107 protein-coding genes and 2 tRNA genes (2 of these 109 cut by a window edge) are annotated in these 114994 nt (G+C 61.5%); 32 read left to right on the top strand and 77 right to left on the bottom strand.

Annotated elements, in window-relative coordinates; all coding sequences use genetic code 11:
• Positions 1–1663: the 5' portion of a proline--tRNA ligase gene (locus AAIL67_RS04520; RefSeq protein WP_343483469.1), read on the bottom strand. 80 nt of this gene lie to the left of the window's left edge; 1663 of the gene's 1743 nt are visible here — the first part of the coding sequence; it begins with the start codon at positions 1661–1663; its stop codon lies beyond the left edge, outside the window.
• 94 nt (positions 1664–1757) lie between these two features.
• Here AAIL67_RS04520 and AAIL67_RS04515 point away from each other — a divergent pair, with 94 nt between their 5' ends.
• Positions 1758–2462 (top strand): RNA pyrophosphohydrolase, encoded by a 705-nt coding sequence (locus tag AAIL67_RS04515; protein WP_224649841.1) that lies wholly within the window; start codon positions 1758–1760, stop codon positions 2460–2462.
• Positions 2463–2514: 52 nt separating this feature from the next.
• Here AAIL67_RS04515 and proB read toward each other — a convergent pair whose 3' ends face one another.
• From proB to rplU, 4 genes are all read right to left on the bottom strand, one after another.
• Positions 2515–3654 (bottom strand): glutamate 5-kinase, encoded by a 1140-nt coding sequence (gene proB / locus AAIL67_RS04510; RefSeq protein WP_034381631.1) that lies wholly within the window; start codon positions 3652–3654, stop codon positions 2515–2517.
• A 110-nt stretch (positions 3655–3764) separates the two neighbouring features.
• Positions 3765–4880 (bottom strand): Obg family GTPase CgtA, encoded by a 1116-nt coding sequence (cgtA, locus tag AAIL67_RS04505; RefSeq protein WP_034409156.1) that lies wholly within the window; start codon positions 4878–4880, stop codon positions 3765–3767.
• A gap of 156 nt (positions 4881–5036) precedes the next feature.
• Positions 5037–5294: a 50S ribosomal protein L27 gene (gene rpmA / locus AAIL67_RS04500; RefSeq protein WP_003058534.1), complete on the bottom strand. Its 258-nt coding sequence runs from the start codon at positions 5292–5294 to the stop codon at positions 5037–5039.
• Between the two features lie 16 nt (positions 5295–5310).
• Positions 5311–5622, bottom strand: coding sequence for a 50S ribosomal protein L21 (gene rplU, locus AAIL67_RS04495; RefSeq protein ID WP_003058536.1), 312 nt, complete (start codon positions 5620–5622; stop codon positions 5311–5313).
• 342 nt (positions 5623–5964) lie between these two features.
• Here rplU and AAIL67_RS04490 point away from each other — a divergent pair, with 342 nt between their 5' ends.
• The 8 genes from AAIL67_RS04490 (at position 5965) to AAIL67_RS04455 (ending at position 12787) form a co-directional block, all read left to right on the top strand.
• Positions 5965–6894 (top strand): polyprenyl synthetase family protein, encoded by a 930-nt coding sequence (locus tag AAIL67_RS04490; protein ID WP_003062198.1) that lies wholly within the window; start codon positions 5965–5967, stop codon positions 6892–6894.
• Positions 6895–6933: 39 nt separating this feature from the next.
• Positions 6934–7010: transfer RNA gene (locus AAIL67_RS04485), tRNA-Pro, on the top strand.
• A 137-nt stretch (positions 7011–7147) separates the two neighbouring features.
• On the top strand, positions 7148–8890 hold the full coding sequence (gene pilB, locus AAIL67_RS04480) for a type IV-A pilus assembly ATPase PilB (protein WP_003062195.1): 1743 nt from the start codon (positions 7148–7150) through the stop codon (positions 8888–8890).
• Positions 8891–8914: 24 nt separating this feature from the next.
• The gene (locus AAIL67_RS04475; protein ID WP_012837103.1) at positions 8915–10132 is read left to right on the top strand and encodes a type II secretion system F family protein; all 1218 of its coding nucleotides are present in this window, start codon (positions 8915–8917) and stop codon (positions 10130–10132) included.
• On the top strand, positions 10132–11001 hold the full coding sequence (locus AAIL67_RS04470; protein ID WP_343483468.1) for an A24 family peptidase: 870 nt from the start codon (positions 10132–10134) through the stop codon (positions 10999–11001). The genes AAIL67_RS04475 and AAIL67_RS04470 overlap by 1 nt, the downstream gene beginning before the upstream one ends.
• 3 nt (positions 11002–11004) lie before the next feature.
• Positions 11005–11631 (top strand): dephospho-CoA kinase, encoded by a 627-nt coding sequence (coaE, locus tag AAIL67_RS04465; RefSeq protein WP_343483467.1) that lies wholly within the window; start codon positions 11005–11007, stop codon positions 11629–11631.
• 87 nt (positions 11632–11718) lie between these two features.
• Positions 11719–12474, top strand: a complete 756-nt coding sequence (gene zapD, locus AAIL67_RS04460) for a cell division protein ZapD (protein WP_003062189.1) — start codon at positions 11719–11721, stop codon at positions 12472–12474.
• Between the two features lie 103 nt (positions 12475–12577).
• A complete protein-coding gene (locus AAIL67_RS04455) occupies positions 12578–12787 on the top strand; it encodes a DNA gyrase inhibitor YacG (RefSeq protein ID WP_034357520.1) in 210 nt (69 codons plus the stop codon).
• A 117-nt stretch (positions 12788–12904) separates the two neighbouring features.
• Here AAIL67_RS04455 and AAIL67_RS04450 read toward each other — a convergent pair whose 3' ends face one another.
• The 4 genes from AAIL67_RS04450 to secA all read right to left on the bottom strand — a co-directional run bounded on the left by AAIL67_RS04450 (position 12905) and on the right by secA (position 18979).
• Positions 12905–13375: an NUDIX domain-containing protein gene (locus AAIL67_RS04450; RefSeq protein WP_052052682.1), complete on the bottom strand. Its 471-nt coding sequence runs from the start codon at positions 13373–13375 to the stop codon at positions 12905–12907.
• Positions 13376–13387: 12 nt separating this feature from the next.
• A complete protein-coding gene (locus tag AAIL67_RS04445; RefSeq protein ID WP_034357518.1) occupies positions 13388–14323 on the bottom strand; it encodes an ATP-binding protein in 936 nt (311 codons plus the stop codon).
• 291 nt (positions 14324–14614) lie between these two features.
• Entirely contained in the window at positions 14615–15844 is a 1230-nt protein-coding gene (gene argJ, locus AAIL67_RS04440) for a bifunctional glutamate N-acetyltransferase/amino-acid acetyltransferase ArgJ (protein ID WP_343483466.1), read from the bottom strand.
• 375 nt (positions 15845–16219) lie between these two features.
• Positions 16220–18979: a preprotein translocase subunit SecA gene (gene secA, locus AAIL67_RS04435; RefSeq protein ID WP_045838439.1), complete on the bottom strand. Its 2760-nt coding sequence runs from the start codon at positions 18977–18979 to the stop codon at positions 16220–16222.
• Positions 18980–19294: 315 nt separating this feature from the next.
• Between secA and AAIL67_RS04430 the strand changes: the two genes are divergently transcribed.
• Positions 19295–19600, top strand: a complete 306-nt coding sequence (locus tag AAIL67_RS04430) for a hypothetical protein (RefSeq protein WP_003062178.1) — start codon at positions 19295–19297, stop codon at positions 19598–19600.
• Between the two features lie 56 nt (positions 19601–19656).
• On the opposite strand, the gene AAIL67_RS04425 is transcribed toward AAIL67_RS04430, so the two are convergent.
• The 6 genes from AAIL67_RS04425 to petA form a co-directional block, all read right to left on the bottom strand.
• Positions 19657–19732, bottom strand: a tRNA-Thr gene (locus tag AAIL67_RS04425).
• 84 nt (positions 19733–19816) lie between these two features.
• Positions 19817–20335 carry a ClpXP protease specificity-enhancing factor gene (locus tag AAIL67_RS04420; RefSeq protein WP_253232516.1) on the bottom strand — a complete coding sequence of 173 codons (519 nt, stop codon included), beginning with the start codon at positions 20333–20335 and terminating at the stop codon, positions 19817–19819.
• A gap of 99 nt (positions 20336–20434) precedes the next feature.
• Positions 20435–21046 carry a glutathione S-transferase N-terminal domain-containing protein gene (locus AAIL67_RS04415; protein ID WP_003058564.1) on the bottom strand — a complete coding sequence of 204 codons (612 nt, stop codon included), beginning with the start codon at positions 21044–21046 and terminating at the stop codon, positions 20435–20437.
• Between the two features lie 100 nt (positions 21047–21146).
• The gene (locus tag AAIL67_RS04410) at positions 21147–21902 is read right to left on the bottom strand and encodes a cytochrome c1 (protein ID WP_003062174.1); all 756 of its coding nucleotides are present in this window, start codon (positions 21900–21902) and stop codon (positions 21147–21149) included.
• A gap of 17 nt (positions 21903–21919) precedes the next feature.
• Positions 21920–23335: a cytochrome bc complex cytochrome b subunit gene (locus AAIL67_RS04405; RefSeq protein WP_003062172.1), complete on the bottom strand. Its 1416-nt coding sequence runs from the start codon at positions 23333–23335 to the stop codon at positions 21920–21922.
• A gap of 14 nt (positions 23336–23349) precedes the next feature.
• Positions 23350–23952 (bottom strand): ubiquinol-cytochrome c reductase iron-sulfur subunit, encoded by a 603-nt coding sequence (gene petA / locus AAIL67_RS04400; protein WP_034357510.1) that lies wholly within the window; start codon positions 23950–23952, stop codon positions 23350–23352.
• A 149-nt stretch (positions 23953–24101) separates the two neighbouring features.
• Between petA and mscL the strand changes: the two genes are divergently transcribed.
• On the top strand, positions 24102–24536 hold the full coding sequence (mscL, locus tag AAIL67_RS04395; RefSeq protein WP_034357508.1) for a large conductance mechanosensitive channel protein MscL: 435 nt from the start codon (positions 24102–24104) through the stop codon (positions 24534–24536).
• A 158-nt stretch (positions 24537–24694) separates the two neighbouring features.
• Here the strand turns inward: mscL and pdxA are convergent, their stop codons facing one another.
• The 3 genes from pdxA to AAIL67_RS04380 all read right to left on the bottom strand — a co-directional run bounded on the left by pdxA (position 24695) and on the right by AAIL67_RS04380 (position 28020).
• Complete coding sequence (gene pdxA, locus AAIL67_RS04390; RefSeq protein ID WP_224651070.1) at positions 24695–25753, bottom strand: 4-hydroxythreonine-4-phosphate dehydrogenase PdxA; 1059 nt, start codon at positions 25751–25753, stop codon at positions 24695–24697.
• A gap of 80 nt (positions 25754–25833) precedes the next feature.
• Positions 25834–26586 carry a Nif3-like dinuclear metal center hexameric protein gene (locus AAIL67_RS04385; RefSeq protein ID WP_343483465.1) on the bottom strand — a complete coding sequence of 251 codons (753 nt, stop codon included), beginning with the start codon at positions 26584–26586 and terminating at the stop codon, positions 25834–25836.
• Positions 26587–26694: 108 nt separating this feature from the next.
• Positions 26695–28020 carry an MFS transporter gene (locus tag AAIL67_RS04380; RefSeq protein ID WP_034357504.1) on the bottom strand — a complete coding sequence of 442 codons (1326 nt, stop codon included), beginning with the start codon at positions 28018–28020 and terminating at the stop codon, positions 26695–26697.
• A gap of 364 nt (positions 28021–28384) precedes the next feature.
• Here AAIL67_RS04380 and AAIL67_RS04375 point away from each other — a divergent pair, with 364 nt between their 5' ends.
• Entirely contained in the window at positions 28385–29545 is a 1161-nt protein-coding gene (locus AAIL67_RS04375; protein ID WP_034357502.1) for a trypsin-like peptidase domain-containing protein, read from the top strand.
• A gap of 194 nt (positions 29546–29739) precedes the next feature.
• Here the strand turns inward: AAIL67_RS04375 and tatC are convergent, their stop codons facing one another.
• The 9 genes from tatC to hisF all read right to left on the bottom strand — a co-directional run bounded on the left by tatC (position 29740) and on the right by hisF (position 35499).
• Positions 29740–30552, bottom strand: a complete 813-nt coding sequence (gene tatC / locus AAIL67_RS04370) for a twin-arginine translocase subunit TatC (RefSeq protein WP_034357499.1) — start codon at positions 30550–30552, stop codon at positions 29740–29742.
• Between the two features lie 156 nt (positions 30553–30708).
• Positions 30709–31230: a Sec-independent protein translocase protein TatB gene (tatB, locus tag AAIL67_RS04365; RefSeq protein WP_003062149.1), complete on the bottom strand. Its 522-nt coding sequence runs from the start codon at positions 31228–31230 to the stop codon at positions 30709–30711.
• 22 nt (positions 31231–31252) lie between these two features.
• Positions 31253–31489, bottom strand: a complete 237-nt coding sequence (gene tatA / locus AAIL67_RS04360) for a Sec-independent protein translocase subunit TatA (protein WP_003058595.1) — start codon at positions 31487–31489, stop codon at positions 31253–31255.
• A 121-nt stretch (positions 31490–31610) separates the two neighbouring features.
• Positions 31611–31976, bottom strand: a complete 366-nt coding sequence (locus tag AAIL67_RS04355) for a histidine triad nucleotide-binding protein (RefSeq protein WP_034357497.1) — start codon at positions 31974–31976, stop codon at positions 31611–31613.
• Between the two features lie 97 nt (positions 31977–32073).
• Positions 32074–33117: a patatin-like phospholipase family protein gene (locus tag AAIL67_RS04350; protein ID WP_034357495.1), complete on the bottom strand. Its 1044-nt coding sequence runs from the start codon at positions 33115–33117 to the stop codon at positions 32074–32076.
• A 270-nt stretch (positions 33118–33387) separates the two neighbouring features.
• Positions 33388–33786, bottom strand: coding sequence for a membrane protein (locus tag AAIL67_RS04345; protein WP_034357493.1), 399 nt, complete (start codon positions 33784–33786; stop codon positions 33388–33390).
• An 11-nt stretch (positions 33787–33797) separates the two neighbouring features.
• Positions 33798–34196 carry a phosphoribosyl-ATP diphosphatase gene (locus AAIL67_RS04340; RefSeq protein WP_034357492.1) on the bottom strand — a complete coding sequence of 133 codons (399 nt, stop codon included), beginning with the start codon at positions 34194–34196 and terminating at the stop codon, positions 33798–33800.
• Between the two features lie 4 nt (positions 34197–34200).
• On the bottom strand, positions 34201–34629 hold the full coding sequence (hisI, locus tag AAIL67_RS04335; protein WP_255538961.1) for a phosphoribosyl-AMP cyclohydrolase: 429 nt from the start codon (positions 34627–34629) through the stop codon (positions 34201–34203).
• Positions 34630–34698: 69 nt separating this feature from the next.
• Positions 34699–35499 carry an imidazole glycerol phosphate synthase subunit HisF gene (gene hisF, locus AAIL67_RS04330; protein ID WP_003058607.1) on the bottom strand — a complete coding sequence of 267 codons (801 nt, stop codon included), beginning with the start codon at positions 35497–35499 and terminating at the stop codon, positions 34699–34701.
• 788 nt (positions 35500–36287) lie between these two features.
• Between hisF and glmM the strand changes: the two genes are divergently transcribed.
• From glmM to AAIL67_RS04295, 7 genes are all read left to right on the top strand, one after another.
• Complete coding sequence (gene glmM / locus AAIL67_RS04325; protein ID WP_034357702.1) at positions 36288–37622, top strand: phosphoglucosamine mutase; 1335 nt, start codon at positions 36288–36290, stop codon at positions 37620–37622.
• 162 nt (positions 37623–37784) lie between these two features.
• Positions 37785–38966 carry a UDP-N-acetylglucosamine 2-epimerase (non-hydrolyzing) gene (wecB, locus tag AAIL67_RS04320; RefSeq protein ID WP_045838444.1) on the top strand — a complete coding sequence of 394 codons (1182 nt, stop codon included), beginning with the start codon at positions 37785–37787 and terminating at the stop codon, positions 38964–38966.
• Entirely contained in the window at positions 38953–41172 is a 2220-nt protein-coding gene (gene nrfB / locus AAIL67_RS04315) for a cyclic di-3',5'-guanylate-activated glycosyltransferase NrfB (protein ID WP_063661821.1), read from the top strand. The genes wecB and nrfB overlap by 14 nt, the downstream gene beginning before the upstream one ends.
• A 10-nt stretch (positions 41173–41182) precedes the next feature.
• Positions 41183–43933, top strand: a complete 2751-nt coding sequence (locus AAIL67_RS04310) for a tetratricopeptide repeat protein (RefSeq protein WP_343483464.1) — start codon at positions 41183–41185, stop codon at positions 43931–43933.
• A gap of 102 nt (positions 43934–44035) precedes the next feature.
• The gene (locus tag AAIL67_RS04305; RefSeq protein WP_343483463.1) at positions 44036–44359 is read left to right on the top strand and encodes a hypothetical protein; all 324 of its coding nucleotides are present in this window, start codon (positions 44036–44038) and stop codon (positions 44357–44359) included.
• A 32-nt stretch (positions 44360–44391) separates the two neighbouring features.
• A complete protein-coding gene (locus AAIL67_RS04300) occupies positions 44392–46026 on the top strand; it encodes a DUF2334 domain-containing protein (protein ID WP_343483462.1) in 1635 nt (544 codons plus the stop codon).
• Positions 46027–46073: 47 nt separating this feature from the next.
• Positions 46074–46943 carry a hypothetical protein gene (locus tag AAIL67_RS04295; RefSeq protein WP_241781305.1) on the top strand — a complete coding sequence of 290 codons (870 nt, stop codon included), beginning with the start codon at positions 46074–46076 and terminating at the stop codon, positions 46941–46943.
• 134 nt (positions 46944–47077) lie between these two features.
• Here AAIL67_RS04295 and AAIL67_RS04290 read toward each other — a convergent pair whose 3' ends face one another.
• The 7 genes from AAIL67_RS04290 to AAIL67_RS04260 all read right to left on the bottom strand — a co-directional run bounded on the left by AAIL67_RS04290 (position 47078) and on the right by AAIL67_RS04260 (position 52162).
• Complete coding sequence (locus AAIL67_RS04290; RefSeq protein WP_343483461.1) at positions 47078–47944, bottom strand: D-hexose-6-phosphate mutarotase; 867 nt, start codon at positions 47942–47944, stop codon at positions 47078–47080.
• On the bottom strand, positions 47937–48680 hold the full coding sequence (gene hisA, locus AAIL67_RS04285; RefSeq protein ID WP_003058631.1) for a 1-(5-phosphoribosyl)-5-[(5-phosphoribosylamino)methylideneamino]imidazole-4-carboxamide isomerase: 744 nt from the start codon (positions 48678–48680) through the stop codon (positions 47937–47939). Before hisA ends, AAIL67_RS04290 begins: the two co-directional genes overlap by 8 nt.
• Positions 48681–48894: 214 nt before the next feature.
• Positions 48895–49563 (bottom strand): imidazole glycerol phosphate synthase subunit HisH, encoded by a 669-nt coding sequence (gene hisH / locus AAIL67_RS04280; protein ID WP_343483460.1) that lies wholly within the window; start codon positions 49561–49563, stop codon positions 48895–48897.
• Positions 49564–49644: 81 nt separating this feature from the next.
• Positions 49645–50268: an imidazoleglycerol-phosphate dehydratase HisB gene (hisB, locus tag AAIL67_RS04275; RefSeq protein ID WP_034357473.1), complete on the bottom strand. Its 624-nt coding sequence runs from the start codon at positions 50266–50268 to the stop codon at positions 49645–49647.
• Positions 50265–51383 carry a histidinol-phosphate transaminase gene (hisC, locus tag AAIL67_RS04270; protein WP_224649815.1) on the bottom strand — a complete coding sequence of 373 codons (1119 nt, stop codon included), beginning with the start codon at positions 51381–51383 and terminating at the stop codon, positions 50265–50267. The genes hisB and hisC overlap by 4 nt, the downstream gene beginning before the upstream one ends.
• Positions 51384–51452: 69 nt before the next feature.
• Positions 51453–51893: a PIN domain-containing protein gene (locus AAIL67_RS04265; RefSeq protein WP_003058641.1), complete on the bottom strand. Its 441-nt coding sequence runs from the start codon at positions 51891–51893 to the stop codon at positions 51453–51455.
• Positions 51890–52162, bottom strand: a complete 273-nt coding sequence (locus tag AAIL67_RS04260) for a hypothetical protein (protein ID WP_343483459.1) — start codon at positions 52160–52162, stop codon at positions 51890–51892. The genes AAIL67_RS04265 and AAIL67_RS04260 overlap by 4 nt, the downstream gene beginning before the upstream one ends.
• 156 nt (positions 52163–52318) lie before the next feature.
• Between AAIL67_RS04260 and AAIL67_RS04255 the strand changes: the two genes are divergently transcribed.
• Positions 52319–53884: a serine hydrolase gene (locus AAIL67_RS04255; RefSeq protein ID WP_343483458.1), complete on the top strand. Its 1566-nt coding sequence runs from the start codon at positions 52319–52321 to the stop codon at positions 53882–53884.
• A gap of 36 nt (positions 53885–53920) precedes the next feature.
• On the opposite strand, the gene AAIL67_RS04250 is transcribed toward AAIL67_RS04255, so the two are convergent.
• The 23 genes from AAIL67_RS04250 to AAIL67_RS04140 all read right to left on the bottom strand — a co-directional run bounded on the left by AAIL67_RS04250 (position 53921) and on the right by AAIL67_RS04140 (position 79707).
• On the bottom strand, positions 53921–54853 hold the full coding sequence (locus tag AAIL67_RS04250) for a hypothetical protein (protein WP_343483457.1): 933 nt from the start codon (positions 54851–54853) through the stop codon (positions 53921–53923).
• Positions 54854–54951: 98 nt separating this feature from the next.
• A complete protein-coding gene (hisD, locus tag AAIL67_RS04245) occupies positions 54952–56268 on the bottom strand; it encodes a histidinol dehydrogenase (RefSeq protein ID WP_343483456.1) in 1317 nt (438 codons plus the stop codon).
• Between the two features lie 21 nt (positions 56269–56289).
• Positions 56290–56952 (bottom strand): ATP phosphoribosyltransferase, encoded by a 663-nt coding sequence (gene hisG, locus AAIL67_RS04240; protein WP_003062096.1) that lies wholly within the window; start codon positions 56950–56952, stop codon positions 56290–56292.
• The gene (murA, locus tag AAIL67_RS04235) at positions 56949–58220 is read right to left on the bottom strand and encodes a UDP-N-acetylglucosamine 1-carboxyvinyltransferase (protein WP_034357460.1); all 1272 of its coding nucleotides are present in this window, start codon (positions 58218–58220) and stop codon (positions 56949–56951) included. The genes hisG and murA overlap by 4 nt, the downstream gene beginning before the upstream one ends.
• Before the next feature lie 92 nt (positions 58221–58312).
• On the bottom strand, positions 58313–58555 hold the full coding sequence (locus AAIL67_RS04230; protein ID WP_003062090.1) for a BolA family protein: 243 nt from the start codon (positions 58553–58555) through the stop codon (positions 58313–58315).
• Between the two features lie 72 nt (positions 58556–58627).
• Positions 58628–59383, bottom strand: a complete 756-nt coding sequence (locus AAIL67_RS04225; protein WP_003058656.1) for an ABC transporter permease — start codon at positions 59381–59383, stop codon at positions 58628–58630.
• The gene (locus tag AAIL67_RS04220) at positions 59380–60315 is read right to left on the bottom strand and encodes an ABC transporter ATP-binding protein (protein WP_034348309.1); all 936 of its coding nucleotides are present in this window, start codon (positions 60313–60315) and stop codon (positions 59380–59382) included. The genes AAIL67_RS04225 and AAIL67_RS04220 overlap by 4 nt, the downstream gene beginning before the upstream one ends.
• A gap of 74 nt (positions 60316–60389) precedes the next feature.
• A complete protein-coding gene (locus AAIL67_RS04215) occupies positions 60390–60716 on the bottom strand; it encodes an STAS domain-containing protein (protein WP_034357458.1) in 327 nt (108 codons plus the stop codon).
• 19 nt (positions 60717–60735) lie between these two features.
• Positions 60736–61368 carry an ABC transporter substrate-binding protein gene (locus tag AAIL67_RS04210; protein WP_034381574.1) on the bottom strand — a complete coding sequence of 211 codons (633 nt, stop codon included), beginning with the start codon at positions 61366–61368 and terminating at the stop codon, positions 60736–60738.
• Positions 61369–61448: 80 nt separating this feature from the next.
• A complete protein-coding gene (locus AAIL67_RS04205; protein WP_059439803.1) occupies positions 61449–62246 on the bottom strand; it encodes a VacJ family lipoprotein in 798 nt (265 codons plus the stop codon).
• Entirely contained in the window at positions 62243–62743 is a 501-nt protein-coding gene (gene mlaD, locus AAIL67_RS04200; protein WP_034357454.1) for an outer membrane lipid asymmetry maintenance protein MlaD, read from the bottom strand. Before mlaD ends, AAIL67_RS04205 begins: the two co-directional genes overlap by 4 nt.
• A gap of 29 nt (positions 62744–62772) precedes the next feature.
• Positions 62773–63549 (bottom strand): lipid asymmetry maintenance ABC transporter permease subunit MlaE, encoded by a 777-nt coding sequence (gene mlaE / locus AAIL67_RS04195; RefSeq protein ID WP_003062071.1) that lies wholly within the window; start codon positions 63547–63549, stop codon positions 62773–62775.
• On the bottom strand, positions 63546–64358 hold the full coding sequence (locus AAIL67_RS04190) for an ABC transporter ATP-binding protein (protein ID WP_034357452.1): 813 nt from the start codon (positions 64356–64358) through the stop codon (positions 63546–63548). The genes mlaE and AAIL67_RS04190 overlap by 4 nt, the downstream gene beginning before the upstream one ends.
• A 221-nt stretch (positions 64359–64579) precedes the next feature.
• Positions 64580–65332: an amino acid ABC transporter ATP-binding protein gene (locus AAIL67_RS04185; protein WP_003074094.1), complete on the bottom strand. Its 753-nt coding sequence runs from the start codon at positions 65330–65332 to the stop codon at positions 64580–64582.
• A gap of 4 nt (positions 65333–65336) precedes the next feature.
• Positions 65337–65990 (bottom strand): amino acid ABC transporter permease, encoded by a 654-nt coding sequence (locus AAIL67_RS04180; RefSeq protein ID WP_003058677.1) that lies wholly within the window; start codon positions 65988–65990, stop codon positions 65337–65339.
• Between the two features lie 143 nt (positions 65991–66133).
• The gene (locus tag AAIL67_RS04175; RefSeq protein WP_003074097.1) at positions 66134–66943 is read right to left on the bottom strand and encodes an amino acid ABC transporter substrate-binding protein; all 810 of its coding nucleotides are present in this window, start codon (positions 66941–66943) and stop codon (positions 66134–66136) included.
• 242 nt (positions 66944–67185) lie between these two features.
• A complete protein-coding gene (gene pelG, locus AAIL67_RS04170) occupies positions 67186–68559 on the bottom strand; it encodes an exopolysaccharide Pel transporter PelG (RefSeq protein ID WP_034357448.1) in 1374 nt (457 codons plus the stop codon).
• Positions 68559–70106 (bottom strand): GT4 family glycosyltransferase PelF, encoded by a 1548-nt coding sequence (pelF, locus tag AAIL67_RS04165; protein ID WP_054074469.1) that lies wholly within the window; start codon positions 70104–70106, stop codon positions 68559–68561. Before pelF ends, pelG begins: the two co-directional genes overlap by 1 nt.
• Positions 70103–71122, bottom strand: a complete 1020-nt coding sequence (locus tag AAIL67_RS04160; protein WP_343483455.1) for a hypothetical protein — start codon at positions 71120–71122, stop codon at positions 70103–70105. Before AAIL67_RS04160 ends, pelF begins: the two co-directional genes overlap by 4 nt.
• Complete coding sequence (locus AAIL67_RS04155) at positions 71115–72482, bottom strand: PelD GGDEF domain-containing protein (protein ID WP_034409114.1); 1368 nt, start codon at positions 72480–72482, stop codon at positions 71115–71117. Before AAIL67_RS04155 ends, AAIL67_RS04160 begins: the two co-directional genes overlap by 8 nt.
• Positions 72483–72504: 22 nt before the next feature.
• Complete coding sequence (locus tag AAIL67_RS04150) at positions 72505–73056, bottom strand: hypothetical protein (RefSeq protein WP_012837057.1); 552 nt, start codon at positions 73054–73056, stop codon at positions 72505–72507.
• 20 nt (positions 73057–73076) lie between these two features.
• Positions 73077–76931, bottom strand: coding sequence for a tetratricopeptide repeat protein (locus AAIL67_RS04145; protein ID WP_343483454.1), 3855 nt, complete (start codon positions 76929–76931; stop codon positions 73077–73079).
• On the bottom strand, positions 76897–79707 hold the full coding sequence (locus tag AAIL67_RS04140; protein WP_343483453.1) for a bifunctional glycoside hydrolase 114/ polysaccharide deacetylase family protein: 2811 nt from the start codon (positions 79705–79707) through the stop codon (positions 76897–76899). The genes AAIL67_RS04145 and AAIL67_RS04140 overlap by 35 nt, the downstream gene beginning before the upstream one ends.
• A gap of 373 nt (positions 79708–80080) precedes the next feature.
• Here AAIL67_RS04140 and AAIL67_RS04135 point away from each other — a divergent pair, with 373 nt between their 5' ends.
• On the top strand, positions 80081–80224 hold the full coding sequence (locus tag AAIL67_RS04135) for a hypothetical protein (RefSeq protein ID WP_343483452.1): 144 nt from the start codon (positions 80081–80083) through the stop codon (positions 80222–80224).
• The gene (locus tag AAIL67_RS04130; RefSeq protein WP_248843028.1) at positions 80179–80667 is read left to right on the top strand and encodes a DUF3293 domain-containing protein; all 489 of its coding nucleotides are present in this window, start codon (positions 80179–80181) and stop codon (positions 80665–80667) included. Before AAIL67_RS04135 ends, AAIL67_RS04130 begins: the two co-directional genes overlap by 46 nt.
• 169 nt (positions 80668–80836) lie before the next feature.
• Here the strand turns inward: AAIL67_RS04130 and AAIL67_RS04125 are convergent, their stop codons facing one another.
• The 4 genes from AAIL67_RS04125 to AAIL67_RS04110 all read right to left on the bottom strand — a co-directional run bounded on the left by AAIL67_RS04125 (position 80837) and on the right by AAIL67_RS04110 (position 88938).
• A complete protein-coding gene (locus tag AAIL67_RS04125) occupies positions 80837–82312 on the bottom strand; it encodes a glutamate synthase subunit beta (protein ID WP_012837053.1) in 1476 nt (491 codons plus the stop codon).
• 73 nt (positions 82313–82385) lie between these two features.
• Positions 82386–87122 carry a glutamate synthase-related protein gene (locus tag AAIL67_RS04120; protein ID WP_343483451.1) on the bottom strand — a complete coding sequence of 1579 codons (4737 nt, stop codon included), beginning with the start codon at positions 87120–87122 and terminating at the stop codon, positions 82386–82388.
• 182 nt (positions 87123–87304) lie between these two features.
• Positions 87305–88012, bottom strand: a complete 708-nt coding sequence (locus tag AAIL67_RS04115; protein WP_003062049.1) for a transposase — start codon at positions 88010–88012, stop codon at positions 87305–87307.
• A gap of 89 nt (positions 88013–88101) precedes the next feature.
• Positions 88102–88938 (bottom strand): IclR family transcriptional regulator, encoded by an 837-nt coding sequence (locus AAIL67_RS04110; RefSeq protein WP_343483450.1) that lies wholly within the window; start codon positions 88936–88938, stop codon positions 88102–88104.
• A 103-nt stretch (positions 88939–89041) separates the two neighbouring features.
• Between AAIL67_RS04110 and AAIL67_RS04105 the strand changes: the two genes are divergently transcribed.
• From AAIL67_RS04105 to AAIL67_RS04085, 5 genes are all read left to right on the top strand, one after another.
• The gene (locus AAIL67_RS04105) at positions 89042–89743 is read left to right on the top strand and encodes a 3-oxoacid CoA-transferase subunit A (RefSeq protein WP_012837049.1); all 702 of its coding nucleotides are present in this window, start codon (positions 89042–89044) and stop codon (positions 89741–89743) included.
• Positions 89744–89774: 31 nt separating this feature from the next.
• Entirely contained in the window at positions 89775–90416 is a 642-nt protein-coding gene (locus AAIL67_RS04100; RefSeq protein ID WP_003058693.1) for a 3-oxoacid CoA-transferase subunit B, read from the top strand.
• A 56-nt stretch (positions 90417–90472) separates the two neighbouring features.
• Positions 90473–91684, top strand: a complete 1212-nt coding sequence (gene pcaF, locus AAIL67_RS04095) for a 3-oxoadipyl-CoA thiolase (protein WP_063661854.1) — start codon at positions 90473–90475, stop codon at positions 91682–91684.
• A 165-nt stretch (positions 91685–91849) separates the two neighbouring features.
• The gene (locus tag AAIL67_RS04090; RefSeq protein WP_343483449.1) at positions 91850–92845 is read left to right on the top strand and encodes a tripartite tricarboxylate transporter substrate binding protein; all 996 of its coding nucleotides are present in this window, start codon (positions 91850–91852) and stop codon (positions 92843–92845) included.
• 120 nt (positions 92846–92965) lie between these two features.
• Positions 92966–93703, top strand: a complete 738-nt coding sequence (locus tag AAIL67_RS04085; protein WP_034357427.1) for an SDR family oxidoreductase — start codon at positions 92966–92968, stop codon at positions 93701–93703.
• Between the two features lie 254 nt (positions 93704–93957).
• On the opposite strand, the gene AAIL67_RS04080 is transcribed toward AAIL67_RS04085, so the two are convergent.
• Positions 93958–94803, bottom strand: a complete 846-nt coding sequence (locus AAIL67_RS04080; RefSeq protein WP_003058703.1) for an SIS domain-containing protein — start codon at positions 94801–94803, stop codon at positions 93958–93960.
• A gap of 245 nt (positions 94804–95048) precedes the next feature.
• Here AAIL67_RS04080 and tal point away from each other — a divergent pair, with 245 nt between their 5' ends.
• Together tal and pgi are read left to right on the top strand one after the other, a co-directional pair.
• A complete protein-coding gene (tal, locus tag AAIL67_RS04075; RefSeq protein WP_063662087.1) occupies positions 95049–96014 on the top strand; it encodes a transaldolase in 966 nt (321 codons plus the stop codon).
• 12 nt (positions 96015–96026) lie between these two features.
• On the top strand, positions 96027–97631 hold the full coding sequence (pgi, locus tag AAIL67_RS04070; protein WP_063661859.1) for a glucose-6-phosphate isomerase: 1605 nt from the start codon (positions 96027–96029) through the stop codon (positions 97629–97631).
• Positions 97632–97676: 45 nt separating this feature from the next.
• Here the strand turns inward: pgi and AAIL67_RS04065 are convergent, their stop codons facing one another.
• The 10 genes from AAIL67_RS04065 to AAIL67_RS04020 form a co-directional block, all read right to left on the bottom strand.
• Positions 97677–98582, bottom strand: coding sequence for an SAM-dependent methyltransferase (locus AAIL67_RS04065; protein ID WP_343483448.1), 906 nt, complete (start codon positions 98580–98582; stop codon positions 97677–97679).
• Positions 98582–99199 (bottom strand): DUF1415 domain-containing protein, encoded by a 618-nt coding sequence (locus tag AAIL67_RS04060; protein WP_003062011.1) that lies wholly within the window; start codon positions 99197–99199, stop codon positions 98582–98584. The genes AAIL67_RS04065 and AAIL67_RS04060 overlap by 1 nt, the downstream gene beginning before the upstream one ends.
• 155 nt (positions 99200–99354) lie before the next feature.
• Positions 99355–100533, bottom strand: coding sequence for a deoxyguanosinetriphosphate triphosphohydrolase (locus tag AAIL67_RS04055; protein ID WP_063661863.1), 1179 nt, complete (start codon positions 100531–100533; stop codon positions 99355–99357).
• An 84-nt stretch (positions 100534–100617) separates the two neighbouring features.
• Positions 100618–101715, bottom strand: coding sequence for a 3-dehydroquinate synthase (aroB, locus tag AAIL67_RS04050; protein ID WP_343483447.1), 1098 nt, complete (start codon positions 101713–101715; stop codon positions 100618–100620).
• A gap of 64 nt (positions 101716–101779) precedes the next feature.
• Positions 101780–102316 (bottom strand): shikimate kinase, encoded by a 537-nt coding sequence (locus AAIL67_RS04045; protein ID WP_034381543.1) that lies wholly within the window; start codon positions 102314–102316, stop codon positions 101780–101782.
• Between the two features lie 114 nt (positions 102317–102430).
• On the bottom strand, positions 102431–104545 hold the full coding sequence (locus tag AAIL67_RS04040) for a type IV pilus secretin PilQ (protein ID WP_343483446.1): 2115 nt from the start codon (positions 104543–104545) through the stop codon (positions 102431–102433).
• A complete protein-coding gene (locus tag AAIL67_RS04035; protein ID WP_034357416.1) occupies positions 104542–105093 on the bottom strand; it encodes a pilus assembly protein PilP in 552 nt (183 codons plus the stop codon). Before AAIL67_RS04035 ends, AAIL67_RS04040 begins: the two co-directional genes overlap by 4 nt.
• On the bottom strand, positions 105090–105764 hold the full coding sequence (locus tag AAIL67_RS04030) for a type 4a pilus biogenesis protein PilO (protein ID WP_034381535.1): 675 nt from the start codon (positions 105762–105764) through the stop codon (positions 105090–105092). The genes AAIL67_RS04035 and AAIL67_RS04030 overlap by 4 nt, the downstream gene beginning before the upstream one ends.
• Complete coding sequence (locus tag AAIL67_RS04025) at positions 105764–106375, bottom strand: PilN domain-containing protein (protein ID WP_012837038.1); 612 nt, start codon at positions 106373–106375, stop codon at positions 105764–105766. The genes AAIL67_RS04030 and AAIL67_RS04025 overlap by 1 nt, the downstream gene beginning before the upstream one ends.
• Entirely contained in the window at positions 106372–107451 is a 1080-nt protein-coding gene (locus AAIL67_RS04020; protein WP_003061991.1) for a pilus assembly protein PilM, read from the bottom strand. The genes AAIL67_RS04025 and AAIL67_RS04020 overlap by 4 nt, the downstream gene beginning before the upstream one ends.
• A gap of 352 nt (positions 107452–107803) precedes the next feature.
• On the opposite strand from AAIL67_RS04020, the gene AAIL67_RS04015 reads away from it, so the two are divergent.
• Positions 107804–110134, top strand: a complete 2331-nt coding sequence (locus tag AAIL67_RS04015) for a penicillin-binding protein 1A (protein ID WP_343483445.1) — start codon at positions 107804–107806, stop codon at positions 110132–110134.
• A gap of 66 nt (positions 110135–110200) precedes the next feature.
• On the opposite strand, the gene cyaY is transcribed toward AAIL67_RS04015, so the two are convergent.
• Positions 110201–110542 carry an iron donor protein CyaY gene (gene cyaY, locus AAIL67_RS04010; RefSeq protein WP_003061987.1) on the bottom strand — a complete coding sequence of 114 codons (342 nt, stop codon included), beginning with the start codon at positions 110540–110542 and terminating at the stop codon, positions 110201–110203.
• 12 nt (positions 110543–110554) lie between these two features.
• Here cyaY and AAIL67_RS04005 point away from each other — a divergent pair, with 12 nt between their 5' ends.
• Together AAIL67_RS04005 and AAIL67_RS04000 are read left to right on the top strand one after the other, a co-directional pair.
• Positions 110555–110803: a lipoprotein gene (locus tag AAIL67_RS04005; RefSeq protein ID WP_082877269.1), complete on the top strand. Its 249-nt coding sequence runs from the start codon at positions 110555–110557 to the stop codon at positions 110801–110803.
• A 74-nt stretch (positions 110804–110877) separates the two neighbouring features.
• The gene (locus AAIL67_RS04000; protein WP_059439788.1) at positions 110878–111705 is read left to right on the top strand and encodes an MBL fold metallo-hydrolase; all 828 of its coding nucleotides are present in this window, start codon (positions 110878–110880) and stop codon (positions 111703–111705) included.
• On the opposite strand, the gene AAIL67_RS03995 is transcribed toward AAIL67_RS04000, so the two are convergent.
• The 4 genes from AAIL67_RS03995 to AAIL67_RS03980 all read right to left on the bottom strand — a co-directional run.
• Positions 111669–112301 carry a protein-methionine-sulfoxide reductase heme-binding subunit MsrQ gene (locus tag AAIL67_RS03995; protein ID WP_063661871.1) on the bottom strand — a complete coding sequence of 211 codons (633 nt, stop codon included), beginning with the start codon at positions 112299–112301 and terminating at the stop codon, positions 111669–111671. The two genes, AAIL67_RS04000 and AAIL67_RS03995, sit on opposite strands and share 37 nt — an antisense overlap.
• Complete coding sequence (gene msrP, locus AAIL67_RS03990; protein WP_034390599.1) at positions 112301–113293, bottom strand: protein-methionine-sulfoxide reductase catalytic subunit MsrP; 993 nt, start codon at positions 113291–113293, stop codon at positions 112301–112303. The genes AAIL67_RS03995 and msrP overlap by 1 nt, the downstream gene beginning before the upstream one ends.
• 194 nt (positions 113294–113487) lie before the next feature.
• Positions 113488–114822: a c-type cytochrome biogenesis protein CcsB gene (gene ccsB / locus AAIL67_RS03985; RefSeq protein ID WP_003058739.1), complete on the bottom strand. Its 1335-nt coding sequence runs from the start codon at positions 114820–114822 to the stop codon at positions 113488–113490.
• On the bottom strand, positions 114819–114994 hold the 3' portion of the coding sequence (locus tag AAIL67_RS03980; protein ID WP_343483444.1) for a cytochrome c biogenesis protein ResB. The gene runs 2005 nt beyond the window's last position; 176 of the gene's 2181 nt are visible here — the last part of the coding sequence; its start codon lies off the right edge, out of view; the stop codon is at positions 114819–114821. Before AAIL67_RS03980 ends, ccsB begins: the two co-directional genes overlap by 4 nt.

Genomic DNA, 114994 nt, shown 5'->3' with positions numbered 1-114994 from the left:
GGTACTCGACCACGCCTTCCTTCAGGCCACGGTCGCCCAGCACCACGCGGTGGGGCACGCCGATCAGCTCCCAGTCGGCCAGCATGGCACCAGGGCGCTCGTCGCGGTCGTCGAGGATCACGTCCACGCCCAGGGCCAGCAGCTCGCCGTAGAGCTTCTCGGCCTCGGTCTTCACGGCCTCGCTGCGACCCATGCCGATGGGGCAGATCACCACGGTGAACGGTGCAATCGCATCGGGCCAGATCATGCCGCGCTCGTCGTGGTTCTGCTCCACGGCAGCGGCGGGCAGGCGGGTCACGCCAATGCCGTAGCAGCCCATCTCGAAGTGCTGGGGCTTGCCGTTGTCGCCCAGGAAAGTGGCCTCCATGGCCTTGGAGTACTTGGTGCCCAGATAGAACACATGGCCGATCTCGATGCCGCGCTCGATCGCCAGCTCGCCCGCGCCGTCGGGCGAGCGGTCGCCAGCCACCACATTGCGCAGATCAGCCACCACGGCGGGCTCTGGCAGATCGCGGCCGAAGTTCACGCCGGTGATGTGGAAGTCTTCCTCGTTGGCACCGCAGACCCAGTCGGCCATCACGGCCACATCGCGGTCCACCACGATGTTCACGGGCTTCTTGAGGCCGATGGGGCCCAGATAGCCGGGCTTGGCACCGAAGTGCTCCTCGATCTCGCCTACGGTCGCGAAACGGAAGCCCGCCAGGCCCTCGACCTTGCCGACCTTGATCTCGTTCATCTCGTGATCGCCGCGCAGCAGCAGCAGCCACACTTGCGACTTGACGATCAGACCCTTGTCATCGAACTCGTCCGTGGCCAGCACCAGCGACTTCACGGTCTGCGCCAGAGGCAGACCCAGCTGCTCGGCCACGGCTTCGCAGGTGCTGTTGCCGGGCGTGGCGACCTTTTGCATGGCCTGGGTGGCGGCAGGACGGGCCTGGGTGGGCGCCAGGCTCTCGGCCTTCTCGATATTGGCCGCGTAGTCGCTGTTCGGGCAGTAGACGATGGCGTCCTCGCCCGTGGAAGCGATGACCTGGAACTCTTCGCTCAGATCGCCGCCGATGGCGCCCGAATCGGCACGCACGGCGCGGTACTGCAGGCCGAAGCGGTCGAAGATGCGCTTATAGGCTTCGCGCATGGTCTGATAGCTGATCTGGGCCGCATCGCGATCCTTGTCGAAGGAATAGGCGTCCTTCATGATGAACTCGCGACCGCGCATCAGGCCGAAGCGGGGACGGCGCTCGTCGCGGAACTTGGTCTGGATCTGGTAGAGGTTCTTGGGCAGCTGCTTGTAGCTCTTGAACTCCTGGCGCGCGATATCGGTGACCACCTCTTCGGACGTGGGCTGGATCACGAAATCACGGCCATGGCGATCCTGGATGCGCAGCAGCTCGGGGCCCATCTTCTCGAAACGGCCGGTTTCCTGCCACAGCTCGGCAGGCTGGACCACGGGCATGGTGGTTTCGATGGCGCCGGCGCGGTTCATTTCCTCGCGCACGATGGCCTCGACCTTGCGGATCACGCGCAGGCCCATGGGCATGTAGTTGTAAATGCCAGCACCCAGCTTTTTGATCATGCCAGCCCGCATCATGAGCTTGTGGCTGACCACTTCGGCGTCGGCCGGAGCTTCTTTCAGGGTGGAGATGAGAAATTGGGAGGCTTTCATGGAACTGGCAATTCAGTGGAAATAGGCATGGCCCGCTTGTCGATCACAAGGGGCCATGCATAATGAACACAATTCAAAAATTTGGGGTTTGATTATGCTTGACCGGGACGGATTTCGCCCGAACGTCGGCATCATCCTGCTCAACCAAAGAAACCAGGTGTTCTGGGGAAAACGCATTCGCACCCACAGCTGGCAGTTTCCGCAAGGTGGCATTGATCGGGGTGAGACACCCGAGCAAGCCATGTTCCGCGAGCTGCACGAGGAAGTGGGGCTGAAGCCCAATCACGTTCGCGTGGTTGCCCGCACCAGGGACTGGTTGCGCTACGAGGTGCCAGACAGGTACATCCGCCGCGACGCGCGCGGGCATTACAAAGGCCAGAAGCAGATATGGTTTTTGCTTCAACTGGTCGGGCATGACTGGGATTTGAACCTGCGTGCCACCGACCACCCTGAGTTCGATGCCTGGCGCTGGAATGACTACTGGGTTCCTCTGGATGTGGTGGTCGAATTCAAACGCGGCGTCTATGAAATGGCGCTGACCGAGCTGGCGCGCTTTCTGCCGCGCGGCGAGCAGCAGCGCAACCGCTATCTGCGCAGCGGCATGCGGCCACGCGATCAGGAGGCCGGCCAGAGCACCGGCGGCACTCCCCATCCTGGGCAGCACCATCAGGTCATGTACCCTGCCCGCACAGGGAGCTTTCGCATCAACCCCGGCATAGAGCTGCCGCCCGGTGCCAGTTTTGACCCGGACCCGCAGACCGGCATAGACAATCCGCCCGATCACAAGCCTCTGCAATGAACAAAGCCGTAATGCCTCACAGCATTACGGCTTTTTTGTCGGCGGCCTGGGCTCAGTGTCCTGCCACCACCATATTGTCGCGGTGCATCATTTCGGGACCTGCCGAGTAGCCCAGCAGCGACTCAATCTCCGAGGAGCTCTTGCGGCACAGCAGCCGCGCCTCGGCGCTGGCATAGCTGGCCAGACCACGGGCGATCTCGGCACCGTTCTCATCACGCACGGCAATCACTTCGCCGCGCGAGAAATCGCCCTCCACTGTGATCATGCCTATGGGCAGCAGGCTCTTGCCTTCATCGCGCAGCTTGGAGACGGCACCCGCATCCACGGTCACCGAACCGCGCAGCTGCAGATGGTCGGCAATCCACTGCTTGCGTGCCTGCATCTTGTGCGTGTTGGCAACCAGCAGCGTGCCTATGGACTCGCCACGCGTCAGACGCAGCAGCACGTCTTTCTCACGTCCCCAGGCGATCACGGTGGAAGCACCGGAGCCCGCCGCACGCTTGGCCGCCAGGATCTTGGTGATCATGCCGCCCGTACCGATGGACAGGCCCGCACCACCGGCCATGGCTTCGAGCTCGGGGTTGCCGGCTTCGGCCACGTCGATGAACCTGGCATCGGGGTTCTTGCGCGGATCGGCGCTGTAGAGACCGCGCTGATCGGTCAGGATGACCAGTGCATCGGCCTCGACCAGATTGGCCACCAGCGCGCCCAGGGTGTCGTTGTCGCCGAAACGGATCTCGTCGATCACCACCGTGTCGTTCTCGTTGATGACGGGCACCACGCCCAGTTGCAGCAGCGTCAGCAGCGTGGTCCGGGCGTTCAGATAGCGCTCGCGATCGGCCAGATCCGCATGGGTCAGCAGCACCTGGGCGCTGGGCACGCCTTCGCCGCGCAGCTTGGTCTCGTACATCTGGGCCAGGCCCATCTGGCCGACGGCGGCTGCGGCCTGCAGCTCATGCACCTCGGTCGGACGCGTGGCCCAGCCCAGGCGCTTCATGCCTTCGGCAATGGCGCCACTGGAGACCATGATGACTTCGCGCTTGACGCCGTCTTCACCATTCACCAATGCCGCCAACTGGCGGCTCCACTCTTCAATGGCGGCCTCATCCAGACCACGACCTTCATTCGTAACCAGGCTGGAGCCGACTTTGACGACGATGCGACGGGCATCACGCAGCACATTGGAAGACATGAGAATTTACAGTGTTTTAAGCCTATAGCGCTTATGGGTAAAGCGCAATAAGCTATTAAATTCAAAGCAAAACAGCGCACCAAGTGCGCTGCTGGGTTATACCCTCTAGCTTATTCCGGATCGTAAGAGGCGAAACGCGGATCGGTCATATCCAGACCAGAATCCTCACCTCCCGCAAAACGGGGGTCCACTTCCTTGGGCGCCTGCTCCGCGAGTTGCTGGTTGTGTACATGCTCGTAGATCTTGCGGATCAGCGGTTCGCAGCCTTCGCGGGTCAGCGCCGAGATCTCATAGACCGGGCCCTTCCACTTGAAGCGCTTGACGAAGTCCTTGACCTTGGCGGCACGCTCTTCCTCGGGAACCATGTCCAGCTTGTTGAGCACCAGCCAGCGCGGCTTGTCGTAGAGCTCGGCATCGTACTTCTTGAGCTCGGCCACGATGGCCTTGGCCTGCTCGACCGGGTCCACGCCCTCGTCGAACGGTGCAATGTCCACGATATGCAGCAACAGACGCGTGCGCTGCAGATGGCGCAGGAACTGGTGGCCCAGGCCCGCACCTTCGGAAGCTCCTTCGATCAGACCGGGGATGTCGGCCACCACAAAGCTCTGCTCGGCGGCCACGCGCACCACGCCCAGATTGGGATGCAAGGTGGTGAAGGGATAGTCGGCGATCTTGGGACGGGCGTTGGAGACGGCCGTGATGAAGGTGGACTTGCCCGCATTGGGCATGCCCAGCAGGCCCACATCGGCCAGCACCTTGAGCTCCAGCTTGAGGTTGCGGCGCTCGCCGGGATAGCCGGGAGTCTTCTGGCGCGGCGCACGATTGATGGCGCTCTTGAAACGCAGATTGCCGAAACCGCCGTCACCGCCCTTGGCAATGGTGATGACCTGACCGGGCTCCAGCAGCTCGAACAGCACTTCGCCGGTATCCGCATCGCTGATGATGGTGCCCACGGGCATGTTCAGCGTGATGTCGTCGCCGGCGGCGCCAAACATGTCGGAACCCATGCCGTGCTGGCCGCGCTTGGCCTCGTGGCGACGCGAATAGCGGTAATCCACCAGCGTGTTCAGGTTCACATCGGCCACGGCATACACATGACCGCCACGGCCGCCGTCGCCACCGTCGGGGCCGCCAAATTCTTTGTATTTCTCGTGCCGGAAAGACACGCAACCATTGCCGCCGTCACCGGCCGCAATGTCGATAAAAGCTTCGTCAACGAACTTCATGAGGCATCCAGTCTACAAAATCAGTGTGCACCAGAAGCTCCGGGCCACACTTGAGTGGTCTATTACCATGCCCCATCTGCCAGAAATCTGCTGCCTGGAGCCTTTTCAAACAACAAAGCCCCGACAAGTCGGGGCTTTGTTTGAGTCAAAGACGACTTATGCAGCCGTGATGTTGACTGTTTGCTTGGACAGAGCGCCCTTCACACCGAACGACACGTGGCCGTCAACCAGTGCAAACAGGGTGTGATCCTTGCCCACGCCAACGTTCTCACCGGGGTGGAACTTGGTGCCGCGCTGACGCACGATGATGGAACCAGCTGTCACCAGCTCGCCACCAAAGGCCTTCACGCCCAGCATTTTTGGCTTGGAATCACGTCCGTTACGCGTAGAGCCGCCGCCTTTTTTCTGTGCCATGACTTAGCTCCTAAAATTAAGCAGCGATTGCCACGATTTGCAGTTCGGTGAACTGCTGACGATGGCCTTGGCGCTTTTGATAGTGCTTACGACGGCGCATCTTGAAGATGTGCACCTTGTCGTGCTTGCCGTGAGCAACCACAGTTGCCTTTACAGATGCACCGGACACCAGGGGGGCACCAACCTTGATTTCAGCGCCGTTGCCGACGGCCAAAACTTGGTCGATCACGATTTCCTGGCCTACGTCCGCAGCAATCTGTTCTACCTTGATCTTTTCGCCAGCTGCAACGCGATACTGCTTGCCGCCGGTTTTTATGACTGCGTACATTGAAAACCTCTAAAGTCTGAGAGTTCCATGAAATGATTTCCACGGAGCCGGCAATTCTAGCACGCATGCATTTTTTCTGCTGTCATACCCCTAGGAACCGATTCAGGATCTCCGGAGGCCGCGCGGAATGGGATGCCACGCAGGTGCGTGGCAAGGCTTGCTCCTTGCAAGCGACCGCAATGCCACAGACTGCCCGCAAAGCCTCTGTTCACTTGAACGGGCTCTGAGGACACCACGCAAAACCCTGTTGCATCTTCCTATAATCGTGAGTCCACTTGGCGGTTCATCACCTTGACTACAGAAATTTCCACATCCAATCCGCTTGCCTTGATCGCAGATGACATGCGCGAAGTGGATATCGTCATTGCTCAGCGACTGACAACCAGCGTCCCCCTGATCGCACAGATCTCCCAATACATCATTGCAGCGGGCGGCAAGCGCCTGCGCCCGGCGCTGCTGCTGCTGATCGCCGGCGCCCTGGGGCATCAGGGCAAGAACAAATACATTCTGGCCGCCGTGGTGGAGCTGATTCACACCGCGACCTTGCTGCACGACGATGTGGTGGACGAATCCACGCTGCGTCGTGGCAGAGCCACGGCCAACGAGACCTTTGGCAACCCTGCCAGTGTTCTGGTCGGAGACTTTCTGCATACCCGCTCCTTCCAGATGATGGTGGAAGTGGGCAGCATGCGCGTGCTGCAAATCCTGTCCGACGCCACCAACGTGATCGCAGAAGGCGAAGTCCAGCAGCTCATCAATACCCATGATGCTTCGCTGAATGAAGCCGGCTATCTGCACGTCATCCGCTCCAAGACCGCCCAGCTCTTCGAGGCCAGCGCCCAGCTGGCAGCCGTGCTGGCGGGCGCCACGCCTGAAGTGGAGCAGGCCTGTGCCGCCTATGGCCAGGCACTTGGAACGGCGTTCCAGATCATTGACGATGTGCTGGACTACACCGGCAACACGCAGGAAATGGGCAAGAACCTTGGCGATGACCTGCGCGAAGGCAAATGCACCCTGCCACTGATCGCCGCCATGCAGCGCGGCAGCGCCGAGCAGGCCGCCATCGTGCGCAACGCCATCGAACAAGGCTCTACGGATCAACTGGATGCCGTGGTGGAAATCGTGCGCAGCACCGGCGCCCTGGACGTCGCCCGAGCCGCCGCGCACGCGGAAGCCCAGCGCGCCATTGATGCACTGGCCTCGCTGCCAAGCAATGCATACACCGCAAGTTTGCTACAATTGGCCTCTCAGCTTTTGGAGCGCCGCACCTGAATCGCCAGGTGCACCACGGTGCTCGACAAACAAAGCCTGCGGGGTGTAGCTTAGCCTGGTAGAGCGCTACGTTCGGGACGTAGAGGCCGGAGGTTCGAATCCTCTCACCCCGACCAATCTCATTTTTGTCGCAGTTTCTTGCGCCATGTTCAATGACGGTGGATTGACGCATGCATGCGCGCCTGGCGACCTGCCGTTTGCCACAACAAGAATGGTAGGATAGATCCTCTACTCCCCTCCCAGACTTGGATACATGGCTGCTGCCGACACTCTGCAAAAGAACACTCCTGCGCCCATTGCCATCCCAGGTTTAGGCAGGGCCCTGATTTCTGCAGGAAAGGTTTCTCAGCAAGCCGCCGAGAACGCAGCCAAGAAAGCCGCCACAGGCAAGACCCCGTTCATCACCGAGCTCAGCCAGTCTGGTGAAATCAGCGCGCTGGAAATTGCCGAAACCATTTCCATGATGTTCAGCACTCCGCTGCTGGACCTCAACGCCATCGACGTCCAGCAACTTCCGCGCGAGCTGCTGGACCCGAAAATCAGCAACGCCTATCGCGTGCTGGCACTCAGCAAGCGCGGCAATCGGCTCACCATCGCCACGGCAGACCCTACTCAGCAGGAAGCTGCCGAACAGATCAAATTCACGACTCAGTTGCTGGTGGACTGGGTGGTTGTCGAGGCCGACAAGCTGCAAAAGCTCGTCGAGCAGACCGGCAAGAGCGTCAGCGAATCTCTGGACACCTATTCCAGTTCTGGAGACTTTGACTTTGACGACGTCAAGATCGAGGATGCCCCCGAGGAAAAAGACAATGCCGTCGGCGCCGAGGTCGAGGATGCGCCGGTCGTCAAGTTTCTGCACAAGATGCTGCTGGACGCCTTCAATATGCGCGCGTCCGACTTGCACTTCGAGCCCTACGAACACAATTACCGCGTGCGCTTTCGTATCGACGGCGAGCTGCGCGAGATTGCCTCTCCACCGATTGCGATCAAGGACAAGCTGGCTTCGCGCATCAAGGTGATCTCGCGCCTGGACATCTCGGAGAAACGCGTTCCGCAAGACGGCCGCATGAAGCTCAAGGTCGGCCCTGATCGCGTCATCGACTTTCGTGTCAGCACCTTGCCCACGCTGTTTGGCGAAAAGATCGTGATCCGTATTCTGGATCCTAGCTCGGCCAAGATGGGCATCGATGCCCTCGGCTACGAGCCCGAGGAGAAAGAGCGCCTGCTCAAGGCCATCAACCGCCCCTACGGCATGATTCTGGTTACCGGCCCCACGGGCTCGGGCAAGACCGTGTCGCTCTACACCTGCCTGAACCTGCTCAACCAGCCGGGCGTGAACATTGCCACCGCCGAAGACCCTTCCGAAATCAACATGCCCGGCGTCAACCAGGTGAATGTGAACGAGAAGGCCGGCCTGACCTTTGCCGCTGCGCTCAAGTCCTTTCTGCGCCAGGACCCGGACATCATCATGGTCGGTGAAATCCGTGACCTGGAAACCGCCGACATCTCGATCAAGGCCGCCCAGACCGGGCACCTGGTGCTGTCCACGCTGCACACCAATGACGCTCCGACCACGCTGACGCGCATGCGCAATATGGGCATCGCCCCTTTCAATATTGCCTCCAGCGTGATCCTGATCACCGCCCAGCGTCTGGCGCGACGCCTGTGCGCGCAGTGCAAGGAACCCGCCGACATACCGCACGACGCCCTGATCGATGCCGGCTACGACGAAGCCGAACTCGACGGCAGCTGGGTCAGCTACAAGCCTGTCGGCTGCCCTGCCTGCAACAACGGCTACAAGGGACGTGTCGGTATTTATCAGGTGATGCCCATCAGCGAAGAAATTCAGCGCATCATCCTGCGTGACGGCAGCGCCCTGGAGATTGCCGCACAGGCCAAGGCCGAGGGGGTACGCTCTCTGCGCGGCTCGGGCCTGCATAAAGTCAAGCTGGGTCTGACCTCACTCGAAGAAGTGCTGGCGGTCACCAACGAATAAAACCAGTATCAGTGAGGGAACGCCATGGCAAGCGCAGCGTCCAAGGGAATCAAGGAATTTCTCTTCGAGTGGGAAGGCAAGGACCGCAACGGCAAGATCGTTCGCGGCGAAACTCGTGCCGGCGGAGAAAACCAGATCCAGGCCATGCTGCGCCGCCAGGGCGTGACTCCGTCCAAGATCAAGAAGCGCAGGACCCGCGGCGGCAAGAAGATCAAGCCCAAGGACATTGCGCTGTTCACTCGCCAGCTGGCCACCATGATGAAGGCCGGCGTGCCGCTGCTGCAGTCTTTCGACATCGTGGGCCGGGGCAACACCAACCCCAACGTCACCAAGCTGCTCAACGACATCCGCTCCGATGTGGAAACCGGCACTTCGCTGAGCGCCGCCTTTCGCAAGTTTCCGCTCTATTTCAACAGCCTCTACTGCAATCTGGTGGAGGCCGGCGAGGCCGCAGGTATTCTGGAGTCGCTGCTGGACCGTCTTGCCACCTATATGGAAAAGACGGAAGCCATCAAGTCCAAGATCAAGTCGGCGCTGATGTACCCCACGTCGGTCATGATCGTGGCCTTCGTCGTGGTGACCGTGATCATGATCTTCGTGATCCCGGCCTTCAAGGAGGTCTTCACCTCCTTTGGCGCCGACCTGCCCGCGCCCACGCTGCTGGTGATGGGCATCAGCGATTACTTTGTCCAGTACTGGTGGCTGATCTTCGGCGTGCTGGGCGGCGGCATCTATTTCTTCATGCAGGCCTGGAAGCGCAACGAGCGCGTGCAGCAATTCATGGACCGCACCATACTCAAGCTGCCCATCTTCGGCGTGCTGATCGAGAAGTCCTGCGTGGCCCGCTGGACGCGTACGCTGTCCACCATGTTTGCCGCCGGCGTGCCGCTGGTCGAGGCGCTGGACTCCGTGGGAGGCGCCTCGGGCAACTACCTCTACAGAAATGCCACCGACAGGATTCAGTCGGAAGTCTCCACGGGCACCAGCCTCACGGTTGCCATGGCCAATGCCAACATCTTCCCTTCCATGGTGCTGCAGATGTGTGCCATCGGCGAGGAATCGGGCGCCATCGACCATATGCTGGGCAAGGCAGCCGATTTCTATGAAAGCGAAGTCGACGAAATGGTGGCGGGCCTCTCCAGCCTGATGGAGCCCATCATCATCGTCTTCCTGGGCACCTTGATCGGCGGCATCGTGGTGTCCATGTATCTGCCTATCTTCAAGCTGGGTCAAGTGGTCTGATGATTTCCGAACTGGTGTTGAATGCCGCTGTCGGCGGCGTGCTGGGCTTGCTGATCGGCAGCTTTCTGAATGTGGTGATCCACCGCCTGCCCCTGATGATGGAGCAGGAATGGCATGCCGAAGGTGCGCAATGGGCCGAGGAACAAAAGGACAAGGGCGCCAGAATCGAGCTGCCGCCGGCCAAGCCTGCCATCACGCTGAGCCAGCCTCGTTCGCGCTGCCCGCATTGCGGCCATCAGGTCGCCTGGTACGAGAACATTCCCGTGCTGAGCTACCTGTTTCTGCGCGGACGCTGCGCCGAGTGCAAAAAGCCCATCAGCCTGCGCTACCCTGTGGTTGAGCTGGTCTGCGCCGCGCTGTTTGCCTTCTGCCTGGGCCGCGACGGCCTGACCGCCACCGGCTTTGCCTGGTGCGGCTTCAGCGCGGCGCTGCTGGCGCTTGCACTGATAGACTGGGACACCACATTCCTGCCGGACTCCATCACTCTGCCCCTGCTCTGGGCCGGCCTGATCGCCTCCGCACTGCAGTGGACCAGCGTGCCTCTGCAACAATCGCTGTGGGGCGCCGTCGCAGGCTATATGTCGCTATGGCTGATCTTCTGGGCCTTCAAGCTGGCAACGGGCAAGGAAGGCATGGGCTACGGCGACTTCAAGCTGTTTGCCGCACTCGGTGCCTGGTTTGGATGGCAGGCACTGGTGCCCATCATTCTCATGGCATCGGTCGTGGGCGCCGTCATCGGCATTGCACTCAAGATCAACAGCAAGCTGCGAGAAGGCGGCTATGTGCCCTTCGGCCCTTTTCTTGCCGGCGGCGGTTTCGTCAGCCTGATCTGGGGCCCGCAGGCGGTGCTCAGCTTTGCAGGCCTGTAATCCATGAAAGTCGCACCTGAGCGCTCACCATTCAGACTGGGGCTGACGGGCGGCATCGGCAGCGGCAAAAGCACGGTTGCTGCCAGGCTGCAGGCATGCGGCGCGACGCTGATTGATGCCGACCATATCTCGCGCAGCCTGACGGCAAGCGGCGGCATGGCCCTGCCCCTCATCGCTCAGGCTTTTGGTGCCGATCTGATCGACGCACAGGGCGCCCTCAACCGCGCCCGCATGCGCGAGCTGGTCTTCGCCGATCCGTCCGCGCGCCAGCGCCTGGAAGCCATTCTCCACCCCCTGATCGCCGAGCAGACCCGGCAGCAGCATGAAGCAGCCGTGGCTGCGGGCAGCAAACTCATCATGCACGACATTCCGCTGCTGGTCGAGTCCGGCCACTGGCGAACACGCCTGGATGGCGTGCTGGTCGTGGACTGCCGCGAAAGCACGCAGACAGAGCGCGTCATGGCACGCAGCGCTCTCACACGCGAGGCCGTGCAGGCCATCATCGACGCCCAGGCCACGCGTGCCCAGCGTCTGGCCACGGCCGACTGGGTCATCTATAACGATGACGGGGTCACAATCGAAACTCTCCACGCATATACCGATCAAATCGCTGCATGGTTCGGGCTATGATGCAGACCATGGCTTGGCCTGTGCGTGTGATCGCCGCATGTGCACGTTGACCGCTGATTCCTGTGCACCCCGAGGAGCCCAGCAAACGTGATCCTGTACGAATATCCTTTTAACGAGCGTCTGAGAACTTATCTGCGCCTTGAGCAGCTGTATCGCCGTCTGCGCGAGCTGCTGACCCGCGCGCATTCGGTCGATCATCATTTCGCCCTGATCACCATCTTCGAGATCATGGACGTGGCCTCGCGCAGCGATCTGCGGGCCGACGTCATCAAGGACCTGGAGCGCCAGAAGCACCTGCTGGACGTGTTGCGCGACAACCCCGATATTTCCCAGCACATGCTGCACCAGGTGGCGCGCCAGGTGGAGAGCTGCTTTGCCACCATCAATGCACAGACCGGCAAGACCGGCCAGGCGCTGACCGAGAACGAATGGCTGATGTCCATACGCAGCCGTGTGGGCATACCCGGCGGCACCTGCAGCTTTGACCTGCCGGCCTATCACGCCTGGCAGAATCTCGATCCGCGCTACCGCCAGCGCGACCTCGAAGACTGGGCCGGCGAGCTGACCCCGCTGGGTCAGGCGCTTGAGCTGATCCTGCAACTGCTGCGCGAAACCGGCATTCCCCAGCGCGTGGTGGCCGAGCAAGGCGTGTTCCAGCAGGCCATGCCGGCCGGCCGCAGCTTCCAGCTGCTGCGCCTGCGCATAGAGCCGCATCTGAATCTGGTGCCGGAAATCAGCGGCAACCGCCTGCTGGTGTCGGTGCGCCTGCTCAAGCTGGCCCATGGCAGCAAGCCCCAGCCCAGCAATGACGACGCCACTTTCGAGCTCACGCTCTGCGCATAAGTAAGTCCTCGGCAGTCTTCTCGTCCCGATTGAGCCGCACATTGCGGCTCAATGGCTTTCAGGGTCGGCCACCCGTGTTTTCCAGCTGTGATACATCTACGCCATGAGCACTGACAAGCAATCCCCCACCATGGTGAAATGCCCGACCTGCGGCGGCCCCAGCGTTTTTTTGCCCAGCAACAAATTCCGCCCCTTCTGCAGCGAGCGTTGCCGCAATATCGACCTGGGCGCCTGGGGCAATGAAGAATTCCGCGTTCCGGCTCAGACGCCTCCCGAAGATGCGCCGTTTGGTGATCCACGCACGGAAAACTAAGCGAGGCAGTAAAAACAAGAGCGCCTTGCGCCTGGCATGTCTTGATTTCAGCTTGATTGACCAAGAAAATCGAGATTCAACCAGCGCAAGGCGCTCTTTATTTCAGAGCATACCGTTTCAGGCCAGAGGCTGCTGCGCCTCGTAATGGCTTTGATCAAAGACCAGGCCGCGCTCCTCGCTCAGCCATTGCAGCACGGGATAGGCACCGGGCAGGACGGGGTGCACATCGAGCGGCAACTGCTGCCAGGCCATTTGCTGGCCCTCGCGCATCTCGAACTCGCCCGTCCATTCCGTCACCTTGCACCAATGCAGACGCACCAGCGCATGCGGGTAGTCATGCTCGGTCACCTTCCAGGCATGGGCCTGGCCAATGGTCACGCCCAGCTCTTCGATCAGCTCGCGGCGCAAAGCCTGCTCCACGCTCTCGCCGGCCTCCAGCTTGCCGCCAGGAAACTCCCAGTAGCCCGCATAAGGCTTGCCTGCAGGGCGGCTTGAAATCAGCAGCGCCCCATCGGATTCGCGCAACAGCACGCCCACGGCCACTTCCGTGTGCTTGCGCTGCGCCTGTGTTTCAGCAGTCACTTCCACAACACTCTTTCTTCATTCCAGGTCTGCTTCTTCAGCCAGACCGTCCACATCTTCAATGCGCTTCTTGACCGTCACAGGGCGCTCGTTGCGGCCCGCGTAATCGCGCGCGAACTGGTGGGCCACACGGCCGCTGCGCGAGCCGCGCTCCAGCGCCCAGACCAGGGCTTCGGGCCTGGCCGCCTCGATGGTGGCCTGGTCCATGCCCAGCGCAGACAGCCACTGCGCCACCACGCGCAGATACTCGTCCTGGCTGAAGGGGTAGAAGCTCACCCAGAGACCGAAGCGCTCGGACAGCGATATTTTTTCCTCCACCACCTCGCCGGGGTGGATCTCGCCGTTCTCGCTTTTTTGCTGTGCCAGGTTGTCCGTCATGTACTCGGGCAACAGATGGCGCCGATTGCTGGTGGCATAGACCAGCACATTGGGCGTGGCTGCGGAAACCGAGCCATCCAGCATGGATTTCATGGCCTTGTAGCCTGGCTCGCCCTCTTCAAAGCTCAGATCGTCGCAATAGATGATGAACTTCTCGCTGCGGCCGGCGACCACGTCGACGATGTCGGGCAGATCGGTCAGATCGGCCTTGTCCACCTCGATCAGACGCAGGCCCTGGGGCGCAAAGCTGTGCAGACAGGCGCGGATCAGCGAGGACTTGCCCGTGCCGCGCGCGCCCGTCAGCAACACGTTGTTCGCCGTGCGACCACTGACGAACTGCTCGGTATTGCGCGCAATCTTTTCCTTTTGCACGTCGATGTTCTGCAGATCGGACAGCTGCATGGCACCCACATGGCGCACCGGCTCCAGCACGCCGCAGCCGTTCGCGCGCTTGCGGTAGCGCCAGGCAATCGCCGCATTCCAGTCGGCGGGCGCCTGCAGGGGCTGGGGCAGCACGGACTCGATGCGCTGCATCAATTGCTCGGCACGCTCGACCAAGCGCTCCAAAGGGTTCATCACATCTTGCACGATCGAATCTCCATCTGTTTTTATAGCTGTTAGCGCTTGATACTGCTTGATTTCAATGAGAAAAATAACTGAAATCAACTAAATACAAGCGATAGCAGCTGCTTAATTTATAGCCCCATCACTTTAAAACTGGCGCACCCAAAACCAGAGACAGCGAGCAAGCGCCGCCGCGCAGCGAGGCTGTCGTCCCCCTCCCATAGCGCGCAGCGCGTAGAGAGAGGGGGAAGGCGCGTTGCCCAGGCGGGACCGCCCAGGCAACGCGCCTCAGGGGGTGATCATTTACGACCGGTAATCCGCATTGATCGTCACATATTCGTGACTCAGATCGCAGGTCCACACCGTCTGCGCGGCATCGCCACGACCCAGCAGCACGCGCACCAGGATCTCCTGCTGCTTCATCACGCGCTGACCGTCTTCTTCCTTGTAGGAAGGATTGCGACCGCCATCGACCACCACATGCACATCGTCCAGGTACAGATCGATTTTGGTCTGATCCAGATCGGCAATGCCGGCATAGCCTACAGCGGCCAGGATGCGGCCCAGGTTGGGGTCGGAAGCAAAAAAGGCCGTCTTGACCAGGGGAGAGTGGGCAATGGAGTAAGCGACCAGGCGGCACTCCTCCTCATTCTTGCCACCCTCGACTTTGACGCTGATGAACTTGGTGGCACCCTCGCCATCGCGAACAATGGCCTGCGCGAGTTTTTGCGCCACTTCCAGCAATGCTGCCTTGAGCTGCTCGCCTTCGGTGCTGGAGAGCTCCTTGATCTGGGCGTTGCCAGCCTTGTGGGTGGCGATCAGCACGAACGAGTCATTGGTGGAAGTGTCGCCATCAATGGTCACGCGGTTGAAGGAGCCATCGGCCAGTTCCTTGACCAGGGGCTGCAGCAGCTCAGGGGCAATCGCCGCATCGGTAGCCAGAAAGCCCAGCATGGTCGCCATATTGGGGCGGATCATGCCCGCGCCCTTGCTGATGCCGGTGATGGAAACCGTCTTGCCGCCAATGCTGACGCTGCGGCTGAAGGCCTTGGGCAAGGTGTCGGTGGTCATGATGCCTTCGGCAGCCGTGGCCCAGTTATCAGCCTTGGCGGCAGCAATGGCCTTGGGCATGCCCGCCACGATGCGGTCAACGGGCAGCTCTTCCATGATCACGCCGGTGGAGAAAGGCAGGATCTGGCCCGCGCCCAGGTCCAGCTCCTTGGCCAGAGCCGCGCAGGTGGCGCGGGCATTGGCCAGACCGGCGGCGCCGGTGCCGGCATTGGCATTGCCGGTGTTGATGACCATGGCGCGGATGCCGGTGCCGGCCGCCAGATGCTCGCGGCAGATCTGCACGGGAGCGGCGCAGAAACGGTTCTGGGTGAACACGCCGGCCACCGAGGCGCCTTCGTCGAGCAGGAACACCGTCAGGTCCTTGCGATTGGCCTTGCGCACGCCGGCTTCGGTAACACCAATGCGAACGCCATTGATCGCCAGCAGATCAGCGGCGACGGGAGCGGAAAGATTCACGGACATTTCTGTATGTTCCTAGAAAAGTGGAAAACACCCCCTGAGCCGCTGCGCGGCTTCCCCCTCTCTCGCCAGGCGGGAGGGGGACGACATCCTCGCTGCGGGGCGGCCCTTGCTCGATGTCTCTCGCTTGGAGCACGCCACTGATTCACAGTCCGCGGGGCAAGTTCGGGCTGCAAGCAAAACGTTCCCCATTATCGGAACAAACAGAGGCCTGAACGGACTTGCCGGATTTTGTTGCGCAAAAAGCTGCGCCCCAATGCAAACACGGGCCGCAGCCCGTGTTGTTCGATAACGCATGCTCCAAGCCAGAGACGGCCAGCAAGGGGCGCCACCGCAATGAGTCCCCTTCAGGGGAAAGGCGCCAAGCGCCTCAGGGGGTCAGGACAGCTTGCCGTGGCAAAGCTTGAACTTCTTGCCGCTACCGCAGGGGCAAGGGTCGTTGCGGCCCACGTGCACGCCCTCGGGCATGGCCAGAGGCTCGGCCAGCATCACGTCGTCCTCGATGCTCATGCCTTCGGTTTCCGAGGGCGAGGCATAGCTCATGTGCTCCAGGCTCTGCGCGCCGCGCTCGTTCATGGCGACGGCGGCTTCGTCCATCTCTTCGCGCGAGCGGACCTGGACCGTCATCAGCACGCGGGTGACTTCGGTCTTGACCTGATCGATCAGTTGGCGGAACAGCTCGAAAGCCTCGCGCTTGTATTCCTGCTTGGGCTGCTTCTGGGCATAGCCGCGCAGGTGAATGCCCTGGCGCAGATAGTCCAGCGCGGCCAGGTGATCGCGCCAGTTGGTGTCGAAGCTCTGCAGCAGCACGGCGCGCTGGAATTGCGTGAAGTTCTCCTGGCCGATCAAGGCCACCTTGGCATCGAACAGATCGTGGGCTGCCTTGACGACCTTCTCCAGAATGTCTTCGTCGGTGATGGATTCGGAACCCGCCACGTCCTGCTGCAAGGAAAGATCGATCTGCCATTCGCTGGCCAGCGCCTTCTCCAGGCCGGGCACATCCCACTGCTCTTCCATGGACTCGGCCGGCACGTACTGACGCACCAGGTCGGTGATCACGTCCTCGCGCATGGCGGCCAGCATGCCATTCAGGTCTGTGGAATCCAGAATGTCGTTGCGCTGCTGGTAGATCACCTTGCGCTGGTCGTTGGCAACGTCGTCATATTCGAGCAGTTGCTTGCGCATGTCGAAGTTGCGTGCTTCGACCTTGCGCTGCGCCGACTCGATGGAGCGGGTCACGATGCCGGCCTCGATGGCTTCGCCTTCGGGCATCTTCAGGCGGTCCATGATGGCCTTGACACGGTCGCCCGCGAAGATACGCATCAGCTGGTCGTCCAGGCTCAGATAGAAGCGCGAGGAACCGGGATCGCCCTGGCGGCCCGAACGGCCACGCAGCTGGTTGTCGATACGGCGCGACTCGTGACGCTCGGTGGCGATGATGCGCAGACCGCCCAGTGCCACGATCTTGTCGTGGGCCACTTGCCAGTCGGCACGCAGCTGCTCGATCTGCTGGTTGCGCTCGGTCTCGCTGAGTGCCTCGTTGCTCTCGATGGCCTTGAGCTGCTTGTCGATATTGCCGCCCAGCACGATGTCGGTACCACGGCCGGCCATATTGGTGGCGATGGTGATCATGCCTTCGCTGCCCGCCTGGGCAATGATGTCGGCCTCGCGTTCATGCTGCTTGGCGTTGAGCACCTGATGGGGCAGCTTTTCGCGGGTCAGCAGCTGGTCGATGATTTCGGAGTTCTCGATCGAGGTCGTGCCGACCAGCACAGGCTGGCCGCGCTCGTAGCACTCGCGGATGTCCTTGATCGCCGCGTCGTACTTTTCCTTGGTGGTCTTGTAGACGCGATCGAGCTGGTCCTGGCGCTTGCTGGGCTTGTTGGGCGGCACCACCACGGTTTCCAGGCCATAGATTTCCTGGAATTCGTAGGCTTCGGTGTCGGCCGTACCGGTCATGCCCGACAGCTTCTTGTAGAGACGGAAGTAGTTCTGGAAGGTGATCGAGGCCATGGTCTGGTTCTCGGCCTGGATGGCCACACCTTCCTTGGCTTCCACGGCCTGGTGCAGGCCATCGCTCCAGCGACGGCCGGCCATCAGACGGCCGGTGAACTCGTCCACGATCACGATTTCGTCGTTCTGCACCACATAGTGCTGATCGCGGAAGTACAGCTGGTTGGCACGCAGCGCGGCGTACAGATGATGCACCAGAGAGATGTTGGAGGGGTCGTACAGGGACGAGCCTTCGGCGATCAGGCCGGCATGGGCCAGCAGGCGCTCGGCCGCTTCATAGCCCTGATCGGTCAGGTAGACCTGATGGGATTTTTCATCGACCGTGAAATCGCCGGGCTTGGTCACGCCTTCACCCGTGCGGGGATCGGCTTCGCCCTCCTGACGCACCAGATTCGGCACGATCTGATTCATGGCCACGTACATGGCCGTGTGATCTTCGGCCGGACCGGAGATGATCAGCGGAGTACGCGCCTCGTCGATCAGGATCGAGTCCACCTCGTCGACGATGGCGTAGTTCAGCACGCGCTGCACGCGGTCGCCGGGCTCGTACACCATGTTGTCACGCAGGTAGTCGAAGCCGTATTCGTTGTTCGTACCGTAGGTGATGTCGGAGTTGTATGCCTGCTGCTTTTGTTCGCGCGACAGATTGGGCAGGTTGATGCCCACCGACAGGCCGAGGAAGTTGTAGAGGCGAGCCATGGTCGTGGCATCGCGATTGGCCAGGTAATCATTGACGGTCACGACATGCACGCCCTCGCCCGACAGGGCATTGAGGTACACGGGCAGCGTCGCGGTCAGCGTCTTGCCTTCTCCGGTGCGCATTTCGGCAATCTTGCCGTAATGCAGCGCCATGGCGCCCAGCATCTGCACGTCGAAGTGACGCATCTTCATGACGCGCTTGGAGCCTTCACGCACTACGGCAAAGGCTTCGGGCAACAACTCGTCCAGCGCCTCGCCCTTGGCAACGCGGTCCTTGAACTCCTGCGTCTTGGCGCGCAATGCCTCATCGCTGAGCTTTTCGTACTCAGGCTCCATCGCATTGATGCGAGCGACTGTTTTACGGTATTGCTTGAGCAACCGGTCATTGCGGCTGCCGAACAGTTTGGTGAGGAAATTGGTGGCCATGCGTGCGAAGGCACATTGCTTTTTTGCCTGTTGCGCAAAGCAATGTGTCCAGAATCCCTTGATTGTTGGTCTTCAGATGGGGCCGTCCCTGCGGCAGTCAAGAGCCACACCCGAAATGGGTGAAAAAACCTCCTGACGCACCCCAAACAGGGACAGGACCAAAAAATGATTCTAACCGCGCAAGCCTGCCTTGGCTTTTCGCTACTCCAGAGCACGTATGGGATTGCACTGCACGCGCAAATAGCCAGCACTGCGGCATTCATTCTCGGCTGAGCTAAGCTCGGGCTTGCCCTTGCCCAACTGTTTGCCGCTCGCATGACCATTGTTCGCCGCCATCACGCCGTAACTGCCATCAATGCCATGGAGTCATCTCCCACATTGGCGCGCCTGGCAGCCCTGACTCAGGACTCCAGCAACCGGCTCAAAGCCGTTTTACCCCTGGTTCCGCCCATGCTGCGCGCCAGCTTGCAGGCCGGCCCCATTGATGAAGACGGCTGGTGCCTGATCGTGAAAAACAACGCTGCTGCGGCCAAAGTGCGCCAATTGCTGCCGGCCATGGCGGCTCATCTGCGCACCAAAGGCTGGGCCGTCAACAGCATCCGCATCAAGGTTCAGGCCTGACAAGACCTTTTTAGAGGCAGAAAAACAAAAAAGGCCTCCGAAGAGACCTATTTGTTTGGTGCCGGTTGTCGGATTCGAACTGACGACCTACCGCTTACAAGGCGGGTGCTCTACCAACTGAGCTAAACCGGCGAAGACTGAATTCTAACGTAGAAATTCAGCCCCAAAAGAAGAATCCTGAAATTTCCCGATCTGCCGGCAAAAACACTGGCCGGACTACTTCACACGCTTGAGCGCCGGACGACCACCTGCGGGTGGCGGCGTACGAGGAGCATCATCTTCGCCGGAAGCTTCTGCTTCCGCCTTGACGGGAACCAGTTGCACCACACGCTCGGCCGAGGACTCCTCATCCGACTCCATGTCGGGCTCGGCATCCTCCATCGATGGCGCATCGCCATCCTCGGGGACTTCGTCCTCCTCGGGCGGGAAGGCCATGCCCTGGCCGGTCTCGCGGGCATAGATGGCCATGACGTTCGCCACAGGCACCATGATTTCCCGTGGCTGGCCGCCAAAGCGTGCCTTGAATTCAACATACTCATTGCCGATCAGCAGGCCGCTGGTCGCGTCATAGCTGATGTTGAGCACGATTTGACCATCACGCACAAACTCCATGGGCACCTGGGTGCTGCGGTCCACACGCACGGCAATATGGGGCGTCAAACCATTGTCGGTACACCATTCAAACAATGCCCGCAGCAGATACGGACGGGTTGAAGTCGTTTCAGGGGCTGTCATCTCATTTCCTGACGAATCAAATCCAGAAGATTGCAAAGACAAAAAAGCGGGCAGATGAAGGAAAGCCCTTCAACATGCCCGCTCTGCGCTCATGTGCAATTACTTGCGCATGACCTTTTCAGAAGGAGTCAGTGCTTCAATGTAAGCGGGGCGCGAGAAAATGCGCTCGGCATACTTGAGCAGAGGGGCAGCATTCTTGGACAGCTCGATGCCGTAGTAGTCCAGGCGCCACAGCAGGGGAGCAATCGCCACATCCAGCATGGAGAAGTTCTCGCCCATGATGTACTTGTTCTTCAGGAAGATGGGCGCCATCTGGGTCAGGCGGTCACGGATATGGGCACGAGCCTTCTCCAGAGCCTTTTCATTGCCCTTGACGTTGCGCTCTTCCAGAGCGCTCACGTGCACGAACAGTTCCTTTTCGAAGTTCAGCAGGAACAGGCGCACACGGGCACGGTCCACAGGGTCGCCAGGCATCAGCTGGGGATGGGGAAAGCGCTCGTCGATGTACTCGTTGATGATGTTGGACTCGTACAGGATCAGGTCGCGCTCGACCAGGATTGGCACTTGACCATAGGGGTTCATCACGGCGATTTCTTCGGGCTTGCTGAACAAGTCCACATCGCGGATCTCGAAATCCATGCCTTTTTCAAACAGCACAAAGCGGCAGCGGTGTGAGAAGGGGCAAGTCGTTCCCGAATAAAGCACCATCATGGTGGAGACTCCTAAAAATCAAAAAGAGTGGGTTGCCCACGGCACCCCACTCTGCACTAACACGGTTTGGCTGCAGACAACTTCTGCACGGCGGCAAAGCTTATTTCACGTCTTTCCAGAACGCGGCATTCAGGCGCCAAGCGATAAAGATGAAGAAGGCCAGGAAAATCAACACGCCCACCCCGATACGGGTTCGGGTGTTCTGAGCCGGCTCCCCCATCCATTGCAGGTAATTCACCAGATCGCCAACTGCCTGATCGTACTGCACTGCGCTCATCTTGCCAGGAGACACCTGCTCCCAACCCTTGAAGACCTGGGTCTTAGTTCCATGGTCGTCATGCTCTTCGAAGATGGCGCGACGCTCACCCTGCAGCTCCCACAGCGCATGCGGCATGCCTACGCTGGGAAAGGCAAGATTATTCCAGCCCGTGGCCTTGGTGTCATCCCTGTAAAAAGTACGCAAGAAGGTATACAGGTAATCAGCTCCCGAGCCGCCCGAGCCGGCACGCGAGCGCGCGATCACGGTCAGGTCGGGAGGGTTGGCACCGAACCACTCCTTGGCTTCCTTGGGATTGATGGCTGCCTTCATGGTCTCACCCACCTTGTCGGTGGTGAACAACAGATTGTCCTTGATGTCCTGATCGGTCAGACCGATGTCCTTCAAGCGATTGAAACGCATGAAGGCAGCGGAGTGGCAGCTCAGGCAGTAGTTGACAAAGATCTTGGCACCATTTTGCAGGGATGCCGTGTCGCTGGTGTTGACTGGCGCCTTGTCCCAGTGGATGCCGCCTTCAGAAGCTTGCGCAGCGCCGGCAATACCCAGGGCTGCAACCAGGGTCAGAATCAGTTTCTTCATTCTTGTTCTCTCCTGCTTCAGTGAGGCTTGAAGGTGACACGCTCGGGCACGGGCTTGGTTTCACCCAAGCGGCTCCACCAGGGCATGAGCAGGAAGAAGCCGAAGTAGAACAGCGTGCCGACCTGCGACACCTTCTCGCCCACCGGCGACGGAGGCTGCACCCCCAGATAGGCCAGGACGACGAAGTTCACCACAAACACTGCATACACATATTTGTGCCAGCTGGGACGATAGCGGATCGACTTGACCGGGCTGCAATCGAGCCAGGGCAGGGCAAACAGGATGATGACCGCACCACCCATGACGACCACGCCCCAGAACTTGGCGTCGATGGACAGCATCATGGCGATGGCACCCAGGGCCACGATGGCGACGGCGCCCTTGGCAAAACCGGGCAGGCGCGACTTGAGAATGCCGTAGCCGGCACCCAGCACCACGCAGGCGATCAGCACATACATCATCTCGCTGGTGATGGCACGCAGCATCGAATAGAAGGGCGTGAAGTACCAGACAGGGGCAATGTGATTGGGCGTCTTGAGCGGGTCGGCCGGGATGAAGTTGTTGTACTCCAGGAAGTAGCCGCCGAACTCGGGCGCAAAGAACACCACGGCCGAGAACAGGAACAGGAACACCGTCACGCCAAAGATGTCATGCACCGTGTAGTAAGGGTGGAAGGGCACGCCATCCAGCGGGCGGCCCTTTTCATCCTTGGGCGCGTTCGGGCCCTTGATCTCGATACCGTCTGGATTGTTGGAGCCCACGTCGTGCAGCGCCAGCAAATGCGCAACGACCAGACCCAGCAGCACCAGAGGCACGGCGATCACGTGGAAGCTGAAGAAGCGGTTCAGAGTCGCATCGCCCACCACATAGTCGCCACGGATCAGCAGAGCCAGATCGGGACCGACAAAGGGGATGGCGGAGAACAGGTTCACGATCACCTGGGCGCCCCAGTACGACATCTGACCCCAGGGCAGCAGATAGCCCATAAAGGCTTCGGCCATCAGCACCAGGAAGATGGCGCAACCGAAGATCCAGACCAGTTCGCGCGGTTTGCGGTAAGAACCGTACAGAAGACCGCGAAACATATGCAGATAGACCACCACAAAGAACGCCGAGGCGCCTGTGGAGTGCATGTAGCGGATCAGCCAGCCCCAGGGCACATCACGCATGATGTATTCCACGGAAGCAAACGCCTTTTCGGCATCGGGCTTGTAGTGCATCACCAGGAAGATGCCGGTGACGATCTGGATCACCAGCACCAGCAGCGCCAGCGAGCCGAAGATGTACCAGAAGTTGAAGTTCTTGGGAGCGTAGTACTCCGACATATGGACGCGGTACGCATCGAATGCCGTCGGAAACCGGTTCTCCAGCCAGTTCATGGCCTTCGCTCCGGTTGTGGAGTTCGGGTCGATTTGCTTGAATTCGTGAGCCATTGTTCTTGTCTCCCTCAGGCTGCCTTGGTGTCTTCACCAATCAGCAGCTTGGTGTCGGACAGATACATATGTGGCGGCACTTGCAGGTTGTCCGGCGCTGGCTTGTTCTTGAACACCCGGCCGGCCATGTCAAAGGTGGAGCCATGGCAGGGGCAGAGGAAACCGCCCTTCCAGTCTGCAGGCAGCGAAGGCTGGGGCCCGGCGACGAACTTGTCGGTGGGAGAGCAGCCCAGGTGGGTGCAGATGCCCACGACCACCAGGATTTCAGGCTTGATGGAGCGCGCTTCATTTTGCGCATAGGGCGGCGTGAACTCTTCGGGATGACGCGCCGAGGTCGGGTCTGCCAGTTCGCCATCGAGGCCTGGCAGGTCCTTGAGCTGCTCGGGTGTGCGCTTGATGATCCACACCGGCTTGCCACGCCACTCGACGGTGAGCTTCTCACCATCCTTGAGATTGGAGATATCCACCTCTACCGCAGCACCTGCTGCTTTGGCTTTTTCAGAAGGCTGGAAGGAGCTCACAAAAGGGACGGCCGTTGCCACACCGCCCACGGCACCAGCACATGCTGACGTGATGATCCACGTGCGCTTGCTGGAGTCGACTGGAGAGTCACTCATGGATTTCCTCGAAGTACATCGCTTGATTTGGGGTCAACTGCAAATTCTAGCGGTGGGGTTATGGTTATTCCAGCCCCAGTCCGACGTTGACAACCGCCAAAGTCACGCAATACTGCGCTATCTCAAACTCTTAGTGACTGGAACTGCTTATGGGCATGATGCAAGAATTCCGCGAGTTCGCAATCAAGGGAAACGTCATGGATCTTGCCGTGGGCGTGATCATCGGCGGCGCGTTCGGGAAAATCGTTGACTCCGTGGTCAACGACCTCATCATGCCTCTGGTGGGCCTGCTCTTCGGCAAGCTGGATTTTTCCAACCTGTTCGTCGTTCTGGGCACCATGCCCGAAGGAGTTCCACGCACTCTGGATGCGCTGAAAAAAGCCGGCATTCCCGTATTTGCCTATGGCAGCTTCATCACGGTTGCGGTGAACTTCGTGATTCTGGCCTTCATCATTTTCATGATGGTCAAACAGATAAACCGCCTCAAGCGCGAGGCTCCGCCTGCACCGGAGCAAGCACCCGCTACGCCCGAAGACATTCAGCTGCTGCGCGAGATCCGCGACAGCCTCAATCGCAAGGCCTGAGAGCGTTCAGCCCAGTGATGAAAAGCCTGCTGACCTCCAGCAGGCTTTTTTCATGGCATCGAGCATTCAGCGCGACCCAGCACACTGTATGAATCCATCCGGCAAGTGCTTGGATGCCTGAAGCATTGACGACTGATGAACCAGCAGTTGAAGCCCCATCAACTCGCCAGGCTGCGGGCCATATGCACGGCTTCAAGCAGGCTGGCCTCATCGGCCACTCCCTGACCGGCGATATCAAAGGCCGTGCCATGGTCGGGACTGGTGCGTACCAGCGGCAAACCCAGGGTCACGTTGACGCCTTTTTCCACACCCAAATATTTGACTGGGATCAACCCTTGGTCGTGGTACATCGCCAACACCACATCGAATTCACCCGGGTGGGCTGGCGTATTTCGCGCCCGCATGAAGACTGTGTCCGGCGCAAACGGTCCCTGCACATCCATGCCTTCTGCCTGTGCTGCCGCGATCGCCGGGGCAATGATTTCGATTTCTTCACGTCCGAAGATGCCGCCCTCGCCCGCATGCGGATTGAGCCCTGCCACGGCAATGCGAGGCGTACGTCCCAGGCTCTTGCCCAGCGCCTGATGCGTGATGCGCAAGGTCTGCAGAATCTGCGGCCCGGTCACGGCCTCGATGGCCTCGCGCAGCGACACATGGATGCTGACCAGCACGGTACGCAACTCGTCATTGGCCAGCATCATGCGCACCGGCATCTGCTCCAGCGAAACGCCCGCATGGGCGGCCGCCTCGGCCTGCAGAAGTTCCGTGTGCCCGGGGAAAGTCACGCCCGCCAGATGCAGTGCCTCTTTATGCAAGGGCGCCGTAACCATGGCGGCAATCTCGCCACGCAAAGCCGCTTGCGCGGCCCAGACCACACATTGCGCCGCGGCCTGCCCGGCAGCCGCGCAAATCTGGCCATAGGGCTGAGGCCCCGCCAACCCCGGCAAGTTCAGCAGCGCGACGGCACCTTCCGGAACAGACCAGGCTTCGCCCGGCTCATCAATCACCACCACGGGCTGGGCAATGGCCTGATCGCCGTCGACGGCCCTGGCGGCCAGCGCCGTGGCCCGGCGCAGAGTCTGCAACTCGCCCACTACAAAGCAGCCGCGCATGGCCTGCGGCGCAGCCCGAAAAGCCTTGGCGATGATTTCAGGCCCTATGCCTGCGCAGTCGCCCTGGGTGATGGCGATGGTTTGGATTGAAGCAATGACGGACATAGGCATCAGAGTTGCCGCAAGCCTCCTGTTCCAAAGTGCTTGCAGCCATCAAAAGTGAAAGACGAAGGTCCAGGAACGGATCAGGCCGGGTTGTCGATATCGATGAAGCGGTGCTCCAGCCCGCACTCCTGGGCTACACGGGCAGCCACGGCCGGAGCACCATAGCGCTCGGTCGCATGATGGCCGGCAGCAATAAAGCTCACGCCCATCTCTTGCGCCAGATGCATCTGGGGCTCGGAGATCTCGCCGGTGATATAGGCATCGGCGCCGGCGGCAATCGCGGACTCGAAAAAGCCCTGCGCCCCTCCGGTGCACCAGGCCAGCCTGCGAATCGGCTTGTGCTCCTGCACACCGGCCAGCGTCACCTTTCGCCCCAGCACGCTTTGCACATGCCCTGCCAGAGCGGCGGCATCGGCAAAGTCCACATCGGCCAGCCAGCCCAGGTTCTGCTCGCCAAAGGCCGCCTGGCCCCGCACGCCGAGCCTGGCACCCAGTTGCGCGTTATTGCCCAGTTCGGCATGGGCATCCAGAGGCAGGTGATAGGCAAACAGATTGATGTCATGCGCCAGCAGCAGACGGATGCGCTCCTTGAGCCAGCCCGTGATGCGACCATCCATGCCGCGCCAGAACAGACCGTGGTGCACGAAGATGGCATCGGCCCCGGCCTCGATCGCCGCCTCGATCAGGGCGCGACTGGCCGTCACGCCGCTGACGATGCGGCGAATCTCGCTCTTGCCTTCGACCTGCAGGCCGTTGGGTCCGTAGTCCTTGAAGCGTTCGGGCTGCAGCAGCCCGTTGAAAACGGATAACAGGGTGTTTCGCTCAATGCTCATGACTCGATTGTGCCCAAGCCCGCACGCAAACCCGGCCAGCAAGGCTTTGACAGACGTAAAAAGGGCAGCCCAGAGCTGCCCTTTTCCTTTTTATCAGAACAAGTGACTTCAAGCCTTCTTGGCTTGCCAACCCTTGCAGGCCAGAGGCCAGAAGCCCATGGCCATGCCCAGCACGCCCATGGCCGCCACATAGTGGGCGGGAGCCATCACATCCACCTGCTGCCACACGGACACCAGCATGGGAGTCAGACCGCCGAACACGGCATAGGCCATGTTGTAGGAGAAGGACAGACCGGTGAAGCGCACCTCGGGCGGGAAGGCCCGCACACCCACCACGGGCAGCAGCGAGATGGAGCCCACGAAGAAGCCCACGGTCGCATAGTTGCAGATCAGCGATGCCTCGTTGCCAGGCAGGTTCAGGTAGAACAGATAGGCCGTGGCCGTCATGCCGCCCCAGCCGATGAGCATGGTCAGCTTGGTGCCGATCTTGTCGGACAGCCAGCCCCAGAACACGCAGCCTATGGTCAGCGTCACGGTCGCCACGGCATTGGCCTTCAGGGCCATGGCAGGCTCGATGTGGAACACCTTTTGCAGATAGGCCGGCGTGAACAGAATCACCACCACGATCGCCGTGGACAGCACCCAGGTCATCAGCGCCACGACGACGCAGGCTTCCCGGTGGTCGCGCAAGATGGTCTTGATCGGCAGTTCGCGGTCAGCGGCCTTGCGGGCCTGCAGTTCCTGGAAGATGGGGGTCTCGTGCAGGAACTTGCGCAGATACACCGACACCAGACCGAAGACACCGCCCAGGATGAAGGGGATGCGCCAGGCCCAGTCGTGGATCTCGCCCTGGCTGTAGGTGCTGTTGAGCCAGACCCCGATGATGGAGCCCAGGAAAATGCCGCCGGTAATGCCGGAGGTCAGTGCGCCGATCGCAAAGCCGTAACGCTTCTGGGGAGCATGCTCGGCCACGAACACCCAGGCACCGGGCATTTCACCGCCGATGGCAGCCCCTTGCATCACGCGCATCAGCAGCAGCAGGATGGGAGCGGCCAAGCCTATGGTTTCATAGGTCGGCAGCAGGCCGATGACCAGCGTGGGCACGGCCATCAGGAACACCGACAGCGTGAACATCTTCTTGCGGCCCAGGATGTCGCCGAAGTGGGCAATCAAAATGCCGCCGATGGGGCGCGCCAGATAGCCGGCCGCGAAAATGCCCAGCGTCTGCAGCTGGCGCATCCACTCCGGCAGCGAGGCTGGAAAGAACAGGCTGCCAATCACATTGGCAAAAAAGACGAACACCACGAAGTCGTAAAACTCCAGCGTTCCGCCCAGGGCCGATAAGCCCAGGGTCTTGTAGTCCTCCCGGTTCAGGAGACGATTCGTCGCTGCAGCCGGCGCGTCAGCCGATGCAGCGTGGTCAAGCGTAGTCATGGTGTTTCCTAGATCGAACAACAGGACAGCGCGGATAAGGCCGCTGATCACGGGTCAACGTGCAGTGGCAGACCGATTGCGGCGGGCTTCAGATGCAAAGCCACACCAGACCGAATATGAGCACCTTGTGGGCAGTCACTTCAGTAACGGCGGCGTAAGCGCAGTCGAAAAAACATTCTAGGGTTTTCACTCATATATCCTGGACACATAAAACTTTAGGAGCTTGCCGTCCTATAGCCATGAGCCCTGCATTCTGCAAAGCTTTGCGTTATGCATTTGCTTGCAAGCAAATGTTCGCTTCGACGCCTGGCGCAGCCATGCTTCACAATGTGGGCTTGTTCCCCTCACTACCTATACGCATTACATGAAACGCACCTGGTTGCTGTTTTCGCAGGTCGTCACCGTACTGGTGGCTATCTATTTTGTAGTAGCTACTCTACAGCCCACTTGGCTTCAGCGCGGAAATATCCGTAGCAGTGCCGGTGTTTCGCTGCTGCAGGCGCCATCCACTCCAGCGGGTGAAGTCGCTCCCGGCAGCTTTGCGCCTGCCGCGCGCAAGGCCTCGCCCGCCGTGGTCAGCATCAACACCAGCAAAGCGGTTCGCCACCCGCGCGCCAACGACCCCTGGTTCCAGTTCTTCTTTGGCGATCAGGGTCCGCAGGAGCAATCTGGTTTGGGTAGCGGCGTCATCATCAGTCAAGATGGCTACATCCTCACCAACAACCATGTGGTGGAAGGCGCCGACGATATCGAGGTCACGCTGACCGATAGCCGTCAGGCCAAGGCCAAGATCATAGGAACAGACCCCGAGACCGATCTGGCCATTCTCAAGATCGAACTCGACAAGCTGCCCGTCATCGTGCTGGGCAATTCCGATCAGGTCGCTGTGGGCGACCGCGTGCTGGCCATCGGCAACCCCTTCGGCGTGGGCCAGACAGTGACCAGCGGCATCATCAGCGCTCTGGGCCGCAGCCAGCTGGGCATCAACACCTTCGAGAACTTCATCCAGACCGATGCTGCCATCAACCCCGGCAACTCCGGCGGTGCGCTGGTGGATGCCAACGGCAATCTGCTGGGCATCAACACGGCCATCTACTCGCGCTCAGGCGGCAGCATGGGCATCGGTTTCGCGATTCCCGTCTCCACAGCCAAGATGGTGCTGGACGGCATCGTCAAGGACGGCAAGGTCACGCGCGGCTGGATCGGCGTGGAGCCCAACGAGCTCTCGCCCGAGCTGGCCGAAACCTTTGGCGTCAAGGCCGATGCCGGCGTCATCATCACCGGCGTGCTGCAGGCCGGCCCCGCCGCCCAGGCCGGCATGCGTCCCGGCGACGTAATCGTCAAGGTGGGCGAGACCGCGACCCGCAATGTCTCCGAACTGCTGACGGCCGTGGCCTCGCTCAAGCCCGGCGAAGCCGCCAAGTTCGATGTGCGCCGCGGCGACAGCGAAGTGGTGCTGGACATCACTCCGGGAGCCCGCCCAGCAGCCAGCACCCTGCAGCAACAGGGTCGCCCACGCCGCTGATTGCAGCGCCAACAAACCGAAAAGCCAGCGCTAGCCGCTGGCTTTTTTCATGCTCCGGCCGGGCCAGCCACAACCTCTTCAACACGATTCATCAAGAGATATGACCCAAGCACTGATGGAAAAAATTGCAGACAGTCATCAAAACAAAAGCCCTTGAATTGCTTCAAGGGCTTTGCAGGAGGTCGGGGCGAAGATCAGTGGCCGTCCGAGGATTTCTCCACTTCCGAGCCCGTGCCTTCCTCGGCATCGGGCGCACGCGATACCCTGCTGAACCAGCCGGCGCCCAGAATGCCGATCTCGTAGAGCAGGCACATGGGCAAGGCCAGGGCCAGCTGAGAGATCACATCGGGCGGCGTGATGACGGCAGCAATCACAAAGGCCAGCACCACGAAATAGCCGCGGAAGGCCTTGAGCTTTTCGATCTCCACCAGACCGAAGCGCACCAGCAGCATCACCACGATGGGCACCTGGAAAGCCGCCGCAAAAGCGATGTAAAGCGACAGAATCGCTTCCACATACGAGGCGATGTCGGGCGTGGCCGCCACGCTGGCAGGCGTGAAGTGCTGGATGAACTTGAACATATTGCCCAGCACAAAGAACTGTACGAAGGCAATGCCGGCATAGGCCAGCAGGCTGCCGAACAGGATCAGCGGCAGGGCGAACTTCTTCTCGTGGCTGTACAGGCCCGGTGCCACAAAGGCCCAGATCTGGTACATGATCCAGGGCAGCGCCAGCAGCACGGCCACCATCATCAGCACCTTGAGCGGCACAAAGAAGGGCGAGAAAACGCCCACCGCAATCAGCTTGGCGCCGGGCGGCATATGCTCCTTGATGGGCAGGGCGATGAAGTCGATCAGGCCATCGGGGCCCGGCCAGAACATCAGCAGCCCGACGCCGATCAAAACGCCATACAGGCTGTAGAGCAGGCGATCACGCAGCTCCATCAGGTGCTGGACAAACGGCTGCTCCGTGCCGGCGAGTTCGTCTTCTTTAGAGGGTTCGGACATGGTGCAAAACCGCGTCGGAGCCCGATCGGCTCCACACGCTTGAGAAACAACAACGCCCGCGGATCACGGGCAAAGAGCGACATGCGGGCAGCAGGGCCTGGCCCCTGGGGCCGGCCTTGGCCGGCATTGCGGCCGGCAGGCTGCTGAGCTGCATGTTCAATGGAACTTCTTGGGGCGAAAGCGCGCCACGCGTGCCGCACCCGACTGGACCTTGCTGCGTACCCCGGCGCGGGCCTTGTACCACTGGGGCACGGCACCGCGCTTGACGCGCCAGTTCTTGCGCGGATGGCGGTAGCTGGGCACCACGCTGCTGTGCGTATCCAGACCGGTGTAGCCGCCTTCTGCGTCATAGGAGCCGAAGGACGAAGCCGAAGTCATGTTCGAGTCGTCGCGCAGGTCCTTGGTCGCATCGCTCCAGTCCTTTTCAAGATCGGAGGCCTGATTGCGCATACTGGACTCCACGTCCCGCGCGGCGGTCTCGACCGTGTCCTTCATCTTGCGCAGCTCATCGAGCTCCATGGAGCGGTTGACCTCGGCCTTGACGTCGGACACATAGCGCTGTGCCCTGCCAAGCAAGGTGCCCACCATGCGGGCCACGCGCGGCAGTTTCTCGGGACCGATGACCACCAGGGCCACGGCACCGATCAGCGCCATTTTGGACAGGCCAATATCAAACATCTAAATGTCAGTCCTGCCGCGATCAGCTCTTTTGCTTGGCTTCCACGTCGATGGTGGCCTTTTCGGCAGCCTGCTGGTTGGCCACTTGGCCGGTCGCAGCATTGGCATCGGCGTCAGTCGCGCCGTCCTTCATGCCGTCCTTGAAGCCCTTGACGGCGCCGCCCAGGTCGGAGCCGATGTTCTTGAGCTTCTTGGTGCCGAACACCAGAACCACGATGAGCAGCACGATCGCCCAGTGCCAGATAGAAAACGAGCCCATGAGAATCTCCTAGAAATTGCAAACCATTTTAGACGGGGCTTGTGACAGATACGAATCAATCACCCAAAAAGCCTGCAGCGCACAGCTCTATCGCCGCGTGCAGGCCCGGTGCGCCGCCTGATCAGCCCTTGAGCCAGGGGCGCGGGCCGCCCATGACATGCAGGTGCAGATGGTGCACTTCCTGCCCGCCTTCGCTGCCGGTGTTGACCACGATGCGGAAACCGCCATCGGGATAAGGATTGCAGCCCTGCTCCATCGCCAGCTTGGGAGCCAGCGCCATCATGCGACCCAGCAGGGGCGCATCCTCGGCGCCGACCTGGGCCATGGAGGGGATGTGCTTCTTGGGAATCACCAGAAAGTGCACGGGCGCCCCCGGGTGAATGTCATGGAAGGCGAACAGCTCCTCGTCTTCATAGACCTTTCGCGAAGGAATCTCGCCCTTGGCGATGCGGCAGAAAATGCAATGGGGGTCGTGGTGGTCGTGCATGGTCTCTGGTATCTCTACGGTTCAGTATTCCGGACGCCCTGCGCTATCCATGGCCTAGGAGGCCAGGAAGCAGGCAATGGCGTCGTCCCCTGCGGGGCTATCCCCTATTCTCGTTGAATCGCAGCGTCTGCTTGACGCCAAGGTGCTCGCGGTTGAGCTGCAGCCATTGCTGGCCGCGCTCGCGTCCCAGCTCGAACAGCTTGCGCACCATGCCCATGTCTGCGCGCACCTTGCTTGAGGCGCCAAAGGGCTTGAGCACCGAGCCGCCATCGATGCGGTGCATCAGCACATGCTTGTAGCGCTCGGGGTCCAGGCGCTTTTGCTCCAGCAGCTTGACCACGAACTCGATGGCCCTCAACTCGGCCAGCAAGCTGGCGTTGAAGGTGATTTCGTTCATGCGATCCATGATCTCGCGGGCCGTGTCGGGCGAGACATCGGACTCCTTGGGATTGATCTGCACCAGCAGGATGTCCCTGCTCCGGGTCTCGTAGATCAGCGGATACAGGGCCGGATTGCCCGAGAACCCGCCGTCCCAGTAGCACTCCCCGTCAATCTCCACTGCCTTGAACAGTTGCGGCAGGCAGGCCGAGGCCATGATGGCGTCCGCCGTCACCTGCTCGCCCTTGAAGATCTTGCCTCCGCCTGTGCGCACATTGGTGGCGCAGATGAAGAGCTTGGGCACCACGCTGGGGTGCTCGGGATGCGCCAGCATCTCGAAGTCCACCACCCGGGTGAGCAGCTGTCGCAGCGGGTTGATATTGAGCGGATTGGTCTGATAGGGCGACAGAAACTGGTTGAGCACGCCCATGAACTGCTTGCTGCCCGGCAACGGTGCGGCCCAGAACATCTTGCCCACACTGCCCATGGTGCCCACGCCCTCCCACAGCTCGCGCAGAGACTGGCGCGCCAGCTGCCGTCCCAGGTAACGGGCATCGTCCACTTTCTTTTCCTGCGCGGCCGCCTGCGCGAAACCATGGGCCAGCGCCACGGCGTTCATGGCACCGGCGCTGGTGCCGCTGATGCCTTCGAAGATCAGTCCGTCATCGTCCAGCAATGCATCCAGCACGCCCCAGGTCAGCGCACCATGCGATCCCCCGCCTTGCAGGGCCAGGTTGAGGGTATGGGAAGTCTCTGCAGCCATGGCACGATCCTGTGAGGGTTGATGAACCAAGTAAGGGACTTGGGACTTACGCAAGCAAAGAATGCACAGCGGGCATATCCATGAACAAAACACCATGCCCGATTCGAATCCGCTTAAGTCCCGGAGCTTATCCAGCACCGCGAGCATTGCACAGGCCCGGGCCCCGTGTCAGCCTGCCACCCCGAATCTGTTGCAGCGCAGCACAACCGCTTGCAAAAACAAAAAAGCCCCGGCCGTAAAGCGGGGGCTTGGGTGTCTGGCAAGTGCGGTTCAGGGCTGGATCGCGCGATTCTTGTTCATGGCGATCATGCCGCTGACGATGCGGTAGAGGAACCAGATGGAGATCAGCACCCAGGCAGGGTTGAAGATCAAGAGGCCCAGCAGGAAGAACGGGAAAGTCACCGCATAGAGCACGATGGCCCAGAGCACGCTGCGCAGCCGCCAGGAAAAATGACTCTCCTGCCAGGTGCCGCGCGCATCATCACGCTTGACCAGATCGATGACAACTGCAATCAGCAACAGCAGCACACTGACCTGCGCGCCCGGGAGCACGGCGGCCACGGCCACGACCAGGTGCAGCAGATAGCTGACCCAGCCCCAGGCCTTCAGGCCCTCGACCTCGGTAGAGCTGCTGCTGCCTACATCGATGATGTCGCGATCGTCATTCATGTGCTTCCTCCTTATTGCTTGGCCGCCCCTTCCTGAGCAGCGCGTTCCTGGGCCTTGCGCAGGGCTTTTTCCTCCAGACCGCTGGTGCCCTCGCGGCGCTCCAGCTCGGCCACCACCTCTGCGGGTGTCAGTCCGTAGTGCGACAGCGCAATCATGGAGTGAAACCACAGATCCGCCACTTCATAGAGGATCTTGCCCTTGTCCGCACCATGATCGACATCCTTGGCGGCCATGACGACCTCGGTGGCCTCTTCGCCGATCTTCTTCAGAAAGGCGTCAGGCCCCTTGTGCAGCAGGCGCGCGACATAGCTTTTTTCAGGGTCGCCGCCATTGGCGACCTTGCGGCTTTCGATCACGGCGGCCAGACGGGCCAGTGCGCCCTCGATCGACGCGGTGTTTTGTTCAGACATGACTTTATTTATAGATGGAAGCAGGATCTTTCAAGACCGGATCGACAGCAAGCCACTGTCCGTCCTTGAAAACGCTGTAGAAGCAGGAGTGGCGGCCGGTATGGCAGGCAATACCGGGATCATGCCCCTCTTGCGTGATCTTGAGCAAAACCACGTCGTTATCGCAGTCGATGCGCATCTCATGCACGGTCTGCACATGGCCGGACTCCTCGCCCTTGAACCACAGCTTGTTGCGCGAGCGGCTGAAGTAGACGGCACGCCCGAGCTCTGCGGTCTTCTCCAGCGCCTCGCGGTTCATCCAGGCAAACATGACCACGTCGCCGCTGCTTTGCTCCTGCGCAATCACGGGCACCAGACCCTGCGCATCCCATTTGACTTGATCGAGCCAGCTCATTGCAGACCTTTGCTTTGTATAGCTGCCAGCGCAGGCCAGCAGCCAACATCAACCATAAAACATATGGAAAGCCGCTTGTAGCCTGCGCAAGCCGCTCTCAAAACAACTTTAGAGACGCACGGGAATGCCGCGCGCGCGCATGCATTCCTTGGCCTGCTGCACGGTGTACTCGCCATAGTGGAAGATGCTGGCGGCCAGCACGGCATCGGCGCCGCCAATGGTCACGCCATCGGCCAGATCTTCGAGATTGCCGACACCGCCCGAGGCGATCACGGGCACGGCCACGGCATCAGCCACGGCACGCGTGAGTTTCAGATCGAAGCCGCTCTTGGTGCCGTCCTTGTCCATGCTGGTCAACAGGATCTCGCCGGCACCGCGCCTGGCCATCTCTTCGGCCCAGCGCACCACATCCAGCCCCACATTCTTGCGGCCGCCATGGCTGTACACATCCCAGCCCGGCCCCATGGGCGTGCCGCCGGGACCGATGCGCTGCTCGTCCTCGGGCGTGCGGCGCTTGGCGTCGATGGCCACCACGATGCATTGCGCGCCGTACTTGTCGCTGCAGGCATTGATGGTGTCCGGGTTGGCAATGGCGGCGGAGTTGAAGCTGGTCTTGTCGGCTCCGGCATTGAGCAGGCGACGCACATCTTCCACGCTGCGCACGCCACCGCCCACGGTCAGCGGAATGAAGACCTGCGAAGCCACGGCCTCGATGATGGGCAGAATCAGGTCACGGCCATCGCTGGTGGCCGTGATGTCCAGAAAGGTCAGCTCGTCTGCACCCTGGGCGTTGTAGCGTGCGGCAATTTCCACCGGGTCGCCCGCATCGCGCAGCTCCAGAAAATTGACGCCCTTGACCACGCGGCCGCCGGTCACGTCAAGGCAGGGAATGATGCGTTTGGCAAGCATGGACCAGTCTCGGAATATCTACGAACAAGGAGACCAAAGATACCACGGCCTCGCCGCTGCCTAGGGCATCTGCCGACGGCGCCCCCCTGCCGCTGCCATGGCATTGCCAGCTGGCTTCGGCGGCACGCAGCCCGGCCACAGCCATCGCATCGCGAGTCAAACCCGCTCGATTTGAAACGATTCAACTCAGCAGCAGCCCCAATCCATAAAGCGGCACAAAATCCCCGTGCTCCCAATTGAATAACAGTAAACACAGAGCCGGCCTCACGATTTATTGTTTTCAGCCGCAATCTCTTTCCTGCATCGATATTCCGGCTGCGATTAACTGGCGCACATAGAACCATCGCCCACTCCTGACCAGGCATGCCACAAGCGATCCGGAAATAAAGGCACTGATATTCTCAATGAGAAGCCTCCACACCTGCGAGAAGCTGCACTGCCGAGAGCGGCATATGACTGCGTGACAAGCAAAGCTATTGCGGATTGGGCTTCGGCAAGCCGCCTGACGCTAGGGTTGACAGCAATGCAAAGCAATCTCGACCAGGCAGCGAAATACCTTAAATATTGTGTATAAAACCCCAATTCGGCTTCCAAATATTCATGACGTAAAAAGATGTTTCTTTTTACGCTGCCTTCTTGTTCGGATTGTTTTTGCTAGTGAAACTATGAAAAAAAATAAATCAATAGTTTTTAATATTTCGACAGTGTTGAACCCATAAATAGTTGACCGAACCCGGAAACCCATCCCATTCGATGAATGTATTCAGGCACAGGTGATCATCATGGATATGAGACGCCAATATTTCGGTACCGACGGAATCCGTGGGCGGGCTGGGTATTTCCCCATCACGCCGGACTTCGCTCTGCATCTCGCCCATGTCGTCGGACGAATGCTTCATCGCAACGAAGAGCGCCCGACGGTGCTGATTGGCAAGGACACGCGTATCTCGGGTCACATGCTCGAAAGCGCCTTGGTGTCGGGCTTCAATTCGTCTGGCGTGGACGTGGTGCTGCTTGGGACGCTGCCAACACCGGGAGTGGCCTATCTCACGCGGGCCTTGCGTGCCAGTCTGGGAGTGGTCATCAGCGCCAGCCACAACACCTTCGAGGACAACGGCATCAAATTCTTCAGCGCCAAAGGCACCAAACTGCCCTATGTCTGGGAGGTAGCAGTCGAGCAAATGCTGCTGGATGAGCCGCATTGGGTCCCGGCAATCGCACTCGGAAAAACCCAGCTCCTGGATGACGCCGCCGGTCGCTATATAGAGTTTTGCAAGAGCACTTGCGACCATGCGTTCACCTTGCGAGGACTGAAGATCGTGGTCGATGCCGGCCATGGTGCGGCCTATCAGATAGCGCCCATGGTCTTGCATGAACTCGGTGCCGAAGTGGTGGCCATAGGCTGCGCTCCCGATGGCATGAACATCAACCAGGGGGCCGGAGCCGCACATCCGGAGCTCCTGGCCACGACTGTTTCCGGTTGCGGTGCGGATTTCGGCATCGCCCTGGATGGCGATGCGGATCGCCTGCTGGTCGTCGATGCCGCCGGCCGGCTCTACAACGGGGACGAACTGCTGTACCTGATCGTCGCCGACCGCCTGGAGCATGACGAGAGCATTGCGGGCGCCGTCGGCACGCTGATGACGAATATGGCGGTGGAGCGGGCATTCGGGGTGCTGGATGTGGACTTCATGCGCACCAAGGTCGGCGACCGCTACGTGCTTGAGGAGCTCAGCCGCAGGGGCTGGACCTTCGGCGGCGAGGGGTCAGGCCATCTGCTGATACTGGACCGGCACAGCACGGGCGACGGTCTGGTGAACGCGCTGCAGATATTGCAGGCCTGCGTGCGCACCGGCCGCACGCTGTCGCAATGGCTGCTGCCGGTGCAGCTCTACCCTCAGGCATTGCTCAATGTGCACTGGTCGCCAGACCGGGATTGGCGCAGCAATACCTTGCTGGCACGAGTGCAGGCGCAGGTCGAGGCCGAACTGGGCTCTACCGGGCGTGTGCTGGTGCGTCACAGCGGCACGGAGCCGCTGCTGCATGTGATGGTGGAAGCGCAGGATGGCGATCAGGCCAGCCGCTGTGCCGAGAGGCTGGTCACGGCTGCCAGAGACGGTTAGCCCGCCGATGCAGCTGCGCCGCTCATGCAGCAAATAGAGCCGGCACCAATTGTGGCCAGCACGAGGAGCTGGCTGACATACCCCAAGCAGAGCGTGAAAGATGATTTTGAGCAGGTACGAATGAAGAACGTCTGATACCAATTGACTCAAAGGGAGAACGCAATGAATCAGGACTCCGAGGCTCTTCACGCCAAGCCAGACATCGTGCAGTTGCTCATCGTGTCCGGGACCAGGCCCGAAATCATCAAGCTGGCCCCTGTCTATCACGCACTGAAACAGACGCACTGGGCCCGCCCCATCTGGCTGCACACCGGCCAGCATGGCGACATGGCCGCGCAAATGCTGGACTGCTTTCATATCCAGCCCGATCATGTGCTGCAAAGGCAAGGAAGCTCTCTGCTGGAATTCGCCACAGGCTGCAGGGTTCAGCTGGAGTCCGTGCTGACGGATACGAGCTGTGAGGCAGTGATCGTGCAGGGCGACACAGAAAGCGCGTTTCAGGGTGCATTGGCCGGCTTCTATCTCAAGGTGCCCGTCGTCCATGTCGAAGCCGGCCTACGCACCTACAACCTGCACCGACCTTTTCCGGAGGAAGGCCTGCGGCAAATGATAGGGCGCATCGCCAGCCTGCATCTGGCCCCCACCCCGAGGGCCCAGCAGGCGCTGGAGCGCGAAAACGTGGCCAAGGAAAAGATCGAGCTCACCGGCAACACCGTCGTCGATGCCCAGCTCTGGGCCAGCCAGCATCACCACATCCACCGCCGCATGCAGGGCCGAGGCCATATTCTGGTGACCATGCACAGGCGAGAGAACTGGGGCCCCGATGTGGACCATGTGTGCGAAGCCATTGCCGATATCGCGCGCGAGTTTCCCCAGATGCCGGTGCTGTTCCCGGTCCACCTCAATCCGGTGGTCAAGGAGCCGGTATACCGTCTGCTGGGCGGACTTCCCAACGTCAAGCTGACAGAGCCGCTGGATTACCTGGCCATGCAGCAGGCCCTGGCCGATGCCTGGCTGGTGCTGACCGATTCCGGCGGACTGCAGGAGGAGGCACCGACCTTCAAGGTACCTGTGCTGGTCTTGCGCGACGAGACCGAGCGTCCCGAGGTGCTGGAAGCCGGCTGCGCCGCTTTGGTTGGAGCCGACAGAAGCAGGATCGTTCAGTCCGTGCGCCACCTGATGCATGACGATGCTGCCTACCGGAGCATGCAGGCCAGCAGCAACCCGTTTGGTGACGGGACTGCAGCACAACGCACTGAGAAAAGACTGCACCAGATGCTGAGGCCTGATCACGCAGGCCTGGCACAGAAAGCCGCAGAAAGGACGCGCCATGTCCTGGCTTGACCTGTTCACCGGATATCTCTATGTCCTCAAGAGCATCGCCATCGTCATTGCGGTAGTGATCTTCATCAGCGGACTGGACGATCTGTTCATCGACCTCTTTTACTGGGGGCGGCGCACCTGGCGTGCACTGACCGTGTACTCGCGCCATGAGCAGATGAATCACAAGGCCTTGCTCGGCGTGGACGAGAAGCCGCTGGCCATCATGGTGCCCGCCTGGCAGGAGCATGGCGTGATCGGCAAGATGGCGCAGCTGGCGGCAACCACGCTGGACTATGAGAACTACCACATCTTCATCGGCACCTACCCCAACGACCCCCAGACCCACGCCGATGTGGAGCAGGTAAGAGCCCATTTCCCGAATGTGCACAGCGTGGTCTGCGCACGCCCCGGGCCGACCAGCAAGGCCGACTGCCTCAACAACGTGCTCGATGCCATCTTCCAGTTCGAGCAGCGCTCGGGCATCGAGTTTGCAGGCTTCATCCTGCATGACTCGGAAGACGTGCTGTCCAGGTTGGAGCTGAGACTGTTCAACTTTCTCGTGGATCGCAAGGATCTGATCCAGTTGCCGGTCTACCCCCTGGAGCGGCCGCTGCGCGAGTTCACCGGCGGGCATTATCTGGACGAGTTTGCCGAGCTGCATGCCAAGGACATCGTGGTGCGCGAGGCCCTGGTGGGCCAGGTGCCCAGCGCCGGAGTCGGCACCTGCTTCAGCCGCCGCGCCATCACGGCGCTGCTGGAGATGGGTGACGGCGTGGCCTTCGACACCCAGAGCCTGACCGAGGACTACGACATCGGTTTCCGGCTCAAGCAGCTGGGCATGCGCGAGATCTTCGTGCGCTTTCCCGTGCATGACGCGGACCAGCCTACCGATCCCGACCAGCCACGCCGACACGGGCGCAGCGCGCGTGAAGCCAGCGTCATCTGCGTGCGAGAGTTCTTCCCCGATACGCTGAATGCGGCGGTGCGACAGAAGTCCCGCTGGATCACGGGCATCGTGATCCAGGGCTTCAAGACCCTGCGCTGGACCAATAGCGGCGTGCTGAACTATTTTCTCTGGCGTGACCGCAAGGGTGCTCTCACCAATTTCGCCAGCTTTCTGGCCATGCTGCTGGCGATGCAGCTGATTGCCATCTGGCTCTACCAGCACCTGGTACCGGACAGCTACCGGTTTCTCTCCATCTTCCAGGGCGACTGGTGGCTGTATGCACTGCTGGCTGCGAACTTCGTGCTGATGCTCAACCGTATTGCCCAGCGCATGTTCTTCGTCACCAGCTACTACGGCATCGTCCAGGGATTGATGTCGCTTCCGCGCCTGCTATGGGGCAATTTAGTGAACTTTCTGGCCAACTGGCGGGCCATCGCCCAGGCGCTGCAGGCCAAGGATATCCGGCGCATGGCCTGGGCCAAGACCGACCATGACTTTCCCATGCTGGGAGAGGGACCCCGACTGCGCCAGCCCCTGGGACAGATACTGATCGCACAAGGTGCCCTGACAGAGAGCCAGCTGCAGGAAGCGCTGCTGCGCCCCACTCCCGGCTTGCGCCTGGGCAGTGCGCTGGTGCACAAGGACCTGATCAGCACCGCACAGCTGGCAGCTGCAGTTGCCCAGCAGGCTGGTGTTTCATGGGAATTTCTGGGAGAGCGTCTGATCCCCGACGAGATCGCGGCGCTGCTGCCTGCACATCTGGCACTGCATTACAGCGTGGTGCCGCTGCGCGAGGAGGGAGAAACACTGATCCTGGCCAGCGAGTCGGTCATAGATCCGGTCTCGCACGCAGCCCTGGAGCGCAAGCTGGAGAGGCCCGTGCGCTACCTCATTGCCCCCAAGGGAGAGGTCACGGTCGAGCTGCGGCGTCTGTATGCAAGACAACATGGGGAGCCGGCTCGCGAACTGCTGGCCTGGGCCGTGGAGCGCAAACGCGTATCCGCCGAACAGGCGAAAGAGCTGTGGAAATTCTATGTATCGCGGCAGCTGATGCTGGGCGAAGTGCTTCAAGCCCTGGGCCGCATCGACACGGCCGTGCTGAATGCCTTGCTGCTCAGACATGAGCAAAGCGATGACAGCCTGGGCCTGTTCCTGGTGAACCAGGGGGCGTTGACGCAGGCTACGCTGGATGAAGCACTGCGACTGCAGCAACAGCTGCAGGTCACCATGGCGCAACTTTTGCGCCGCCTTGATGCCGCCCCGATCGTGTCCGTTGCTTAGGTGCCAATATATGAAGCTTTCTCGTCCTATTCTGGTTCTTTCCCTGGCATGCGCCACTCCATACGATGGTCTGGCGCAGACGGTGGATCTAGGTCCGGATATCACTCCCAGACAGCGCTTTCAGATCTATCCCCGGATCGACAAGGCGTATGAGGCCATGGCGCGCGGCGATGGCCAGCGCGCCATCTCCGAGCTGCAGCAGGCTCAGCGTCTGGCACCGGACAACACCGAGATCGCCTTGCAGTTGGCCGCAGCCCATCGCCGCTTTGGCCAACCAGCACAGGCCGAAGCTGTACTGAAGGCCCAGCTTCAGCGCCACCCTGGCGATGCGCGTCTGGCCCAGGCTCTGCGCGATATGCATCAGGGAGCCGTTCCGGCCAGACAGCCCGAGTCTCAAGCCCTGCCCGCTCCTGCGGCCAAGGCTCCACCGAAGACGCCAGGCACAGCCACGCCTTCAGCAGCGCCAGCACCGGAGCCGGCAAAGGCTGCCTCCTCGACAGCGGACACCACGCCACGCCCGCGCAAGAGCCCGGCAGCACAGGCCATGCCTGCTGGTTACGCCAAGGCCAGCCAGGCCTATGCCGCCACCGAGCGGCGTGACTTCGCCACGGCATTGCCTCTAGCAAGGCAGGCCGTAGCTGCGGCCCCCGGGCGTCTTGACTATCAGCGCCTGCTGGTCTACCTGCTCGTAGAGAACGGGCGCTTCGACGAGGCCGAAGCCCGGGCAACAAGGCTGGACAAGGTCAAGCAACTGCAGTCGGACTCCGATTGGCAGATGCTGCGCACATCCATACGTCAGCGCCGCGCACTGCGTCCCTTCGAGCAGGCCTTGCAGGCACGCGAGCAAGGCGACATGGTCAAGGCCCTCAGGTATGCCGAGACCAGCGTCCGAATAGCGCCGGATGCGCTGGCTCCCCGCCTTCAGTGGCTGGGCTTGCTGCTTCAGGATGGGCAGGCGGCCCAGGCACAGCGCGTGGCAGAGCAAGGGCTGGCACTGCAGAACGATCCAGCACTGCAGGTGCTGCTGGGTGTGGCCCTGCATGCACAGGGTCGCGGCAATGCTTCTGTACAGGCTTTCGACGCTGCACTGGCGGCCCCCCATCTGGCGCGCTCGGAACGGCAGAATTACGGCGTCATTGCCGTTGATGCGGCACTGGCCGCCGGTCAGACCGATCGGGCGCAGCGACTTGTGCAGGCGCTGGAGACGGACAGCAATGCCGACGTCAGCAGCCGCCGAGAGCAGCTCAAGGCCCTGCGCTCCTCAACCATGTCACGCAGCTACGAGCTGCCACTGCCCCTGGTCAACTGCTTCAGCGCCGGCGATGTGCCCGGCTGCGAAATCTGGCCTGGGCAGGAAGCGCCAGACCCGGCATACAAAGTCGCCCATGAGGCCTATCAAGCCTACAGCGATGGGCAATATGCTTTGGCGGCAGAAAAGGCAGGGGCGGCCTCGCAGCTCAACCCCGGACATCTACCCTACCGTCAGCTTCGCCTGCAGGCATTGCTGGCTGCAGGCCAGAAGGCGCAGGCGCTTGAAGAGGCCGATCAAACACTGCAGCTACAGCCCGATGCAGTCGAAGTGCTGGCCTTGCGCAGTCGCCTGCGCCACGAGCAAGGCATGACCGAGGCCGCCAACACCGACGCACGGACGGCATTGCAAATGGGCGGCCTGTCCCTGTCCAGCGAGGTGGACCTGCTGCTTCAGCTGGGGCTGCGAGACGAGGCTGCTGCACGCTTTGCACAGGCCGTCTCGGAGCCTGAGCTGCAGCAAAGCGCCGACCCCAATCTGGCCTATCTGGCCGTCCGCGTGGGGGACGATCGCAGTGCCTTGTCCATCTTCAACCGCGCACGTGACCAGAGCCGCCTGCCGGACACGGCGCTGCGCGATGGCGCCTACGCAGCCAGCAGGCTGGCCGAGAACGAGCAGTCCATCGACTACTTCAAGCAGGCCATTGCCGCAGCACATGAAGGCAGGCTCGCCATGACGCCGCAGCAGCAATATGAGACGCGGCGTGAAGTTGCCGACCGGGACCGCTCCTGGGGCATCAACACCTTGCTGGGCTATCGGGGCATTGCCCTGGGCGCGGCAGGCGCCCAGCCCGGACTCTATGGCGACGTGGCCCAGCTCGTCAGCGAGGTGTACTGGCGCCCGCAGAAGTTCGGCGACGGCCGCTTCTGGGAGCTGTACGGCGGCGCTGCACAAACGGTCTACAGCCGCCACGATGTGCCCACGGGCGGAGAAACCACCCAGGGTGCCGTCGGTGTCCGTGCCAAGCCGCTGAGCGATCACAACCTCATACTCGCGGCCGAACGGCGCGTGCGCATCGGCTCGCTGTCCAGCAACGACTGGTTGCTGCGCATGGGATATTCGGGCGGCATGGGCACCGATCTGCGCGTGGATGTGCCCAGCTGGAACACCTTCAATATGTACGCCGAAGTGGGCCGTTTCATTCATCGCAAGCAGAACTACGCGACGTTCGAAGCCCAAGCAGGGCGCAGTTTCCGAATGGGGGGGGGCGACTCAAGACTGGTGCTGTTTCCGCATGCAGTCCTGGGCGCTGATTACAACTCTGAACGCACAGCCTCGGGCAAGCAAAGCTCGGTGGGCGCTGGCGTTGGTGTGAGCATGCGTTTCTGGTTCCGCGAGGACCGTGACCATGCACCTCGCTCCTACCTCGACCTCTCCCTGCAGTATCGCGCCCGGCTTGCCGGGGACGAACGAGGGAAAGGCGTGTTTCTACGTGCCGCCTTGGTATTTTGAGATGGCACGCCTTTAAGGCCCGACCCCATCGCCATTTCTAGAGTTTGTGGAGATGGAGTTCTTCGACATTTTTTCTTTCTGCCCTCCAGAAAGGAGGCTCTCATGCACTCCCATGATCAAAGGCAGGCCACGCGCGCGCTGCTCGCGCTGGCGCTGCTGACCTGGGCCAACTGGTCCCTGGCCTCGAACGTCATGCCGCCGCCATTGCCGCCTGGGGCCTCCCAGATCCGCATGGATATCGGCTCAGCCCCCGAAGAGCGCAAGCGCAACGAACGTGCGCATCACCACAAAGGACATTTCAAGAAGGATTTCACACGGAATGACACGCTGGATGAACTTCCGAGCAAACCCGGCAACCCATCCCCCGGCAATCCCCCGAAGGACAAGCCCAATCCGGGTGGCCCATTCCGTGGCCAGCAGCAATAGACCTCACCGTGTACTGATCTCAGGAGAGTCTCATGAAAACCCTAGGACGCATTCTTGGGGCATGGCTGCTAGCCATGCTCTTTGCGAGCCCTGGCGCCTTTGCGCAAACAGGCCCGCGCACGCTGATCCTCTATGACGCGCCGCCCAATACGGCCTACACCAAGCTCGGATTCGGCTATGCGATCATGCTGCGCAATCTGCTCGGACATTTCGACAGCAAGGTCGATATGCTCCCGGTGCAGAACTACACGGCAGGCAAGCTCAGCGGCTACGACGCCACGTTCTATCTGGGCTCGTATTACGACAACCAGGTTCCGGCCGCCTTCATGGCCGATGCCGCCAGCTCGGCCAAGACCATAGTCTGGTTCAAGTACAACATCTGGCAGTTTGCCTGGGATCCGGCCTACGGCTTCCAGTCCCGCTATGGCTTCAACCTGACGGCGCTGCGTGGACTCAATGCCGCTCCGACATCAAGTAACACCACACCGGGGTTCTTCGACACCATCACCTACAAAAACCTGCCCTTTGTCAAATACTACGCATACGACAGCAGCACCGGAGCCGTGAATGCGGATCCCGATGTGGGGCTGACGGCCATCACCGACACCGCCAAGGCCCAGAACCTGGTTTCCATGTCCAATCCCAAGACCGGCGAGCAGGCTCCCTATGTGGTGAGGTCGGGCAACTTCTGGTATGTGGCGGATCTGCCGTTCAGCTATATCGGACCACGCGATCGCTATCTCGTGCTGGCAGACATGCTGCATGACATGCTGGGGGTGAACCATGCCGAAAGCCACAAGGCCATGGTCCGTCTTGAAGACGTGAGCGCCCTGGTCAGCGTGACGGCGATGAAATCGCTGACGGACTATCTCTACCAGCTGCGGATACCGTTTTCGATTGCGACCATTCCGTACTACAAAGATCCTCTTGGCGTGTACAACTCGGGAGTGCCTATGCAGGTGCCAATGTCACTGGCGACCAACCTGAAGACGGCGCTCAACTATGCGCTGGCACGCGGCGGCGAAGTCGTGATGCATGGCTACACGCACCAGTACAGCAATGTGCGCAACCGCTATACGGCCGTGAGCGGCGATGACTACGAGTTCTGGGACATTGTCAACAACAAGCCCGTACCCGAAGACTCGACCGCCTGGGCATTGGGACGCTACCGGGCCGGTCTCCTGGAGCTGAGCCTCAACGGATATCGCCCGACAGCCTGGGAGACCCCGCACTACCATGGCTCGGCGCTGTCATCCAAGGCCACTACGCAGGTCTTTGCCAAGACCTATCAGCGCGTGGTGTATTTCACGGCTGACAAGCCCAATTTCAACGCATCGGTGGAGAAGGATTTTTCCTTGGGCCAGATCTTCCCCTACCCCATCAAGACCGACTACTACGGCCAGAAGGTGCTGCCGGAAAGCCTGGGAAACATCGAATACGACATCTCCCAGATCGATCCGACCTCCTCTTACAACTACACATGGCAGGACATTCTCACCAATGCCCAGTATGTGAAGACGGTGCGTGACGGCTATGCCTCGTTCTTCTTCCACCCGTTCTGGCTTGAGCCGCAGGTTGGAACCCCTGGTCTGGCGGACTTCAAGAGCCTTGTCAGCGGCATCTCCAATCTGGGCTTCACCTGGACGGTTCCGAGTCAGCTGCCATGAAAGAAAAACGCTTTCTCCGAAAGGAGAAAGCGGCTCGATCCATAGATATGACGATGGAACAATGCACCAGACGCGAGGCGCTGGGCCTGGCCTGGGCGCTGAGCTGCAGCCTGCCTGATGCACAGGCCAAGCCCGGCCTGCGTCTGCCTGGCATGGTCTGGCAGCCCAGTGCCGACACTCTGCGGCCCCATGGAGCATGGCAGCGTCTGGGCATCCGCCGCCTGCTGGTGCAATGGACGGCCGTGGACAATCTGAGCCTGGTGCCCGGCACTTATCTGCCCTCCATGAGCCGCAACCTCCCGGACTGGGAGCGCATTGCTGCAGAGCCCTGGGCGCAGGAGCTGATTCTCGGCCTGGCCGGCATGCATGACGAGGCCAAGGCCCGCGCCAGTCTCGCGGATCTGGCAATGCAGTCCTATGCCTTGAAAGCGGCGATTACAGCGCTGCCACTGCGGGTTGCCGGCTGGTACTTCCCGGTCGAAGTCGATCCGACCTGGGCTGCGCCCAGCCTTCTCACCGAGGTTCTCAACAAGCTGCCTCGTCCGCTGTGGATCAGCGCCTATGACAATGCCAATATGGGTCCCCAGGCGCTGGTTGACTGGATCATGCGCTGGATACCCGAAGATGTGGGCGTGTTTTTCCAGGATGGAGTCGGCGTCCACGCGCGCACTCCCAGCGTGGCACGCGAATACCTGCAAATGCTGACCGCCCATCTGGGCCAGGCGCGTGTTCGCGTGATTGCCGAGGCCTTCCGGCCTGCGCAGGGCGGCGGCTTTCGCAGCGCCATGGCAGAAGAATTCCTGCCGCAGTTGGCGGCCTACCAAGGCTGGACGGTCTTTGCCTTTGACGGCCCGCATTATCTGAACCCGCCTCTGGTCGATGCATTGGCGGATGCCCTGAGCACCAAATCCCGATGAGTCGCCATCCGCCTTGCCTCTGCAGCTGCGGCCCATGGAGCCGGCAACAGGGCTGAGCAGGCTGACGGCCAACAGGTCTTCGCACGAGGATAGGCCCAGGCTCGGGGTGGCATCACCCCGCCTCGTTCAAAGCCTCAAACGCATTCGAAGGTTTGCGCCGCCTTCCAGCGCTGGTCGGGTCCAAGAACCACAGGGGCATCAATGGCCGCAGCCTCCACACACAGCATTTGCTGCCAGTTGTCGGCCTCCATGTCCTTGAGCGTGGCGCACAGTGCGGGGCCGGGATTCCAGACCACGGTTTCGCTCCAGGACGCATCCTGGGCAAGCTGCAGCCAGGGCCGGCCCGAGCTTTGCAGCTGCAGGGCTGCAGCCGCACGTGGATAGACGCGATCGGTCTCCGCACCGAAGCTGACGCAGCCCTCCTGCGTGACATGGGTGTCCGGCTGAGCCGCAGCAGCATCCCAATAGCTCAAACCTTCGAGACCATGCAAGCTGGTCTGCTCGACCTGCGCAACGCGAAGATAACCGTGCAAGGCCGCTGTAAAAGACAGGTCCTGCCGACCGCGGTTATGCACAGCCAGCTCCACACGCAACGCGCCGGGCCTGAGCTCAATCGTGAGCACTGCCTCAAAGGCGTGCAGCCAGACGGTGCGCGATGCTTCGCTGTCCGTCAGGCGCAAGGAGATTTGCACACCATCCTCGCCCAATGGCCGCGCAGCATCGGCCTGCCAGTGGCTGAGGCGCGCAAAGCCATGCTTGACCAAGGGACCACGCTGGTTGAACTGGGGAAAGCAGACCGGAATGCCGCCGCGAATGGCGCTCTTGCCGTCATGGGATGCGCGGGGACTGAGGAACAAGCGTTCCTGCCCCTGGCCGATCCAGGACAGCACCTGGGCGCCCTGCAGGCAGATCAGCGCCGAATCCCCCTGACCCAGCTTCAAAGCAATGGCAGGAAGCCCTTTCCAGTCAACGGCCTGGGCCTGAAACGTCAAATCACTCACCCGTGAGCTCGTCCGCACGCTCCTGGCCGGCGGCGAAGTCCAGATCGCCGGTATAGATGGCGCGGCCGCAGATAACGCCCTCCACGCCCTCGTCCTGCACCTTGCACAGCGCTTCGATGTCGGCCATGCCGGCCAGACCGCCCGAGGCAATGACCGGAATCTTCAGCGACTGGGCCAGCTTGACGGTGGCGTCGATGTTGATGCCGCTGAGCATGCCGTCACGACCGATGTCGGTGTAGATGATGGATTCCACGCCCCAGTCCTCGAAGCGCTTGGCGGTTTCGATCACATCCTGGCCGGTGAGCTTGCTCCAGCCGTCGATGGCCACCTTGCCGTCCTTGGCGTCCAGGCCCACGATGATGTGGCCGGGAAAGGCGCTGCAGGCGTCCTGCAGGAAACCGGGGTTCTTCACGGCAGCGGTGCCGATGATCAGGTACTCGATGCCCAGATCGATGTAGCGCTCGATGGTATCCAGATCACGGATGCCGCCGCCCAGTTGCACGGGAATCTCGCCATCGACTTCCTTGAGGATGCTCTTGATGGCCGACAGGTTCTTGGGCTGGCCCGCAAAGGCGCCGTTCAGGTCCACCAGATGCAGGCGACGGGCGCCCGCATCCAGCCATTTGGCGGCCATGGCTGCGGGGTCTTCACCGAAAGTGGTGGACTGGTCCATATCACCCTGAATCAGGCGAACGCAGTGGCCGTCCTTGAGGTCGATAGCGGGGATGAGCAACATGATGGTGATCTGCTAGCAAGTTTGGCCGTCAGAAATGGCCGGTTGAAAAATCGGGTTGACAGTGAACAAGCCCTGCGATGCAGCGCGCACTGGATTGGGATGGGCTGCGAGGCGCAAACCACAGCCGGGCTGATCGCCCGGCGAGGATTTGCAACGCTGCAGACCGCCCAAGCCAGGGATGCGATGCGCGCAAAGACTGGTTCAATGTTGACCCTTAGGGCTTCCAGCCCAGGAAGTTGCGGAACAGCGCCAGTCCCTGATCCGAGCTTTTCTCGGGGTGGAACTGGGTTGCGAAAATATTATCGCGTGCGACGGCACATGCAAAGAGGGCGCCATAGTCGGTCTCGGCCGCGCAATGCGCGCTTTGTTGCACCTGCGCATAAAAGCTGTGCACAAAGTAGTAGAAGCTGCCGTCTGGAATGCCGGCCCACAGCGCATGGGGCTTGCCGCCCTGCTGTGTCTGCTGCACCTGGTTCCAGCCCATCTGCGGCACCTTGAAACGGCTGCCGTCGGCCTGCGTCCTTCCTTCGAGATCGAACTTGCGCACATTGCCGGGAATCAGTCCCAGGCCCGGCACATCGCCTTCGTCGCTGTGGTCGAGCAGCATCTGCATGCCCACGCAGACGCCGAACAGCGGCTTGTTGACGGCGGCATCAAGCACGGCCTGCTGCAGGCCCGATTCGCGCAGCTCGCGCATGCAGTCGGGCATGGCCCCCTGACCGGGCAGGACCACGCGGTTGGCGGCATGGACCACATCGGGATCGGCCGTGACGACCACGTCCCAGCCGGTATCGGCTGCGGCCGTACGCACCGCCTGCGAGACCGAACGCAGATTGCCCATGCCGTAATCGACCACGGCCACGGTGTTGTTCTTCAAACTCATAGCAGCTACCGCTTATGGAGATTGGTTTTTAAAGACAAACAGCTTTGAAGTGCAGTTTAAACAGGCGCAAGACGCTCCTGATTACAGAGCACCCTTGGTCGAGGGAATCACGCCGGCCATGCGCTCATCATGCTCCAGTGCAAAGCGCAGGGCGCGCGCAAAGGCCTTGAAGATGGTTTCGCACTGGTGGTGGGCGTTGAAGCCCTTCAGGTTGTCAATGTGCAGGGTCACGCCGGCGTGGTTGACAAAGCCCTGGAAGAATTCGAAGACCAGTTGCGTATCGAGCTGGCCGATGCTGCCGGCCGTGAACTTCACATCCATGTGCAGACCGGGACGGCCCGAGAAGTCGATGACGACGCGGCTCAGGGCTTCGTCCAGCGGCACATAGGCATGACCGTAGCGGCGAATGCCTTTCTTGTCGCCGATGGCCTTGGCGAAGGCCTGGCCCAGGGTGATGCCGATGTCTTCGACCGTGTGGTGGCCATCGATGTGCAGATCGCCCGCGCATTCGATGTCCATGTCGATCAGACCGTGGCGCGCGATCTGGTCCAGCATGTGGTCGAGAAAGCCGATACCGGAGTTCAGGCTGGCCTTGCCCGTGCCGTCGAGGTTGACGCGCACGGCGACGCGGGTCTCGGCCGTGTTGCGCTGCACTTCGGCAATGCGCGGCAGGTTCTGGGCGATGGAGGGGACGATATTGCTCATAGGCTTTCTTTCAGTGCCGCCAGCATCTGGGCGTTTTCTTCGCGGGTACCCACGGTCAGGCGCAGGCAGTTGTGCAGCAAGGGGTGCATGGCCGATACGTTCTTGACCAGCACGCCGCGCTGCTTCATCTCGATCTGGGCCTTGCCGGCGTCGCGCACGCGCAGCAGCACCATATTGGCTTCGGAAGGCCAGACTTTCTGCACACCATCCAGCGCGATCAGCGCATCGATCAGCGGCTGGCGCTCGGCGCGGATGGCGGTGGCCTGCTCGGCATACAGGGACTCGTGCTGCAGCGCAAAAATCGCCGTTTCGCAGTTGAGCACGCTGATGTTGTAGGGCGGGCGCACCTTGTCGATCTCGTTGACGATGGCCGAAGGGCCGATCAGATAGCCCAGACGTGCACCGGCCAGACCGAACTTGGACAGCGTGCGCATCAGCAGCACATGGGCGTTGCGCGCGGGGTCGGCTTTCATGCGGGTGATCCAGCTGCGGCTGGCGAAGGGCTGGTAGGCCTCGTCCATCACGACCAGACCGCCAACCTCGGCCACGGCGTCGATCACGGCCTGAACCTTGTCCTCGGCCCACAGCGTGGCGGTGGGATTGTTGGGATAGGCGATATAGGTGATGGCAGGCTGGTGCTCGGCGATGGCGGCCTGCATAGCCGGCACGTCCAGGTCAAAGTCGCTCGTCAGATTCACGCCCACGAAATCCAGGCCCTGCAACTTGGCAGACAGCGGATACATCACAAAGCCCGGCATGGGCGCCAGCATCTTGGCGCGGGCATTGTTGCAGGGCTGGGCCGTGGCCAGCGCCAGCAGGGTGATGATCTCGTCCGAGCCATTGCCCAACAGCACCGATGTGCCAGCCGGAGCACCGGCGTAGTCGGCTAGCATCTGCTTGAGCACTTCCTGGCGCTCGCCGGGGTAGCGGTTGATTTCCAGACCGCCCAGATGCTCGCCCAACTTTTTCTGCAGCTCGGGCGGCAGACGGTAGGGGTTCTCCATCGTGTCCATCTTGAGCAGGCCTTGCGCGGGCTGCACATGGTAGCCCTGCATGGCGCGTACATCGGCGCGAATGCGTTGCAGGGCTTTGGTCTGGATGTCTTGAGCAGTCATGGGTTCACTCCTTCACACAAGGCTTGCGTTGGCCAATGCAGTCGATACCGATCGCTGCAATTCTGGCGCTCAAGCCTCAAGATTCTGCGTGGCGGCTTGCTCCAGCGGGTGCACCACGGTTACGCCGCCAAACTCCGCCCCATGGGGCAGATGCAGGCTCAGCATCTGGTTGCAGCCGCTGTGCTGGGCGCAGGCCACGGCCAGGCAGTCGCCAAAGTCCAGCGCATGGCGGGCCTGCACGGCCCAGGCCGTCTCTAGCGTGGCGGCGTCGGTCTTCCAGGGCGTCCAGGTCTGGTAGCGGCGGATGGCGGCGCGGGCATCGCCCTGAGGCAGGGGCAAGGCGGCCGTGGTCGCCTGGTCATAGAACTCCACCAGCGCCTGGTTGCTGGTGCGGCCGCTGCGGCTGCGCCACAGCAGATCCAGCCATTCCAGCGTGGCCGCATACAGCGCACCACCGGCCGCATCTTCAGCGGCGATCAGCACCGAGGTGTCGACAAACACGGGGTTCACTTGACCACCTCGGTTTCGGCATTGCTTTGAACTGCAGCACGCTTGCTGCCGGCACTGCGCGCCAGGGATTTTGCCGACTGGCCGGCAGCTTGCCAGGTGCGCTCATCCGTGCGCCAGGCCAGGTAGGCACGCTCGTAGGCATCCTCGCGCTGCATCATTTCGGCCATGAAGTCACCCAGCATGCGCGACACACTGCTGCCACGCCTGGCCGCTTCAATGCGCGCCCAGTCAAGCACGCTGTCTTCGACGGTGATGGTGACGTTCTTCATGCCTCGCATAGTACACGAATTTCGTGCAACACGAAATTCGTGTGAAATTTCAAATTGCCAGAATGGCCTGCAGGAATCCATACTGCGGAGCAAAAAGCAGTTCGCCAGAAACTTGCCCCTCTGCAAGCGCAGACCCACCAACCGGGAGGAGAAATCATGAGCCAGCCATCCAAGACCGCATGGACCAGACGCCAGATGCTCGATCGCACCGTCCGCGCCGGAGCCGGCCTGGGCATCGCGGCCGGCTCCGGGCTGGCTTTGGCGGGCTGCGGCGGAGACGATGGGCCGGCAAAAGGTCTGAGCGCCGCGGAGGCAGCCCGGCGGCTGCCCGAGCTGGCTGCAACGCTGCGCCGTGTCAGCGGTGTTCCGGGTATGGCCTGGGCCGTGGTCCAGGGCGCGCAAACGCTTGCCGCCCAAGGCCTGGGGCTTTGCGAGACCGGCGGCAGTGCGGCCGTGAATGCCGACACCGTGTTCCAGCTGGCCTCGGTGTCCAAGTCCCTGGCCGCCACCGTGGTGGCGCGCCAGGTCGGCCAGGGACGGGTCTCCTGGGACAGCCGCATGCAGGACTTGCTGCCCTGGTTTGCACTGCGCAATCCGGGCAGCAGCGCGGTGCTGACCGTGGGCGATCTGTTTGCCCACCGCAGCGGCCTGCCCGACCATGCGGGCGACAAGCTCGAGGAGCTGGGCAACGGCCAGCAGGTGGTGCTGGAGCGGCTGCGCCTGCTGCCCGTCAAGCCGCTGCGCAGCGAATACGCCTACACCAATGCCGGCCTGACTGCCGCCGCCGTGGGCGTCGCCGGCGCGGCCAACACGGACTGGGCGAGTCTGTCACGCCAGAGCCTGTATGCGCCTCTGGGCATGACGCGAACCACATCGGTCTATGCCGAATTCATGCAGCAGGCCAACCGTGCCAGCCCCCATGTACGCGCCGATGACGGCAGCTGGCAGCGCGGCACGCCGCGCAATGCCGACCCCCAGTCCCCGGCCGGCGGCGCCAGCTCCAGCGTCAACGACATGGCGCGCTGGCTGTCTCTGCTGCTGGCGCAGGGGCGCTGGCAGGGACAGCAACTGGTCGCCCCTGCAGCCCTGCAAGCCGCCTGGCAGGCCCAGGCGCCAGGAGGGCACTACGGCTTCGGCTTCAATGTCGCAGCGACCGATGGCGGGCTGAATTTCCTCAGCCATTCGGGCGCCTTCATGCTGGGTGCGGCCACCTGCTTCATGCTCATTCCCTCGCTGGACGCCGCCGTCATCGTGCTCACCAACGGCATTCCCATAGGCGTTCCCGAAACCCTGTGCCGCCAGTTCGTGGACCTGATGGAAACCGGCCGCCTCACGCAGGACTGGTGGTCGCTGTACAGCGAAAAGATCGCTCCGCTGATGGCGCCCACGGGCTCCCTGCTGGGCCAGCAGCCCCCGTCTGCGCCCCAGCCTCCGGGCGCGCTGCAGCGCTATGCGGGAAGCTATGACAACGCCTACCATGGCCCGGTGCAGGTCAGCCTCGTCGACAACCGGCTGCAGCTGAGCATAGGCCCGCAAGCCCAGACCTATGTGCTGCAGCACTGGAGCGGCAGCCAGTTCTGCTTCGTTCCTGGCAACGAAAGCGCAGCTCCGCACAGCATTTCGCTGGCGGTCTTCGAGGCAGGTGACGCAGCGCCGGCCCAAAGCCTCTGGCTGGAGTTCTATGACGACGACGGATTAGGCCAGTTCAGCAGGCGAATCTGACAGGCGCTGCGGCTGCAGGCGGCAGCGCCACAGCCCTCAGCGCCGGTACTGCGGCGGCGGGGCATATCTGCCGTCGGCGGGAAAAGCCGCAGGCTCGGCCGCACCACGGGGCTCTGGCGCAGGCCGAGCGGCATCGCGCCCCTGCAGGCGGACTTCAAACAGGGCCGCTCCGATCACGCCCACGTTGCGCGCATCGCCAGCCAGGGTATTACCGGCATAGGCGCGCTCTTTGCCGGAAAAACGAAAGGCCGCCACTTCACGCTGGCTCTTGCGAAAACCCTCGATGCGCAGGGTCTCGCCGGGGCGCAGCAGATAGCCGGCATTGCGCACGCTGCCGGCCTGGCCGGTGAGCACATCCAGGCCGTCCACCGTGACCACGACCTCATAGTGGCGCTGGCTGCGGTTGCTGTAGACCAGCTCGTAGCGCTCGCCATGACGGCCGGCCAACTGATAGTCCCGAGCTCCGCGCATGGTGTAGATGGGCAGCGGCCGGCCCTGCCCGTCCTGCACAACCCACTCCACATCGCCGTCGGCCAGTTGCACGCTGAGCTGCTGATCAATGCTGCGCCCAAGGGCGCGGCGGATGCTGGCCTCATCGGAGTAGCGCAGCTGTGCCACGGTGCGCGGGCGTTCGGGATCCAGGCGCGCGGCTTCTACGGTCCGGGTGACCGACTCTCGCCCTTCCCCCCATTGCGTGCCCAGTGTGGACTCGACCCTGGGCGTGCGCGGCGCTGCCGATGCACTCTCAGCGACCTGCAAGGCATCCTGCGCCGAAGGCGGTGCACCGCACGCGGCCAGCCCCGCGATCAGCAACAGTCCGCCCAGCAGCCGCCAGCCGCGTTGCTGCCAGGAACTCATGACCTGATTCATCTTCACGCTCCCTTGTTGTGATTGGCTATTAAATGCTGCGCTGCCACGCAGCCCGCCGAGTGTCACAGCAAATCCGCGCATTCCCGCACCATGAAACATCTGGAGATGATTTGCCCCGAAACGGGGGGCATGCCGACCTGCCCGTAAATGAAAAAAGCCGTGGACGGGCCACGGCTGATGGGCAATCACCTGCGGATTTACTTCAGGCGCATTTCGGCAGCCCTGGCATGGCCCTGCAGGCCTTCGCCATAGGCCAGCACAGCGGCGGTCTTGCCCAGGATCTGGGCACCGGACTCGCTGACTTCGATGATGGAGCTGCGCTTCTGGAAGTCGTACACCCCCAGCGGCGAGGAAAAGCGCGCCGTGCCGCTGGTGGGCAACACGTGATTCGGGCCGGCGCAGTAGTCGCCCAGGCTCTCGGAGGTGTAGGCGCCCAGGAAGATGGCGCCGGCGTGCCTGAGCAGAGGCTCCCAGCGGTGCGGGTCGCGGCTGGAGACTTCCAGGTGCTCGGGCGCGATGCGATTGCTGATCGCGCAAGCCTCTTCCATGTCCTTGGTCAGAATCAGTGCACCGCGATCGCTCAGGCTCTTGGCGATGATGGCCTTGCGCGGCATCTCGGGCAGCAGGCGGTCGATCGCGGCCTGGACGGCATCGATATAGGCCGCATCGGGACACAGCAGGATGGACTGTGCCAGCTCGTCATGCTCGGCCTGGCTGAACAGATCCATGGCCACCCAGTCGGGTGGTGTCGTGCCGTCGGCCAGCACCAGGATTTCAGAAGGACCGGCAATCATGTCGATGCCCACGATGCCGAACACGCGCTTCTTGGCGCTGGCCACATAGGCATTGCCTGGGCCGGTGATCTTGTCCACCTTGGGCACGGTGGCCGTGCCGTAGGCCAGGGCTGCCACGGCCTGGGCGCCACCGATGGTGAAGGCGCGGTGCACGCCAGCCACATAGGCAGCAGCCAGCACCAGCGGGTTCTTCTGACCCTGGGGCGTGGGCACGACCATGATGATGTCCTGCACACCGGCTACATGGGCGGGAATGGCGTTCATCAGCACGCTGGACGGATAGGCGGCCTTGCCGCCCGGCACGTAGATGCCCACGCGGTCCAGCGGCGTGACCTTTTGGCCCAGCAGCGTGCCGTCTTCGTCGCGGTAGCTCCAGCTCTCACCATTGGCCTTTTTCTGCGCCTCGTGATAGCTGCGCACGCGGCGCGCCGCCGACTCCAGCGCTTCGCGCTCGGCTGCCGGCAAGCTCTCGAAGGCGGCTTTCAGCTCCTGCTTGGTCAGCTCCAGCGCAGCCATGGAATCGGCCTTCAGCCCGTCAAAGCGTGCCGTGTATTCAAGCACGGCGGCGTCGCCGCGCTGCTGTACATCGGCCAGGATGTCGGCCACCCGCTGCTCGATGGCTGCATCCGTGTCCGCCGACCAATGCAGACGCTGCGCAAAATCATGCTCGAACTGGGCATCAGCGGTTGACAGACGGGCGGGGGCAGCTACGAATTCCATAGTATTTACCAATAGGGAAAATCAGTTGTTCTTGGCGGCAACGGCCTGCGCAAATGCATCGATGATGTGGCGCAGCGGAGCCTGCTTGAGCTTGAGCGAAGCCTGGTTAACGACCAGACGCGAGCTGATGTCCATGATGGGCTCGACCTCGACCAGATCGTTGGCCTTGAGCGTGTTGCCGGTGGACACCAGATCGACGATGGCATCGGCCATGCCGGTCAGCGGCGCCAGCTCCATGGAGCCGTAGAGCTTGACCATGTCCACGTGCACGCCCTTCTTGGCAAAGAAGTTGCGGGCAATCTCGGGGTACTTGGTGGCGATGCGCAGACGCGCGCCCTGCTTGACGGCCAGCTGATAGTCAAAGCCGTTGCGCACGGCCACGCTGACACGACACTTGGCAATCTGCAGGTCCAGCGGCTGGTACAGGCCCTGGCCGCCATGCTCGATCAGCGAGTCCAGGCCCGATACGCCCAGGTCTGCGCCGCCATATTGCACATAGACGGGCACGTCCGAAGCACGCACCAGCACCACGCGCACATCGGGACGGTTGGTGTCGAAAATCAGCTTGCGCGACTTTTCCACATCCTCGGTCACCGCTATGCCCGCGGCGGCCAGCAGGGGCACGGTTTCTTCAAAAATGCGGCCCTTGGACAGGGCTATGGTCACAGGCGTTGCGGTGCTCATGCGGAAATTCTCTCGATATCGGCGCCCAGGGCGCGCAGCTTGTCTTCCATGCGGTCGTAGCCACGATCCAGGTGATAGATGCGATCGACGATGGTCTCGCCCTCGGCCACCAGACCGGCAATCACCAGGCTGGCCGAAGCGCGCAGATCGGTCGCCATCACGGTGGCACCGGACAGGCGCTTGCCGCCTTCGATGGTCGCCACGCGGCCATCGGTGGTGATGCGCGCGCCCAGGCGCACCATCTCGTTGACATGCATGAAGCGGTTCTCGAAGATGGTCTCGGTCACCATGCTAGTGCCTTCGGCCACCAGGTTCAGCGCCATGAACTGGGCCTGCATATCGGTGGGAAAGCCCGGATATTCGGTGGTGCGAAAGCCCTGGGCCTTGAGCTTGCCGGAGGACGCCACCTTCAGGCCGCCATCCACGCACTCCACGCTCACGCCCGCATCCTTGAGCTTGTCGATCACCGCGCCCAGATGGTCGGCACGCGCGTGGTGCAGCAAGGCTTCACCGCTGGTAGCCGCCACGGCGCAGAGGAAGGTGCCGGCCTCGATACGGTCGGCCACCACCTGATGCTCGCAGCCATGCAGCTTGTCCACGCCCTGAATCACGATGTGGCTGGTGCCGTGACCGGTGATCCTGGCCCCCATCTTGATCAGCATCTCGGCCAGGTCGGTGATTTCGGGTTCCATGGCGGCGTTTTCCAGCACCGTCTCGCCTTCGGCCAGCGCAGCGGCCATCAGGAAGTTCTCGGTGCCGGTCACGGTCACCATGTCGGTGGTGATGCGTGCGCCCTTCAGACGCTTCCAGCCTTCGGGCAGGCTGGCATGCATATAGCCGTTTTCCACGGTGATGATGGCACCCATGGCCTGCAGGCCCTTGATGTGCTGATCCACGGGGCGCGAGCCGATCGCGCAGCCGCCGGGCAGCGACACCTTGGCGTGGCCGAAGCGGGCCAGCAGCGGACCCAGGGCCAGCACCGAGGCGCGCATGGTCTTGACCAGCTCGTAAGGCGCTTCGGGCACCAGGCTGTCGGGTGCCACAAAGCTCATGCCGCCACGTTCGCCATGGGTTTCGGTCTGCACACCCATGTTGGCCAGCAGCTTGCGCATGGTGGCCACATCGTGCAGACGCGGCACATTGTGCAGATGCACGGGCTCGGCCGTGAGCAGTGCGGCACACATTTCAGGCAGAGCGGCGTTTTTGGCACCGGAAATGATTACTTCGCCCTTGAGGGGACGACCACCGTGGATCTTGAGTTTGTCCATGGCTTCAAGCCTTGAATGTTTATATGTAAAAAATGCACTCAGCGCTTATGTAGCAAGCACTGACAGCTATCAATCTTGCGTCTCGACTCGCATCAAGCCTGGGCAGCAGCCCATTCTGCCGGGGTGTAGGTCTTCATGGACAGGGCATGGACTTCATCGGTGGCCATGCGGTTGCCCAGCGTGGCATAGACCAGGCGCTGGCGGCCCAGCAGACGCTGGCCTTCAAACTGTGCAGAAACAATGGTGGCAAACCAATGTCGGCCGTCACCTTCCAGCGCAATATGCTCGCAGGGCAGGCCGGCGGCGATCAGGTCTTTGAGTTGGTCTGCAGTCATGGGGAACCTTTAAGCGCAAAGCTGGCGAAACCGGTCATTGTCTCGCAAGCAGCCCCGCGTCAATTCTAAAAATCAGTTACGAATCTTGTAGCCGATACGCAGCAGGTGCACGGCCAGCGCGCTCACAGCCAGCCAGGCAGCGCCCACGATGGCGAAGCTGAGCCAGGGCGAGACATCGCTCTGGCCGAAGAAGCCATAGCGGAAGCCGTCGATCATGTAGAAGAACGGGTTGACATGGCTGACCGCCTGCCAGAAGCCGGGCAGCGAGTGCACGGAATAGAACACGCCGGACAGAAAGGTCAGAGGCATGATCAAAAAGTTCTGGAAAGCTGCCATCTGGTCGAACTTCTCGGCCCAGAGACCGGCGATCAGGCCCAGCGTGCCCATCAGGGCACAGCCCAGAAAGCCGAACACCAGAATCCACAGCGGCGCGGCAAAATCGGGCACGGCAAAGAACAAGGTGACCACAAACACGCCCAAACCGACCAGCAGGCCGCGCAGAATGGCCGCTCCCACATAGGCGCTGAACCAGGCCCAGTGCGACAGCGGCGTGAGCAGCACGAACACCAGCGAGCCCATGATCTTGCTCTGCACCAGGCTGGACGAGCTGTTGGCAAACGCGTTCTGCAGCATGCTCATCATCACCAGGCCGGGAATCAGAAACGCGGTGTAGGGGATGCGGTCGTAGACCATGACCCGGCCTTCGAGCACATGGCCGAAAACCAGCAGATACAGCACGGCCGTGAGCACCGGTGCGGCCACGGTCTGAAAGCTCACCTTCCAGAAGCGCAGCACTTCCTTTTTGAGCAGGGTCTGCCAGCCGTTCATTGGACACCTCCTGCAGGAGCCTGTGTCCTGGAGCCTTCATTCATGATGTGGATGAACACATCTTCCAGATCCGCGCGGCGGATTTCCACATCCTCGGGGGTCACACCCGCCTCGCGCAAGGCGGCCAGCAGTTGCTCCACATCGACTGCATGGGCGGCGGGAATCTGCACGATTCGACCGGTAACACGCGCTCTGTCGGCCACGGCCTTGGGCAGGGCGCTATCGGTCTTGAACTGCAACACATTGCTGGAAGCCGACTTGAGCAGCTCGCTCATGGGCGAGAGCTTGATGATCTCGCCGCGCTTGAGCATGGCCACGCGGCTGCACAACGCCTCGGCTTCTTCGAGATAGTGAGTGGTCAGCAGCACCGTGTGGCCCTGCTTGTTGAGCTTGGCAATGAAATGCCACAGCGTCTGGCGCAGCTCCACGTCCACACCGGCCGTGGGCTCGTCCAGCACGATGATGGGCGGCTTGTGCACCAGGGCCTGAGCCACCAGCACGCGGCGCTTCATGCCGCCCGAGAGCTGGCGCATATTGTTGTGGGCCTTGTCCGTCAGGCCCAGGCTGTCGAGCAACTCGTCGATCCAGTCGTCGTTGTTCTTGACGCCGAAATATCCGGACTGGAACTTCAAGGCCTCGCGCACATTGAAGAAGGGGTCGAACACCAGCTCCTGCGGCACGATGCCCAGCTTGCGGCGTGCATCGGCGTAGTTCGCCTGCACATCGCTGCCCTGCACCAGCACGCGCCCGCCCGTGGCTTGAGCCAGTCCGGCGAGGATGCTGATCATCGTGGTCTTGCCGGCGCCGTTGGGGCCGAGCAGACCGAAGAATTCACCTTCCTCGATATCCAGGCTCACCGATTTGAGGGCCTGAAAATCCCCCTTGGGGGTACGGTAGGTCTTGGAGACGGATTGGAATGAGACTGCGGACATGGAGCCCATGATTCTAGGGCTTGCCCACAGCCTCTGCCTTGGCGGGGCTTAGCCGGACACAGTGATTCGTCAGCCTAGCCCTGCTGAGCGGTGGCGGCCGCATCGGGCACGGGAGCGGGCATCAGCAAGCCGTCCACGCCATACAGCGCGGCCATGGACTGCAGGCCCTTGGGCAGACCCTCGACGACGAGCTGCTTGCCCGCCTCCTGGGCAGCACGCCGGCAGGCCAGCAGCACGGCCAGAGCCGCCGAGTCAAACACCTTGACGGCACTGGCATCCAGCACCACCTGGGCATCCGCATGGCCCGTGACCAGCGGGCGCAGGCGCAGCAGACAGTCGCGCCCCTGACGATAGGTCAGTTCCTTGGGCAGTTGCAGAGGGTTGCTAGCTGAGCGGGCCATGACGTCTGAAGCGCTTTGCTTACTTGTTCGCCGTGGCCGGCATGGAGCTGCGCGAGGCCAAGGTCTTGATCAGGCCGTCAATGCCGTTGGCATTGATTTCCTGCGCAAACTGGTTGCGATAGGTTTCCACCAGCCACACACCGAGCACGTTGAAGTTGTAGAGCTTCCAGCCCGTGGCCTGTTTTTCCAGACGGAAATCCAGTTGCACGGGGTCGCCACGGCCGTTGACCTGGGTACGCACCAGCACGTCGGTGTCGCCGGCTGCCATGCGCACAGGCTTGACGGTAATGGTCTGATCGCCGACCTGGGACAGGGCTCCCGCATAGGTGCGAATCAGCAGGGCCTTGAACTCATCCTGCAGCTTCTGGCGCTGCTCGGGCGTGGCCTGACGCCAGGCCGGACCGACAGCGGCCGATGTCATGCGTCGAAAGTCCACATAGGGCATGACCTTCTCGTTGACCAGTGCATTGATCTTGCTGGAATCGCCGTTGCGCAGCGAGGCATCCTTCTTGATGGTCTCCAGCACATCGGCAGAGACGCGCTTGACCAGTGCATCGGGAGCTTCCTCAGCAGCCTGGGCTGCGGGCAGACCCAGATTCAGAGCGAGCACGGCACCTGCTGCCATGCCCCACATGCGACGAGTAATCTTCATTGCGTTTTTTCTCCTAGGCCCGCAAGTGTCACCGCACTCGCGCAGCCTGTGCATCATGTTTGTAACCAAGCTCTACCGGCTCACTGGCCTTCCGGGGGCAGCTTGCCGGCGTTGTCGTCATCATAGTTTTCGAGGCGACCATCGCCGCCGGACGCCGCGCCGCCAATGCGTGAGCGCAGATAGACATCGCGCACCAGGCTGTATTTGTCGAGCGCAACGGAGTCCAGCACATCGCCGGCCTTGAGCAGATTGGCACGGTTGTTGACCATGCGCAGACCGAACAGGCTGTTGCGCCAGCGCACGTCATCCATGGAGTTGGCAGGATAGCCGAAGGCGTCGACCACCAGGCCGGCCGAATCTCGCACCGTGGACGGCCCCCAGAAAGGCAGCACCAGATACGGCCCCGTGGGCATGCCCCAGCGACCCAGAGTCTGGCCGAAGTCCTGCTTATGGCGCTCGATGCCAGCCTCGCTGGCGATGTCGAACAGACCGCCTATGCCCAGCACCGTGTTCACGCTGAAGCGCACCATGGAGTTGTAAGCCCCCTGACCCTGACCCTGCAGCACATTGTTGACGAAGGACCAAGCATCGCCGAGATTGTCGAAGAAGTTGCTCACGCCCTGACGCGCCACACGCGGCGTCACGGTCTGATAGGCCGTGGCCACGGGCTTGAAGACCGCCTCGTCCACGCCTTCATTGAAGGAATAGATGCTGCGGTTCATGGACTCCAGCGGATCGGCAGGGTTGGCAGGGCCCGTGGTGGTGGCGCAGCCGGACAGCAGTGCGGCTACGGAAACGCTGGCTGCCAGCGCAACGCGCCTGAGCGCCTGGTTCTCGTCTGACGTCAATTTCGTCTGAGGGCTTGTTGTAGTCATCATTCTTTCGCTCCCCCGTTGCCTGCGGCAGCGCCGGAATCACCACCCTGCTCCGCCTTGCTGTAGAGAAACTGACCGATCAGATTCTCGAGCACCACGGCAGACTGGGTGGCCGTCACACGGTCGCCTGCCTTGAGATTCTCTTCGCTGGCGCCCGCTTCAATACCAATGTACTGATCACCCAGCAAGCCGCTTGTCAGAATTTTCAGCGAGCTGTCCTTGGGAAAGGCGTAACGGGTTTCCATGCTCATGGCCACGTCGGCCTGGAAGGTCTGGTCGTTGAAGGTAATGGATTCGATACGGCCCACGACCACGCCGGCGCTCTTGACCGCCGCCTTGGGCTTGAGTCCGCCGATATTGTCAAAACGCGCCGTGATCGCATAGGTCTTCTGGAAATTCAGACTCAGCAGATTGGCCGACTGCAAGGCCAGGAACACCAGGGCCAGAGCACCGATCAGCACAAACAGGCCGACCCAGACATCACTTTTCTTTTGCTGCATGATTTTTTACCTCTATCTGCTGAGCAGCCTCAAATGCTGAACATGGTTGCGGTGAGCAGGAAGTCCAGGCCCAGAACCGCTAGCGAGGCCACGACCACGGTACGGGTGGTGGCACGGGAAACTCCTTCAGGCGTGGGCTTGGCCGCATAGCCTTCGAGCAGGGCCACAAAGGTCACGGCCAGGCCGAAGACAAAGCTCTTGAGCACGCCATTGCCCAGATCGCTCCACCAGTCCACGCCCTGCTGCATCTGGCCCCAGAAAGCACCGCTGTCGACGCCGATCATCACCACGCCCACCAGCCAGCCACCCAGCACACCCACGGCGCTGAAGACCGCAGCCAACAAAGGCATGGTGATCAGCCCGGCCCAGAAGCGCGGCGCCAGAATGCGTTTGACGGGGTCCACCGCCATCATTTCCATGGCTGACAGCTGTTCACCGGCTTTCATCAGGCCGATTTCGGCCGTCAAGGCCGTGCCGGCACGACCCGCGAACAGCAGGGCCGTGACCACAGGCCCCAGCTCGCGCAGCAGGCTCAGGGCCACCATCATGCCCAGCGCCTCGGCCGAGCCATAGCGCTGCAGGATGTAATAGCCCTGCAGACCCAGCACAAAGCCCACAAACAGACCGGAGACGCCGATGATGGCCAGCGAATAATTGCCCAGAAAGTGAATCTGGTCGCCGATCAGGCGCGGGCGCCTGAGCGCCGGCCCCATCAAACCCAGCAGGCGCCACAGCAGGCGTGCGCCAATCCCCATGTTGACCAGCTGGCAGCGCACTGCCAGGCCAATGCGTGCGAGAAAGTTCATGCACGCCTCCTGCTGCCAAAGTCCTCGTCGGCGCTGACGCCCGGATAGTGAAACGGCACAGGCCCCGTGGGTCTGGCATGGATGAATTGCTGCACCAGCGGGTCAGTGCTGGCGCGCACCTCTTCGGGTGTGCCCTGGGCAGCAACGCTTCCGGCTCCCAGAATCACCACATGGTCGGCCACGCGGAAAGTTTCTTCCAGATCGTGGGATACCAGAATCGAAGTCAGGCCCATGGCATCGTTGAGCTGGCGGATTAGCTGCGCCGAGGTACCCAGCGAAATGGGGTCCAGGCCCGCGAAAGGCTCGTCATACATGATGAGTTCGGGGTCCAGCGCAATCGCGCGGGCCAGTGCCACGCGGCGGGCCATGCCGCCCGAGACCTGGGAAGGCATCAGATCGCGCGCACCGCGCAGGCCCACGGCATGCAGCTTCATGAGCACGATATCGCGAATCAGCTCTTCGGGCAGATCGGTGTGCTCGCGCAACGGAAAGGCCACGTTGTCGAACACGCTCATGTCGGTGAACAGTGCACCGAACTGAAACAGCATGCCCATGCGGCGACGCGCGGCGTAGAGCTGCTGCGCATTCATGATGGTCACATCCTGGCCGTCAAACAGAACCTGCCCCTGCTGGGCATGGTTCTGCCCGCCGATCAGACGCAGCACCGTGGTCTTGCCGCCGCCCGATGCGCCCATCAGCGCCGTGACCTTGCCGCGCGGCACTTGCAGGGACAGATCGCGCAGGATGACGCGGTCACCATAGCCAAAGGTGACATTGCGCAGTTCCACAAAGGGTGCGTTGGGTGACATGCGTGAATAGCCGCTCAAGAGAAAGCAAACTGGTATTGTGCCGACAAGCTCGGCAAAAAGCTCGGGTTAGCCCCAAGTAAACATACATTCGTGAATGTTTCTTCAAGGCATGGCTTGGATCGCAGAGTCATCACTCCTTTTTCAGGAGCATTCAGTGCTTGTTGTGCATGCGCAAACTGCCTTTTTTGCGATATGAAATCGCATCGACAGCTGCGACTTATTTACAACATATTCTGCAGAAACGCCTTGGTGCGCTCGTGCTGAGGCGCCACAAAGAATGCTTCGGACGGGCCTTGCTCGACGATGTAGCCGCCGTCCATGAAGATGACGCGGTTGGCCACCTCTCGCGCAAAACCCATCTCGTGGGTCACGACCAGCATGGTCATGTGCTCCTCGGCCAACTCGCGCATGGTGCGCAGCACCTCGCCGGTCAGCTCGGGGTCCAGCGCCGAGGTGGGCTCGTCGAACAGCAGAATGTCGGGCTCCATGGCCAGCGCACGGGCAATCGCCACGCGCTGCTTCTGACCGCCTGAGAGATGATTGGGATAGGCATCGCGCTTGGCGGCCAGCCCCACCTTGGCAAGCAGGGCCTCGGCCTTGGGAATGATGTCTTCGCGCTTCATGCCCTTGACGATGACGGGCGCCTCGATGATGTTTTCCAGCACCGTGAGGTGGGGAAACAGATTGAAGGACTGAAACACCATGCCCATCTTGCGGCCGATCTTGCGGATTTCGGCATCGCTCACGTACTGAGCCCTGGCCTCACCCTCGGAGCGTGCCAGCACCTCGCCTTCGATGCTGATGGTGCCACGGTCAATCGTCTCCAGGTGGTTGAGGCAGCGCAAAAAGGTGCTCTTGCCCGAGCCGGACGGGCCGATCACGGCCACCACCTCGCCGCGCAGCAGCTCCAGAGAGACACCGCGCAGCACTTCGTTGCTGCCAAAGGCCTTGTGGATGCCCTGGGCGGAAATCATCACGTCAGGCGTCGTACTTGGCATATTTTTTCTCAAGATATTGGAAGCCCCAGGTCAGCACCAGGGTCATGATGAGATAGAAGGCCGCAGCCACGATGAAGGGCGTGAAGCTGAAGTCGCGCTGCACCACGCCGCGCGCCACGCGCAGCAGATCGTTGAGTGCCAGCACATAGATCAGCGAGGTGTCCTTGACCAGGGTGATGGTCTCGTTGCTGACGGGCGGCAGGATGCGGGCCCACATCTGGGGCAGCACGATGCGGCGCATGGTCTGGGCATAAGTCATGCCCAGCACCTTGGCTCCCTCGTACTGGCCACGATCCACGGACTTGATGCCGGCGCGGAATATCTCCGCGAAGTAGGCCGCATAGTTCAGCGCAAACGCCACCACGGCGGCGGGAAAGTCGGGCAGGCGCACACCGATGTAGGGCACAAAGGGCAGCGCAAAGTACACGAACAGCAGCTGCAGCATCAGCGGCGTGCCGCGCATCAGCCAGATATAGGCGCCCACGGCGCTGCTCAGCGGCTTGATGCTGGAGATGCGCATCAGCGCCAGCGCCAGGCCCATGGGAATGGACAGCGCCAGCGTGATGAAGAACAGCTTGAGTGTGACAAGGGCACCAGCCGACATGGGCCCCAGGAGCGAGATTACATAGTCCATCAAATGGCCTTCAGTGTGGCGCTGCAGCTATCGAAAGCCCGCCACAGGCACGGGCGTGCGCAGGAGGAAGTGTTTGCACGCATTGTCGTCGCAAAAAAAACCGGCAATGCCAGGCATTGCCGGTGCAGTACGTCAAAAAGGGATTAGTGCTTGATGACGTCGGCGCCGAACCACTTCTGGGCGATTTCAGCAGCCTTGCCGTCCTTCTTCATTTCGGTCAGCACATCGTTGACCTTGTTGCGAGTGGCTTCGTCGTCCTTGCGGAAACCCACGCCGTAGTCTTCGGTACCGAAGTCCTCGGCCAGCACCACGTAGTTGTCGGGCTTCTTGTTGACGTAGTAGCGACCCACCACCTCATCCACCACCACCACATCCAGACGGCCTGCTTCCAGGTCCATCATGGCAGCGATGTTGTCGCCGAAGAGCTTTGTTTCCTTGAACTTGTCCGACAGTTCCTTGTCCTTGGTCAGGGCAGTCACGGCGCTGGAGCCTTCCTGGGCGCCCACGATCTTGCCGACCATGTCAGCCTTGCCCTTGATGGGAGAGCCGGCCTTCACGATGATGATCTGCTTGTTCACCATGTAGGGGTCGGAGAACAGGATCTTTTCCTTGCGCTCTTCCAGAATGGTCAGGCCGTTCCACAGAGCGTCCACGCGCTTGCCCAGCAGCTCGGCTTCCTTGGCATTCCAGTCGATGGGCTTGAACTGCACTTCGATATTGGCGCGCTTGGCCACTTCACGGGCCATGTCGATATCGAAACCGACCAGCTCGTTCTTTTCGTCACGGAAACCCATGGGCGGGAAGTTGTCGTCCAGGCCCACCACCAGCTTGGCGGCAACCGCAGCAGGAGCGGGCGCAGGAGCTGCAGCGGTGTTGCTTGCGGGCTCGTTCTTGCCGCAGGCAGCCAAAATTGCAGTCAGGGCCACCGAGGCCAGCAGGGTACGTTTTTTCATGGCGTCAAAATTTGAAGTGGAAAAAGCGGAGGCAGGGGCTTTGTCTCCCGTCCGGGGCCACCGCAGCCGCTCCGAAGCCGGGCTGCCGCCAGCGCCGAATCCGCTATTGTCGCGCAGACGGGACAGAACGTCACTCGCCGGTCGCAAAACCATGAACTTGTTCGGAACATGGATCGTGCCTTTCAGCCATTGCACCCGGGCGAACTCGGGGCTGCAGCTGCCGAGACCTGCAGCCGGCCCGGTTACTGCAGCATAAAAGTCTTGTATTCCAGCCGGTCCAATTCGCGCGTCAACAGAAACAGACCTGTACACAGGGTTGCCAGCATTGCCAGGCAGAAACCATAGCCGTAGAAAGCCGCCCCCAGCGCCAGCGAGATGCCAGTAAAGACGATGTTCAGCACCACCATCAGTGCACAGAGCAAAAGCACGATGCGCCGCTCGTCGAGATAGAAAAACACATTGAGCACAGCCATCACACCCACCTGAAGACCGGCACCGACCACCTGCACATGCAGCAGCGGCAGGTATAACTGCGATATGCCCAGCAAATGCAGCACGGCCGGACCGGCGACAAAGGTCACGAGAACCGCCAGCGTCTGCACTTTGGCGATCTCGCCCAGGCCCGTCTGTATCGCATACACCATCTCGTTGCGCATGGACTGTATGTAGTTCAGGGAGCCGCCGCCGCGCACCGCATCGAAGAACTTGTCGTAGTACTCGACGAAATCGGTTTCTATGCGCACCAGGAACACTGCCATGCCAGGAATGATGGACAGATAGGACAGGAAAACTGGCAGGTCGTAGATCAGCGAGGCCCTGAGCCCGCCGATGATCTGCTGCGAGGTTGGCGGGAAATACCAGAACATGAACTTGTCGGCCCAGATACCCAGGTTGTAGAGCAAGCCGACCGCAATCAGTACCGGAAAGATCAGCGAGCGCTGCATGAAATCGAAGCCGATCCAGCGCCTTTTGATCGGGAAAGCGCGCAGCACGATGGCCCACATGCCAGCCACCAGCACGATATTGCCGAACACGAAGCTGCTCAGCAGCCCTTCCAGTCCCCAGCGACGCAGAGGCAGCGACAGCAAGACAATAAGCGCATAGCTGACCCCGAACAGCGCGGAGATGGCCTTGTAATGCTTGAGGCCGGACAGCAGAACGGTCAGCATCCAGACCACGCACATCAGCGTGAAGCCGGCCAGCATCAGCATCCGGTACAGCAGGCTCTGGCCTGGCAGCACCACGAAAAGGGCCAGCGTCCCCAGGCCGCTGGCGGCTGCCACGATCAGCAACAGCAAGCCGTGCAGATTGGGCAATACGGTTTCATCCTGCTTGAGAAACAGCCGATCCGAAATAAAGCGCGTGAACATCAGCTGCGCCGCACCGGTCAGTATCAAGCTGCAGGCCACCAGATAGGTCACCGAGGTCTGAAACTGGGTCACCAGCAGCGGCGGCGCCACGACGCTGAGGCTGAACACCCCTACCAGCAAAATGCCGATGATGGAGAACACCCAGGGACCCGAGCCGATCACGCCCGCATAGGCATAGGCTTGGAGCAGGCTGGTCAGCGTGTTTTTGCGCAGCAGGTGGCGCAGTTCAAAGCCAATGCCGGCCATCAGTGATATTCCTTGGAATGTTGCATGGCCCGGTCATAGACCTGCCGGTAGCGGTCGAACAGCAACTGATCGGAGTAGTAGCGCTCAACGCGTGCAATCCCGGCAGCACTGGCTTCCTGCCAGGCCTCGGGCGATTTCAGCAACTCCAGCGCCGCATCGGCCAGATCCGCAGGGTTGGCGATACCGACCACGCGACCACAAGCGCCCAATGCACGGTCCTCGGGCTCCAGCCCTTCTATGAGCTGACGGCAGGAGCCCACATCGGTGCTGACCACGGGAACGCCTGCCGCCTGCGCCTCCAGCAGCACCAGAGGCAAGGCCTCGCTGATGGACGAGAGCACCACCAGCCCGACACGCGGCAACAACTCGTCGATCTTCTGCATGCCCAGAAAGTGCACCTGCGCCTGCAGGCCCAGACTGTCCACAAGATTGCGGCATTCCTCTACATAGGCCGGGTCCTCGGACATGGGGCCGGCGATCAGAGCCTGAGCCTCGGGCAGGTGATTGACCACGCGGCGCATGGCGCGGATGAAGGTCTTGATGTCCTTGATCGGCACCACGCGGCCTATGAGGCACAGCACGGGTGGTGTCACGGCAGGCCGCAGGGCACGCAGCGGCGCAAAGCGTTTCACGCTAATGCCATTGGGAATGTTGCTGGTGCGCGCTGGAACGGCGCCGTCGGCCACCTGACGCAGACGGTTGGCCTCGAACAACGCGATGATGGGATCGGCTGCCTCATAGCAAAAACGCCCCATCCACTCGAAGAACTGGATCCACATCTGACGGAAGAAGGAGACTTCCATGGGGTCGCGCTGGAAGACATTGCGGTTATCGCGTATCCACTGGCTCTGGAGCAGGTCGATCTGCCGCTCCTTGGTATAGATGCCATGTTCGGACAGAACCAGCGGCAGCCCGCGCAGATGGTGCAGCATGCCGCCCAGGAAGCCCGCATAACCTGTGGAGACCGTATGCAGCACACGTACCGGAATCAGCTCCCGGGCAATGCGCGCCAGCAGCCACAGCGGCTGCAGCATGATGCGCACCGTCCAGAAGAAGTCGACAAAGGACGGATCGGTGCAATGGCGCCGGTAGCTGTCCTGTATCAGCTCCCACATATATTCACTGTGCAGAAAATCTTCCTGCGGCAAGCTGCCGCCCGGCAGCAGCTCCATGGCAACGGCGCGCATGGCGGCCAGCACCTCCGCCCTGCCTGCCGGGCTCTCATCCCGTCGCTCGAGTGCCTGCAGCAATTGCTGCAGCTTGGACATGACCTCGGGGTCGCCCCGGCGCGGTGTGGGCCGCAGTTTTCCCGACGCATGACCATAGAGGAAATGCTCCTCGAAATGCACCACATTGGGCGGCAGCTCATAGCGGAAATCGCCATAGTCCTCGCGCCGGCTGCCGATAAAGACGATGGCAAAGCTATGCTGCGGGTAGGCTTGAAGGATCTGGTGAACCCAGCTCGACACGCCGCCGCTGACATAGGGGAAAGTGCCCTCGAGCAGCAGGGCGATATCGGCCCGCGCAGCCTTGGGAAGAGAACTCATGAGGCACTCCAGTACTGGATGCATGGGCGCAGACGGGGCATGACCTGCTGATCCTCAAGTCTGCGCATCAGCTCCTGCACCTTTGCGAACTGACGCTGCTTGAACAGCAGCTCGGCTTGATAGGGAATGACGCGGGGCGCCGGCAGACCCAGCTCCAGTGCCCTCTGATAGCAGGACTGGGCACCTTCGTCGTCGGCCAGCAGATGCAGCAATCGCCCCTTGCGCAGCTGCAGCAGGGCGGTATCCGGGTGCTGAGACAGCACCCGGTTGCAGTAATGCAACGACTGCTTGATGGCATGGTCACGTACATCACCCTGCGCCGAGCCCTGGTAAATCAGCTCCCAGTACAGATCAGAAAGCGCCCAGGCTGCTCTCAGACCGCGGGGGCCGATTGTCTCTCCTTCGACCGTACGCGCGCGCTCCAGGGCCTGCAGCTCCTGGTGTATGGACTGGCTCAACTGGCGCTCCTGGGCATCCAGCATGCTGTAGGCCAGCAAACGCAGATCATCGCTGGAGTCGCTTAGCGCCATGCGCAGCATGGGCGAGGCAATACGCCCCGAGACATGACCCAGGGCAGCCAGGGAACGCATGCGCAAGGGCACGGGAACCGCCTGATTGGCCAGAAAAGACTGCAAGCCCGCCTGCCTCCGGCTGCCGCTCGCCTGCTGGTGCGGGTCGAACTCAGGCAGCGGCAGCGATGAAAATTCCCTGCGCGCCGTCAAGCCGCGCCGTCGGAGTAACGCCACAGTCGCAATCACCGAACCGACAAAGCCCACCACCGGCACGGCATAGGAGAGCAAGGCCATCAGCGCGACCAGCGGCAGACGCTGGCGCCTGGCACCTGCCGCCAGCATCAGGAACGGAGACAGGCACAGCGCCAGCAGCACGCTGGCCAGCGCATGCGCTGCCAGATAGCTGAGCAATGCCGCATCGGAGTGGTTGTGCAGCAGCCACAGGCTGCTCCAGGAGGCAATCTCCGCCAGCACAGCGGACAGTGCCAGCTTGACATTAATCATGGGCCATCCTGTCAATCTGCTCCAGCACGCTCAGGGCCGAGCAGCGATCCAGCAAGACAGTGCGGGGAAAAATACCGGCCGCTCCCAGGGAGTCCATGCCGCGCTGACCCAGCCAGCCTTCGATACGATTCAGATAGCCCTCGGCCGTGGCCCCGGTGCCAAGCGGCATGAGGATGGCCAGCCACTGCCTGTTCCGACCTTCGATCAGCCAGGAGCGATCCAACATGCGCTCCAGGCGCATCAGCTGCTGAGCCATCTGGCTTTGCACCGCCTGCGGTGAAAGCTCTAGCGCCACGACCACGCTGCACAGGCCGGCGCTGCGGTTCACATGCTCCATGCGCTGCAGCTCGGACGCGAACGGCCGCGGGCACAGGGGATAGGCCTGCAGCAGCGGCTGGGCCAGACGATTGGCAGCCACGCTGTCCGTGTAATAGCCGAGCAGCAGATTGATGGTCTGCAGCGTCTCCTCCTGCAGAGCAAAAAAGGGCATTTCTTCCACCAGCAGCAGACCATAGATCTCCCCCCCCAGATCCAGCATCGGAGCCACGACCAGATAGCGGGTCTGTTGCGCATCCCTCAGGCCCTGGGAGACATGGGTCAGCATGCGGGCTTCCAGCGCCTGGCGCAGCAGCGGATCCTCGGGCCGGACCTCATGGGCACCGCCCAGCTGGGCAATCGGCTGGGGCTCGATCCTGTCGTCGCGCACAGCCACCAGGCAGGCCGCACTGATCTGGCAGAACTGTGCCAGCTGATTGAGCAGGCTTTGCGCATCGCCAGGAGCGCCGCTGAGCGCACTAAGCCCGCTGAGTGCATCGCGCATCGACACCGGGCGGCCGATCAGTTCCTGCTCCAGCTGGTCATGTGACAGACGCAGCAGATAGTGCTGACGTATGAGCTGTTCGGTGCGCTGATCCATATAGTGCTGCGCGGTACGCTCGCGCCGTATGCGGGCACGCCAGAGACTAGAAATCTCGCCCACGATCATCACCACCATCAAGCCACCCAGAAAGTACTGCTCGGGAAAGCGGCTCAAGTCCTCGCGGTTGAAACCCAGCCAGCCCAGCAACAGCACACCGGCCGCCGACAATCCCCCGATGGGCCCATAGCGCAAGGCCACGATCATGGGCGCAAGCCAGGACCAGGGAAACTCGGCACGCACCCAGAGCGGGTCGTTGCGGCTAAAAACATAACCTATCAGCAATGCCAGCAGTGGCAGCAGCAAGGTCTCGGCCGCCACCACTCCGGGGCGCTCGCTGGTTTGCACCAGCAACCCTAGTGGCGAGCTTCTGAATTCCGCAGCAATGCCCATGCGGCGCGCGGAATCGGGCGTGGCGGCAGGTGTCGTGGCGTGATCTTGCATGACTGGAAATCCTGCTCAATGCTTACCGGGCGCCGGCCAGGCCCGTTCCCAGCAGTTTGCGGATCAGCTTCTGCCCGACAGCCGACAAAGCCTCGCGGCTCCATCCGCTTTGACCGCCAGCACCGCTCCAGACCGTGGCACCGCTGTCCACATCGACGATCTCCAGGGCCACGCCGACGGCTGGCTCACCGTCCACGCCGACCTTGTAGCGCCACTCGTCAACCGCCCCCAGCAAGGCATAGCGCACGCCCTCACTGCGTGCCCAGGCCAGCGCATCTTCGCGCCGCTTGGCATCGCGGCCATCGAACAGCGTCTCCTGCTGCGCCTCGCCTGTATAGCGCTTGACGGCACCTATGCCGCGGCTGCTCAACAAGGCCGTGGCAATGCTTTCGGCCCGGCTGCCTGCCATGGGCGTTTCCGTATGGTTCTCGAACGGCAGCACCGCCCAGTTGGCGTTCCTCTCCAGGGCCGGGGACTTGCCCTGGTCCAGCGTGGAACAAGCACCGAGCAGCCCCAGCAGGGCTGCGCCCGTGAGCATGCGGATGCGGGAGGAGAGAACAGTACGGTGAGTCATGGGAGAGCTCCTTGAAATCTTCAGAAATGGAGGCGGTAGGCGAGCTGCAGCTCGCGGGTGGTGCCCGTGGTATTCACACCCGACTTGGAGAAATTCAGTCCCAGCATCAGGTGATCCGCCCCCAGCACGCTGGTGGCCAGACCGAAGCTCAGGTCATAGCCCGTGCCGTTGATGCTGTGGCGGGTCAGGGCCAGGCTGGCAAACGGCCGCAGTGCGCGCGAGTACTCCTGTGCATAAGGCATATTGGCCGAGATCCGCAGCCCCGAAAAACGGAAATTGCCGGGCAGCAGATAGTCCATGCCAGCCTCGCTTCCCGACGGCAGATAGCGCAGCACCGCCGCATCCCGGCCGCTCAGTCCCCCGGGGCTGTTGCGGCTGTAGCGATGCCAGGAGGTGAAGGCGTCGAACTGGACCAGGGGTGCCTCGCCGCGATAGCTATGGGTGTATTGCAGCGTGGTCTGGTTGCCCAGGCCCACGCGCGCACCGGTCTGCACATGGAAACGCTCATGGGCATACTCGAGGCTGAGCTGATCCAGCCGCGACAGCCTGTAAATTGCACCCACGGCCACGCGATCCTTCATGCCCCCCATGCGCATGGGCAGCGTTTCCTGCGTCGGCAGGTCGCGGCCCAGCGCAGCCTGAAGGCTCAGGCGGCTGTCCAGGATCTGGGTGTGCGAAAACTGCATGGGCACATAGCTGCTCATTCCCTGGCGCTGGCCCAGCATGAACTCGCTGCTGGAACCCTGAGTTTTGCGCGTCAGACGCAGGCCCAGGCCATGTTCGGACGAAGGCGCCTGTACAAAGCCGCGACCGTTCACGCTGCGGCGCGTGTGATCGGCATCGATGTCCAGCGCCCAGCGCGGACTTAACGCCAGATGCCAACTCAGGCGCCGTGCCCGCTCGTCTATGCCATCCAGCCGCCGGCTATGCAACTGCAGGCCTGCATGGTCGCTGAAGGCCAGCAGTTGCTCGGTAAGAGCCAGATGCAGGCTGTCGTCGTCGGGCTGGTCGTGCTGGGTCTCGAAGGCGGCAGACTGCGCCAGCCTGCCGTCGCCCGTCAGGGTCGCCGCATTGATGCGGTCGTAGCGCGACAGGCTGGCATCGTATTGCTCCAGCAACTGGCCGACCTGGGCATGATCCTTTTCGGCCAGTGCCACGGTGATCTCGGCCCAAAGTGGCCGGTTCGCCCGCTTGCTGCGGCTGAAGGCGTACTGCTGCCACAGATAGCCCCGCTCGGTCGAATATTCTCCCTTGTCCTGCAGCCAGGCAATGGCCAGCTCCACGGCCGCCGGGGAAAGCTCCCGGCCCGTATCGCGGTCCATGCGCATGAGCTCACGCAGCAGGACCAGCTCGTCATCGCCGTGCACTTGTGAGAGCATCAACCGGTTGCGGGCCTGACTCTGCACCTTGTCCAGGTCTTCGGGGCTCAGCCAGCGACGCAGCTTGCCACCCGAGGCTCGGCCTGCTGAAGTATCGGCCAACCCGACATCCCGCGTCTGGAGTGCCTGCCTGACCCACAGCTCGCGCCGCAGCCGCCAGGCCAGATCCACCTGCTGGTTTTGCTCGAGCGCATCGGCGTAGTTCATCATCCAGAGGAAGTCGTCGCCGTTCTCCTGCAGATGGGGGCGCAGATAGCGCTGCAGGGCCACAGCCGGGCGGGACAGAGCCATATAGGCAGCCGCCAGCGCATCGTGCATCTCCGGATCCTGGGCCCAGGCCGGCTCGGCCTGCGCCAGCATCGGCGCGAGCAGCGCGGCATTCTGCGTATCTATCAGCAGCCACAGCAGTGACTGACGCATCAGGGTCGAGCCCCCATCCAGGGCCAGGCCCTTTTGCAGCAGTTCCAGGGCTTTTCTTGTCTGTCCAACATGCTGGTAGTAAAGCGCTGCGGCGTGCAGAAAAGCCGGCTGCTGAAGCAGCAAACCGGCCGTCTTGGTGTCGGCCAAGGCGTGATCGATCTGCTGACCCGCATGGCTCCACTCGTTCAGATCTTCCAGCATATAGAGCGCCTGGGACAAATGGCGCGGATCGTGGAACTGATGCCATGCGCGCAGAGACACCCGAGCCGCCTCACTGCGATCGCTGCGAATCAGCAGATTGATGACCTCGTCGAAATCGCGCGCCTTGGCATCCTGCATTTCCAGCAAACGCCTGAAAGCGCCCAGTGCCAGGGCCTCCTGCTGCTGTTTCTGCGCCACTTCGCCCAGCAGTCGCCAGTATTCGGCCTCGGCTTCAGCTCCCATATCGGCCGGCACCCGTGCCTGGGCATCATCCAGCCAACTCAGGCCAAGCGCGCGCTCACCTTGCAGAAATGCCAGCACCGCGGCCGGCATGACATGGGCCGGAACGCGCTGCGCCGGATCGCGGAGCAGGCGTTTCCAGGCATTGAGCGCCACCACGGGTTGGCCGGCACGCTCGGCCAACTGGGCCAGCAGAATCTGCGCCTGCGGCGTGTTCCCATGGGCTTGCAGATAGTCGATCGCCGGCTGCGGCTCGGCCTGGCGCTCATAGGCCTGTACCAGCGCCTGCTGCAGTGCTGCATCGCCAGGACGTCGGCCCAGTTCGTGCTTGATACCTTCCACCAGCGCGCGATCGTCGAACAAGCCCGGCGCCAGTCGCATCACAGACTGCCAGGCAACCTCACGCTGCGTGGCCTGGGCAATGGCCAGCCAGTTGTCCAGGGCCACCTGCTGGCGCCCGCTCCACTCCGCCACCTGGGCCAGACGCTCGCGCCAAACCATATTCCCCGGAGCCTGGTGCACGGCAGCTGCGGCCACACGCCAGGCATCCTCGAGATTGCGGTTCTCGAGGAATACCTGGTAGCCCAGCTCATAGGTTTTGTCGTCGAACGGAAGTCCCGGAGCCTCTTTCCTAGCCGGTGCGGCAGTGTGCCGCAGCGTCCAGCCCGGAGCCTTCCAGAGCACGGGATGCAGCGCCCAGGCACCATCGTCGGCCCCGCCGCCCCTATCAGCCACGGCCCGCATGTTCAGCCATTGCTGCTGCAGCGACAACTTGAGCAGTTGCTTGGCATAGCGCTCGGCCTCGGCCGAAGCGCCGGCCGCACGCGCCAGGCCTATCAGCCGGCGCAGCGTCTCGGGATCGCTGCCCAGCAGCTCCTCCTGCTCGCGCGCCAGCACCAGTGCTTGCTGGGCACGGTTGCCGGCCTGCAGCACCTGCAAGGCCTGCCACATATACTCGCGCGACTGCTGCACCTCCGGCGCCGCCGCGCTGGCCTCGCGCCACAGCAGGGAGGACTGCTCGTACATGGACAACCCCAGCGTCTGACGTGCAGCGGCCTCGTACACGCGCGCCTTGCGCTCAGGAGACACCTGTTTACGGGCCAGCTCCTCATAGATTTCCAGGGCCTGTGACTCATCGTTCAGCACCAGCGCCGAGGATGCCAGATAAAGGCTTTGCTCCTGGCTCAGATCGTCGCGCGGCACGGCCTTGAGCGCCTGCATCACCGCGGGTGCCAGCTGCCTGACCTGACCATCTGATCCATGGCCCCGCTGCCTGGTTTCCAGATAGCGCTGGTACAGCGTCTGCCAACGATCCCAGGCCTGGGCCGCAGCGCTGGGCAGAGCCTGCCTGCGCGCCTCTTCCTGGGCCTGTCGCATGGCCTCGAGCCGCTGTTGCTTGACCTTGAGCAGGCTCTGCAGACGTTCATTTCCCGGGTCGCTCTTGAGCAGATTGCTCAGGTAATTGAGCGAAAGCTCGGAATCGTCCGCCGAATCGGCAAGCCGACGCTCCAGCGCCTGCTTGGGGAACAACATCCACAATGCTCCTCCGATCAGCACTGCCAGCAGTGCGATCAGCCAGTGAGGAACCGTGGTCGGGCGCTCAGAGCGCACGGCATTGCGCTTGGAGTTGGGCACTGTGGCTGGCACTTCTGAAGGAGCGGATGGAGGAGCGGTCCGCAGCGGGAACCGCGCTGATGGAGGAACTGGCAGCGGCAGCGCTCAGCGAGCAGCCAGGCGGCAGATACATGCGCATCTCCAGCGGCACATGACCTTCCAGCGTGAAGCGCAGACTGCCGTCGGCCTGGGTCTGCCAGTCCTTGAGGCGAGCATTGGCATCCACCAGATAGGGGGTGGAGGCGGTCGGTGCGGCCCCTGTACGCACCACCATCCGAGCTACGCCGTCGGTCAGGTGCAGATAGCTGCCGTCCACTCCCGGCGCATAGCCGGCAACGCCCGTGCTTTCGGCCATCACAGGAGTGCCCAGGCCCGGCGGCAGACGCAGCGTACGCAATCGCCCGGGGCCGCGCAGGCGCCAGCCCTCGCCGTCCCGGCCGATCGCAAACTGGTAGAAATCCTCTACCTTGCGTATGTATTCCGAGCCGTAGACCGGGTGCAGCTTGCGGCTCAGCGCCCATTGATAGGCCTTGTGCAAGGCCTTGAGGCTGGCCTGCTTGCTGGCCGAATAGGAGTGGTAATAGATGTCCACCGCCTTGAAGCGTCGCGGCGCATCAGTCATCTCAAAGGTCTCGATAACGCGTTCGAAGCCGTAGAACGGGCCATGCCACAGATTGGTGTAGATGTTCTCGTTGGTGACCGGTGCATAGATCTGCAGATGCCCGCCCTTGTGTATGCCCCAGCTCTTGACCTCGGTGATGGACGGATTGCTGCGCATGATCGAGGTATCCCCGCCATTCATGTTCAGCAGGCCTGCGGCATCGGAGATGGCCAGCGCATCGGCGCCGGGTGCCGTATCGCCGGTCCACAGGAACACCTTGACCGGCTTGCCTGCGGGAGCCAAGCGCTGGCTGATGTAGTCGACCGAACCCACAATCTCCCGGCGCAGATCCATTTCATAGCCGAGAATGCTGAGGTTCAGGCTGGCCTCCTTGCTTTCGGCAAACAGTCCATGGCTTACGGAGCGATCCCAGAGATAGGGGTGGGAATAGGAGTGGCTGGCGATCTCCACATGCGGCATGGCAAAGATGCGTTTGGCAATGCCCTCGAGCTGATCTGCCCATTGCGGATACAGGCCCTTGGGCGAAACCTCGGCCTCGATCACGGACACCGTGTGGGGAATACGGTAGCGCTCGAGGATCTCGCGGCGCAGCATCTCTCCGGCAAAGGGTGCACCGGGCGCTTCGGCCTTGGATGGGAATCCGTCTCCATCCACATGGGCCAGCAGCAGACGGCGGCCGTTCTCGGTGGTCACATCGGGGACGGGAATGTCTTCAAGCCGCAATGCCTGCTTGAGCAGCGCGAAAGGATCGACCACCCAGCGCGACTGCTCGGTGCCCGGCACGTCCGTCAGCACATAAGGCGTCATCACAAAACCGCCCCAGGGCGTGATGGCGGCTGAGACGAAGCGTCGGCCCTTGGCATCGTCAAAGGACAGCAGTTGCCGGCTTTGCTGCTGCAGCTGCGGCGTCAGCAGCCAGCCCGTGTAGTCGTGGGCCGGCAGCCCGGGCTCGGTCTCGAACCCCATGGCAGCCGCCTGCTCGGCCTTTTTCAGCGGAAAGGCCGGAACGGTCTCCATGGCGCGCACGCCCAGCGTGCTCGCAAGCGTACGATCCAGGGACACGCCGGGCGCCTCCATCATCAGCAGCGGCATACCCTGCTGGACCTGGCGCACCATCCAGCTGCGCACATCCTTGAAGCGCGTGTCGGGAATGGCCCCGCCGAACCAGCTCACCACACCTGCGTAGCGATCCCGTCCCACGTCAGTGGGCAGTGCCGAGCGCACATCGGCATAGTCGACCACATAGCCCATGTAGTTGATGGGCATCTCGAGGAAGCGATGGGCCGATGCGTAATCGAGCGCGGGATCGTCGGCTCCGTTGTAGAGCACCAGTATCCGACGCGCCACGGCCTCGACCCGTCCCATGCCCAGGGTCTGCAGACCGGCATCGCTCACCCAGGCAATGATGCCCAGCTGCGCAATGCGCTGTGCGGTGGCCCGTGTAGTGTCGCGGTCATGCGGCGCCACATAGTCAATGGCCAGCACCGGCAGCTTGTCGCGCTCCCGTATGGTTTGCAGCTGCTGCAGAAGCCAGTCGCGGTCCTTGGCAGAAACTTCCACATAGCGCTTGAGATTGGCATCCCAGCCGCGATACAACGACTCGGCCGCCACCATCTGAATCTTGTCGCGCACTCGCGGCACGATCTCGAAGCCGCGGTTCAGTATCAGCTTGATGCCGGGAAAGCGGCTGTGCAAGGTGTCGATGACGCGGACCAGGCCATCCTGCTGCGCCGCTTCATCGAAGTGTGCGGCCAGGCGGTAGGAGTCCAGGGTATCCAGGAAAAAACCTCTGTAGCCCTTTTCCCAGAGCGGTGCAATCACTTGCTGAGCAAAGAACTCCGGCCACTGCGCCGGGGTCTGGTCGATCACGATGGAACGCCAGGCTCCATTGCGCGCCATCTGCCATGCGACCGGCAGCTTCTTGAAGTAGGCCCGCTCCGGCAGTACTTCAGCTACCGAGGCATAGGCATAGAGTTCGCTGCCGGGCGCCTGGTCGCGCAAACGCTGCGGGTCGTAGCCATGGTCGGGCTCTACAACGGCAATGTCGTAAAGACCGAGTTCGCTCAGCGAAGCCTTGGCTCCATAGTAGATGGCAACCGACGGCTCCGCAGCCTGGCTGCTCCAACCGTACAACAAGGCGCAGCAGAACACGCAACTTCGCAGAAAAGCATTCACGACCAGGCCCTCATGTTGTTGGTTTACACGTTAATTGATAGTTATCATAAATTAATATGCATTTTTTAATTGTTATTAACTTTTAAATATATAGACTGACTCACGAATATTCTGTGTAGGTACGCTGCCAAATACCTACTAAAAACCCCGAAAATACTCAAACCCAATGACCCCAATGACCCAAATGAAGCGCGGAGGAAATTCGCTCGGCTTGACTGGTCAGAAAGGGGTGCAAGCAAGGCTTCCCGGATCACTGCACCGCGCGCCAGGGCCGTGCGCGAATCGGCGTCCCGGCTGCTGTCCAGCGGATGAAGCCAATGTGGGGGACACTGTGGCACAGCACCATCTGGGCCGAATCTCCGGACGACTGACCATGAACCAGAACCACAGCGATGCGGCGCAATACGAGATCGATCTTTCGCCGGCCGGGCAATTGCCGGACTGGAAGGCGGAGCTTGATATGGAACGCATGTGCGCGGACACCTGGCGCCGACAAAGCTCGGCCGCCACACCCTGAATCTGACGGGCATGCAGGACACGCAGCTTCCCTCTTCATTGCAGCAGGCTTACCATCGCGCCGAATATCGCGTGCATGATCAAAGCGGGCTGGACTGGCGGCTGCAAGTCGACAGACTCCAGCCCCTGCTGCTCACGCACTACAGCGCACACCAGGTGGACTGCGCAAGCTTTCTCACGGCCTGCAATCCTCGGGGGCAGTTGCTGTCCGATGCGGACAACGCCAGGCGCATGCAGCAGCTGCGCCAGACGCTGCGCGTCGGCGCCTGGATATTTTCCGAAGGCCAGGGTCTGGATCCGCAAGGCCTGTGGCCCGGCGAAGCCAGCGTGCTGGTGTGGGGCATGGACGCCCCCACGGCCCGCGCCTGGGGCGAACAATGGGAGCAGAACGCCGTGCTCTGGTGCGGCGCCGATGCCATCCCCCAGTTGCTATGGCTCAGATAAAGCGTTCTGATAGCAGCTTGCACACGCTCTTCCTAGTTATCAGCCACAAACCCATCCGAAATCGTTATTCATAAATCGCATGCAGCTATCAATTCAGCTACTAGTCGATGGAGGCCATAAAAAAAGGCGCCCCGGTGGGCGCCTGTGAAAATCTTGAATATGCCTTGGCTCAGCGAGGCAGTTCGCTGGCGCCCATCAGGAACTCGTCCACGGCACGTGCGGCCTGACGGCCTTCACGAATCGCCCACACGACCAGCGACTGGCCACGGCGGATGTCGCCGGCAGCGAACACCTTGGGCACGCTGGTGGCATAGCCGCCGATGAAATCGGTGCTGGCCTTGGCGTTGCCGCGTGCATCCTTGTCGACGCCAAAGGCTTCGAGCACGGTGGCGACAGGGTTCACAAAGCCCATGGCCAGCAGCACCAGATCCGCAGGCCAGACCTTTTCCGTGCCGGGCACTTCGCTCAGCTTGCCGTCCTTGAACTCGACCTGGACGGTGGTCAGGCTCTTGACCTTGCCCTTTTCGCCGCCGAATTCCTTGGTCGAGATCGCGAACTCACGCACCACGCCTTCGTCGTGGCTGGACGAGGTACGCAGCTTGATCGGCCAGTAAGGCCAAACCAGGGGCTTGTTCTCCTGCTCGGGCGGCATGGGCATGACCTCGAACTGGGTCACGCTCTTGGCGCCGTGGCGGTTGGAGGTGCCCACGCAGTCGGAGCCGGTGTCGCCGCCGCCGATGACGATGACATGCTTGCCGTCAGCACGGATCTGGCCCTTGAGCTTGTCGCCCGCGTTGACCTTGTTCTGCTGGGGCAGGAACTCCATCGCGAAGTGCACGCCTTCGAGATCGCGGCCGGGCACGGGCAGATCACGCGACTGCTCGGAGCCGCCGGTCAGCAGCACGGCATCGAACTCGGCATTGAGCTGCTCGGGGCTGATGGTTTCCTTGGCCCAGTTGGTGACCTTGGAATCCTTGCCCAGACCGTCCTTGCCGGCAATCAGCACGCCGGTGCGGATCTTCAGGCCTTCGGCCACCATCTGCTCGACACGGCGGTCGATCAGGCCCTTGTCCAGCTTGAAGTCGGGAATGCCGTAGCGCAGCAGGCCGCCCACGCGGTCGTTCTTCTCGAACAGGGTCACGTCGTGGCCGGCGCGCACCAGTTGCTGGGCCGCTGCCATGCCGGCAGGGCCGGCACCGACCACGGCCACCTTCTTGCCGGTCTTGTGCTTGGGCAGCAGGGGCTTGACCCAGCCTTCGCTCCAGGCACGGTCGATGATGGAGTGCTCGATGGACTTGATGCCGATGGCGTCGCCGTTGATATTGGCCACACAGGCAGCTTCGCAGGGTGCGGGGCAGATGCGGCCCGTGAACTCGGGGAAGTTGTTGGTGCTGTGCAGCGTGGTGATGGCGTTCTTCCAGTCACCCTGATACACGAGGTCGTTGAAGTCCGGAATGATGTTGTTGACCGGGCAGCCGTTGTTGCAGAACGGCGTGCCGCAGTCCATGCAGCGTGCAGCCTGCACCTTGGCCTGATCGGTCGTCAGGCCGATGACGAATTCCTTGTAGTGCTTGAGACGTTCCGCAACGGGGGCATAGCCCTCTTCGATGCGCTCGTATTCCATGAAGCCGGTGGTCTTTCCCATGATCTTTAATCCTTGAAATCTGTGTTCGCTTGCAGTGCGGTGGCCGCCTGGCCGCCACCGCTTGGAGCCGTGTTTACTTGGCGGCTACTGCTTCTTTCTGAGGAGCTGCTGGCGCTTTCGCAGCTTGCTTTTCCTTCTGTTTGCGTTCAAAGATCTCGCCGAGTGCACGCTGGTACTCGGTCGGGAACACCTTGACAAACTTGGCACGCGCTGCGGCCCAGTTGTCCAGCAGATCACGGGCACGCTTGGAACCCGTCCAGCGGCTGTGAGCCTCCACCATGTTGCGCAGCTGCTGATCGTCGCTTTGGCCGCGGTGCCAGATGCCGGGATCGACACGCGAGACAAACTCGTCGTGCGGCAGCACCTTCTCCAGCTTCACCGAAGCGGTGTTGCAACGCTCGGCAAACTTGCCGTCCTCGTCGTAGACATAGGCCACGCCGCCGCTCATGCCGGCCGCGAAGTTGCGGCCGGTCTTGCCCAGCACGACCACGGTACCGCCGGTCATGTATTCGCAGCCGTGGTCACCCACGCCTTCGACCACGGCCGTGGCACCGGACAGACGCACGGCAAAGCGCTCGCCGGCCACGCCGCTGAAGAAGGCTTCACCGCTGGTGGCGCCGAACATCACGGTGTTGCCCACGATGGTGTTGGTCGTGGTCGAGCCACGGAACTCATGGCTGGGATGCACCACCACACGACCGCCCGACAGGCCCTTGCCGGTGTAGTCGTTGGCTTCGCCGCTGAGGTTCAGCGTGATGCCGTTGCACAGGAAGGCACCGAAGGACTGGCCGCCCGTACCTTCGAAGTGGATGCGAATGGTGTCGTCTGGCAGGCCTTCGGCATGATGCTTGGTCACCGCGCCCGAGAGCATGGCACCGACGGAGCGGTTGACGTTGCGCGCCACTTCCATGATGCGCACCTTCTCGCCGTTTTCGATGGCGGGCTTGCAGCGCTCGATGAGCTTGACGTCCAGCGCCTTGTCCAGCAGGTGATCCTGGCTTTCCACGTGATAGCGGGCCACGTCGGCAGGCACTTCGGGCTGGGCGAACAGACGGCTGAAGTCCAGACCCTGAGCCTTCCAGTGCGCTATGCCCTTGCGGGTGTCGAGCAGATCGGAGCGGCCGATCAGGTCGTCGAACTTGGCGATACCCAGCTGGGCCATGATCTGGCGCACTTCTTCGGCGATGAAGAAGAAATAGTTCACCACATGCTCGGGCTTGCCGGTGAACTTGGCACGCAGCACGGGATCTTGCGTGGCCACGCCCACGGGGCAGGTGTTGAGGTGGCACTTGCGCATCATGATGCAGCCTTCCACCACCAGCGGAGCCGTGGCAAAGCCGAACTCGTCGGCACCCAACAGGGCGCCGATGACCACGTCGCGGCCGGTCTTCATCTGGCCGTCGGCCTGCACACGCACACGGCCGCGCAGACGGTTCAGCACCAGGGTCTGCTGGGTCTCGGCCAGGCCGATTTCCCAGGGACCGCCCGCATGCTTGATGGAGGACCAGGGCGAGGCGCCGGTGCCGCCGTCGTGCCCTGCGATCACCAGGTGATCGCTCTTGCACTTGGTCACGCCTGCGGCGATCGTGCCCACACCGACTTCGGACACCAGCTTGGTGCTGATGCTGGCGTGCGGAGCCACGTTCTTCAGATCGTGGATCAGCTGCGCCAGGTCTTCGATCGAGTAGATGTCGTGGTGGGGAGGAGGCGAGATCAGGCCCACACCGGGCACCGAGTGACGCAGTGCACCGATGTAGTCGGAGACCTTGCCGCCGGGCAGCTGACCGCCTTCACCAGGCTTGGCGCCCTGAGCCATCTTGATCTGGATCTGGTCCGAAGAGGCCAGATATTCGGCAGTCACGCCGAAACGACCGGACGCGACCTGCTTGATCTTGGAGCGCAGCGAGTCGCCGGCCTGCAGTTCGATATCGGACTCGACCTTGTCCTTGCCGATGATGGAGGCCAGGGTTTCGCCCTTGCTGATGGGGATGCCCTTCAACTCGTTGCGATAGCGCTTGGGATCTTCGCCGCCTTCGCCGGTGTTGCTCTTGCCGCCGATGCGGTTCATGGCCACGGCCAGCGTGGCATGGGCTTCGGTGGAGATGGAACCCAGCGACATGGCACCCGTGGCAAAGCGCTTGACGATTTCCTTGGCCGACTCGACCTGGTCCACGGGAATCGCCTTGGCGGGATCGAACTTGAATTCGAACAGGCCGCGCAGCGTCATGTGGCGCTTGGTCTGGTCGTTGACCAGCTGGGCGTATTCCTTGTAGGTACTGAAGTTGTTGGCACGTGTGGAGTGCTGCAGCTTGGCAATCACGTCAGGCGTCCACATATGCTCTTCGCCACGAGCACGCCAGGCGTACTCGCCGCCGGCATCCAGCATGGTTTCGAGCACGGGGTCGTCGCTGAAGGCAGCTTCATGGTTGCGGATGGTTTCCTCAGCGATCTCGAAGACGCCGATACCTTCCACACGGCTGGCCGTGCCCGTGAAGTACTTGTCCACGGTCTCGCTGTTCAGGCCCACGGCTTCGAACAGCTGGGCGCCGCAGTAGGACATGTAGGTGGACACGCCCATCTTGGACATGATCTTGGACAGACCCTTGCCGATGGCCTTCACATAGTGATAGATGGCCTTGTCGGCAGTGATGGGCGCAGCTTCGCGGCTGAAGATGTCGACCAGGGTCTCCATCGCCAGATAGGGATGCACGGCTTCCGCACCGTAGCCGGCCAGCACGGCGAAGTGGTGCACTTCGCGGGCCGTGCCGGTTTCCACCACCAGACCGGCGGTGGTGCGCAGACCTTCACGCACCAGATGCTGGTGGATGGCGGACAGCGCCAGCAGCGCGGGGATGGCCACTTGCGTGGCGCTCATGTTGCGGTCGCTGATGATCAGGATGTTGGCACCGCCCTTGATCTCGTCCACGGCGTGAGCGCACAGCGAGGCCAGCTTGGCTTCCACACCCTGCTTGCCCCAGGACAGCGGGTAGGTGATGTCGATGGTCGAGCTCTTGAACTTGCCGTTGGTGCGCTTTTCGATATCACGCAGCCTGGCCATGCCTTCGAAGTCGAGCACGGGCTGCTGCAGCTCCAGGCGCATGGGCGGGTTGACCTGGTTGATGTCCAGCAGGTTGGGCTTGGGACCCACGAACGACACCAGCGACATCACGATCGCTTCCCGGATCGGGTCGATGGGGGGGTTCGTCACCTGAGCGAACATCTGACGGAAGTAGTTGTACAGCGGCTTGTTCTTGTCGGACAGCACGGCCAGCGGGCTGTCGTTGCCCATGGAGCCAATGCCTTCCTCGCCCTTTTCGGCCATGGGGGTCAGCAGGAACTTGATGTCTTCCTGCGTGAAGCCGAAGGCTTGCTGGCGGTCCAGCAGGGACAGCTCGGTCTTGGCCGCGGGCGCCTTGAAGTCGGCGGGGATTTCCACCTCGTCGAGCTTGATGCGCAGGTTCTCGATCCACTGCTTGTAGGGCTTGGTGTTGACGACGTTGGCCTTGAGCTCTTCGTCTTCGATCATGCGACCCTGCTCCAGGTCGATCAGCAGCATCTTGCCGGGCTGCAGGCGCCACTTGCGCACGATCTTGCTATCGGGCACGGGCAGCACGCCGGCTTCAGAAGCCAGGATCACCATATCGTCATCGGTGATGCAGTAGCGCGAGGGACGCAGACCGTTGCGGTCCAGCGTGGCGCCGATCTGGCGGCCATCGGTGAACACGATGGAGGCGGGGCCGTCCCAGGGCTCGATCATCGCAGCGTGGTATTCATAGAAGGCGCGGCGGCGCTCGTCCATGGCTTCGTGCTGCTCCCAGGGCTCGGGAATCATCATCATCACGGCCTGGCTGATGGGGTAGCCGGCCATGGTCAGCAGTTCCAGGCAGTTGTCGAAGGTGGCGGTGTCGGACTGGCCGGCAAAGCTGATGGGATAGAGCTTTTGCAGGTCTTCGCCCAGCACGGGAGAGGCCATCACGCCTTCGCGCGCCAGCATCCAGTTGTAGTTGCCGCGCACGGTGTTGATTTCACCGTTGTGGGCCACATAGCGGTAGGGGTGGGCCAGAGGCCACTCGGGGAAGGTGTTGGTGGAGAAACGCTGGTGCACCAGGCCGATGGCCGAGACGCAGCGCTCGTCGGCCAGATCACGGTAGTACACACCCACCTGGTCGGCCAGCAGCAGGCCCTTATAGACCACGGTGCGGCTGCTCATGCTGGGAACGTAGTATTCCTTGCTGTGCTTGAGGCCCAGGTTCTGGATGGCGGCCGAGGCCGTCTTGCGGATCACGTACAGCTTGCGCTCCAGCGCGTCCTGCACGATGACGTCGGCACCACGGCCGATGAAGACCTGGCGCAGGATGGGTTCCTTTTCCTGCACGGTGGGCGACATGGGCATGTCGCGGTTCACCGGCACATCGCGCCAGCCCAGCAGCACCTGGCCTTCGGCCTTGATGGCGCGCTCCATCTCCTGCTGGCAAGCCAGACGCGAGGCATGTTCCTTGGGCAGGAAGATCATGCCCACGCCATATTCGCCGGCGGGAGGCAGTGCCACGCCCTGCTTGGCCATTTCCTCGCGGTAGAGCTGATCGGGGATCTGGATCAGGATACCGGCGCCGTCACCCATCAGAGGGTCTGCGCCCACGGCACCGCGATGGTCGATGTTTTCGAGGATCTTCAGTGCCCCCAGCACGATGTCATGGCGCTTCTGACCCTTGATATGGGCCACAAAGCCCAGACCGCAGGCATCGTGTTCGTTGCTCTTGGAGTACAGACCGTGGTCCTGGAGATACTTGATCTCGGCAGCAGTCGTCATGGGGAATCCTCTTATATCAATCGCGGGGAACGCAAGATTACGACATGACATGAAGTTATGCAATAAGTATTAATTGGGGTCAGATTCCAATTAATTCCCAACTTTTTTTATTTGCATTTAATTGGGGACATATAAAAACAGAGCAAAGCAGCCCAATAAAAACAAGGAGTTGGAAAAGCCGTTTAGTCTTCGTGCACCGAAGCTGTGCGTGCTGCAGGCCTGCCGGCCTTCTGCCGCTTCACGCGCCGCTCGGTTTTTTGTTGCAAATTTTCAATGAAATCGGGCTCACCCAGAGCCCAGCCACGCAGCGCGGCATGGCTGATCTGCGCCTGGGTATCGGCATCCAGACCGGCCTCCACGGCCCTGACATAAGCCGCATCCCGGGCAAAGGGCGTGTTGCCCAGAGCCCAGAAAAGCGCGTGCGGGCTGATGAGCGCATCGCTTTGCAGGCCTGCGTTGTGCGCATAGCTGGACCAGGGCCAGTCCACCGCGCGCTGCACCAGCCCGTCGCGCACGGGGTTGAGATCCATGGAGACCATGGTGGCCATCAGCCATTGCTCGGCCTGCAGCACGGTGCAGCGATAGCGCCCCTCCCACAAGGTGCCGGTACGCCCGTGGCGGTTGTTGAAGTAACGCACATAGCTGCGCCCCACGGCCTGCATGAACTGGGGCACGCCCTGCTCCGTCCTGGGCGTCAGCAGCAGATGGAAGTGATTGGGCATGAGCACATAGGCATGCACATCGACCTCGAAGCGCCGCGCCATCTCGCGCATCAGATCCAGCATGACCAGGCGATCCTGCGCGTCCACAAAGATCTCGCCGCTGTTGTTGCCACGCTGGATGATGTGGTGCGGCATGTTTGCCAGCGTGAGACGGGGAAGACGGGCCATGGAGCGGACTTGGACAGGGGCGACAGGGAAGGCGTTTCGGTCATTATGAAGCGTCGCGCCAGGGCCGACGCGTCCTCAGGCGCCAGACATCACAGATGCATGCGGCCCGAAGCACTCAGCAGCTGGCTGATGTGGCGCGTAGCGGCCAGCAACTGCGGCAGCAGCCGCTCGCGCATCATCTGCTCGCTGGTGCGATTGGCCTGACCACTGATGTTGAGCGCCGCCACCGTCTGGCCGCGCGCATTGCGTATGGGGGCGGCAATCGAGATCAGGCCCTCCTCCAGCTCCTGGTTGAGCAGGGCCCAGCCCTGCTCGCGCACGCGGGCGATCTCGGCATACAGCTCGTCGTCACCGGTCAGCGTGTGGCGCGTGAAGGCGCGCTGGTCGCGCCGGGCCATCAGCGCCCGCAGCTCATCGGGGGGCAGCGCAGCCAGCAGCACCCGGCCCATGGATGTCCAGAAGGCAGGCAATCGCGAGCCCACGCCCAGATTGGTACTCATGATCTTGTGCGTGTGCACGCGCAGAACATAGACCACGTCCAGGCCTTCGAGCACCGCGGCCGAGCATGACTCCTTGACCTCGTCCACCAGCGCCTCCATGGCCGGCTCGGCCAGATTCCACAGCGGCGTGGAGCTCAGATAGGCAAAGCCCAGATCCAGGATGCGCGGCGTGAGTGCGTAGTATTTGCCGTCGCTGCGCACATAGCCCAGCGTCTGCAGCGTCAGCAGGATGCGCCTTGCACCGGCACGTGTCAGACCCGTGGCTGCAGCCACCTCGCTGAGCGTCTGCTCCGGCGCCTTGGCGCTGAACGAACGTATAACTTCCAGCCCCCTGGCAAAGGACTGCACATAGCTGTCACCGGGCTTGAGCGAGACCGCTTCGCCCTCGACCGGGGTTTTCCCTGATGTGGTTTTTACAGTCTCCATTTTCATCATCCTTTTCTACAATTCTTTTAGCGAACAAATGTTCTATATGCGAACATTTTAGCGCCAATGGCGCAGATCTTTGTGTAGAAAATTGGAGACACCCATGATCAACAAGATCGCCGACTCGGTCGCTCAGGCCCTGTCCGGCATTCAAGACGGCTCCACCGTGCTCATCGGCGGCTTCGGCACCTCGGGCATCCCCGGCGAGCTGATCGACGGCCTGATCGCCCAGGGTGCACGCGAGCTCACCGTGGTCAACAACAACGCCGGCAATGGCGACACCGGCCTGGCCGCCCTGCTCAAGACCGGCCAGGTGCGCAAGATCATCTGCAGCTTCCCGCGCCAAGTGGACAGCTGGGTCTTCGACGAGCTGTACCGCAGCGGCAAGATCGAGCTCGAGCTGGTGGCCCAGGGCAATCTGGCCGAGCGCATGCGCGCTGCCGCCGCAGGCATAGGCGCTTTCTTTTGCCCCACGGCCTACGGCACCGAACTCGCCAAAGGCAAGGAAACGCGCGAGATCAACGGCAAGCACTATGTGCTGGAGTACCCCATCCATGGCGATGTGGCCCTGATCAAGGCCGAAAAAGGCGACCGTTGGGGCAATCTGACCTACCGCATGTCGGCGCGCAACTTCGGCCCCGTGATGGCTTCGGCCGCCAGGTTCACCGTGGCCACCGTGCATGAGATCGTGGAACTCGGCCAGCTTGACCCTGAATCCGTGGTCACCCCAGGCATCTATGTGAGCCAGGTGGTGAAGATCGAGCGCGTGGCCACCCAGGCCGGCGGCTTCAAGAAGGCGGCCTGAGCCCGCCAAGGTCCAGCAAGGAGATACAAGCGTGAGCTATCAAAAACGAAGCAAGGACGAACTGGCCCTGCGCGTGGCCCAGGACATTCATGACGGTGCCTATGTGAATCTGGGCATAGGCCAGCCCACCCTGGTGGCCAACCACATCCCCGCAGGACGCGAAATTGTTCTGCAAAGCGAGAACGGCATTCTGGGCATGGGCCCGGCACCGGCGGCCGGCTCTGAAGACTACGACCTGACCAATGCCGGCAAGCAGCCCGTGACCCTGCTGCCCGGCGGCAGCTATTTCCACCACGCCGACAGCTTCGCCATGATGCGCGGCGGCCATCTGGACATCTGCGTGCTCGGAGCCTTCCAGGTTTCGGCCACGGGCGACCTGGCCAACTGGAGCACCGGCGAGCCCGGCGCCATCCCCGCCGTGGGCGGAGCCATGGACCTGGCCATTGGCGCCAAGCAGACCTGGGTGATGATGGATCTGCTCACCAAAAAGGGCGAGAGCAAGGTCGTGGCCCAGTGCAGCTACCCGCTGACGGGCCTGGGCTGCGTCAAGCGCATCTATACCGATCTGTGCACCCTGGCATGCACACCCGAGGGGCTGCGCCTGATCGACAAGGTCGAAGGCCTGGAGCACGCCGAACTCGAACGCATCGTGGGCCTGCCCATCGCGGCCTGAACTTCAGGCCAATCCCGTCTGCACCAGAAGCTCAATTTTCATAACGGAGACATGCCATGAGCAACCAGAACCAAGCCTTTATCTGCGACGCCATCCGCACCCCCTTCGGTCGCTACGGCGGTGCGCTGTCCAGCGTGCGCACCGATGATCTGGGCGCCCTGCCCATCAAAGCGCTGATGCAGCGCAACCCCAATGTGGACTGGACTGCCGTGGCCGATGTGCTCTATGGCTGTGCCAACCAGGCCGGCGAAGACAACCGCAACGTGGCGCGCATGTCGGCGCTGCTGGCCGGCCTGCCCATCGATGCGCCCGGCGCCACCATCAACCGCCTGTGCGGCTCGGGTCTGGACGCTGTCGGCACGGCCGCGCGCGCCATCAAGTCCGGCGAAGCCCGCCTGATGATCGCCGGCGGCGTGGAAAGCATGAGCCGCGCCCCCTTCGTGATGCCCAAGGCCGAGTCCGCCTTCAGCCGCAACAATGCCGTCTACGACACCACCATCGGCTGGCGCTTTGTCAACAAGCTGATGAAAGCCCAGTACGGCGTGGACTCCATGCCCGAGACCGCCGAAAACGTGGCCGATGATTTCGGAATCGAACGCGAAGCCCAGGACCGCATGGCCCTGGCCAGCCAGGAAAAGGCCGCGGCTGCCATTGCGGCCGGCCATCTGGCGCGCGAGATCGTGCCCGTGTCCATCGCCCAGAAAAAGGGCGATCCCATCGTCGTGAGCCAGGACGAGCACCCCCGCGCCACCACCATCGAGGCCTTGGCCAGGCTCAAGGGCGTGGTACGGCCTGACGGCACGGTCACAGCCGGCAACGCCAGCGGCGTCAACGACGGTGCCTGCGCACTGCTGCTGGCCAACGAGGAAGCAGCCAGCCAGTATGGTCTGGTGCCGCGCGCCCGTGTGGTCGGCATGGCCGTGGCCGGCGTCGCGCCGCGCATCATGGGCTTCGGCCCCGCTCCCGCCGTGCGCAAGGTGCTGGCCCAGACAGGACTGACTCTTGAGCAGATGGATGTCATCGAGCTCAACGAAGCCTTTGCCGCACAAGGCCTGGCCGTGCTGCGCGACCTTGGCATTGCCGACGACGACCGCCGTGTCAACCAGTGGGGCGGCGCCATCGCCCTGGGTCACCCCCTGGGCGCATCGGGCGCCCGCCTGGCCACCACGGCCGTGAACCAGCTGCATGCCTTCGGCGGCCGCTATGCGCTGTGCACCATGTGCATAGGCGTGGGCCAGGGCATCGCCGTGGTGCTCGAACGCGTCTGATCCCGACTGCGGCAGGGACCGGCCAAGTCCGGCCTGCTGCCGCCCCCTGCCTCTTACACCAAAACAACGACCGCTGGAGTGCAGCTCTTTTCGGAGCTACGCCACCGCGGCAGCCCGCGCCCCGGCCACTGGCCGGCGGTGTCTTGCCTTTTTCCGGAGACCTAGATGTCCAATTCCCTTTCCCTGTCTCGCCGCCGCAGCCTGCAAACCCTGGCAGCAAGCGCCCTGTTTGCTCTGGGCGCTGCTCCCTCCATGGCCCAGACGCCCTATCCCAGCAAGCCCATCACCATGATCGTGCCCTTCTCGGCCGGCGGCACGACCGACATCCTGGCGCGCGTGGTAGGCCAGGCCCTGAGCACCGAACTAGGCCAGAGCATCATCATTGACAACCGCCCCGGCGCGGGCGGCAATATCGGCGGCCAGGCCGCAGCCCGTGCAGCTGGCGACGGCTACACCCTGTTCATGGGGACGGTGGGCACGCACGCCATCAACGAAGCCCTGTACAAGAAGATGCCCTTCGACCCGGTCAAGGACTTTGCTCCGCTGACCCGCGTCGCCAATGTGCCCAATCTGCTGGTGGCCCACCCCAGCCAGCCCTTCAAGACGGTCAAGGAAATGATGGCCTACGCCAAGGCCAATCCCGGCAAGCTGAATTTCGGCTCCTCGGGCTCGGGCAGCTCCATCCATCTGTCGGGCGAGCTGTTCAAGTCCATGACCCACCTGGACATGGTGCATGTGCCCTACAAGGGCAGCGCGCCGGCCATCACCGATCTGCTGGGCAACCAGATCGCCATCATGTTCGACAACATGCCCTCGGCCATCCAGCATGTGCGCTCGGGCAAGCTGCGCCCCATCGCCGTGACCACGGCCAAGCGCTCGCCCGAGCTGCCCGATGTGCCCACGGTCGCCGAAGCCGGCGTGCCCGGCTATGAAGCCACCTCCTGGTTCGGTCTCTTCGTGCCTATCAAGACACCTGCCGACATCCAGCAAAAGCTGCATGCCGCCATTGCCAAGGTGCTCAAGGATCCCGCCGTGATCAAGAAGATCAACGACCAGGGCGGCGAAGTCGTGATCGACACCCAGGAAGGCTTTGCCAAGTTCATCGACGCCGAAGCCAAGAAGTGGGGCAAGGTCGTCAAGGACTCCGGCGCCAGCGTCTGATCCCCCCAGGTGCCGGCCTGTCCCGGCCCCAGCACTGCCGGCGCATGCCGGCGGTTGCTGTTGCCCTCCCGGGCCCGCGCCTGTCGCAACCGCCCCGTTTTCCGTCTGAAAGTTATTGCCATGTCTTCCCAGAGCGCCTCCCTTACTGACCGCCCTCGCGTGTTGATCACCGGTGGCGGAGCCGGCATCGGCGCCGCCGCTGCCGAGCGCTGCCGCGCCGACGGCTACGAGCCCATCATCATCGACCGCGTGGTCGATCACGTTCCCGGCGGCATACAGGCCGACCTCAGCGATGCCGAGGACACGGCCCGCGCCCTGCGTCAGGCTCTGGAAACCGGCCCCATCACGCGCCTGATCAACAACGTCGGCGTGGTCGTACCCAACGACGCCGCCTCGCAGACCCTGGCCGAGTTCGACCTGGCCGTCTCGCTGAACCTGCGCTGCGCCTTCCAGTGCATGCAGGCCCTGCTGCCCGGCATGAAGCAAGCGGGGTTCGGGCGCATCGTCAACATGTCCTCGCGCGCCGCGCTGGGCAAGGACTTGCGCACAGCCTACGCTGCCACCAAGGCCGGTCTGATCGGCATGACCCGCGTCTGGGCGCTGGAGCTGGGCCAATGGGGCATCACGGCCAACGCCATAGGCCCCGGCCCGATACGCACCGAGCTGTTCGACAAGGCCAATCCGCCCGACGCCCCGCGCACGCAGAAGATCATTGCTTCCGTACCCGTCAAGCGGGTGGGCACTCCCGAGGATGTGGCCCATGCCGTGTCTTACATGCTCGACGAGCGCAGCGGCTTTGTGACCGGACAGGTGCTCTATGTCTGCGGCGGCATGACCGTGGGCGTCGCCTCCGTGTAAGCGGCTCGATCCGAGCTGCTGCCCGGGCAAGCTAAGTCCCCAAGCCGCAGATGCATCGCCTTCGTCCGGCGCGCACCCTGCAAGCCTTCGGGATCTGGATGCTTTTTAATTTTGATAGCTTAAAGCGCCTTTCCCAGAATGATTTCAATGTGTTTTATGCTTGAAACCATTTATGGAAAGGCGATAGAAGCTCTCAATAAGAGAGCTCTCTTGCTTGCCATCTCGACGCGCACAGGCCGCGCCTTTGCTGGCCCTCAGGTATAGCGCTTGGCGCGCAGATTGTTCTTCATCTGCTCCAGCGCCGGCTGCAGTGCCGGCCCGATGCGCAAAGCCACACAGGTCGCCAGCACGTCGATGATGAGCAGGTGCAGCAGCCGCGAGACCATGGGACTGTAGCGATCGTAGCCTTCGGGATGATCGGCAGCCAGATGCACCTGGCAAGCGGAGGCAAGAGGCGAGCCGCTGGCCGTGATGGCGATGGTGGTGGCTCCGTTCTTGCGGGCGATATCTGCGGCATCCATCAGATCTCGCGTACGGCCGGAGTTCGAGATGATGACCACGCAGTCCCCCGGCCCCAGCAAGGTAGCGCTCATGACCTGCATATGGCCATCGCTGGTGGCCAGACTGGTCACACCGAGGCGGAAAAACTTGTGCTGGGCATCCAGCGCCACGATGCCCGAGTTCCCGGCGCCGTAGAACTCGATGCGCTTGCCGGTCTGCCAGGTCGCGGCAATTGCCTGCGCAGCCTGCTCTATGGCCGCCGTGCTGGCAGCATTGCGGTACTGCAGAAAAGCTGCAACCGCGTTGTCCACCACCTTGACCATGACATCGCTGGTCTTGTCATCGCTGTCCACACTGCGATGGATGAAGGGCACGCCTTCGCTGACGCTGCCCGCGAGCTTGAGCTTGAAGTCCGCCAGGCCGTCATAACCCATGCTGCGGCAAAAGCGCACCACCGTGGGTTTGCTGACATGTGCCCGCACTGCCAGCTCTCGCACCGGCAGATGCGCGAAGGCCCGCGGATCGGCCAGTACCAAGCGTGCAACACGCTGCTCTGCAGGCGCCAGGGACGGAAGGGAGGCAGTAATCCGATCAAGCATATTGGCGCAGATGAGGTGGAAGGCAATGAATGAGTGCAGAAAAAAGCGAGCATAAGACCGAAGCGCCTCATGCCTCGCAAAATGGCAGCAAAACTTGAATATTTCCGCAAATAAATAGGCAAGCGCGCATATTCAGCAGGGTTTGCCTTGATACATCATCAAACAGAGTGGCGGCAGCCTCGTTTTCAATCTGGGATTCACGCTCTACACTTGCTGGTTAGTTTGAAACACAGCAAAGGATGGACATGAATCAGTTGGAGGCGCTCAAGCAATTCACGACCGTGGTCGCGGACACCGGTGATTTTCATCAATTGGCGCAGTTTCAACCGCAAGATGCCACCACCAATCCATCCCTGATTCTCAAAGCGGTTCAAAAGACCGAATATGCGCCGCTGATGCGCGCCACCGTGGCGCAATTCAAAGACCGGGGGCTGGACGAAATCATGGACCGAACGCTGGTGCGCTTCGGCTGCGAGATTCTGAACACCATACCCGGCCGTGTCTCTACCGAGGTCGATGCCCGCCTGTCTTTCGACACCGTGGCCACGGTCACGCGCGCCGAGCGACTGATCGAGCTGTATCAGGCCGCAGGCATCCACACCGAGCGCGTGCTCATCAAGATCGCCGCCACATGGGAAGGGATTGAAGCGGCCCGCATTCTCGAGCAGCGCGGCATTCACACCAATCTGACGCTGCTGTTCTCCTTCTGTCAGGCCGTTGCCTGCGGCCAGGCCAAGGTCCAGCTGATCTCGCCCTTTGTGGGCCGCATCTACGACTGGTACAAAAAGCAGGCCGGCACGCAATGGGATGAGGCCGCCATGGCCGGCACCAATGATCCGGGCGTGCGCTCCGTACAGAAAATCTACGACTATTACAAGCACTTCGATGTTTCCACCGAGGTTATGGGTGCAAGCTTTCGTAATACCGGCCAGATTCTGGCTCTGGCGGGCTGCGATCTGCTTACCATTGCACCTGAGCTGCTGGCCCAGCTCCGCGCACAGCAGGACGACGCCATGCCTTTGACCCGCGCCCTGGACCCGGACAAGGCCAGAGCCCAGCCGCAGGAACGCGTTCTGTATGACCAGGCCTCGTTTCGCTTTGCGCTGAACGAAGATGCCATGGCCACCGAAAAGCTGGCCGAAGGCATTCGCGCCTTTACCGCGGACACCCTGAAGCTGGAAGCATTGATGCAGCAAGCGGCTGCAGATTGACGGAAATTTCCTTTGACGACTCTTTGTCACGAGCTGCCTGCCTGGCAGGCTTTGCAAACCCATTACCGGGCGCAGATCCAGCATCTGGATTTGCGCCAGGCTTTTGCACAAGACCCGCAGCGTCTTGACGCCCTGAGCATGCAGGCGCCACATGTCTTCGCTGATCTGTCGAAGAACCTATGGACTGGCGAGACCGAGGCCTTGCTGAGGCAGCTTGCCGTCGAGAGCCGACTCGCGAGCAAGCGCGACGCCATGCTGGCCGGCGCAGCCATCAATACCAGCGAGCAGCGCAGCGCGATGCACTGGCTGCTGCGCACTCCTGCAAACGGCGGGCAGCTCGCCCAGTCCCCCGTCCTTCGGTCCTGGCCCCAGGACATGCATTCGGCGCTGCGTGAAGTTCACGACACGCTGGATAACATGCTCGCCCTGGCCGATCAGATCAGGGGCAGCCAACAGATCACCGATATCGTCAATATCGGCATCGGCGGCTCGCACCTGGGTCCGGAAGTCGTAGTCAATGCCCTTGAGGACTGGATAGACCAGGACAAGAACTTTCACTTTGTCTCCAATGTGGACGGCCACGAGCTGGGACATGTGCTGCGCCGGGTCAAACCGGAAAGCACGCTGTTTCTGATTGCCTCGAAATCCTTCACCACGGCCGAGACCATGCTGAATGCTCGCTCGGCCAGGCAGTGGTTTCTCGATCATGGCGGCAGCGAAGATCCGCAGGCCCCATGCTCGATAGACCGACACTTCGTGGCCCTCACCACCAATACACAGGCGGCAGCAGAGTTCGGCATACAGCGCACTCTGGGCTTCTGGGACTGGGTAGGCGGACGCTTTTCGCTGTGGTCCGCCATCGGCTTGCCTATCGCCATCGCCATAGGCTCGGCGCAATTCAGGGCGCTACTGGGCGGCGCGCACGCGATGGACGCCCACTTTTTCACAGCCCCTCTGGAGAGCAATCTCCCGGTGCGCCTGGGACTGCTGGACATCTGGTATCGCAATTTCTGCCAGTTTTCCAGCCGCTGCATCGCCCCATACAGCCATGGACTGCGCCGCCTGACGGCCTATCTGCAGCAACTGGAGATGGAGAGCAATGGCAAAAGCATCAACAAGAATGGCGTTCGGCTCACAGCTCCCACGGCACCGGTGATCTGGGGCGAGCCCGGCACCAATGGGCAGCATGCTTTTTTCCAGATGCTGCACCAGGGGCAGGATGTCATACCGGTCGAATTCATTGCCCTGCGCGACGGGGGCAAATACCTGGGCGAGCACCATCAAAGCCTGGTAGTCAACGCGATTGCCCAGGCCCAGGCGCTGATGGTGGGGCGCTGCGGCGAAGGTCTGGAAAAAGACTGCGACGGCAATCGCCCCAGCAGTTTCCTGATGCTTGAAAGACTGGATCCCGCCTCTCTGGGCGCCTTGATTGCGCTGTATGAACATCGCATTTTTGTCTCTGGCGCCATATGGGACATCAACAGCTTCGACCAGTGGGGTGTGGAACTGGGCAAGAAGCTGGCAAAGCAGCTTCATGCCCGCCAGAACCACAATGACTGGGAAGGAGTGGACGCGTCAACGCAGGAGCTGATGAAGCGCCTGATGGAAAGTCACTGAGCATCACAAGCAGCGGGCCCGGCAGAGCTCATGCTTCAAGTCTGCTCAGACCGTGCTGGTTTGCTGCAAATGGGGATAGCGCACGCCAGCCAGACCTTCCAGTCCAAACTCGGCGAGCAGCTGACGCAGGCGTTGCGCTGCACTGCGCTTTTTCTGTCCCGTGTACCGGGCCACAATCAATTCGTTTTTCATGCTGTGCTCCCAGCCCACCAGCTCGGTGACCGTGACCTGGTAGCCGCAAGCCTCCAGATACAGACAGCGCAGCACATTGGTAATCTGACTGCCCATCTCGCGAGTGTGGATCGGGTGACGCCACAACTCGGCCAGCGGAGTGCGCGCCAGGCTCATGGCCTTGGTCTGGCGCAGGCATGCAGCTACCTCGGCCTGGCAGCAAGGCACCAGCACCATGGCCTTGGCCTGCTTTTCCAGCCCGAAGGCTATCGCATCATCGGTCGCCGTATCGCAGGCGTGCAAGGCCGTGACCACGTCAAACTGCGAAGGCATGAAGTCTGCCCGCGTGGACTCGGCCACCGACATATTGAGAAACTCCATGCGCTCGAAGCCAAGTTCAGCCGCAAGCTTCTGAGATGCCTCGACCAAAGGCGCCCGCGTCTCGATACCGAAAATCCGGCCCTGAGCCAAGGCCTTGAAATACAGGTCGTAAAGAATGAACCCCAGATAGGACTTGCCCGCACCATGGTCAGCCAATGTCACGGCATGCCCATCCTTGGACAGCTCGGCAAGCAAAGGCTCGATGAACTGATAGAGGTGATAGACCTGCTTGAGCTTGCGGCGCGAATCCTGATTGAGCTTTCCCTCGCGCGTGAGGATATGCAGGGCCTTGAGCAGCTCAAGGCTCTGGCCGGGCTTGAGCCCCAGTTGCTCGGCGATATCAAGTGCCCCGGCTTTGGCGGGCTTTTGCAGGCTCTGCTTTTTATCAGTCTTGCCCATCACTTCTCTGCCTTCGTCTGACCATGGCCGGTCACGGGGCAGCGGGCCCCGACATCCAGGTCCAGCCAGCCTTCGATGCCGATCTTTTCCAGCGTTTCCATATTGCGCTCGTATATCGTTTCGGCTTCCGGAAACACCTCCACAGCCTTGTCGATGCTGTCTTCGCGCAGCAAGTGCAATATGGGATAGGGAGCACGATTGGTGCAGTTGGTAACGTCGTCCACATCCGTGCCCTCAAACTGAAATTGAGGATGAAACGAGGCGACCTGCAAAATACCACCCAGATCCAGCTCCTCGATCATGGCATCCGCCACTTCAAGAAAGTCATTGAAGTCCAGAAAATCCTGCAGGGCATGGGGCAGTATCAGCAGTGTGGTGTCGCGTTTTTCTGCGTTGGCTTCGGCCAGGGCTTCAAGCTCGCGATGCAGGGCCTCGGCAACCGCCTCTGCATCGGTCGCATCGCTGACGGCATAGTGGATCTGAGCCTTGACATGCACGCCTTTGGCGAAAGGGCATAGGTTGAGACCTATCACGGCCTTTTCCAGCCAGCGCACGGTATCCGCAATCACAAGCTCCGGCGGGAAAGCCTGATCGGCGATGGTTGAAGTTTCGGTCATGACAGGGCCCTCCAAAATGCAAACGGGGGCCATCGCCCCCAAAGAATGCGCACTGGGCGGGAAATATTCCGGCTCTAGATACACAGAACCGCTATTTTAGCGATCCGGCCTGTGCCATGCTCGCCACTGGCAGCAAGACCGTTGGCGAGCTTCCTTCAGGCCTCGCCCAGCAGCTTAAGCCCGGTGATGCGCTCATGCTCGCGCGCCGCATAACGATCAGTCATACCCGCAATAAAGTCTGCCACCACTCGCGCACGTTCATGCAGGGTAGTGACGATATGGGCACGCTGAACAAAGCGCGGCTTCATGCGTTCAGGCTCCACCATATAAGCGGCAAACAGCTCTTTCACAACTTGCTGGGCACTGCTCATGGTCTGCATGACTTGAGGGTGCCGATAGAGCTGCCTGAACAAGAACTGCTTTAGCACCAGGGACTGAGCTTTCATCTCTTCGCTGAAACCGATCAGCGTCCGATCATGCTGACGAACCTCCTGCACCGAGCGCACAGCCGCCTGCTCAATACCGGCCTGTGAGTGATGGATGACGTCATAGACCTGGTCACTGAGCATGCGGCGAATGCTCTCATAGAGCAGCTTGCGCTGAGCATCCGGCAGAGCCAGATCGGGCCAATCCGCCAATGTCGAGGCGTAATAGCGGGCAAACAAAGGCACGGCTTCACGCAGCTGGGCCATGGTGATCAGACCCGATCGAACGCCGTCGTCCACATCGTGGGCGTTATAGGCAATCGCATCCGCCAGATTGCATAGCTGTGCCTCCAGAGAAGGCTGAGTGCCATCCAGAAAACGCTGAGCCACGCCGCCGGGCTCACGTGCATTCAGCAATTGCGCATTGCTGAGCGAGCAATGCTTGAGAATTCCCTCGCGCGTTTCAAAAGTCAGGTTCAGACCGTCAAAGGCAGGATAACGCTCCTCCAACCTGTCCACTACACGCAGACTTTGCAGATTGTGCTCAAAACCGCCATGAGGCTTCATGCACTCATTGAGCGCGTCTTGCCCCGCATGTCCAAAAGGTGTGTGCCCCAGATCATGCGCCAGACAGATGGCTTCAACCAGGTCTTCATCCAGCCGCAAAGAACGCGCGATGGAGCGCCCCAGCTGCGCCACTTCCAGAGAATGCGTGAGCCGGGTTCGGAACAGGTCGCCCTCATGATTCACAAAGACCTGGGTCTTGTAAACCAGTCGCCTGAAGGCCGAGGAGTGAACAATGCGATCCCGATCGCGCTGAAAGTCGCTGCGCGTGGGAGCCGGGGGCTCAGCAAAGCGACGCCCGCGGCTTTGCTGGGGATGGCAGGCGTAGGAAGCCAGAGCGGTCATGCAAATCGCCTCAACAACTCGATGCGATGACTCTAACAGCTATGGGCTCGCTTCCCCCAGGGTCTGCTCACATAGCGCCATCCATCAAGCGCAGCAACTATCGATCACTTCACGCACCAGCGCGTCGGGTGCCGACCTCATCACCGCCTTGCCGGGACCATCGATCAGCACAAAGCGGATTTCACCGGCTTCGGATTTCTTGTCGACCCGCATCAGCTCCAGATAGCGACCAGCATTGTCCTGGGCATCGATGACCGCTGCGCGCACCGGCAAGCCCGCTCGCTCAATCAGCTTGCGCAGACGCGAGACAAAGCTCGCCTCCACCAGGCCAAGACGTTGGGACAGCTCCGCCGCCATCACCATGCCTGCCGCCACACCTTCACCGTGCAGCCAGTTGCCGTAGCCCATGCCGGCCTCGATCGCATGACCGAAGGTATGGCCAAAATTGAGAATCGCGCGCAGACCCGCTTCCTTCTCGTCCTGCCCCACGACCCAGGCCTTGATCTCCACACTTCGCTTGACGGCATGGGCGAGCATGTCGCGATCGCGGCGCAGCAGGCCATCCATGTTCTGCACAAGCCAGTCGAAGAACTGCATATCGGCAATAGGGCCGTATTTGATGATTTCCCCCAGACCTGCGCTCAACTCGCGCTCTGGCAGGGTATCCAGCGTAGCAAGATCGCAGAGCACCAGCTGCGGCTGGTAGAAGGCTCCAATCATGTTCTTGCCCAGCGGGTGGTTGATGGCAGTCTTGCCCCCCACCGAGGAATCGACCTGGGACAGCAGCGTGGTCGGCACCTGCACAAAAGGCACGCCACGCATATAGCTGGCGGCAGCAAAGCCCGTCATATCCCCCACAACACCGCCGCCCAGTGCAAACAGCACCGTCTTGCGGTCACAACCATGCTGCAGCAGGGCATCAAAAATCAGGTTCAGAGTCTGCCAGTCTTTATGCGCCTCGCCATCGGGCAACACCACCTCGTGAACCTGGGCGTATTGGCCGCTCAAGGCCTGCTTGAGCGCAGACAGATAAAGCGGGGCCACGACATCATTCGTCACGACCAGAGCCGCCGCCGCCTTGGGCAATGCCTGCCAAGTGGAGCTCTGGGCCAGCAAGCCCTCTGCAATCACGATGGGATAGCTGCGCTCTCCCAGATCAATATGCACCGTTTCCACGTTCAACCTCTCTCAAAATACATAGCAGGAACCACACGCAGTGTATTGACCAACAAGCTTTTCAGCGCAATCAGGAATGCTGACCGAGCTCAATCTGCATGGCCACTCGCTGGGCCACCTGCGTGGCGGACAGGCCGCTGCCCGCCACCACAAAATCCGCAACCTCCTTGTAGAGCGGATCTCTGATGGCATGCAAATCCAGCAAGCGCTGCAAAGGATTGTCCACTTGCAGCAAGGGACGCTGAGTATCCCGCTGCAGGCGCTTGGCAATCTCATGCGGTGATGCACTCAGATAGACCACCTGTGCATGCTCGGCCAGCTCCTGCCGGTTTTCAGCCTTCAGCACGGCACCGCCACCTGTGGCAACCACCGTTTTCTCAGGTCGCGCCAGCAACGCTGCCAGCACCTCCTGCTCTACATCCCTGAATCTGGACTCGCCTTCCTTGGCAAAAAAATCGCGAATCGTGCAGCCGATATGCTCTTCGATGGCCACGTCCACATCCACAAAAGGCATAGACCAACGCTTGGCCAAATAGCGTCCGATGGTGGATTTGCCGGAGCCTGGCAAACCCACAAGGGCAATATGAAATTTCTTTAGAACAGTCATCGCGTTACCGTCATCCGCCAATCTGGCCAGCCCATGATTCTCGCAGCCCGCAGATATTACAAATGAAAAGGCCCGCATCAACTCGTGCGGGCCCTATGTAAAAACTGATAACAGTTATTTGCTGGTGCTGCGCGCCTGGCTCAGCATCTTGGGAGTGATGAAAACCAGCATTTCACGCTTGCTCGAAGCCTTGGTGTTGCTACGGAACAAATGCCCCAACACAGGCAGATCTCCGAACAGCGGTACCTTGTTGAGCTGGTTGGTCTCCTCCAATTCAAAGATACCGCCAATCACGACCGTGCCGCCATTCTCGACCAGCACCTGGGTCTTGACATGCTTGGTATCAATGGCGACGCCCTGAGTCGTGGTCTCACCGCGGCTGTCCTTGTTCACATCCAGATCCAGAATGATGTCGCCTTCAGGGGTAATTTGCGGAGTCACTTCCAGCTTCAGCACGGCCTTCTTGAACGAGATGGTCGTGGCGCCATTCGGCGCAGTCACGGAGTATGGGTATTCCGTGCCTTGCTCGATCAATGCCTTGTTCTGGTCTGCCGTCACCAGGCGGGGGTTGGAGATGATCTTGCCATCACCTTCTGCTTCCAAAGCGGACAGCTCCAGGGACAGGAAACGCGTCATCGAGCTATTGAAGACAGAGAATGCGACCTGCCCCACAGTGTTGATTCCCGAAACACTGGCTGGCAAGTTGACGAAATTGCCACTGGGGAACTTGGAGCTTGATCCTGATCCGCTGTCAGGCAGGAACTGAGACGATGTCATGGAGGCATTGCTGCCAACAGCCCCTCCGCCGAACTTCACACCCAGCGAACGGCCAAAGGTATCGCGTGCCTCCACAATGCGGGCCTCGATCATGACCTGGCGCACCGGCACATCCAGCGTTGCCAGCAAAGCCTTCATTTCTTCCAGCTTGGTCGGCGTATCCGTCACAAACAGCTGATTGGTGCGTGGCTCGGAAATAGCGGAGCCGCGCGATGACAGAAAGCGCGTGCTGGACCCTGTACTGCCTGCACCACCGCCGCCTGTCGAAGTCGTGATCTGCTGCAGGATGTCCGCCGCCTTTGCATAGTTGAGCTGGAAGCCTTGCGTGCGCAAAGGCTCCAGCTTCTGGATCTCCATGGCCGCTTCGTAGTCACGCTTGGTACGCGCGTCAATCTCGTCCTTGGGAGCGATCCAGAGCACGGAGCCGGACTTGCGCATGCCCAGCCCCTTGGCATCCATGATGATCTGAAGAGCCTGGTCCCAAGGCACATCCTTCAGACGCAGAGTCAAGGCACCTGTCACCGTATCCGAGGTGACGATATTGAAGTTGGTGAAGTCCGCGATGACCTGCAGCAAAGAGCGCACTTCAATATTCTGGAAATTGAGCGACAGCTTTTCGCCGCTGTAGCCCGGGCCTTGCGTCAACTTGCTGGTGTCGACCTTTTTCTGGCGCACTTCCACCACGAACTGATTGTCGCTCTGGTATGCGCTGTGCTCCCAGTCACCCACAGGGTCAATGCGCATCCGAACACGATCGCCTTGCTGAGTGGTCGATATCGTTTGCACAGGCGTACCGAAATCCCCCACATCGAGCTTCTTGCGCAAATTTTCAGGCAGGGCTGTACGCAGGAAGTCCACCGTCAGGCCCTTGCCCTCCTGCCGCAGATCCACCCCCACCTGGCTGCTGCCAAGGCTGACTACAACCCGGCCGGAGCCATCGCTACCACGGCGAAAGTCGATACCGCGAATCGGAGCTGCGTCAGAGGCTGCCGTCTTGTTCTCGAACACCGGAGCCATGACAGGAGCCGCAGCTGCAGCGGTTGTCGCGGCACCTGCGGGATCAAGCAAGATCAGCAAAGATTTGCCCTGGCGCTGCAAGCGATAGGTCGTAGCCGTCTTCAGATTCAATACCAGGCGTGAGCGACCCGATGCTTCCACCAGATTTGCCGAGCGCAGATTGCCCTGATTGAATTCAAGCGACGACTTGCCCGAGCCATTGCTCACACCCGGAAAATCCAGAGCGATACGCGCCGGAGACTGAACCACGAATCCGGTCGGGTCTGCAGCCAGCGGTTCGGACAGCTCGACACGGACGACCTCGGAGCCTGACTGCAAAGCGCCTGTAACAGCCTCAATGCGGGCTTGCGCCCAAGCTGCCGAAGAAAGCAAAAGGCCGCTCAGGGTCAGACCCCAACGGGCCTTCGCCATAGTGCTGCGATTAATACCCATCATTTGCCGACCTCCTGCAACTCCAAAGTGCTTGTTCTTTCAATCCAGTCACCACCGCCATCCTGGACAATTTCTCTTAGCTGGATGGAGTTTTCCGTAATCTTGGTGATCTTTCCGTAGTTCTGCCCCAGATAGTTGCCGACACGTACCTGATAGAGCAGGCCGCCGACTTTGACCAAGGCCGTGGGCACGTTCTTTTTGTCGAGACTGCCCACCATGGTCATGGTGTCCAGCGGCTCGGCCTCCAGCGGCTCCTTGCGGCGACTCAGCTCTGGCGTGAGCAACGCCGTGCTGATGTTGGATTGCGCAGACTCCTTGCGCAGCACCTGGATCAGCTTGAGCGGATTGAAGGGATCCATGCCATCAGCCCCTGTATAGGCCTGGGGCTTGAAAGGCTTGGGCTCCTCCAGAGGAGTCACGCGAGGCTTGGCATTGGCACGCTCCTGGGCCATCCACTCACGCAGTTGCTCCTCCTCGGAGGAGGTGCAACCCGCCAGCAAAGCACTGCTCATCAGGACCAGCCAGACAGGGCTCAAGAATGCTCTGCTCATTTCTTCCCCTTGGCCGCGTCACGCTGCGCCTTGACTTCGTCCGCATCCAGATATCGGAACGTCCGTGCCGTGGCATCCATGGACAGCACATCCGTGTCCTTGCCGCCCGGGGCGATGGACAGATTGTTCAAGGTCACAATACGGGACAGGAAAGCGATATCCGAGGCAAAAGCACCGATGTCGTGATAGCGCCCCGTCACCTTCAGGGTGATTGGCAGCTCGGCGTAGTACTCCTTGGTCACCATGGCGCCAGGGCGGAATACTTCAAACTGCAGACTACGCCCCAAGCCGGCCTGGTTGATATCGGAAAGCAGAGCCGCCATCTCCGCCTTGCTGGGCAGTTGCTTTTCCAGCTGCGTCACATACTGCTGCACCTGCTCGCGCTGCTTCTTCAAGCCCTCCAGGCTCACTGCCTTGACCATTTTCCTGGAATAGTCTTCGCGCAGAGTCACCTCGGTCGCACGCTCGGCGTCGAGCTCTGCTTCGTAATCCTTCAGAACGACGAACCACAGCAAGGCTGCGACAGCGACTGCAACGGCAACATACAGCAGTGCCTTGGGCAAGGCTGGCCAGACCGAAGGGTCATTGGGATCCAGATTCCGGAATTGGCGCTGAATTCTCTCTTGCAGCGCAGCGAAATCGATGTCCAGAGATTTCTTCTTTTTTGCCATCACTGCGCTTTCACAGAAGAGCTTGCAGCAAGCAGATTCTTCTCCGCATCGCTGGCCCTGGTCAGATTGAAGCGCAATGTGAATGCAGCTGCACGGCGCTTATCCTTGGCAGTCACATCAACCGTCTTGGCCACAATTTCCATCAGCTCCGGCTTGGAGAACCAGGGCGAGCCATCCGTAAGATTGCGCAGCATCTCGGAAATACGTTCATTCGACTGTGCAGTTCCCTGCATGGTCACCGACAGGCCTTCTTGCTTGATGCTGCTGATGTAGACACCGTCCGGCAGTTGCTTGACCAGCTCATTGAGCATGTACACCGGCAGGTTACGGTCAGACTGCAGATCCTCCACCGCCTTCTGCCGTGCACGCAGAGCGGTGATTTCGGCCTCAAGCCCCTCGATTTCCTTGATCTGTGTTTCCAGGACCTTGATTTCGGAGCGCAGCAGATTGTTCTTGTTCTGCTGGCCCTCGATCATCATCTGGAAGTACCAGTAAATCAGTGCTGCGATCAGCAGTCCACCCAGTGCGCCCAGCACCATATTGACCTGAAACGCTTCTTTACGGCGCTTCTTGGCCGCCTCGCGGTGCGGCAAAAGGTTAATCAGTATCACTCTTGAAACCTCCGCATGGCCAAACCGCAAGAGGTCAGATAGGACGGCGCTTCACGAGCCATCTTCTTCAGACGCACGCCGCTGCCAATTTCCATGCCTTCGAAGGGATTGGCAAGACTGCAGGCACATCCAGTCTGCTGGCTGACGGCATCCACCAGCCCCGGCAAAGACGACGATCCACCTGCCAGCAACACATGATCGACGCGGTTATAGGGAGTACTCGTGAAGAAGAACTGCAACGCTCGCGCCACTTCCTGGGTCAGGCTTTGCACGAAGGGCTTGAGCACACCAGCCGCGTAGTCGTCCGGCAATTCGCCGCTGCGCTTCTTGGCCTCCGCCTCTTCCGGAGAAAAACCGTACTGGCGTGCAATCAACTGGGTAAGCTGTGCACCGCCAAAGGCCTGATCACGCTCATACAGCACCTCGTCATTGCGAAGCACCTGCATGCTGGTAGTCATCGCGCCCACCTCGAATAGCGCCACGACAGCGTCACGCCCGGCATTGGGCAAACGCGACACCAGACGCGTTGCCGCCATTCGGGCGGCGTAGGGCTCGATATCGATCACCATGGGCTTGAGACCGGCAGCCTCGGCCAGGCCCTGGCGGTCCTGCACTTTTTCCTTGCGCGATGCAGCAATCAGCACATCCACATCGCCAGGCGACACCAGCGACGGGCCTATGACACAGAAATCCAGGCTCACCTCATCGAGCGAGAACGGAATGTATTGATTAGCTTCGGACTCGACCTGAACTTCCATTTCCAGCTCGGTCAAGCCGGCTGGCAAGGTGATCTTCTTGGTAATCACAGCAGCAGCTGGCAACGCCATGGCCACTTGCTTTGTACGCGTTCCGCTTTTCTTGACCAGCCGGCGCACGGCCTCCGCCACCTCATCAAATTTCTCAATATTGCCGTCGGTGATCCAGCCTTTTTCAAGAGGCTCAATCGCACAACGCTCCAGTTGCCACTCGCCGGATTTGCTTTTGGCCAGCTCGACCAGCTTCACGCTGGAGGAGCTGACATCAATGCCAAGCAAAGGTGCAGGCTGACGGCTGAATAAAGAACTCAGAGCAATCAACATGCCCCCCCAAGTTTGTAAGAATGGAAACAAAAGCCAGCAATACCCCGGGATCCTAGCAGCAAGCTATAGCAGCACATGCTTTGCTGCAGCGCTGTTCACCGTATTTCGTGGTCAAAAAAAGACAAACTTGTGTAACGTCAAACCGCAAGAACCTCAGCCCTTGCGCATACTGGTGCTTACCCTGTGATTTAGGATTCAATCAAAGCGCGGCCCCTCCCCGGCCGCCACGATGCTTTTCCGGGCGGCATTTCTATAATGTCCTACCCCTTGCCAATACTGCGAAATGCCGCCATCAGAACATTCTGCTCACCAGGCACCTGCGCCTGGATCTCAAACTCCCAAAAAACGCATGCACTGGCTGCCGCGTTCCATTTTCTGGCTGATCGGAATTGCCGTCGCCGCTGCCCTGGCCGTTTTGCTGGCCGTGGCTGTGGCGCTGGCCATGGCCTACCCCAATCTTCCCGATGTCTCCGAACTTGCAGACTACCGCCCCAAGCTACCGCTGCGGGTGTACTCCAGCGAAGGCGCTTTGCTGGGTGAATTTGGGGAGGAGCGTCGCACCCTGACGCCCATCAACGAGATCCCCAAGGTCATGACGGATGCCGTGCTGGCCATCGAAGACACCCGCTTCTTCGAGCATGGCGGCGTGGACTACAAGGGCATGCTGCGTGCTGCGCTGGCCAACCTGGGCAAGGTCAAGAGCCAGGGCGCTTCCACCATCACCATGCAGGTCGCGCGCAATGTCTACCTCTCTTCCGAGAAAACCTATACCCGCAAGATCTACGAAATCCTGCTGACCTTCAAGCTTGAGCACTTGCTTACCAAGGAGCAGATCCTCGAGATCTACATGAACCAGATTTTCCTTGGCAACCGTGCCTATGGCTTTGCAGCTGCCTGCGAAGCCTATTTCGGCCATCCGCTCAAGGACATCACGGTGGCCGAAGCCGCCATGCTGGCCGGCCTGCCCAAGGCTCCATCGGCCTACAACCCGATCAGCAACCCCAAGCGCGCCCGCATCCGCCAGCTCTACATCATCGAGCGCATGGAGGAAAACGGTTTCATCACCGCAGAGCAGGCCAAGCAGGCCCGCGAAGAGCCGCTCAAGCTGCGTACTGCCGCCAATTCGACCCGTGTACATGCAGAGTACGTGGCTGAAATGGCCCGTCAACTGATCTTTGCCCAATACGGCAGCGACGCCTATACCCGCGGCCTGAACGTCTACACCACCCTCAATGCCGGTGAACAGGAGGCTGCCTACAAGGCTTTGCGCGAAGGCATCATGAACTACGAACGCCGCCAGAAGTACCGCGGCCCCGAGAAGTTCATCACTCTGCCAGTCAACGCTCAGGAGCTGGAAGACGCCATCGACGATGCCCTGGCCAACCATCCCGACAACGGCGATGTGGTTGCAGCCGTGGTGCTGGAAGCCTCGCCGCGCAAGATTGTCGCGGCCCGTGCGGACGGTACCCATTTCGAGATCACGGGCGACAACCTCAAGCCTGCCGAATCCGGCCTCAGCCCCAAGGCACCGCCCAATATCAAGATCCGCCCCGGTGCCGTGATCCGCGCCATCAAGAACGCCAAGGGTGCCTGGGAAATCACCCAGCTGCCCGAAGTCGAAGGCGCTTTTGTGGCCATGTCCACGCAAACCGGCGCCATCCGCGCGCTGATCGGTGGTTTCGACTTCGAAAAGAACAAGTTCAACCACGTGACCCAGGCCTGGCGCCAGCCCGGCTCCAGCTTCAAGCCCTTCATCTACTCGGCAGCGCTGGAGCACGGCTTCTCGCCCTCCACCATGATCAATGACGCACCGATCTTCTTCAGTGCGGCAACCACTGGTGGTCAGCCCTGGGAGCCCAAGAACTACGACGGCCGCTACGACGGCCCCATGACCATGCGTACGGGCTTGAACAAGTCCAAGAACATGATCTCCATCCGATTGCTTCAGGCCATCGGTCCGAAGACCGGACAGGAATGGGCGACGCGCTTTGGCTTTGAAGCCGCCAAACAGCCCGCTTACCTGACCATGGCTTTGGGCGCCGGTTCCGTCACGCCGCTGCAGATGGCGGGAGCCTATTCGGTGTTTGCCAACGGCGGCCACCGTATCAACCCCTGGCTGATTGCCCGCGTGACCGACCACAAGGGTCGCATCCTCTCCGAGTTCACCCCACCTGCGGTGAAGGAGCTGCCCCAAGCCATCCCCGAGCGCAATGCCTTCCTCACCGGCACCCTGCTCAATGATGTGGCACGCGTGGGCACGGCTGCACGTGCCCAGGCCACACTCAAGCGCCCCGACCTGTATGGCAAGACCGGCACCACCAATGACTCGGTGGACGCCTGGTTTGCCGGCTACCAGCCCAGCATTGCCGCTGTCTCCTGGATTGGCTACGACACCCCGCGCAACCTGGGCTCGCGCGAAACAGGTGGCGGCCTGAGCCTGCCCATCTGGATCAATTTCATGCAGCATGCGCTCAAGGGAGTCCCCGTCGCCGAAGTGCAAACCCCGCCCGGCGTGGTCAATATGGGCGGCGACTGGTATTACGAAGAAAACGCCCGCAACGGCGGCGTCTCCAGCCTCGGCATGGAAGGCGCCTCCGATCCTGGCAGCGCAGGCCCGGGTGCCACCCAGCCGCCAGCCGCAGAGGAGCGCAGCCGCATTCTGGACCTGTTCAGAAACTAAGCCCTCGCAAAGCAAAAAGCCTGCCTCTCATCGAGGCAGGCTTTTTTATTCCAGCACCCTGAATGTTCAGGCCAGGGCTTTGAACTCCAGAGCCATGCCCGACTGCTCGCTTGCATATTGCGTCAGATTGGCAAAGAACTCGCCAGCACCCTTGGTGTCCAGCCAGACTTTCTTGTCTTCGTCAAAGCGATAGTGAAAGCCACCTGCCTTGGCCGCCAGCCAGATTTCATGCAGGGGTTTTTGCTGGTTGATGACAATCTGGCTGCGATTGGCAAACACCAAAGTCACCATGCCGCCCACACGCTGTGCATCAAGGTCGGCATCGGTTTCGTCATTGATGCGATCACAGCATTGCTCCACAGCCAGCAGAAGTTGGTCGGCGCGATCCAGATATTCAAGGTCAGTCATTACAATTTGCCCATGTTGAAAGCCAACCAAATTTTAGTCAGGAGCATTGCCCTTGCGGCTTGTGCGGCGTCCCTGGCAGCACTTTCCGCCTGCGGGCAAAAAGGCCCGCTCTATCTGCCTACAGATCCTGCGGCGCAGGGGCGCGCCACGCTACCCGAAACACTGGGCATTTCCACCAAGCCTTCCAGCGCAGCAACACTTGCAACGAAAGCCACGCCGATAGAGGCCAACGAGATTCCCCAGACCGATGCCAAGCCCTGAGGCTTGATGCACATCAACATGGCGCCCGGACTTACTCTCTAGAGTGATGGCATCTTGTCCTTTGACAAACTGCCATGTCCATTGAGCTCTATCGCGACAAAAACCACGTCTGTCTGATGTTCACCGACCTCATCGAGGAGGACGGTCAGGCGATTCAGGCCAACCAGTTCCTGATCGTGGACAACGGCACGGGCGCCATCATTGATCCCGGTGGCAACCTGGCTTTCAACGAGCTGTTCATGGGCATGTCGCGGCATTTCCCGCCGCAAAAGCTCGCCTATCTGATTGCCTCGCATGCCGACCCGGACATCATCGCCTCGCTGGATCGCTGGATGAGCAGCACGCGCGCACAACTGGTCATCTCGCGCATCTGGGAGCGCTTTGCACCGCACTTCACCAAGGTGGGCAAAACGGAAAACCGCGTCATTGGCGTACCTGACTCGGGCGGACGCCTGCCTCTGGGCCACAGCGAGCTGGTGCTGCTGCCCGCGCATTTTCTCCATGCCGAGGGTAACTTCCACTTCTACGACCCCATCAGCAAGATTCTGTTCACGGGCGACCTGGGCGTCTCTCTGACCACCGGCGCAGAAGCGCAGAAGCCCGTCACCGACCTCGCCCCGCATATTGCACGCATGGAAGGCTTTCATCGCCGCTACATGGTCTCCAACAAGATTTTGAGACTATGGGTGCAGATGGCACGGCAGTTGCCCATAGACATGATCGTGCCCCAGCATGGCGCTCCCATCATGGGCAAACAGGCGATTGGCGACCTGTTCAACTGGCTCGAAGGCCTGCAATGCGGCATCGACCTGTTCGACCAGCGCGCTTACCAGCTGCCTTCGGCAGAGATCGATCCGATCTCGCGTCAGGTACGTCCGCCGCTGCGCGCCGTGGCAGGTTGATTGCTTCTGAGTGCACGCAGCACTCGCCAGCCGAGCAAGGCACCGAGAATGGCTGCATAGACGGCCACCTCGCCAAAATTGTTCTTGCCGGCGCGCATCCAGAAAAAATGCAGCAAGGCCAGCGGCACCGCCACATAGACTGCTCGGTGCAGCCATTGCCAGCGCTTGCCGCCCAGAGCCCTGAGCATGAACTTTGGCGAGGTGACGGCCAGCACCAGCAGCAGTACCCAGGTGCTGAAACCCACCAAGATGAACGGGCGCTTGGGAATATCGGCCACGATATCGCCCCAGTCCAGCCCCATGTCGAACCAGGCATAGCAAAGCAGGTGCAGACAGGCGTAGAAGAACACATACAGGCCCAGCATGCGCCGGTAACGCACCAGCAGATTCCAGCCGCTGATCTGGCGCAGCGGCGTCACCGCCAGCACTATGCAGAGAAAGCGCAGGGTCCAGTCGCCCGTGCTGCGCAGCAGGGCTTCGGCCGGATTGGCCCCCAGCCCGTCGGTGAACGCCGCATATAACAGCCATGCGCAAGGCAGCAGGCACAGCATGAAGACCAGTGGCTTGGCCCAGGGCTTGAGCAACCAGGCCTGCATCAGTAGAACTTCTTCAGGTCCATGCCCGCATACAGCGACGCCACCTGATCGCCATAGCCGTTGAACAGCAGAGTCTTGCGGCGCTTGGCGAACAGCCCGCCCTCACCGATGCGCCGCTCGGTGGCCTGGCTCCAGCGCGGATGATCGACCTCGGGATTCACATTCGAATAAAAGCCGTACTCGTTGCGTGCCGCCTTGTTCCAGGCGGTGCCCGGCTCCTTGTCGGTCAGGCGGATCGCCACCAGCGACTTGGCGCTCTTGAAACCATATTTCCAGGGCACGACCAGGCGCAGCGGCGCACCATTCTGATTGGGCAGTACCTCGCCATACATGCCGAAGGCCAGCAGCGTCAGCGGGTGCATGGCCTCATCCAGCCGCAAGCCTTCGGTATAGGGCCAGTCCAGCACACCGCTTCTGAGTCCTGGCATCTGGGCCTTGTCGGCCAGGGTGACGAACTCCACATACCTGGCGCCGGAGAGCGGCTGCACTTTCTTGAGCAGTTCGGACAACGAGTAGCCCACCCAGGGGATGACCATGGACCAGCCCTCCACGCAGCGCAGGCGGTAGATGCGCTCTTCCATGGACGCGAGCTTGAGCAGGCTTTCGATGTCCAGGGTCTGTGGCTTCTGCACCAGGCCTTCTATGCGCACCGTCCAGGGCCGGGTCTTGAGCGTGTGTGCATTGCGTGCGGGCTCGTCCTTGTCGAGCCCGAACTCGTAGTAGTTGTTGTAGCTGGTCACGTCCTGGTAGCTGGTGGTCGCCTCCACGGTCATGGCGCCGGCCACCTTGCTGGCCACGCCCTTCAGGGCGGGTAGATGCACGCGATCGGCCGCAGCCAGCGCATCGCGGCCGGCCCAGCCGGCCAAGGTGGCGCCCGCCGCCCCCATGGCCAGGGTCTGCAGAAAGTCCCGGCGCTGCAGGTATTGGGTCTGAGGCGTGATCTCGCTGCCCAGTGGATGCTCAAAGCCTTGGTTGCTGTGACGAATCAGCATAGGAATGCTCCCAAACGACAATCAAGAGTAGTGCGATTTGGAAGCCCTCTGCGTCAGCAAAGTTCCCCCGAAGTGCTTAATAAAAAAGGAGCTGCTTGCGCTTGATGATCAATGGTTTCAGATTGTTTTCAACCTGAAATCCTTATTCAATCAGCGCAAGCAGCTCCTGTTTTTTGGGGTGCTTGTTACGCGGCCTACAGCTCGCCGTAGCTGTGCAGGCCCGACAGGAACATGTTCACGCCCAGGAAGGCAAAGGTGGTGACGGCCAGACCCGCCAGCGCCCACCAGGCAGACACCGTGCCGCGAAGACCCTTCATCAGGCGCATATGCAGCCAGGCCGCATAGTTGAGCCAGACGATCAGCGCCCAGGTTTCCTTGGGGTCCCAGCTCCAGTAGCCGCCCCAGGCCTCGGCGGCCCACAGAGCGCCGAGCACGGTGGCGATGGTGAAGAAGGCAAAGCCCACGGCGATGGCCTTGTACATAACGTCGTCCAGAATCTCGAACGAGGGCAGACGGGCCGCAATGCGCTTGCGCGAGAGCAGGATGCCGGCCACGATCAGGGCCGAGATGCCGAAGTACACCATCCAGTAGCTGCCGCCGTTCTCGGTCGCACCCTTGCGAAAGACGATGGGCTCGAAGCACAGCACCACGCCCAGCAGCCACAGCGGCGCAAGCTTGTACCACTTGGTCTCGGTGGCCTGCTGCTTGATCAGATATGCAAACGCCACCATGGCAGACAGCGCAAACGTGCCGTAGCCGATGAAGTTGGCGGGCACATGCAGCTTCATCCACCAGCTCTTGAGAGCCGGCACCAGGGGCTGAATCTCATGGGCCTGGCGCACCAACGTGTACCAGAGCAGAAAGCCCACGGCCGCGCTGACCACCAGCATCACAAAGCCGCCCAGGGCACGCGTGTCGTAATGCTGCTCGTAGTACAGATAGAAGATGGCCGTCATCCAGCAGAACATGACGAACACTTCATAGAGATTGCTGACGGGGATATGGCCGATGTCCGGGCCCAGCAGATAGCTCTCGTACCAGCGCACCATGGTGCCGATCAGCGCCATGGCGACAGCCAGCCAGGCCAGGCGCGAGCCCAGCAGCGACATGACCGAGCGCTCGCCCTTGGCAAACACGCCTATCCAGTAGAACGCCGTGCTGATGAAGAACACCATGCTCATCCACAGGATGGCGGACTGGCTGGAGAGGAAGTACTTCAGGCCGAAGACGGTCTCCGACCGTGCCAGTTCGCCGCCATCTCCTCCCTGGTACAGACCGATGGCCATCAGCGAGAAGCCGGCCACGGTCAGCATCAGCACCGCCAGCGGGCGCCAGAACCAGCCCATCCAGATCATGGCAGGGATGGTCGCCAGCAAAATGCCCTTCTCATACACATCCATATAGGCGGCGTAGCGCTGCAGCGCATAGCCCAGGCCCACGGCCACCACGACCGCGAACAACCAGTCAAACCAGTTGCGGCGGGCGAAATAGCCTTCGTTCAGAGTCAATGTCGTGGTTGCGGTGTTCATACAGAACCTCCGGGAGTCTTCTTTTGTAAGGGCTTGGCCCCGATCAGCTTGTCGGCCAGCATGACGAACTCGCGGTCGCCATCCATGGTCTTGCGGTTGGTGGACAAGGCCATGTTCGCATGGCTGCCATCATTCGCAGGGGTCAGCCAGATCCAGATGCGGCGGTCACGCA

It is taken from the genome of Comamonas sp. A7-5 (assembly GCF_039581385.1).
In the GTDB taxonomy this organism is placed as follows: domain Bacteria; phylum Pseudomonadota; class Gammaproteobacteria; order Burkholderiales; family Burkholderiaceae_C; genus Comamonas; species Comamonas thiooxydans.
The sequence above is the reverse complement of the archived record's forward strand: the minus strand, read 5'-3'. Positions and strand labels throughout refer to the sequence as shown.

Coding starts and splice junctions, on each gene's coding strand:
- AAIL67_RS04515 (WP_224649841.1), top strand. CDS start 1,758: ATGCTTGACCGGGACGGATTTCGCCCGAACGTCGGCATCATCCTGCTC.
- proB (WP_034381631.1), bottom strand. CDS start 3,654: ATGTCTTCCAATGTGCTGCGTGATGCCCGTCGCATCGTCGTCAAAGTC.
- cgtA (WP_034409156.1), bottom strand. CDS start 4,880: ATGAAGTTCGTTGACGAAGCTTTTATCGACATTGCGGCCGGTGACGGC.
- rpmA (WP_003058534.1), bottom strand. CDS start 5,294: ATGGCACAGAAAAAAGGCGGCGGCTCTACGCGTAACGGACGTGATTCC.
- rplU (WP_003058536.1), bottom strand. CDS start 5,622: ATGTACGCAGTCATAAAAACCGGCGGCAAGCAGTATCGCGTTGCAGCT.
- AAIL67_RS04490 (WP_003062198.1), top strand. CDS start 5,965: ATGCGCGAAGTGGATATCGTCATTGCTCAGCGACTGACAACCAGCGTC.
- pilB (WP_003062195.1), top strand. CDS start 7,148: ATGGCTGCTGCCGACACTCTGCAAAAGAACACTCCTGCGCCCATTGCC.
- AAIL67_RS04475 (WP_012837103.1), top strand. CDS start 8,915: ATGGCAAGCGCAGCGTCCAAGGGAATCAAGGAATTTCTCTTCGAGTGG.
- AAIL67_RS04470 (WP_343483468.1), top strand. CDS start 10,132: ATGATTTCCGAACTGGTGTTGAATGCCGCTGTCGGCGGCGTGCTGGGC.
- coaE (WP_343483467.1), top strand. CDS start 11,005: ATGAAAGTCGCACCTGAGCGCTCACCATTCAGACTGGGGCTGACGGGC.
- AAIL67_RS04455 (WP_034357520.1), top strand. CDS start 12,578: ATGAGCACTGACAAGCAATCCCCCACCATGGTGAAATGCCCGACCTGC.
- AAIL67_RS04445 (WP_034357518.1), bottom strand. CDS start 14,323: ATGAACCCTTTGGAGCGCTTGGTCGAGCGTGCCGAGCAATTGATGCAG.
- argJ (WP_343483466.1), bottom strand. CDS start 15,844: ATGTCCGTGAATCTTTCCGCTCCCGTCGCCGCTGATCTGCTGGCGATC.
- secA (WP_045838439.1), bottom strand. CDS start 18,979: ATGGCCACCAATTTCCTCACCAAACTGTTCGGCAGCCGCAATGACCGG.
- AAIL67_RS04430 (WP_003062178.1), top strand. CDS start 19,295: ATGACCATTGTTCGCCGCCATCACGCCGTAACTGCCATCAATGCCATG.
- AAIL67_RS04420 (WP_253232516.1), bottom strand. CDS start 20,335: ATGACAGCCCCTGAAACGACTTCAACCCGTCCGTATCTGCTGCGGGCA.
- AAIL67_RS04415 (WP_003058564.1), bottom strand. CDS start 21,046: ATGATGGTGCTTTATTCGGGAACGACTTGCCCCTTCTCACACCGCTGC.
- AAIL67_RS04410 (WP_003062174.1), bottom strand. CDS start 21,902: ATGAAGAAACTGATTCTGACCCTGGTTGCAGCCCTGGGTATTGCCGGC.
- AAIL67_RS04405 (WP_003062172.1), bottom strand. CDS start 23,335: ATGGCTCACGAATTCAAGCAAATCGACCCGAACTCCACAACCGGAGCG.
- petA (WP_034357510.1), bottom strand. CDS start 23,952: ATGAGTGACTCTCCAGTCGACTCCAGCAAGCGCACGTGGATCATCACG.
- mscL (WP_034357508.1), top strand. CDS start 24,102: ATGGGCATGATGCAAGAATTCCGCGAGTTCGCAATCAAGGGAAACGTC.
- pdxA (WP_224651070.1), bottom strand. CDS start 25,753: ATGTCCGTCATTGCTTCAATCCAAACCATCGCCATCACCCAGGGCGAC.
- AAIL67_RS04385 (WP_343483465.1), bottom strand. CDS start 26,586: ATGAGCATTGAGCGAAACACCCTGTTATCCGTTTTCAACGGGCTGCTG.
- AAIL67_RS04380 (WP_034357504.1), bottom strand. CDS start 28,020: ATGACTACGCTTGACCACGCTGCATCGGCTGACGCGCCGGCTGCAGCG.
- AAIL67_RS04375 (WP_034357502.1), top strand. CDS start 28,385: ATGAAACGCACCTGGTTGCTGTTTTCGCAGGTCGTCACCGTACTGGTG.
- tatC (WP_034357499.1), bottom strand. CDS start 30,552: ATGTCCGAACCCTCTAAAGAAGACGAACTCGCCGGCACGGAGCAGCCG.
- tatB (WP_003062149.1), bottom strand. CDS start 31,230: ATGTTTGATATTGGCCTGTCCAAAATGGCGCTGATCGGTGCCGTGGCC.
- tatA (WP_003058595.1), bottom strand. CDS start 31,489: ATGGGCTCGTTTTCTATCTGGCACTGGGCGATCGTGCTGCTCATCGTG.
- AAIL67_RS04355 (WP_034357497.1), bottom strand. CDS start 31,976: ATGCACGACCACCACGACCCCCATTGCATTTTCTGCCGCATCGCCAAG.
- AAIL67_RS04350 (WP_034357495.1), bottom strand. CDS start 33,117: ATGGCTGCAGAGACTTCCCATACCCTCAACCTGGCCCTGCAAGGCGGG.
- AAIL67_RS04345 (WP_034357493.1), bottom strand. CDS start 33,786: ATGAATGACGATCGCGACATCATCGATGTAGGCAGCAGCAGCTCTACC.
- AAIL67_RS04340 (WP_034357492.1), bottom strand. CDS start 34,196: ATGTCTGAACAAAACACCGCGTCGATCGAGGGCGCACTGGCCCGTCTG.
- hisF (WP_003058607.1), bottom strand. CDS start 35,499: ATGCTTGCCAAACGCATCATTCCCTGCCTTGACGTGACCGGCGGCCGC.
- glmM (WP_034357702.1), top strand. CDS start 36,288: ATGAGACGCCAATATTTCGGTACCGACGGAATCCGTGGGCGGGCTGGG.
- wecB (WP_045838444.1), top strand. CDS start 37,785: ATGAATCAGGACTCCGAGGCTCTTCACGCCAAGCCAGACATCGTGCAG.
- nrfB (WP_063661821.1), top strand. CDS start 38,953: ATGTCCTGGCTTGACCTGTTCACCGGATATCTCTATGTCCTCAAGAGC.
- AAIL67_RS04310 (WP_343483464.1), top strand. CDS start 41,183: ATGAAGCTTTCTCGTCCTATTCTGGTTCTTTCCCTGGCATGCGCCACT.
- AAIL67_RS04305 (WP_343483463.1), top strand. CDS start 44,036: ATGCACTCCCATGATCAAAGGCAGGCCACGCGCGCGCTGCTCGCGCTG.
- AAIL67_RS04300 (WP_343483462.1), top strand. CDS start 44,392: ATGAAAACCCTAGGACGCATTCTTGGGGCATGGCTGCTAGCCATGCTC.
- AAIL67_RS04295 (WP_241781305.1), top strand. CDS start 46,074: ATGACGATGGAACAATGCACCAGACGCGAGGCGCTGGGCCTGGCCTGG.
- hisA (WP_003058631.1), bottom strand. CDS start 48,680: ATGTTGCTCATCCCCGCTATCGACCTCAAGGACGGCCACTGCGTTCGC.
- hisH (WP_343483460.1), bottom strand. CDS start 49,563: ATGAGTTTGAAGAACAACACCGTGGCCGTGGTCGATTACGGCATGGGC.
- hisB (WP_034357473.1), bottom strand. CDS start 50,268: ATGAGCAATATCGTCCCCTCCATCGCCCAGAACCTGCCGCGCATTGCC.
- hisC (WP_224649815.1), bottom strand. CDS start 51,383: ATGACTGCTCAAGACATCCAGACCAAAGCCCTGCAACGCATTCGCGCC.
- AAIL67_RS04260 (WP_343483459.1), bottom strand. CDS start 52,162: ATGAAGAACGTCACCATCACCGTCGAAGACAGCGTGCTTGACTGGGCG.
- AAIL67_RS04255 (WP_343483458.1), top strand. CDS start 52,319: ATGAGCCAGCCATCCAAGACCGCATGGACCAGACGCCAGATGCTCGAT.
- AAIL67_RS04250 (WP_343483457.1), bottom strand. CDS start 54,853: ATGTTTCATGGTGCGGGAATGCGCGGATTTGCTGTGACACTCGGCGGG.
- hisD (WP_343483456.1), bottom strand. CDS start 56,268: ATGGAATTCGTAGCTGCCCCCGCCCGTCTGTCAACCGCTGATGCCCAG.
- hisG (WP_003062096.1), bottom strand. CDS start 56,952: ATGAGCACCGCAACGCCTGTGACCATAGCCCTGTCCAAGGGCCGCATT.
- murA (WP_034357460.1), bottom strand. CDS start 58,220: ATGGACAAACTCAAGATCCACGGTGGTCGTCCCCTCAAGGGCGAAGTA.
- AAIL67_RS04230 (WP_003062090.1), bottom strand. CDS start 58,555: ATGACTGCAGACCAACTCAAAGACCTGATCGCCGCCGGCCTGCCCTGC.
- AAIL67_RS04225 (WP_003058656.1), bottom strand. CDS start 59,383: ATGAACGGCTGGCAGACCCTGCTCAAAAAGGAAGTGCTGCGCTTCTGG.
- AAIL67_RS04220 (WP_034348309.1), bottom strand. CDS start 60,315: ATGTCCGCAGTCTCATTCCAATCCGTCTCCAAGACCTACCGTACCCCC.
- AAIL67_RS04215 (WP_034357458.1), bottom strand. CDS start 60,716: ATGGCCCGCTCAGCTAGCAACCCTCTGCAACTGCCCAAGGAACTGACC.
- AAIL67_RS04210 (WP_034381574.1), bottom strand. CDS start 61,368: ATGAAGATTACTCGTCGCATGTGGGGCATGGCAGCAGGTGCCGTGCTC.
- AAIL67_RS04205 (WP_059439803.1), bottom strand. CDS start 62,246: ATGATGACTACAACAAGCCCTCAGACGAAATTGACGTCAGACGAGAAC.
- mlaD (WP_034357454.1), bottom strand. CDS start 62,743: ATGCAGCAAAAGAAAAGTGATGTCTGGGTCGGCCTGTTTGTGCTGATC.
- mlaE (WP_003062071.1), bottom strand. CDS start 63,549: ATGAACTTTCTCGCACGCATTGGCCTGGCAGTGCGCTGCCAGCTGGTC.
- AAIL67_RS04190 (WP_034357452.1), bottom strand. CDS start 64,358: ATGTCACCCAACGCACCCTTTGTGGAACTGCGCAATGTCACCTTTGGC.
- AAIL67_RS04185 (WP_003074094.1), bottom strand. CDS start 65,332: ATGATTTCCGCCCAGGGCATCCACAAGGCCTTTGGCAGCAACGAAGTG.
- AAIL67_RS04180 (WP_003058677.1), bottom strand. CDS start 65,990: ATGGACTATGTAATCTCGCTCCTGGGGCCCATGTCGGCTGGTGCCCTT.
- AAIL67_RS04175 (WP_003074097.1), bottom strand. CDS start 66,943: ATGAAAAAACGTACCCTGCTGGCCTCGGTGGCCCTGACTGCAATTTTG.
- pelG (WP_034357448.1), bottom strand. CDS start 68,559: ATGGCCGGCATTGGCTTTGAACTGCGCCACCTGCTGCGCAAAAACACG.
- pelF (WP_054074469.1), bottom strand. CDS start 70,106: ATGAGTTCTCTTCCCAAGGCTGCGCGGGCCGATATCGCCCTGCTGCTC.
- AAIL67_RS04160 (WP_343483455.1), bottom strand. CDS start 71,122: ATGATTAATGTCAAGCTGGCACTGTCCGCTGTGCTGGCGGAGATTGCC.
- AAIL67_RS04155 (WP_034409114.1), bottom strand. CDS start 72,482: ATGCAAGATCACGCCACGACACCTGCCGCCACGCCCGATTCCGCGCGC.
- AAIL67_RS04150 (WP_012837057.1), bottom strand. CDS start 73,056: ATGACTCACCGTACTGTTCTCTCCTCCCGCATCCGCATGCTCACGGGC.
- AAIL67_RS04135 (WP_343483452.1), top strand. CDS start 80,081: ATGAACCAGAACCACAGCGATGCGGCGCAATACGAGATCGATCTTTCG.
- AAIL67_RS04125 (WP_012837053.1), bottom strand. CDS start 82,312: ATGGGAAAGACCACCGGCTTCATGGAATACGAGCGCATCGAAGAGGGC.
- AAIL67_RS04120 (WP_343483451.1), bottom strand. CDS start 87,122: ATGACGACTGCTGCCGAGATCAAGTATCTCCAGGACCACGGTCTGTAC.
- AAIL67_RS04115 (WP_003062049.1), bottom strand. CDS start 88,012: ATGGCCCGTCTTCCCCGTCTCACGCTGGCAAACATGCCGCACCACATC.
- AAIL67_RS04110 (WP_343483450.1), bottom strand. CDS start 88,938: ATGGAGACTGTAAAAACCACATCAGGGAAAACCCCGGTCGAGGGCGAA.
- AAIL67_RS04105 (WP_012837049.1), top strand. CDS start 89,042: ATGATCAACAAGATCGCCGACTCGGTCGCTCAGGCCCTGTCCGGCATT.
- pcaF (WP_063661854.1), top strand. CDS start 90,473: ATGAGCAACCAGAACCAAGCCTTTATCTGCGACGCCATCCGCACCCCC.
- AAIL67_RS04090 (WP_343483449.1), top strand. CDS start 91,850: ATGTCCAATTCCCTTTCCCTGTCTCGCCGCCGCAGCCTGCAAACCCTG.
- AAIL67_RS04085 (WP_034357427.1), top strand. CDS start 92,966: ATGTCTTCCCAGAGCGCCTCCCTTACTGACCGCCCTCGCGTGTTGATC.
- AAIL67_RS04080 (WP_003058703.1), bottom strand. CDS start 94,803: ATGCTTGATCGGATTACTGCCTCCCTTCCGTCCCTGGCGCCTGCAGAG.
- tal (WP_063662087.1), top strand. CDS start 95,049: ATGAATCAGTTGGAGGCGCTCAAGCAATTCACGACCGTGGTCGCGGAC.
- AAIL67_RS04065 (WP_343483448.1), bottom strand. CDS start 98,582: ATGGGCAAGACTGATAAAAAGCAGAGCCTGCAAAAGCCCGCCAAAGCC.
- AAIL67_RS04060 (WP_003062011.1), bottom strand. CDS start 99,199: ATGACCGAAACTTCAACCATCGCCGATCAGGCTTTCCCGCCGGAGCTT.
- AAIL67_RS04055 (WP_063661863.1), bottom strand. CDS start 100,533: ATGACCGCTCTGGCTTCCTACGCCTGCCATCCCCAGCAAAGCCGCGGG.
- AAIL67_RS04045 (WP_034381543.1), bottom strand. CDS start 102,316: ATGACTGTTCTAAAGAAATTTCATATTGCCCTTGTGGGTTTGCCAGGC.
- AAIL67_RS04040 (WP_343483446.1), bottom strand. CDS start 104,545: ATGATGGGTATTAATCGCAGCACTATGGCGAAGGCCCGTTGGGGTCTG.
- AAIL67_RS04035 (WP_034357416.1), bottom strand. CDS start 105,093: ATGAGCAGAGCATTCTTGAGCCCTGTCTGGCTGGTCCTGATGAGCAGT.
- AAIL67_RS04030 (WP_034381535.1), bottom strand. CDS start 105,764: ATGGCAAAAAAGAAGAAATCTCTGGACATCGATTTCGCTGCGCTGCAA.
- AAIL67_RS04015 (WP_343483445.1), top strand. CDS start 107,804: ATGCACTGGCTGCCGCGTTCCATTTTCTGGCTGATCGGAATTGCCGTC.
- cyaY (WP_003061987.1), bottom strand. CDS start 110,542: ATGACTGACCTTGAATATCTGGATCGCGCCGACCAACTTCTGCTGGCT.
- AAIL67_RS04005 (WP_082877269.1), top strand. CDS start 110,555: ATGTTGAAAGCCAACCAAATTTTAGTCAGGAGCATTGCCCTTGCGGCT.
- AAIL67_RS04000 (WP_059439788.1), top strand. CDS start 110,878: ATGTCCATTGAGCTCTATCGCGACAAAAACCACGTCTGTCTGATGTTC.
- AAIL67_RS03995 (WP_063661871.1), bottom strand. CDS start 112,301: ATGCAGGCCTGGTTGCTCAAGCCCTGGGCCAAGCCACTGGTCTTCATG.
- msrP (WP_034390599.1), bottom strand. CDS start 113,293: ATGCTGATTCGTCACAGCAACCAAGGCTTTGAGCATCCACTGGGCAGC.
- ccsB (WP_003058739.1), bottom strand. CDS start 114,822: ATGAACACCGCAACCACGACATTGACTCTGAACGAAGGCTATTTCGCC.